This window comes from Listeria aquatica, from assembly GCF_014223975.1.
Taxonomy (GTDB): Bacteria; Bacillota; Bacilli; order Lactobacillales; family Listeriaceae; genus Listeria; species Listeria aquatica.
In genome coordinates this window covers 343,601-458,943 of sequence record NZ_JAARRM010000002.1, presented here as the reverse complement: position 1 = coordinate 458,943, position 115,343 = coordinate 343,601, and the positions used below count along the sequence as shown (strand labels likewise).

116 protein-coding genes, 1 tRNA gene, 1 pseudogene, 1 riboswitch and 2 other annotated features (2 of these 121 running past the window's edge) are annotated in these 115,343 nt (G+C 40.7%); of the genes and pseudogenes, 97 read left to right on the top strand and 21 right to left on the bottom strand.

The window, feature by feature from the left end:
* The 29 genes from hpt to rplL all read left to right on the top strand — a co-directional run.
* On the top strand, nt 1-453 hold the 3' portion of the coding sequence (gene hpt / locus HB912_RS08140) for a hypoxanthine phosphoribosyltransferase (RefSeq protein ID WP_185373637.1). Its footprint begins 1,488 nt before the window's first position; the window shows 453 of its 1,941 coding nt (coding positions 1,489-1,941); its start codon lies off the left edge, out of view; it ends in the stop codon at nt 451-453.
* Nucleotides 454-764: 311 nt separating this feature from the next.
* Nucleotides 765-2,879 (top strand): ATP-dependent zinc metalloprotease FtsH, encoded by a 2,115-nt coding sequence (ftsH, locus tag HB912_RS08135; RefSeq protein ID WP_185373635.1) that lies wholly within the window; start codon nt 765-767, stop codon nt 2,877-2,879.
* A 118-nt stretch (nt 2,880-2,997) separates the two neighbouring features.
* Nucleotides 2,998-3,765 (top strand): type III pantothenate kinase, encoded by a 768-nt coding sequence (locus HB912_RS08130; protein ID WP_185373633.1) that lies wholly within the window; start codon nt 2,998-3,000, stop codon nt 3,763-3,765.
* Between the two features lie 15 nt (nt 3,766-3,780).
* Nucleotides 3,781-4,665 (top strand): Hsp33 family molecular chaperone HslO, encoded by an 885-nt coding sequence (gene hslO / locus HB912_RS08125; RefSeq protein WP_185373631.1) that lies wholly within the window; start codon nt 3,781-3,783, stop codon nt 4,663-4,665.
* Between the two features lie 120 nt (nt 4,666-4,785).
* Nucleotides 4,786-5,709: a cysteine synthase A gene (gene cysK, locus HB912_RS08120; protein ID WP_185373629.1), complete on the top strand. Its 924-nt coding sequence runs from the start codon at nt 4,786-4,788 to the stop codon at nt 5,707-5,709.
* A 1,174-nt stretch (nt 5,710-6,883) separates the two neighbouring features.
* Nucleotides 6,884-7,708: a dihydropteroate synthase gene (folP, locus tag HB912_RS08115; protein ID WP_185373627.1), complete on the top strand. Its 825-nt coding sequence runs from the start codon at nt 6,884-6,886 to the stop codon at nt 7,706-7,708.
* A gap of 5 nt (nt 7,709-7,713) precedes the next feature.
* Complete coding sequence (folB, locus tag HB912_RS08110; RefSeq protein WP_185373625.1) at nt 7,714-8,079, top strand: dihydroneopterin aldolase; 366 nt, start codon at nt 7,714-7,716, stop codon at nt 8,077-8,079.
* Nucleotides 8,079-8,558 (top strand): 2-amino-4-hydroxy-6-hydroxymethyldihydropteridine diphosphokinase, encoded by a 480-nt coding sequence (gene folK, locus HB912_RS08105; protein ID WP_185373623.1) that lies wholly within the window; start codon nt 8,079-8,081, stop codon nt 8,556-8,558. Before folB ends, folK begins: the two co-directional genes overlap by 1 nt.
* 85 nt (nt 8,559-8,643) lie before the next feature.
* Nucleotides 8,644-9,639, top strand: a complete 996-nt coding sequence (dusB, locus tag HB912_RS08100; protein WP_185373621.1) for a tRNA dihydrouridine synthase DusB — start codon at nt 8,644-8,646, stop codon at nt 9,637-9,639.
* Nucleotides 9,640-9,765: 126 nt separating this feature from the next.
* Nucleotides 9,766-11,259, top strand: a complete 1,494-nt coding sequence (gene lysS, locus HB912_RS08095; RefSeq protein ID WP_185373620.1) for a lysine--tRNA ligase — start codon at nt 9,766-9,768, stop codon at nt 11,257-11,259.
* 95 nt (nt 11,260-11,354) lie between these two features.
* Nucleotides 11,355-11,565: a binding site (T-box leader), on the top strand.
* A gap of 80 nt (nt 11,566-11,645) precedes the next feature.
* Nucleotides 11,646-12,272 (top strand): serine O-acetyltransferase EpsC, encoded by a 627-nt coding sequence (gene epsC / locus HB912_RS08090; protein WP_036070106.1) that lies wholly within the window; start codon nt 11,646-11,648, stop codon nt 12,270-12,272.
* Nucleotides 12,269-13,684, top strand: a complete 1,416-nt coding sequence (cysS, locus tag HB912_RS08085; RefSeq protein ID WP_185373618.1) for a cysteine--tRNA ligase — start codon at nt 12,269-12,271, stop codon at nt 13,682-13,684. Before epsC ends, cysS begins: the two co-directional genes overlap by 4 nt.
* 3 nt (nt 13,685-13,687) lie before the next feature.
* Nucleotides 13,688-14,104 carry a Mini-ribonuclease 3 gene (locus tag HB912_RS08080; RefSeq protein ID WP_185373616.1) on the top strand — a complete coding sequence of 139 codons (417 nt, stop codon included), beginning with the start codon at nt 13,688-13,690 and terminating at the stop codon, nt 14,102-14,104.
* Nucleotides 14,091-14,840 (top strand): 23S rRNA (guanosine(2251)-2'-O)-methyltransferase RlmB, encoded by a 750-nt coding sequence (gene rlmB, locus HB912_RS08075; RefSeq protein WP_036070114.1) that lies wholly within the window; start codon nt 14,091-14,093, stop codon nt 14,838-14,840. The genes HB912_RS08080 and rlmB overlap by 14 nt, the downstream gene beginning before the upstream one ends.
* Before the next feature lie 3 nt (nt 14,841-14,843).
* On the top strand, nt 14,844-15,356 hold the full coding sequence (locus HB912_RS08070; protein ID WP_185373809.1) for an NYN domain-containing protein: 513 nt from the start codon (nt 14,844-14,846) through the stop codon (nt 15,354-15,356).
* 75 nt (nt 15,357-15,431) lie between these two features.
* Entirely contained in the window at nt 15,432-16,049 is a 618-nt protein-coding gene (locus HB912_RS08065; RefSeq protein ID WP_185373614.1) for an RNA polymerase factor sigma-70, read from the top strand.
* A 130-nt stretch (nt 16,050-16,179) separates the two neighbouring features.
* Complete coding sequence (gene rpmG, locus HB912_RS08060; protein WP_077913506.1) at nt 16,180-16,329, top strand: 50S ribosomal protein L33; 150 nt, start codon at nt 16,180-16,182, stop codon at nt 16,327-16,329.
* 22 nt (nt 16,330-16,351) lie between these two features.
* A complete protein-coding gene (secE, locus tag HB912_RS08055; RefSeq protein WP_036070117.1) occupies nt 16,352-16,531 on the top strand; it encodes a preprotein translocase subunit SecE in 180 nt (59 codons plus the stop codon).
* Nucleotides 16,532-16,677: 146 nt separating this feature from the next.
* Entirely contained in the window at nt 16,678-17,211 is a 534-nt protein-coding gene (gene nusG / locus HB912_RS08050) for a transcription termination/antitermination protein NusG (protein WP_036070118.1), read from the top strand.
* A gap of 172 nt (nt 17,212-17,383) precedes the next feature.
* On the top strand, nt 17,384-17,815 hold the full coding sequence (locus HB912_RS08045) for a DUF2712 domain-containing protein (RefSeq protein WP_185373612.1): 432 nt from the start codon (nt 17,384-17,386) through the stop codon (nt 17,813-17,815).
* Between the two features lie 73 nt (nt 17,816-17,888).
* A complete protein-coding gene (locus tag HB912_RS08040; protein ID WP_185373610.1) occupies nt 17,889-18,686 on the top strand; it encodes a hypothetical protein in 798 nt (265 codons plus the stop codon).
* A gap of 19 nt (nt 18,687-18,705) precedes the next feature.
* A complete protein-coding gene (locus tag HB912_RS08035) occupies nt 18,706-19,365 on the top strand; it encodes a hypothetical protein (protein WP_185373608.1) in 660 nt (219 codons plus the stop codon).
* Nucleotides 19,366-19,380: 15 nt separating this feature from the next.
* A complete protein-coding gene (locus HB912_RS08030; protein ID WP_185373606.1) occupies nt 19,381-20,145 on the top strand; it encodes a hypothetical protein in 765 nt (254 codons plus the stop codon).
* A gap of 4 nt (nt 20,146-20,149) precedes the next feature.
* Nucleotides 20,150-20,797 carry an ATP-binding cassette domain-containing protein gene (locus HB912_RS08025; protein ID WP_185373604.1) on the top strand — a complete coding sequence of 216 codons (648 nt, stop codon included), beginning with the start codon at nt 20,150-20,152 and terminating at the stop codon, nt 20,795-20,797.
* Nucleotides 20,794-21,339 (top strand): hypothetical protein, encoded by a 546-nt coding sequence (locus HB912_RS08020; RefSeq protein ID WP_185373602.1) that lies wholly within the window; start codon nt 20,794-20,796, stop codon nt 21,337-21,339. Before HB912_RS08025 ends, HB912_RS08020 begins: the two co-directional genes overlap by 4 nt.
* Before the next feature lie 122 nt (nt 21,340-21,461).
* Complete coding sequence (rplK, locus tag HB912_RS08015; RefSeq protein WP_036070142.1) at nt 21,462-21,887, top strand: 50S ribosomal protein L11; 426 nt, start codon at nt 21,462-21,464, stop codon at nt 21,885-21,887.
* Between the two features lie 35 nt (nt 21,888-21,922).
* The gene (rplA, locus tag HB912_RS08010) at nt 21,923-22,612 is read left to right on the top strand and encodes a 50S ribosomal protein L1 (RefSeq protein WP_036070143.1); all 690 of its coding nucleotides are present in this window, start codon (nt 21,923-21,925) and stop codon (nt 22,610-22,612) included.
* Between the two features lie 46 nt (nt 22,613-22,658).
* Nucleotides 22,659-22,801 (top strand) — a sequence feature (ribosomal protein L10 leader region).
* A gap of 25 nt (nt 22,802-22,826) precedes the next feature.
* Nucleotides 22,827-23,327 (top strand): 50S ribosomal protein L10, encoded by a 501-nt coding sequence (gene rplJ, locus HB912_RS08005; protein WP_036070145.1) that lies wholly within the window; start codon nt 22,827-22,829, stop codon nt 23,325-23,327.
* A 58-nt stretch (nt 23,328-23,385) separates the two neighbouring features.
* A complete protein-coding gene (rplL, locus tag HB912_RS08000; RefSeq protein ID WP_036070147.1) occupies nt 23,386-23,757 on the top strand; it encodes a 50S ribosomal protein L7/L12 in 372 nt (123 codons plus the stop codon).
* Nucleotides 23,758-23,793: 36 nt separating this feature from the next.
* On the opposite strand, the gene HB912_RS13365 is transcribed toward rplL, so the two are convergent.
* Nucleotides 23,794-24,954 carry a helix-turn-helix domain-containing protein gene (locus HB912_RS13365; protein WP_185373601.1) on the bottom strand — a complete coding sequence of 387 codons (1,161 nt, stop codon included), beginning with the start codon at nt 24,952-24,954 and terminating at the stop codon, nt 23,794-23,796.
* Between the two features lie 146 nt (nt 24,955-25,100).
* Here HB912_RS13365 and HB912_RS07990 point away from each other — a divergent pair, with 146 nt between their 5' ends.
* The 4 genes from HB912_RS07990 to rpoC all read left to right on the top strand — a co-directional run bounded on the left by HB912_RS07990 (nt 25,101) and on the right by rpoC (nt 34,553).
* Nucleotides 25,101-26,069, top strand: coding sequence for an NAD-dependent epimerase/dehydratase family protein (locus HB912_RS07990; protein WP_185373599.1), 969 nt, complete (start codon nt 25,101-25,103; stop codon nt 26,067-26,069).
* Between the two features lie 79 nt (nt 26,070-26,148).
* Complete coding sequence (locus HB912_RS07985; RefSeq protein ID WP_036070151.1) at nt 26,149-26,754, top strand: class I SAM-dependent methyltransferase; 606 nt, start codon at nt 26,149-26,151, stop codon at nt 26,752-26,754.
* Nucleotides 26,755-27,245: 491 nt separating this feature from the next.
* Nucleotides 27,246-30,797 (top strand): DNA-directed RNA polymerase subunit beta, encoded by a 3,552-nt coding sequence (rpoB, locus tag HB912_RS07980; RefSeq protein ID WP_149023260.1) that lies wholly within the window; start codon nt 27,246-27,248, stop codon nt 30,795-30,797.
* Between the two features lie 150 nt (nt 30,798-30,947).
* Nucleotides 30,948-34,553 carry a DNA-directed RNA polymerase subunit beta' gene (rpoC, locus tag HB912_RS07975; protein WP_036070157.1) on the top strand — a complete coding sequence of 1,202 codons (3,606 nt, stop codon included), beginning with the start codon at nt 30,948-30,950 and terminating at the stop codon, nt 34,551-34,553.
* Between the two features lie 52 nt (nt 34,554-34,605).
* On the opposite strand, the gene HB912_RS07970 is transcribed toward rpoC, so the two are convergent.
* Together HB912_RS07970 and HB912_RS07965 are read right to left on the bottom strand one after the other, a co-directional pair.
* The gene (locus tag HB912_RS07970; RefSeq protein WP_185373597.1) at nt 34,606-36,237 is read right to left on the bottom strand and encodes a GW dipeptide domain-containing protein; all 1,632 of its coding nucleotides are present in this window, start codon (nt 36,235-36,237) and stop codon (nt 34,606-34,608) included.
* A 101-nt stretch (nt 36,238-36,338) separates the two neighbouring features.
* A complete protein-coding gene (locus HB912_RS07965) occupies nt 36,339-37,805 on the bottom strand; it encodes a glycoside hydrolase family 1 protein (protein WP_185373595.1) in 1,467 nt (488 codons plus the stop codon).
* A 146-nt stretch (nt 37,806-37,951) separates the two neighbouring features.
* Here HB912_RS07965 and HB912_RS07960 point away from each other — a divergent pair, with 146 nt between their 5' ends.
* The 9 genes from HB912_RS07960 to HB912_RS07920 all read left to right on the top strand — a co-directional run bounded on the left by HB912_RS07960 (nt 37,952) and on the right by HB912_RS07920 (nt 46,100).
* Nucleotides 37,952-38,488: a TetR/AcrR family transcriptional regulator gene (locus HB912_RS07960; protein ID WP_185373593.1), complete on the top strand. Its 537-nt coding sequence runs from the start codon at nt 37,952-37,954 to the stop codon at nt 38,486-38,488.
* Between the two features lie 64 nt (nt 38,489-38,552).
* Nucleotides 38,553-38,966, top strand: coding sequence for a MarR family winged helix-turn-helix transcriptional regulator (locus HB912_RS07955; RefSeq protein WP_185373591.1), 414 nt, complete (start codon nt 38,553-38,555; stop codon nt 38,964-38,966).
* Between the two features lie 16 nt (nt 38,967-38,982).
* Nucleotides 38,983-39,942: a ring-cleaving dioxygenase gene (locus HB912_RS07950; protein ID WP_185373590.1), complete on the top strand. Its 960-nt coding sequence runs from the start codon at nt 38,983-38,985 to the stop codon at nt 39,940-39,942.
* A gap of 451 nt (nt 39,943-40,393) precedes the next feature.
* Nucleotides 40,394-41,038: a histidine phosphatase family protein gene (locus tag HB912_RS07945; RefSeq protein WP_185373588.1), complete on the top strand. Its 645-nt coding sequence runs from the start codon at nt 40,394-40,396 to the stop codon at nt 41,036-41,038.
* Between the two features lie 105 nt (nt 41,039-41,143).
* The gene (locus tag HB912_RS07940) at nt 41,144-41,743 is read left to right on the top strand and encodes a MarR family winged helix-turn-helix transcriptional regulator (RefSeq protein ID WP_185373586.1); all 600 of its coding nucleotides are present in this window, start codon (nt 41,144-41,146) and stop codon (nt 41,741-41,743) included.
* Between the two features lie 178 nt (nt 41,744-41,921).
* On the top strand, nt 41,922-43,313 hold the full coding sequence (locus HB912_RS07935; protein WP_185373584.1) for a M24 family metallopeptidase: 1,392 nt from the start codon (nt 41,922-41,924) through the stop codon (nt 43,311-43,313).
* 131 nt (nt 43,314-43,444) lie between these two features.
* The gene (locus HB912_RS07930) at nt 43,445-44,962 is read left to right on the top strand and encodes a flavocytochrome c (protein WP_185373582.1); all 1,518 of its coding nucleotides are present in this window, start codon (nt 43,445-43,447) and stop codon (nt 44,960-44,962) included.
* Between the two features lie 123 nt (nt 44,963-45,085).
* Entirely contained in the window at nt 45,086-45,715 is a 630-nt protein-coding gene (locus tag HB912_RS07925; protein WP_185373580.1) for a nitroreductase family protein, read from the top strand.
* Nucleotides 45,716-45,734: 19 nt separating this feature from the next.
* On the top strand, nt 45,735-46,100 hold the full coding sequence (locus tag HB912_RS07920; protein WP_185373579.1) for a DUF1304 domain-containing protein: 366 nt from the start codon (nt 45,735-45,737) through the stop codon (nt 46,098-46,100).
* 45 nt (nt 46,101-46,145) lie between these two features.
* Here HB912_RS07920 and HB912_RS07915 read toward each other — a convergent pair whose 3' ends face one another.
* Entirely contained in the window at nt 46,146-47,582 is a 1,437-nt protein-coding gene (locus HB912_RS07915; protein ID WP_185373577.1) for a glycoside hydrolase family 1 protein, read from the bottom strand.
* Nucleotides 47,583-47,752: 170 nt separating this feature from the next.
* On the opposite strand from HB912_RS07915, the gene HB912_RS07910 reads away from it, so the two are divergent.
* Entirely contained in the window at nt 47,753-48,181 is a 429-nt protein-coding gene (locus HB912_RS07910) for a DUF805 domain-containing protein (RefSeq protein ID WP_185373575.1), read from the top strand.
* A 34-nt stretch (nt 48,182-48,215) separates the two neighbouring features.
* On the opposite strand, the gene yidA is transcribed toward HB912_RS07910, so the two are convergent.
* Nucleotides 48,216-49,028, bottom strand: coding sequence for a sugar-phosphatase (gene yidA / locus HB912_RS07905; protein WP_185373573.1), 813 nt, complete (start codon nt 49,026-49,028; stop codon nt 48,216-48,218).
* 123 nt (nt 49,029-49,151) lie between these two features.
* Here yidA and HB912_RS07900 point away from each other — a divergent pair, with 123 nt between their 5' ends.
* Together HB912_RS07900 and HB912_RS07895 are read left to right on the top strand one after the other, a co-directional pair.
* Entirely contained in the window at nt 49,152-49,667 is a 516-nt protein-coding gene (locus HB912_RS07900; protein ID WP_185373571.1) for a GNAT family N-acetyltransferase, read from the top strand.
* Nucleotides 49,668-49,704: 37 nt separating this feature from the next.
* Nucleotides 49,705-50,121, top strand: a complete 417-nt coding sequence (locus HB912_RS07895) for a VOC family protein (RefSeq protein WP_185373569.1) — start codon at nt 49,705-49,707, stop codon at nt 50,119-50,121.
* A 68-nt stretch (nt 50,122-50,189) separates the two neighbouring features.
* Here HB912_RS07895 and HB912_RS07890 read toward each other — a convergent pair whose 3' ends face one another.
* Nucleotides 50,190-50,768 (bottom strand): PadR family transcriptional regulator, encoded by a 579-nt coding sequence (locus tag HB912_RS07890; RefSeq protein WP_185373567.1) that lies wholly within the window; start codon nt 50,766-50,768, stop codon nt 50,190-50,192.
* A 149-nt stretch (nt 50,769-50,917) separates the two neighbouring features.
* Here HB912_RS07890 and HB912_RS07885 point away from each other — a divergent pair, with 149 nt between their 5' ends.
* The 6 genes from HB912_RS07885 to HB912_RS07860 all read left to right on the top strand — a co-directional run bounded on the left by HB912_RS07885 (nt 50,918) and on the right by HB912_RS07860 (nt 56,070).
* Nucleotides 50,918-51,886 carry a Gfo/Idh/MocA family protein gene (locus tag HB912_RS07885; RefSeq protein WP_185373565.1) on the top strand — a complete coding sequence of 323 codons (969 nt, stop codon included), beginning with the start codon at nt 50,918-50,920 and terminating at the stop codon, nt 51,884-51,886.
* A gap of 225 nt (nt 51,887-52,111) precedes the next feature.
* Entirely contained in the window at nt 52,112-54,265 is a 2,154-nt protein-coding gene (gene nrdD, locus HB912_RS07880) for an anaerobic ribonucleoside-triphosphate reductase (RefSeq protein WP_185373808.1), read from the top strand.
* The gene (gene nrdG / locus HB912_RS07875; protein ID WP_185373563.1) at nt 54,258-54,809 is read left to right on the top strand and encodes an anaerobic ribonucleoside-triphosphate reductase activating protein; all 552 of its coding nucleotides are present in this window, start codon (nt 54,258-54,260) and stop codon (nt 54,807-54,809) included. The genes nrdD and nrdG overlap by 8 nt, the downstream gene beginning before the upstream one ends.
* Before the next feature lie 476 nt (nt 54,810-55,285).
* Nucleotides 55,286-55,492, top strand: coding sequence for a leucocin A/sakacin P family class II bacteriocin (locus tag HB912_RS07870; protein WP_185373561.1), 207 nt, complete (start codon nt 55,286-55,288; stop codon nt 55,490-55,492).
* A 2-nt stretch (nt 55,493-55,494) separates the two neighbouring features.
* Entirely contained in the window at nt 55,495-55,845 is a 351-nt protein-coding gene (locus HB912_RS07865) for a bacteriocin immunity protein (protein WP_185373559.1), read from the top strand.
* Between the two features lie 54 nt (nt 55,846-55,899).
* Nucleotides 55,900-56,070 carry a hypothetical protein gene (locus HB912_RS07860; RefSeq protein WP_185373557.1) on the top strand — a complete coding sequence of 57 codons (171 nt, stop codon included), beginning with the start codon at nt 55,900-55,902 and terminating at the stop codon, nt 56,068-56,070.
* A 62-nt stretch (nt 56,071-56,132) separates the two neighbouring features.
* On the opposite strand, the gene HB912_RS07855 is transcribed toward HB912_RS07860, so the two are convergent.
* The 4 genes from HB912_RS07855 to HB912_RS07840 are packed head-to-tail and all read right to left on the bottom strand — an operon-like array spanning nt 56,133 to nt 59,449.
* Nucleotides 56,133-56,912 carry a carbon-nitrogen family hydrolase gene (locus HB912_RS07855; protein WP_185373555.1) on the bottom strand — a complete coding sequence of 260 codons (780 nt, stop codon included), beginning with the start codon at nt 56,910-56,912 and terminating at the stop codon, nt 56,133-56,135.
* Nucleotides 56,913-56,937: 25 nt separating this feature from the next.
* Nucleotides 56,938-57,600 carry a methionine ABC transporter permease gene (locus HB912_RS07850; RefSeq protein WP_185373554.1) on the bottom strand — a complete coding sequence of 221 codons (663 nt, stop codon included), beginning with the start codon at nt 57,598-57,600 and terminating at the stop codon, nt 56,938-56,940.
* Nucleotides 57,600-58,613, bottom strand: coding sequence for a methionine ABC transporter ATP-binding protein (locus HB912_RS07845; protein WP_185373552.1), 1,014 nt, complete (start codon nt 58,611-58,613; stop codon nt 57,600-57,602). Before HB912_RS07845 ends, HB912_RS07850 begins: the two co-directional genes overlap by 1 nt.
* 11 nt (nt 58,614-58,624) lie before the next feature.
* Nucleotides 58,625-59,449, bottom strand: coding sequence for a MetQ/NlpA family ABC transporter substrate-binding protein (locus HB912_RS07840; RefSeq protein ID WP_185373550.1), 825 nt, complete (start codon nt 59,447-59,449; stop codon nt 58,625-58,627).
* A gap of 87 nt (nt 59,450-59,536) precedes the next feature.
* Nucleotides 59,537-59,651: riboswitch (SAM riboswitch) on the bottom strand.
* A 145-nt stretch (nt 59,652-59,796) separates the two neighbouring features.
* Here HB912_RS07840 and HB912_RS07835 point away from each other — a divergent pair.
* The 9 genes from HB912_RS07835 to rlmH all read left to right on the top strand — a co-directional run bounded on the left by HB912_RS07835 (nt 59,797) and on the right by rlmH (nt 70,088).
* Nucleotides 59,797-60,993, top strand: a complete 1,197-nt coding sequence (locus HB912_RS07835; protein ID WP_280529513.1) for a pyridoxal phosphate-dependent aminotransferase — start codon at nt 59,797-59,799, stop codon at nt 60,991-60,993.
* Between the two features lie 54 nt (nt 60,994-61,047).
* A tRNA-Asp gene (locus HB912_RS07830) sits at nt 61,048-61,120 on the top strand.
* 214 nt (nt 61,121-61,334) lie between these two features.
* Nucleotides 61,335-62,048 carry a response regulator YycF gene (yycF, locus tag HB912_RS07825; RefSeq protein ID WP_036070213.1) on the top strand — a complete coding sequence of 238 codons (714 nt, stop codon included), beginning with the start codon at nt 61,335-61,337 and terminating at the stop codon, nt 62,046-62,048.
* A gap of 238 nt (nt 62,049-62,286) precedes the next feature.
* Entirely contained in the window at nt 62,287-64,119 is a 1,833-nt protein-coding gene (walK, locus tag HB912_RS07820; RefSeq protein ID WP_185373548.1) for a cell wall metabolism sensor histidine kinase WalK, read from the top strand.
* Nucleotides 64,116-65,426: a YycH family regulatory protein gene (locus HB912_RS07815; protein ID WP_185373546.1), complete on the top strand. Its 1,311-nt coding sequence runs from the start codon at nt 64,116-64,118 to the stop codon at nt 65,424-65,426. The genes walK and HB912_RS07815 overlap by 4 nt, the downstream gene beginning before the upstream one ends.
* A gap of 2 nt (nt 65,427-65,428) precedes the next feature.
* Nucleotides 65,429-66,223, top strand: coding sequence for a two-component system regulatory protein YycI (locus HB912_RS07810; RefSeq protein WP_185373544.1), 795 nt, complete (start codon nt 65,429-65,431; stop codon nt 66,221-66,223).
* 146 nt (nt 66,224-66,369) lie between these two features.
* Nucleotides 66,370-67,200: an MBL fold metallo-hydrolase gene (locus tag HB912_RS07805; RefSeq protein WP_185373542.1), complete on the top strand. Its 831-nt coding sequence runs from the start codon at nt 66,370-66,372 to the stop codon at nt 67,198-67,200.
* Between the two features lie 144 nt (nt 67,201-67,344).
* The gene (locus HB912_RS07800; protein WP_185373540.1) at nt 67,345-68,904 is read left to right on the top strand and encodes a trypsin-like peptidase domain-containing protein; all 1,560 of its coding nucleotides are present in this window, start codon (nt 67,345-67,347) and stop codon (nt 68,902-68,904) included.
* A gap of 704 nt (nt 68,905-69,608) precedes the next feature.
* Nucleotides 69,609-70,088, top strand: coding sequence for a 23S rRNA (pseudouridine(1915)-N(3))-methyltransferase RlmH (rlmH, locus tag HB912_RS07795; RefSeq protein WP_185373538.1), 480 nt, complete (start codon nt 69,609-69,611; stop codon nt 70,086-70,088).
* Nucleotides 70,089-70,956: 868 nt separating this feature from the next.
* Here the strand turns inward: rlmH and HB912_RS07790 are convergent.
* Both HB912_RS07790 and HB912_RS07785 read right to left on the bottom strand, forming a co-directional pair.
* Nucleotides 70,957-72,570, bottom strand: coding sequence for an ABC transporter permease (locus HB912_RS07790; RefSeq protein WP_185373536.1), 1,614 nt, complete (start codon nt 72,568-72,570; stop codon nt 70,957-70,959).
* 24 nt (nt 72,571-72,594) lie between these two features.
* The gene (locus HB912_RS07785) at nt 72,595-73,476 is read right to left on the bottom strand and encodes an ABC transporter ATP-binding protein (protein ID WP_185373534.1); all 882 of its coding nucleotides are present in this window, start codon (nt 73,474-73,476) and stop codon (nt 72,595-72,597) included.
* 278 nt (nt 73,477-73,754) lie between these two features.
* Between HB912_RS07785 and HB912_RS07780 the strand changes: the two genes are divergently transcribed.
* The 22 genes from HB912_RS07780 to HB912_RS07675 all read left to right on the top strand — a co-directional run bounded on the left by HB912_RS07780 (nt 73,755) and on the right by HB912_RS07675 (nt 90,941).
* On the top strand, nt 73,755-74,354 hold the full coding sequence (locus tag HB912_RS07780; RefSeq protein WP_185373532.1) for a TetR/AcrR family transcriptional regulator: 600 nt from the start codon (nt 73,755-73,757) through the stop codon (nt 74,352-74,354).
* Between the two features lie 14 nt (nt 74,355-74,368).
* Nucleotides 74,369-74,659 carry a DUF1905 domain-containing protein gene (locus HB912_RS07775; RefSeq protein WP_185373530.1) on the top strand — a complete coding sequence of 97 codons (291 nt, stop codon included), beginning with the start codon at nt 74,369-74,371 and terminating at the stop codon, nt 74,657-74,659.
* Nucleotides 74,660-74,676: 17 nt separating this feature from the next.
* Nucleotides 74,677-75,525 carry an aldo/keto reductase gene (locus HB912_RS07770; protein WP_185373528.1) on the top strand — a complete coding sequence of 283 codons (849 nt, stop codon included), beginning with the start codon at nt 74,677-74,679 and terminating at the stop codon, nt 75,523-75,525.
* A gap of 403 nt (nt 75,526-75,928) precedes the next feature.
* A complete protein-coding gene (locus tag HB912_RS07765) occupies nt 75,929-77,398 on the top strand; it encodes a BglG family transcription antiterminator (protein WP_185373526.1) in 1,470 nt (489 codons plus the stop codon).
* Nucleotides 77,399-77,400: 2 nt separating this feature from the next.
* On the top strand, nt 77,401-77,862 hold the full coding sequence (locus HB912_RS07760) for a PTS sugar transporter subunit IIA (protein ID WP_036070243.1): 462 nt from the start codon (nt 77,401-77,403) through the stop codon (nt 77,860-77,862).
* Between the two features lie 29 nt (nt 77,863-77,891).
* Nucleotides 77,892-78,764 (top strand): ketose-bisphosphate aldolase, encoded by an 873-nt coding sequence (locus HB912_RS07755; RefSeq protein ID WP_036070245.1) that lies wholly within the window; start codon nt 77,892-77,894, stop codon nt 78,762-78,764.
* 17 nt (nt 78,765-78,781) lie between these two features.
* The gene (locus HB912_RS07750; RefSeq protein ID WP_036070246.1) at nt 78,782-79,084 is read left to right on the top strand and encodes a PTS fructose transporter subunit IIB; all 303 of its coding nucleotides are present in this window, start codon (nt 78,782-78,784) and stop codon (nt 79,082-79,084) included.
* 62 nt (nt 79,085-79,146) lie between these two features.
* Nucleotides 79,147-80,244 carry a PTS fructose transporter subunit IIC gene (locus HB912_RS07745; protein ID WP_185373524.1) on the top strand — a complete coding sequence of 366 codons (1,098 nt, stop codon included), beginning with the start codon at nt 79,147-79,149 and terminating at the stop codon, nt 80,242-80,244.
* A 19-nt stretch (nt 80,245-80,263) separates the two neighbouring features.
* A complete protein-coding gene (locus HB912_RS07740; protein ID WP_185373522.1) occupies nt 80,264-80,791 on the top strand; it encodes a D-lyxose/D-mannose family sugar isomerase in 528 nt (175 codons plus the stop codon).
* A gap of 56 nt (nt 80,792-80,847) precedes the next feature.
* Entirely contained in the window at nt 80,848-81,822 is a 975-nt protein-coding gene (locus HB912_RS07735; protein WP_185373520.1) for an aldose epimerase family protein, read from the top strand.
* Nucleotides 81,823-81,837: 15 nt separating this feature from the next.
* Nucleotides 81,838-83,313, top strand: coding sequence for a xylulokinase (xylB, locus tag HB912_RS07730; protein WP_185373518.1), 1,476 nt, complete (start codon nt 81,838-81,840; stop codon nt 83,311-83,313).
* A 182-nt stretch (nt 83,314-83,495) separates the two neighbouring features.
* A complete protein-coding gene (locus HB912_RS07725) occupies nt 83,496-83,765 on the top strand; it encodes a YiaA/YiaB family inner membrane protein (protein ID WP_185373516.1) in 270 nt (89 codons plus the stop codon).
* A 32-nt stretch (nt 83,766-83,797) separates the two neighbouring features.
* Nucleotides 83,798-83,983, top strand: coding sequence for a hypothetical protein (locus HB912_RS07720; RefSeq protein WP_185373514.1), 186 nt, complete (start codon nt 83,798-83,800; stop codon nt 83,981-83,983).
* Nucleotides 83,984-84,139: 156 nt separating this feature from the next.
* Nucleotides 84,140-84,505, top strand: a complete 366-nt coding sequence (locus tag HB912_RS07715) for a DUF1622 domain-containing protein (RefSeq protein WP_185373512.1) — start codon at nt 84,140-84,142, stop codon at nt 84,503-84,505.
* 11 nt (nt 84,506-84,516) lie between these two features.
* Nucleotides 84,517-84,951, top strand: a complete 435-nt coding sequence (locus tag HB912_RS07710) for a universal stress protein (RefSeq protein ID WP_185373510.1) — start codon at nt 84,517-84,519, stop codon at nt 84,949-84,951.
* 181 nt (nt 84,952-85,132) lie between these two features.
* On the top strand, nt 85,133-85,564 hold the full coding sequence (locus HB912_RS07705; protein WP_185373508.1) for a PTS sugar transporter subunit IIA: 432 nt from the start codon (nt 85,133-85,135) through the stop codon (nt 85,562-85,564).
* Entirely contained in the window at nt 85,548-86,018 is a 471-nt protein-coding gene (locus tag HB912_RS07700) for a PTS sugar transporter subunit IIB (protein WP_221635668.1), read from the top strand. Before HB912_RS07705 ends, HB912_RS07700 begins: the two co-directional genes overlap by 17 nt.
* Entirely contained in the window at nt 86,019-86,792 is a 774-nt protein-coding gene (locus HB912_RS07695; protein WP_185373506.1) for a PTS mannose/fructose/sorbose/N-acetylgalactosamine transporter subunit IIC, read from the top strand.
* A complete protein-coding gene (locus tag HB912_RS07690; protein ID WP_185373504.1) occupies nt 86,789-87,613 on the top strand; it encodes a PTS system mannose/fructose/sorbose family transporter subunit IID in 825 nt (274 codons plus the stop codon). Before HB912_RS07695 ends, HB912_RS07690 begins: the two co-directional genes overlap by 4 nt.
* A 1-nt stretch (nt 87,614) precedes the next feature.
* Nucleotides 87,615-88,661, top strand: a complete 1,047-nt coding sequence (locus HB912_RS07685; RefSeq protein WP_185373502.1) for a tyrosine-protein phosphatase — start codon at nt 87,615-87,617, stop codon at nt 88,659-88,661.
* 33 nt (nt 88,662-88,694) lie between these two features.
* On the top strand, nt 88,695-90,620 hold the full coding sequence (locus HB912_RS07680; RefSeq protein WP_185373500.1) for an HTH domain-containing protein: 1,926 nt from the start codon (nt 88,695-88,697) through the stop codon (nt 90,618-90,620).
* A gap of 18 nt (nt 90,621-90,638) precedes the next feature.
* The gene (locus tag HB912_RS07675; protein ID WP_185373498.1) at nt 90,639-90,941 is read left to right on the top strand and encodes a hypothetical protein; all 303 of its coding nucleotides are present in this window, start codon (nt 90,639-90,641) and stop codon (nt 90,939-90,941) included.
* Nucleotides 90,942-91,154: 213 nt separating this feature from the next.
* Here the strand turns inward: HB912_RS07675 and pdxT are convergent, their stop codons facing one another.
* Nucleotides 91,155-91,727 (bottom strand): pyridoxal 5'-phosphate synthase glutaminase subunit PdxT, encoded by a 573-nt coding sequence (gene pdxT, locus HB912_RS07670; RefSeq protein ID WP_185373496.1) that lies wholly within the window; start codon nt 91,725-91,727, stop codon nt 91,155-91,157.
* A gap of 2 nt (nt 91,728-91,729) precedes the next feature.
* Nucleotides 91,730-92,617 carry a pyridoxal 5'-phosphate synthase lyase subunit PdxS gene (gene pdxS, locus HB912_RS07665; RefSeq protein WP_185373494.1) on the bottom strand — a complete coding sequence of 296 codons (888 nt, stop codon included), beginning with the start codon at nt 92,615-92,617 and terminating at the stop codon, nt 91,730-91,732.
* Between the two features lie 126 nt (nt 92,618-92,743).
* Here pdxS and HB912_RS07660 point away from each other — a divergent pair, with 126 nt between their 5' ends.
* The 6 genes from HB912_RS07660 to HB912_RS07635 all read left to right on the top strand — a co-directional run bounded on the left by HB912_RS07660 (nt 92,744) and on the right by HB912_RS07635 (nt 97,677).
* Nucleotides 92,744-94,180: an aminotransferase class I/II-fold pyridoxal phosphate-dependent enzyme gene (locus HB912_RS07660; protein WP_185373805.1), complete on the top strand. Its 1,437-nt coding sequence runs from the start codon at nt 92,744-92,746 to the stop codon at nt 94,178-94,180.
* 147 nt (nt 94,181-94,327) lie between these two features.
* A complete protein-coding gene (locus tag HB912_RS07655; protein ID WP_185373492.1) occupies nt 94,328-95,077 on the top strand; it encodes an alpha/beta fold hydrolase in 750 nt (249 codons plus the stop codon).
* A 79-nt stretch (nt 95,078-95,156) separates the two neighbouring features.
* Nucleotides 95,157-95,708 (top strand): NADPH-dependent FMN reductase, encoded by a 552-nt coding sequence (locus tag HB912_RS07650; protein ID WP_185373490.1) that lies wholly within the window; start codon nt 95,157-95,159, stop codon nt 95,706-95,708.
* A gap of 124 nt (nt 95,709-95,832) precedes the next feature.
* Nucleotides 95,833-96,171, top strand: coding sequence for a nucleotide pyrophosphohydrolase (locus tag HB912_RS07645; RefSeq protein WP_036070277.1), 339 nt, complete (start codon nt 95,833-95,835; stop codon nt 96,169-96,171).
* Nucleotides 96,172-96,184: 13 nt separating this feature from the next.
* Nucleotides 96,185-97,276 carry a threonine aldolase family protein gene (locus HB912_RS07640; protein ID WP_185373488.1) on the top strand — a complete coding sequence of 364 codons (1,092 nt, stop codon included), beginning with the start codon at nt 96,185-96,187 and terminating at the stop codon, nt 97,274-97,276.
* A gap of 44 nt (nt 97,277-97,320) precedes the next feature.
* On the top strand, nt 97,321-97,677 hold the full coding sequence (locus HB912_RS07635) for a DUF2200 domain-containing protein (RefSeq protein WP_115753262.1): 357 nt from the start codon (nt 97,321-97,323) through the stop codon (nt 97,675-97,677).
* A gap of 144 nt (nt 97,678-97,821) precedes the next feature.
* Here HB912_RS07635 and HB912_RS07630 read toward each other — a convergent pair whose 3' ends face one another.
* Complete coding sequence (locus tag HB912_RS07630) at nt 97,822-99,342, bottom strand: AMP-binding protein (protein WP_185373486.1); 1,521 nt, start codon at nt 99,340-99,342, stop codon at nt 97,822-97,824.
* 128 nt (nt 99,343-99,470) lie between these two features.
* Between HB912_RS07630 and HB912_RS07625 the strand changes: the two genes are divergently transcribed.
* Nucleotides 99,471-99,896: an SRPBCC domain-containing protein gene (locus HB912_RS07625; protein ID WP_185373484.1), complete on the top strand. Its 426-nt coding sequence runs from the start codon at nt 99,471-99,473 to the stop codon at nt 99,894-99,896.
* 74 nt (nt 99,897-99,970) lie between these two features.
* Here HB912_RS07625 and HB912_RS07620 read toward each other — a convergent pair whose 3' ends face one another.
* The 5 genes and pseudogenes from HB912_RS07620 to pflB form a co-directional block, all read right to left on the bottom strand.
* Nucleotides 99,971-100,699, bottom strand: a complete 729-nt coding sequence (locus tag HB912_RS07620; RefSeq protein ID WP_221635666.1) for an ABC transporter permease — start codon at nt 100,697-100,699, stop codon at nt 99,971-99,973.
* A 35-nt stretch (nt 100,700-100,734) separates the two neighbouring features.
* A pseudogene (locus HB912_RS07615) lies at nt 100,735-101,498 on the bottom strand (ABC transporter ATP-binding protein).
* A gap of 1 nt (nt 101,499) precedes the next feature.
* Nucleotides 101,500-101,841: a DUF1048 domain-containing protein gene (locus tag HB912_RS07610; RefSeq protein WP_036070291.1), complete on the bottom strand. Its 342-nt coding sequence runs from the start codon at nt 101,839-101,841 to the stop codon at nt 101,500-101,502.
* A 192-nt stretch (nt 101,842-102,033) separates the two neighbouring features.
* Nucleotides 102,034-103,452: an MFS transporter gene (locus HB912_RS07605; protein WP_185373480.1), complete on the bottom strand. Its 1,419-nt coding sequence runs from the start codon at nt 103,450-103,452 to the stop codon at nt 102,034-102,036.
* Nucleotides 103,453-103,647: 195 nt separating this feature from the next.
* Nucleotides 103,648-105,930, bottom strand: coding sequence for a formate C-acetyltransferase (pflB, locus tag HB912_RS07600; RefSeq protein WP_185373478.1), 2,283 nt, complete (start codon nt 105,928-105,930; stop codon nt 103,648-103,650).
* Between the two features lie 356 nt (nt 105,931-106,286).
* On the opposite strand from pflB, the gene HB912_RS07595 reads away from it, so the two are divergent.
* The 7 genes from HB912_RS07595 to HB912_RS07565 all read left to right on the top strand — a co-directional run bounded on the left by HB912_RS07595 (nt 106,287) and on the right by HB912_RS07565 (nt 113,447).
* Nucleotides 106,287-107,033: a WxL domain-containing protein gene (locus tag HB912_RS07595; protein WP_185373476.1), complete on the top strand. Its 747-nt coding sequence runs from the start codon at nt 106,287-106,289 to the stop codon at nt 107,031-107,033.
* Between the two features lie 725 nt (nt 107,034-107,758).
* Entirely contained in the window at nt 107,759-108,085 is a 327-nt protein-coding gene (locus HB912_RS07590) for a hypothetical protein (protein WP_185373474.1), read from the top strand.
* 374 nt (nt 108,086-108,459) lie between these two features.
* Nucleotides 108,460-108,942 carry a GNAT family N-acetyltransferase gene (locus tag HB912_RS07585; protein ID WP_185373472.1) on the top strand — a complete coding sequence of 161 codons (483 nt, stop codon included), beginning with the start codon at nt 108,460-108,462 and terminating at the stop codon, nt 108,940-108,942.
* 146 nt (nt 108,943-109,088) lie between these two features.
* The gene (locus HB912_RS07580; protein WP_185373470.1) at nt 109,089-109,931 is read left to right on the top strand and encodes an STAS domain-containing protein; all 843 of its coding nucleotides are present in this window, start codon (nt 109,089-109,091) and stop codon (nt 109,929-109,931) included.
* 155 nt (nt 109,932-110,086) lie between these two features.
* The gene (locus tag HB912_RS07575) at nt 110,087-111,328 is read left to right on the top strand and encodes an MDR family MFS transporter (RefSeq protein WP_185373468.1); all 1,242 of its coding nucleotides are present in this window, start codon (nt 110,087-110,089) and stop codon (nt 111,326-111,328) included.
* Complete coding sequence (locus HB912_RS07570; RefSeq protein WP_185373466.1) at nt 111,315-112,898, top strand: amidohydrolase family protein; 1,584 nt, start codon at nt 111,315-111,317, stop codon at nt 112,896-112,898. Before HB912_RS07575 ends, HB912_RS07570 begins: the two co-directional genes overlap by 14 nt.
* A 216-nt stretch (nt 112,899-113,114) precedes the next feature.
* Complete coding sequence (locus HB912_RS07565) at nt 113,115-113,447, top strand: iron chaperone (protein WP_185373464.1); 333 nt, start codon at nt 113,115-113,117, stop codon at nt 113,445-113,447.
* 337 nt (nt 113,448-113,784) lie between these two features.
* Here the strand turns inward: HB912_RS07565 and rfbB are convergent, their stop codons facing one another.
* A complete protein-coding gene (rfbB, locus tag HB912_RS07560; RefSeq protein ID WP_221635665.1) occupies nt 113,785-114,759 on the bottom strand; it encodes a dTDP-glucose 4,6-dehydratase in 975 nt (324 codons plus the stop codon).
* A gap of 203 nt (nt 114,760-114,962) precedes the next feature.
* Between rfbB and HB912_RS07555 the strand changes: the two genes are divergently transcribed.
* On the top strand, nt 114,963-115,343 hold the 5' end (the start) of the coding sequence (locus HB912_RS07555; RefSeq protein WP_185373460.1) for a GntR family transcriptional regulator. The gene runs 702 nt beyond the window's last position; 381 of the gene's 1,083 nt are visible here — the first part of the coding sequence; it begins with the start codon at nt 114,963-114,965; the stop codon falls past the right edge of the window.

Genomic DNA, 115,343 nt, shown 5'->3' with positions numbered 1-115,343 from the left:
TATGAAGGACGAAATCCGCTTGTGATTGGCATTTTAAAAGGAGCTACTCCTTTTATGACTGACTTACTAAAACGAATTGACACGTATCTGGAAATGGATTTTATGGATGTTTCTAGTTATGGAAATGGCATGGTTTCTTCTGGAGAAGTGAAAATTATCAAGGATTTGAATACTTCGGTTGAAGGAAGAGATGTTTTGGTTGTGGAAGACATCGTGGATAGCGGCAGAACGCTTAGCTACCTAGTGGATATGCTTAAATATCGCCAAGCTAAGTCAGTTAAGCTTGTCACTTTGCTCGATAAACCAGAAGGTCGAAATGTGGATATCCAAGCTGATTATGTTGGTTTTGTTGTTCCGAATGAGTTTGTCGTTGGTTATGGTTTAGACTTCGCGGAAAAATACCGTAATCTTCCTTATATTGGCGTTTTAAAACCCGAAGTTTATGCAGAATGATTTCTATTTCACTTTCCTTTCTTTTTTCGGTAAAATAGAGAAAAGAAGGTTGATTTACATGTGAAAGAAATTGCCTAAAAAACCGTGCAAAATAGTAGGCAAGGCGATTTCGTTGTGCTATGATTAGTCATAGTTTTTCAGTTAACATACTTATTTGTAAGTTTAAAAAATATTAATTCATGAATCTTCGTAAGAGGTTACAAACTCGGATGTGTTTTTCGGAAAATCTAGGGAAAGGTACTATAAAGGCCGCTCCTTTGAAAAAATTGTGAAACGATTAGTCCAGGCTCTTGCGTGGGAGGAGGTAAGGAATGAACAGATTTTTTAGAAATGCGATATTTTATGTCATAATTTTTCTCGTGATTATCGGGATTGTTGCTTCCTTTAATACCAATAAAGAGGCTGCGAAAGATATCAGCTATAACGAATTTATGACGAAGTTACAAGATGGGGATGTCAAATCATTTACGATTCAACCCGATCGAAGCGTTTATACCATTGAAGGGGATTTCAAATCCTCGGATAATTCAAAAGAGAAATCTTCTGGATTAGGACAAAATAAAAGTGATTCAGCTTTTACAACGTATGCCATTAATAGTGATTCCTTGTTAAAAGAAATTCAAACGGCTGCGGATGACAATAAAACGAAAATGGAAGTCGTTCCCGCTAAACAAAATAGTGGCTGGGTAACCTTCTTCTCTTCTATCATTCCGTTCCTAATTATCATCATTCTCTTCTTCTTCTTGATGAGCCAATCGCAAGGCGGTGGCGGCGGTAAAGTGATGAGCTTTGGGAAAAGTAAAGCCAAACTTTACAATGATGATAAGAAGAAAGTGCGCTTCACAGATGTAGCAGGTGCCGATGAAGAAAAACAAGAACTTGTTGAAGTTGTGGAATTCTTAAAAGATCCACGTAAGTTTTCTGATCTTGGTGCGCGCATTCCAAAAGGAGTGCTCCTTGTTGGACCGCCAGGAACTGGTAAAACACTCCTAGCTCGTGCTGTTGCAGGAGAAGCTGGAGTACCATTCTTCTCAATTAGTGGTTCTGACTTTGTTGAAATGTTTGTCGGGGTCGGTGCAAGCCGTGTCCGTGACTTATTTGAAAATGCGAAGAAAAATGCGCCATGTATCATTTTCATTGATGAAATTGATGCAGTTGGTCGTCAGCGTGGAGCTGGAATGGGCGGAGGACACGATGAACGTGAACAAACGCTAAACCAACTTCTTGTTGAAATGGATGGTTTCAGTGGTAATGAAGGGATCATCATCATTGCAGCGACAAACCGTGCCGATGTGCTTGACCCAGCTCTTCTTCGTCCAGGACGTTTTGACCGTCAAATTATGGTCGACCGTCCAGATGTTAAAGGACGTGAAGCTGTCCTTCGTGTTCACGCAAGGAACAAACCTCTTGCGAAGAGTGTTGATTTGAAAGCTATTGCACAACGGACTCCTGGATTCTCAGGTGCCGATCTTGAAAACTTACTGAACGAAGCCGCACTTGTGGCTGCTCGGTCAGATAAGAAGCAAGTAGATATGAGTGATATTGATGAAGCGACTGACCGAGTAATTGCCGGGCCAGCGAAGAAAAACCGTGTCATCTCACCAAAAGAACGGCGTGTTGTGGCTTATCACGAAAGTGGGCATACAATCGTTGGGATGGTTCTAGATGAAGCGGAGACGGTTCACAAGGTTACTATTGTTCCACGTGGACAAGCTGGTGGTTATGCCGTCATGCTTCCTAAGGAAGATCGTTTCTTGATGAGTAAACCAGAACTTCTTGACCGGATTACAGGACTACTTGGTGGTCGCGTTGCTGAAGAAGTTACATTTGGTGAAGTAACAACAGGCGCAAGTAATGATTTTGAACGTGCGACTGAAATTGCCCGCCGGATGGTGACGGAATGGGGCATGAGTGATAAGATTGGCCCGCTTCAGTTTACTTCTGGAAATGGGCAAGTCTTTATGGGACGCGATTTTGGAAATGGACAAGATTTCTCAGATAAGATCGCTTATGAGATTGACACGGAAGTTCAAAGCATTATTCGTTACTGCTATGACCGTGCTAAAAATATTATTCTAGAACATCAAGCGCAGCATAAATTGATTGCAGAAACCTTGCTTGAAGTTGAAACGCTTGATGCTCGCCAAATTCGTTCCTTGTTTGATGACGGTGTTATGCCTCCAGATCTAGATAAGGAAGATAAGGATGAGTATCCTTCTGAAAGGGAAGAAAAAACTGAAACTGAAGATGCGAAATCGTTTGTGGAAGAGAAAGAAGATGCGAGCGCGGAAGATAAGGCTGACCGCGAAGAAGCAACTGAAAAATTCGAAGCAGAGGATAAGGAAATTCAGGAAGAAACGAATTCGGATGCTGATCAAACTCCAACTGAGGATGACAGCAAAGATAGCAAGAAAGATAACGAATGATTGTGAAGGACTAGGCCGAGAAATCGGCTTAGTCCTTTTTAAACCAAACAGATTAATCGACAGTTGGATTCGCTTAGTGATATGATACGAGAGATCTCTAGAGAAAGTAGGACGATTCATGATTTTAGTGATTGATGTTGGAAACACAAATTGTACGCTTGGCATTTACCAGGAAGATAAGCTGGTGCAGACATTTCGGATGGCGACGGATAAAGCGAGAACGGCAGATGAGCTTGGGATGCTAGTTTTGGGCTTCTTTCAGCAAGCTAGGATTAAACCGGCTGATGTGCATGCCATCACTATTTGTTCGGTGGTGCCACCTGTCATGCATGCAATCACGACGATGTGTCGCCGCTATTTTGAGATCGAGCCACTTGTTGTTGGGCCTGGGATTAAGACGGGACTCAATTTAAAAGTAGATAATCCGCGTGAAGTGGGAGCTGACCGGATTGTGAATGCTGTTGCGGCGATTCATGAATACGGGAAACCGGCCATTGTTGTGGATTTTGGAACAGCGACCACGTTTTGCTATATTGATGAAAAAGGCATGTACCGCGGCGGGGTAATTGCACCGGGGATTATGATCTCAACGGAGGCACTTTATACGAAAACGGCGAAGCTGCCACGTGTTGATATCACGGAACCGGAACATGTGATAGGAAAGTCAACGGTTAGTGCGATGGAAGCGGGAATTTTTTATGGTTTTATCGGGCAGTGTGAAGGTATCATTCGAGAAATGATGCGTGAAACGGATTCGAAACCAACGGTAGTTGCAACTGGAGGGCTTGCGCGGTTTATTACCGAGAAGTCTGAACTAGTTGATGTAGTAGATCCCTTCCTTACACTAAAAGGGTTGAACTTGCTTTATCAGCGAAATAAATCTTAAGGAGATAAGAAATATATGAGTGATTATTTAGTAAAAGCTTTGGCTTATAATGGATATGTTCGAATTTATGCGGCGGTGACGACAGAAACGATTCGTGAAGCGCAGGAGCGGCATGATACTTGGCCGGTCGCTTCAGCCGCACTGGGTCGGACGATGACTTCGACTCTATTTTTGGGTGCGATGCAAAAGGAAAATCAAAAGATTACGACGAAGGTTGAAGGAAATGGCCCAATTGGGACGATTATAGCGGATGGGGACACGGAAGGAACGATTCGTGGCTATGTGATGAATCCGCATGTTAACTTTGAAGAATTAAATAGCGCCCACAAGCTTGATGTTAGGCGTGGTGTTGGAACGGAAGGCACTCTTTCTGTGGTGAAAGATCTTGGGTTTGGTGAAAACTTTACAGGGCAAGTTCCAATCGTTTCTGGTGAGATTGGTGAAGATTTCACTTACTATCTCGCGAATTCGGAGCAAATAAATTCGTCAGTGGGTGTTGGTGTACTTGTTAATCCGGATACGAGCATTCGTGCAGCTGGTGGCTTTATGGTTCAACTACTTCCAGGTGCTGATGAGGCAATCATTGAGGAAATTGAACGTAATTTGGCAAGTTGTCCCACGGTTTCTCGCATGATTGACAGTGGTGAAACGCCGGAAGACATTATCGCACGTCTAGCAGGTGGGAAGGAAAACGCGCAGATTCTTGAAAAACTGCCTGTGAAGTTTGAGTGTAACTGTTCGAAAGAGCGCTTTAAGACGGCGATTCAATCGCTTGGTAAAGACGAAATTCGTGCGATGATTACAGAAGATCACGGTGCAGATACGGAATGCCACTTCTGCAGACGGCACTATGAGTTTTCGGAAAGTGATCTTGAAGAAATTTATCAAGAAGCAAAATAATGGATGTTGAAAGCTGTTCAGTTTATTTGAACAGCTTTTTTAGTGGGAAACTTTAAATTTGACAAAAAAGCTCGGAATTAGATAAAGTAAGAATAGAAATGAATGTGAGGAGCGAGGTAAATGAAAATTGTAAACTCAATAACGGATTTAATTGGAAAAACACCGATAGTTAAGCTGAACCGTCTACCTGATGTGGGAAGTGCGGATGTTTATGTGAAACTGGAATTTCAAAATCCGGGTGGAAGCGTGAAGGACCGGATTGCCAATGCGATGCTTGAGGAAGCAGAAAAAGAAGGTGTCATTAAACCGGGGGATACAATTATCGAGCCAACTAGTGGAAATACAGGGATTGGACTAGCGATGGTAGCGGCTGCTAAAGGGTACAAGGCAATTTTTGTAATGCCCGATACGATGAGTTTGGAACGCCGTAAACTGCTGCAAGCTTATGGAGCAGAACTTGTTTTAACGCCTGGGGCAGAAGGAATGAAAGGTGCGATTGCTAAAGCAGATGAACTAGCGAAAGAAAATGGCTATTTTATACCGCAACAATTCCATAATCCTGCTAATCCAAAGGTTCACGAAGAAACAACTGGACCTGAGATCGTAGAAGCGTTTGGCAAAGATGGTCTCGATGCTTTTATTGCGGGTGTTGGAACTGGTGGAACGGTCACTGGTGTCGGACACGTGCTTAAGAAAAATTATCCTGATGTTAAAATTTATGCACTTGAACCAGAAGAATCGCCTGTTTTGAGTGGCGGCGAACCGTCTCCACATAAAATTCAAGGAATTGGAGCGGGATTTGTTCCAGATACTTTAGATACGAAAGTCTATGATGGTATACTTAAAATTTCAAGTGAGGATGCGATTAAAACAGCACGTGAAGTAGCGAAGCAGGAAGGAATTCTTGCCGGTATTTCATCGGGAGCAACTATCAGAGCTGCACTAGATTTAGCAAAAGAGCTTGGAGAAGGGAAAAAAGTGCTGGCTGTTGTCGCAAGTAATGGGGAACGCTATTTAAGCACACCACTTTATGACTTTGACTAGCTAAATAAGAAAAAGTAAATAATTTTCTTAGTGAATTTTAATGATTTCCACAGCAAGAACACTTTTTTGTTAGGTAATATATGTTTATAAGCTAACAACAAGCAATTTTCATTCTTTCCCTTTTTTGAATGAAAATCCCAAAACTCCCTTTTGACCAATGTGGTTTACTCCCTTTTTCCACATTGGTTTTTTATGTACAAAAAGAATGGATGAGGAAAAGTTTCCTCTTTTCTTAGTAAATTTTCATGAAATACAAAGCGAATTTTATTTTTAAAACGATATGATCTATACATAAGCTAACAACAAACAACTTTTTCATTCTTTCCTTTTTTGAATGAAAACCCAAACTCCCTTTTTGACCGATGTGGTTTACTCCCTTTCTCCACATCGGTTTTTATATGCCTAAAAATAATGAGAGTATTTTTCTGGATTTCTTAGGAATTTATTATAGAATTCCAAGCTCTTTTTATTCGAAGTGAATTAAACTATATTTGTAAGTTAGCAACAAGTAAAACTTTTTCATTCTCCACCCCAGAGAATGATTACCCAAACTTCTCTTTTGGTCGATGTGGTTTTTACTCCCTTTTTTCCACATCGACTTTTTTATGTTTAAAATGAAAGAAAGTTTTTTTGATTCTTAGTGAACTTTCATAGAACTCCAAGCAGAATTTCTTTTTGATTCGTTAAGATGTATTTATAAGCTAACAACAAGCAAAACTTTTTCATTTTCTTTCTCCCAAAAGAATGAAATCCCAAAACTCCCTTTTTTGACCGATGTGGTTTTACTCCCTTTTTCCACATCGGTTTTTATGTACAAAAAATGAAGGAAAGCTTTTCTATTTCTTAGTGAATTATCATAAAATTCCCAGCTAGTTTTATTCTAGACTGGTTAGAATATATCTATAAGCTAACAACAAACAACTTTTTCATTTTCTTTCTCCCAAAAGAATGAAAATCCCAAAACTCCCTTTTTGACCGGTGCGGTTCACTCTCTTTTCCGCATCGGTTTTTTTGTGTCAAAAAATTCCACAGGAAGTGAGAAATGTGCCTTTCTAAGGGCTCCAATTTGCTATCAATATTTTGATGCGCTCCTCTAATTAAAACGCTTTCTTTTTTTTGTAAAACTAGCGTAAAGTGGCTGGATTTTTGCTATAATAACGATGAGGTGAACGGAATGAAAAAGTTATGGACGAAAGATCATCCAAGTATGGTAATGGGTATTTTAAATGTGACTCCTGATTCGTTTTCTGATGGAGGAAGATACATAGAGCTTGAAAAAGCAGTCGAACATGCCATCCAAATGGCAACTTATGGCGCTGAAATTATTGATATTGGTGCGATTTCAACGAGGCCAGGTCATGAGGCTGTTTCTAAAGAAGAGGAAAGAGAGCGTCTTTTGCCGGTCGTACGAGCTGTGCGAGCTGCACTTCCAGATATTTGGATTTCCGTTGATACTTGGCGAAGCGATGTGGCGGAGGAAGCTGTGCTTGCTGGAGCGGATTTCTTGAACGATCAGTGGGGGGCGAAATTTGATCCCCAGATAGCTGATGTGGCGGCTAAATATCAAATTCCCATTTGTTTGATGCACAATCGTAAAGATCAAGCGTATACAAATTTTATGGAAAATGTGAAGGAAGACTTACTAGAAAGTATACAGATTTGTAAAGCGGCAGGTGTGCCAGATGAGCACATTATCCTTGATCCTGGTTTTGGCTTTGTGAAAACTAAAAATCAAAATCTTGAGGTTTTGCGCCGTGTGGATGAACTTGTGGACTTAGGCTATGAAGTATTGCTTGGAACAAGTCGGAAAGGTACGATTGGTTGGGTACTGGATCTCCCAGCGGATCAGCGAGTGGAAGGTACGGGAGCCACGGTAGTTTATGGGATTACAAAAGGTTGCTCAATTGTACGTGTGCATGATGTGTTGCAGATTGCTCGGATGGTCAAAATGACGGATGCGATCACTGGGAAAGTGGTCTTGGATGAAGAGAAGGGATGAAGACATTGGATAAAATTTATATGAATGAACTAAGTTTTTATGGCTATCATGGTGTTTTGCCAGAGGAGAATAAGTTGGGACAGACATTCCAAATTTCGCTTGTCCTGCATCTATCAACGCGGAAGGCAGGGGAAACGGATAGCGTGGAAGATACAGTGAGCTATGCGGATGTGTATGAGACGGTGAGGGCGGTTGTTGAAGGGAAACGGTTTAAGTTGATTGAAGCGGTAGCGGAGACAATTGCGTCAGAAGTTTTGGCGGGGTATCCACTTCTTTTTCGGGTAACTGTCAAAGTGGTGAAGCCGAATCCGCCGATTCCTGGACATTATCACTCGGTTGCGGTAGAAATTGACCGGGAGCGTGGTCTTTAATGAAGACGGCTTATCTTTCGCTTGGGACGAACTTAGGAGATCGCTTGCAAAATTTGACGGATGCTGTGCAAATGCTGAATGCGTCAGATGGGATTTCTGTTGTGCGGGTTTCAAGTGTTTATCAGACGGATCCGGTTGGCTATGAAGATCAAGATATTTTTTTTAATATTGCGCTTGAAATTGAGACAAGTCTCTCGCCGGATGAACTGCTTCAGCGCTGTCTTGCGATTGAACTTGAGCTGGGGCGTGTTCGCTTATTTAAGTGGGGTCCGCGTTTGATTGATATTGATCTTTTACTTTATGAGAATGTTGAGATGGATACGGAGAAACTTAAAATTCCGCACCCTTATATGAAGGAGCGTGCTTTTGTGATGATCCCTTTGCAAGAAATTGCCGAACCGGTTGCGGCTGAATACTGGCAAGATGATTTGATCGCTGGGCAAACGGTTTTGAAGACAGATTTTCGAATTGAACAGTAAAAATGGCTTGCGAATCTTTGAATCTGTGTTAACATATCACTAGCGCAAGAATAAGGAACTTTTTTGAAAAGGAAGGGGTTTTTAAATGTTTCAAATTGGTGATGTGGAGATTAAGAATCGCGTGGTTGTTGCACCGATGGCCGGCATTTCGAACTCTGCGTTTAGGCTGACGGTAAAGGGATTTGGAGCAGGACTTGTTTGCTGTGAAATGATCAGTGACAAAGGGATTGCTTATCGCAACAAGAAAACGATTGATATGCTTTATATAGATGAGCGTGAAAAGCCGCTTAGTTTGCAAATTTTTGGCGGAGAAAAGGAAACGCTTGTTGAAGCGGCGAAATTCGTTGCTGAAAATACAACTGCAGATATTATAGATATTAATATGGGCTGTCCAGTGAATAAAATTATTAAGTGTGAAGCTGGAGCTAAGTGGTTACTTGATCCAAATAAAGTGCATGACATGGTGAAAGCGGTTGTGGAAGCGGTAGATAAACCGGTAACAGTGAAAATGCGAATTGGCTGGGACGATGAACATGTCTTCGCGGTTGAGAACGCTTTGGCTGCTGAAAGTGCAGGTGCTTCTGCGGTTGCCATGCATGGTAGAACGCGTGTGCAAATGTATGAAGGGAAAGCAAACTGGGATATTCTTCGTGATGTTAAACAAGCTGTTAAGATTCCGTTCATTGGAAATGGGGATGTGAAAACACCTGAAGATGCCAAGCGGATGCTTGAAGAAACGGGTGTTGACGGTGTTATGATTGGACGTGCGGCGCTTGGAAATCCGTGGATGATTTACCGGACGGTGAAATACTTAGAAACGGGTGAACTTCTTCCTGAACCGGAACCACGTGAAAAAATTGAAACGGCTTTACTTCATTTAGATCGTCTTGTTGCGCTAAAAGGTGAAAATATTGCGGTTCGAGAATTCAGGCAACATGCGGCTTATTATTTGAAAGGTGCTCGTGGAAGTACACGGGCGAAAGTAGCCGTCAACCAAGCGAGTGAAAAAGCAGAGATGGAAAAAATTCTGCGTGATTTTGTTGCTCAATATGAACAAAAAACGTTATCTAAACAATCTTGATACATGAAAAAGTTGTCTAATTTTTAATTTAGACAACTTTTTTTCGTTTTAGGCTAGAAAAAAGAGGGGGTTTAAGCGTATAATGGATACATCTGTAGATATTGAAAAGAATAGGAGTGTCATGACATGAGTCACGAAAATCACGAAGAATTAAACGACCAGCTGATTGTTCGCCGTGAAAAAGTGGATACACTGCGTGCTGAAGGCGTCGATCCTTTTGGCGGAAAATTTGACCGTACAGCAAGTCCAGAAGAATTAGAAGAAAAATACAAAGATAAATCAAAGGAAGAATTGGAAGAAGCAGATATTGAAGTATCCGTTGCGGGACGAATCATGACCAAACGTGTGAAAGGGAAGGTTGGTTTTACGCATATCCAAGATCGCTTCCACCAAATTCAAATTTATATTCGTAAAGATAATATTGGTGAAGAGGAATATGCGATTTTTAAACAAGCCGATTTAGGGGATATTATTGGAGTTAAGGGAACAGTATTCCGAACGAACACAGGAGAACTTTCGGTGAAAGCAACGAATTTTATGATGCTTACGAAAGCACTTCGTCCGCTTCCAGATAAATATCATGGTTTGAAAGATGTGGAGCAGCGCTATAGACAACGTTATTTGGATTTGATTACGAATGAAGAAAGTCAAAAGCGTTTTGTTATGCGCAGTCAGATTTTAAAATATACACGTGATTACTTGGATGATCATGGGTACTTAGAAGTCGAAACGCCAGTACTGCACACTGTAGCAGGTGGAGCCGCTGCTAAACCGTTTATTACGCATCATAATGCGCTGGATATGGATTTATATTTACGTATCGCACTTGAGCTTCACTTGAAACGTTTGATTGTGGGCGGCATGGATAAAGTATATGAAATTGGTCGAGTTTTCCGGAATGAAGGGATTTCGACGCGTCACAATCCTGAATTTACAATGCTTGAATCTTATGCGGCTTATGAAGATTTTGAAGATATCATGAATCTTGTGGAAGGTTTAGTTTCTTATGTTGCTGAAAAAGTAACTGGAGGAACAACGATTACTTATGGCGAGTATGAAGTGAATCTTGCGCCAAAATGGAGAAGAGTCCATATGGTCGATGCAGTGAAGGAATATACTGGGATTGACTTCTGGAATGTTACGACTGAGGAAGCGCGTGCGCTTGCGAAAGAACATCATGTGGAAATTACAGAGCATATGACTTACGGCCACATTTTAAATGAATTCTTTGAAACGTTTGTTGAAGAAAAATTGATTCAGCCGACTTTTGTTTATGGACATCCGATTGAGATTTCGCCGCTTGCGAAACAAAACAAAGAAGATGGCAGATTTACGGATCGGTTCGAACTTTTCATTGTGGGACGTGAACATGCGAATGCATTCTCGGAATTAAATGATCCAATTGATCAAAGAAAACGTTTTGAAGCTCAAATGGTTGAGCGAGAACAAGGGAACGATGAAGCGCATGAAATGGACGAAGACTTCCTGATTGCTCTTGAGCAAGGACTTCCGCCAACTGGTGGTCTTGGAATTGGAATGGACCGTTTGATCATGCTTCTTACAGACGCTCCTTCAATCCGTGATGTATTGCTTTTCCCAACGATGAAGCATCGCGATTAAACTGGGATGACTGGATTTAGAAGTGTTTAGTGTAGCCTAAAGATGGTGTGCTTGCGCTTCTAAATTATGCTGTTATAATAGAGATATTCAAATGAACGAAAACGTAGATGGGAAGAAGTACAAAGCGGGAAACTTAAAGAGAGAGTCCGGTGAGCTGGGAAGGACTTAGTGAAACGACTTTGGAAATGCATCCTGGAGTTCTTGCGGGAAATGAAGTATCGCAAGACGGCGCAGGTCGTTAAAACTAGTGATGAGGTGGGGCTTTTTAAGCTCAATCAGAGTGGAACCGCGCAAGGCGTCTCTGTTTTTATAGAGGCGTCTTTTTGTTTTGAATAAATGTTCGTTTGATGGGGAGTCTGCAAAAGAGGGATCTAGGAGGAAACGGCATGGTATGGAAAGTTAAGGAGGATTTGCGTGCGATCATGAAAAATGACCCAGCTACGCGAAATTATGTGGATGCATTTTTTACAAATGCGGGTGTCCACGCTATTTGGGCGTATCGATTGGCTCATTTTTTCTACAAGCGCAAACTCATACTTTTTTCAAAAATTATTTCGCAAGTTGCTCGATTTTTAACGAATATCGAAATTCATCCAGGTGCAGAACTTGGTCGGCGTTTATTTATTGATCATGGTGCTGGGGTTGTGATCGGGGAAACGGTCGAGCTTGGAACGGATGTAGTGCTATTTCATGGGGTAACGCTTGGTGGAACCGGAAAACATACGGGAAAACGCCATCCAACAGTGAAAAATGGCGCGTTGATCTCGGCTGGTGTGAAAGTGCTTGGTCCCGTGACGATTGGTGAGGAATCAAAAATTGGTGCGGGAGCTGTGGTTTTGAAAGATGTTCCACCTTATGCGACGGTAGTTGGGATTCCAGCCAAGGTTGTTAGGATTAATGGCAAATCTGTGGCACATGCTGAACCGGATTTAGAAGGTTTATATGAACGAATTGAAGTTTTAGAAAAGAAACTAGCTCAATATGAGGAGAAAAAGGAGTCGATGGATAAATGACTTTGCAGATTTATAATACGCTCACGCGAGAGAAGGAAACTTTTAAGCCTATTGAAGATGGAAAAGTGAGAATGTATGTTTGTGGTCCAACGGTTTATAACTACATTCATATTGGCAATGCTCGTCCGATCATTGTTTTTGATACGGTGCGTCGCTATTTGACTTACCGCGGTTATAATGTTAACTTTGTTTCGAATTTTACGGATGTGGATGATAAATTGATCAGGGCTGCGGAAGAATTGAAACTCACGGTACCTGAAGTTGCGGATAAGTTTATTGGTGCGTATTTTGATGATGTTGATCGTTTGAATGTCGCGAAGGCAACTGTGAATCCGCGTGTTACAGAAAATATGGATGAAATTATTGAATTTATTTCTGCGCTGATCGATAAAGGCTTTGCTTATGAATCAGGTGGAGATGTTTATTACAGGACGCGAAAATTTGCCGATTATGGTAAGCTTTCCCATCAGCCGATTGAAGATTTGCGCCACGGCGCGCGAGTTGAAACCAATGAGCTGAAAGAAGAGCAATTAGATTTTACGCTTTGGAAAAAAGCAAAGCCTGGTGAAATTTATTGGGAAAGTCCTTTTGGAAACGGGCGGCCTGGTTGGCACATTGAGTGCTCTACGCTTGCCAAGAAATATTTAGGGGATATGATTGATATTCATGCGGGTGGACAAGATTTGATTTTTCCTCATCATGAAGATGAAATTGCGCAATCGGAATCTTTAACAGGGCATACATTTGCTAATTACTGGATGCATAATGGGTTTTTAAATATTGATGGCGAGAAAATGTCGAAGTCACTTGGCAATTTTATCACCTTACATGATCTTCTCGAAGAAATTGATCCAAATGTGATTCGCTTTTTCATGCTTTCTGTGCAATATCGTCGGCCGATATCGCTTAGTGATGCGACGCTCAATGATGCTGCTAATGGTTTAGAGCGCCTGCAAACGGCGTATCAAAATTTGAAATATCGTCTTGAAACGGTTGAAGAGGACCACTTTGAATTGGAACATCAAGATGAATGGCTTGAACAGCTTACTGAATTGAAGCAACAATTTGAAGCGGAAATGGATGATGATTTTAATACGGCGAATGCGATTACGGCTTTCTATGAACTCGCAAAGCGTTCTAATATTTATTTAGCGCAGGACAAAGTTTCGGTAACGGTTCTCCGTGAGTTCTTGAGTATGTTACAGCTTTTTGCTAATGTCTTGGGTATTAAATTGGAGCAAGTAGCTGTTTCGGGGCTAGAAGATGCAGAGATCGATGAGCTGATTGAGGAACGGCTTCAAGCGCGAAATGAACGCAACTTTGCACGTGCAGACGAAATTCGTGATTTGCTGAAAGAAAAGAATATCATCTTAGAAGATACGGCGCATGGCACGCGCTGGAAACGGGGTTAAGCGATGCCTGGAGTTAAAGATTATAAACAGTTAAATGGCTTAACGCTCGCATATATGGGCGATGCGGTTTATGAAAAATTTATTCGTGAGCACTTGCTTGTGTCGGGGAAAACGAAACCTAATCAGCTCCATAAGACGGCGACTAAATACGTTTCTGCAAAAGGGCAAGCGAAAGTTTTAAATCGACTTTTGGAAAGTGGCTTTTTGACAGAAGAAGAGGAAGCGATCTACCGGCGTGGTCGAAATGCAAAGTCACATTCGGTTCCGAAAAATACGGATCTTGCGACTTATAATTTATCGACGGCTTTTGAAGCGGTTATTGGCTACCTGTATTTAGGTGAGGAAGAAAAGCGGCTGAACGAATGGCTGATTTTGGCAGTGCAAACGATTGAGGAGGAGAATCTGGATGGCAAAAAATGAAGATTGGATTGGTGGGCGAAATCCGGTTCTCGAGGCATTACGCTCAGGACGGGAAATTCAACAAATTTTAGTTGCAGAAGGCTCGAACAAAGGTGTTATGCAACAAGTGATTCGTCTTGCGAAGGACCGGAAGATCGATGTACGGTTTGTGCCAAAAGTCAAAATTGATAAGGTTGCAGAAGGTGCTCATCAAGGGGTTGCGGCACAAGTGGCTGCTTATCATTACTATGAGCTAGATGATTTATTTAAGCGTGCCGAAGAAAAAGGAGAGCAGCCATTTTTTATTATTTTGGATGAACTGGAAGATCCGCACAACTTAGGCTCAATTATGCGGACGGCGGATGCTGTTGGCGCGCATGGCATTATCATTCCTAAAAGACGTTCGGTTAGTTTGACGCAAACGGTTGCTAAAGCATCGACAGGAGCCATTGAATATATTCCGGTTGTGCGAGTGACGAATATTTCGCAAACAATGGAAGAGTTGCAAAAGCGTGGACTATGGATTTTTGGGACGGATGCGTCTTGTAGCAGTGATTATCGCACAATGGATGCGGAACTCGCGCTAGCGCTTGTGATCGGTAGTGAAGGAAAAGGGATGAGCCGATTAGTTCGTGAGAAATGTGATTTTCTTATTCATTTGCCGATGGTAGGACAAGTAACCTCACTCAATGCTTCAGTTGCTGCAAGTCTTTTGATGTATGAAGTTTATCGCAAGCGAAATCCGTTGGAGAGCTAAATGATGAAGCGGATATTGCTTGTTGATGGCTATAATGTCATAGGTGCCTGGCCGAATTTAAGCCGTTTAAAGGATCATGATCTTGAATCAGCTAGGAATACACTTGTTGAATGGATGGCTGAATATCAAAGTTATTCGGGTTACAAGGTTGTCGTTGTGTTTGATGCCCAGTATGTTCGGGGTATTAAAAGAAAGCTTCGTCAAAATAATGTGGATGTGATTTTCACGAAGGAAGATGAAACCGCGGATGAATATATTGAACGTAAAGCGGTAGAATGGAAAAATGCTAAGACACAGATCATGGTTGCGACGAGTGATTATGCGGAACAATGGGCTATTTTTGGTCAGGGGGCACTTCGGATTTCTTCGCGAGAACTTTTGTTTGAAATTCAAGAAATGGGTCGTGATATTGATAAGAAAATTAAAAGTATCCAAGAAGAAAAGCCTAAATCGAAACTAAACTTGGATTCTGAAGTGATTGAGCAGTTAGAAAATTGGCGAAGAGGCGAAAAATAGTCGTTGACGGCAGAAGTTCTGGTTCGTTATAATAAGGCAACTTAAAAATCTTCTTGAAAAGGAGTTTAGCCGATAGTGAAGCGTGAAAAAAAAGAAGAACGTAATGAACTCGATTTGCTTGAACTTGCTCGAGAAGGGGATGCGGATGCGCTTGAATATTTCTTTTCGAAATACCAGCCGGTTATTTACTGGAAGGCTACGCAATATTTTTTGCAAGGAGCCGAACGGGATGATTTGATTCAAGAAGCTATGATTGGTCTTTTTAAAGCGATTCGCGATTTTGATCCGGAAAAGGAAGCCTCGTTCAAGTCATTTGCGGAAATGTGTATTAATAGACAATTGCTTTCGGCTGTGAAGCGCTCGCTAAGAAAGAAGAATATGCCGCTCAATCAGTCAATTTCGCTGGATACGCCACTTACTTCGGATGAAGAATCGGTGGACTGGACGTTATTAGATGTGATTTCAGAAAAACAAGCTGAAACTCCGGAAGATTTTTTGATAAAAAATGAAGATTTGACTGGGGCAGTCAAAAAATTAGAACAAGTTACTAGCCCATTTGAAAAAAAAGTTTTGCAGCAGTATTTAGAAGGAAGAAGCTATCAAGAAATGGCTGAGAGCTTTGATGTGAAGGAAAAATCGATTGATAATGCCCTGCAGCGCATTAAAAGAAAAATGGGGCAGGAACTTTCTTGAGTAAAAACTGTAACAAAATATTCACAGAATTGGGTTTGACGTTTGGGGTCGACTAGTGATATATTTATAAAGGTGAATAGTCTTCTTTGAAACACCACGGAGTGAATAGTATCGGAGTTGAAAGAAGTCAATGAAAAAGAAAACTTCACTTGCATGTAGCGAGTGTGGCTCAAGAAATTACACAGTAAGTGCCAGTGGATCAAATAAGCAGGTTCGATTAGAAGTGAAGAAGTTTTGCCGGCACTGTAATAAACACACTTTACATCGAGAAACGAAATAGAGGTATTGGAGGTTTATCAAGCATGTCCGCAATTACGAGATTCTTTAAAAATGTAGCGTCTGAAATGAGCAAAGTAACATGGCCGACGCGTCAAGAAATGGTGAAATATACAGTAACTGTAGTAATCACAGTTATTCTTTTTGCTGTCTTCTTCATGGTCTTAGATTTTGGAATTGAACAATTGATTCAACTTCTTATGTAAAAGCTAGGATTTTTAAAAAAAGAGTGCTATAATACTACTTGAGCTAAAACCCGATTGATACGGGTTTTTTGTTTTGAGAAAAATGAGTCTGAAGATAAATGATTAATTTTGAAGGAGGAAGGCAGCACAGGCTGTCAAAAAATGTGATGGAAAAAAATTGGTATGTGGTTCACACTTATTCCGGTTATGAAAACAAGGTGAAAGCAAATCTTGAAAAACGTGTAGAATCAATGGGCATGTCGGATAAAATTTTCCGTGTAATCGTCCCTGAAGAAGAAGAAACAGAAGTTAAAAATGGCAAAACAAAAACAATCAAACGGAAAACTTTTCCTGGTTATGTGCTAGTTGAAATTGTGATGACGGATGATTCTTGGTACGTCGTACGGAACACGCCAGGCGTAACTGGCTTTGTTGGTTCAGCAGGATCAGGATCAAAACCAACACCGCTTCTTCCAGATGAAGCAGACCGAATCCTGAAAAGTATGGGAATGGTCGACAAAGCTGCAGAAGCTGATTTTGAAATTGGTGAAACAGTTATGGTTAAAGAAGGGCCATTTGCGGATTACTCTGGTAAAGTGGACGAAATGGACTTTGATAAAGGTAAAGCCAAAGTTATGGTTAACATGTTCGGGCGGGAAACGCCAGTTGAAGTTGACTTTGACCAAGTTGAAAAAATTTAACTTATAAAACAGTTCGCGCAAGCGGGCTGTTTTTTTATGTGACTTTTAAATGCAACGAATTTGTGAACAATTAGCGAGCGCACTTCCTTTTTTTTCATACACGTATTCTAAAAGCCATGTTGCTATGCTACACTGAAACGTGACTAAAATGACATCAAGGAGGAGTTTCAACATGTTAAAAAGAATAGTAGCAGTTAGTTTTGGAATGGTTTTGATAGCGGGAAGTATGGGTCTGATAAATGTCTACGCCGCTGGAAATACGAAGGATACAACATTTGACTTGCTTTTGAGACCATCTGCTAAATCTGCGGATTATAATCAAACGGGGTTTCGAAAGAAGAATAATACGTCAGCTGTATATATGAAAGTTAATTATGTGAAAAATAAGAAAAATAGGGTGCCTGCGTGGGTTCTTGGTGGTAACGGATGGACAAGTAAAAATTGTTCTGGCGGAAACTACTATAACGCGCATATCAGAGGAATAAAGCGAATGACAAACTATGTTCGAGAAGAAGGAAGAACGAGTGCAGCAATTAAGACAGGTGCTGACCCGAGACAAACGAATAATGTAGAAGGTGTTTGGAGCCCTGATTCGAGAAGATGATATACGCTCGATCGGTTGAAAATGAGCCGCGAATTTATATAGGCTTGCAGCAAAGGAGTGAACATACACAGATATGCATCATTATTTTATTCAAAGAATTTTGCACAAAAGGTCTTTTCAAATTGCATTGCTTATCGGAACGCTCTTGTCTTTGTTTTATTTGATTGCAGATGTTTTTCCAAACCGTTTATATGGTGGCTCACCATACACTAGATGGATTGAAAGTTTTACGGGTTCAGAGGTTCCGCAATTGCTATTTATGCTTATGCCGATTATTTCGGCGATGGCAGCGGCGGATATTTATGCAGTTGATAAGAAAAATGGCTTTTTCGCTCACATTTACACGAAAAATTTGCGAAAAAAATATTTTATAAATTTATATGGTTATAATTTTTTATTTGCAGGTTTAAGTTTTGTTTTTCCTCTACTACTCAATATTTATGGCTGCTTCATGTTGCTGCCGAATCACCCACCGGATTTGTTAGTGACAACAAGTGAAGCCGTTCCCCAGATGTTTTCAACCACTTTATTTCCAGCGCTTTATTATGCCCATCCATTTTTACATATCTTGCTTTATGTTGGGATTGCATTTTTGTCTGCTGGGATGTATGCCGCAATTGCGCTTTCCGTTAGCTTTTTTGTTAAATCTAGCTTTTTGATTTTCCTTTCAGCTTTTATCATTGATTATATTTGGACTTATTTGATTCCAATTGATTTGAATGATAGTATTTCCTATTTTCCAACGGTATTTTCGAGGCAAATTTCAACACCGATCTTGTCCTTTGAAATCATGTTGGTCGTTTGGGGATCGGGTGCTTTGCTGGCAAGTGTGCTCTATGTTATCGGGGTAAAAAAGTATGTGGTCAAATAAGTTTCTACGAGTTATCTGGATGGATTTAGTGGAGAAAAAATGGCTGTTTCTAGGAGTTTGGATTGTTGCGAGTGCAGCGATCGTTAAAACAGTAATGGAAACGAAAAACGAAAGTACCTTGCTTGTTGTTGGAAACTTTGGGGATGGAGCTTATGAAAAATTGATACTACCTTCATTCTTGATTTTGCTGTACATCTTTACAGGGAACTCACTAGAGTTAAATCGAATATTTGCTTGTGGTGGAAGGAAGCAAGTATTTGGAGAATTATTAAGGCGAGTAATTTTTACTACCCTTCTTTATGTTTTTTGTTATGCCTTTATCGTTTTCGCTGTGGTCGCAATAAAATATGGAGCGTCATCTTTGTTTTTTTCACTGCTTTTTAAAGTTACTTTTACCTTGCTTAGTTTTTTATTCTTTATGGGTATCAGTTTTGTAATTCTTGTACTTGTTACGAAGTATTTTATTTTTTCGATGATAGTTTTAGTGGCGATTCCATTTGTCGATCAAACAATTGATGTGTATTTTAATCGAACTTTTATTGTTTCTAAGGCTTTTTGGGATGGTGAATCCCCTTTGTTTTGGCAAGATGCGACTTTGAATGCGATTTATTTTGTTGGGTTAAGTATTTTAGTGCTTGTATTGCTCGAGGGGATCATCAAACAGAAAAGTTTTTACTAAGTGGGAGGAGTCTCTTTGAGTCAACTTTTTTTATTAATACAACGTGATGGACACTTGCTTTTCGCTCGAAGTTGGAAACGGCTTTTAGTTGCAGGAATTGTTCTGGCTGGGATTATTTTAAAAGAAATGCAAGGCTTTCACGATGAACAGCAAGCGAGTATTGGCGATTTGTTTGCTGTGATGGCTAGCGGAGTGACGGTAGAAGCTATTCGAGATCATGCACTTCTCTTCCCATATACGTGGTTTTTCATGCTTGTACTTCCTGTTGTGATCTCTTTTGATTTTGTGCGAGCAGATTTATTTGGCGGAGCCAGTCATATTCTTGCAAAGTCTTCTCGAAAAATTTACTGGCTAAGTAAATGTGTAGTTCTTGTCTTGATGAATTGTGGGATTTGTCTGGGATATCTAGGAATTATTGCAGGATTTGGCTATTTTATGGGGCTAGATGATTTTTCTCTAGAAGGAATTATTTTTGTGCTTGCTTTTTTGTGGCTCGGCATGACCATAAGCTGTTTGATTTTTTCGCTCTTGTTGTTGTTTGTAAGAGAAATTACGGGGATTATGTTTACGATGATATTAGTCTGTAGCGGACTTCGGAGCACGAATCTTATTTTCCCGACAGGGCATTTCATGTGGATTCGACATTCAGAGTTTACGCGTTTTGCTATCTCAGATTCAATCACGGTTATTTATGGAATTTGTTTGCTTGGGATAATCCTCATCATGGGGCTTATTGGCATTGACAGAATAGATATTTTAACAGCAAAGAGTGAGGAGTGAACGGATGGAAACTTGTATTGAACTTAGGGAAGTTAGTAAAAGCATAAAAGGAAAAATGGTGTTGGATCATGTTTCAGTGGATTTTGGAAAGAATCAAATTATTGGCATTCGCGGTGAGAATGGTTCGGGAAAAACAATGCTACTGCGTGCTATTGCGGGGCTCATCAAAGTGCAAGGTGAAATCAAAATTGATCAAGTGAAGCAACTTACAAACGGGGATTTTGCTAGAGAAATGGGTATTTTGATTGAGCATCCGGGTTTTTTGAATGAATTTACAGGTTATAAAAATTTAGAATTATTGGCGCTTTTGAATAGAAAGAAAAACGAGATTGATGAAGAAATCATAGAAACGTTAAAAGCTGTGGGGTTGGATCCTTATGATAAACGAAAATTTAGCAAATATTCATTGGGAATGAAACAGCGTCTTGGAATTGCACAAGCGATTATTTTTAGACCCGAAGTTATTTTGCTTGATGAGCCGACGAATGCAATTGATGAAGTGGGGATCAAGGAAATGAAGCGCCTTTTTTTAGAATTGCGTAGGCAAGGAGCGACTTTGATTATTGCAAGCCATGACTCGTTGTTCTTGCAAGGATTGGCAGATGTGACTTTTAGTATGAAAAATGGCTGTTTAAGCGCAGGTGAGGCATGATGAAAAGAAAGGTGATTTTTTGGTGCTTATTTATTCTTTTTGTGGGTATTTTTATTTCTGCGAGTGCTCTTCGGTACATGTACTTGAATGCATCTGGATATGAAATTAGTGAAAGGACTTGTCAGTTTAATCGTGAGGTGGCTATGGACAAATTGACGTACCGAGTTGGTGAGCCAAGAGTAGAGAAGGTCTATAGCAAGAGCTATGGAGATGAAGTTTTACGCTATTTCGTTCCGTTTCAAGCTGAAAATAAAAAAACGGATAGTCTAGTGAAACAGAAGGTTGCAATTGACAATTTAGTTATTGTGAGTGGCGGAAGAAAATGGGAGGTAGATCCGTTTGCTTCGAAAAAACTTAAAGTAAACCAGGGAATAAAGTGGGTTCTTCAACCTGGAGAAAAGACAAGTGGCGAGATGTTGATTGAAATTCCAATCGATAAAAAGGGCGAGGGCTACTATACAGCAGATGTCTTAAAGAAATATCAATTATATTTTGTGGAGCGTCATAAACGAGGAGCCGATAAATATAAATTTCAAAACTAACCTTGCTATCATGCTTGAATAATGGTATCATGTAAAAGTACGTTTTTGCGTACTTTTTGTCGTGGGAGGGGAAATCTCAATCCCCATCATAACCACAGCACGGACTTAAGGAGGTATGTCTCGTGGCTAAGAAAGTTATCAAAGAAGTGAAGCTTCAAATTCCAGCAGGTAAAGCAAATCCTGCACCTCCAGTCGGACCTGCACTAGGTCAAGCTGGTGTAAACATCATGGGCTTCTGTAAAGAGTTTAATGCTCGTACAGCCGATCAAGCTGGTCTTATCATTCCTGTTGTTATCAGTGTATTTGAAGACCGTTCGTTTACGTTCATCACTAAGACTCCGCCAGCTGCTGTTTTGCTTAAAAAAGCTGCTAAAGTGGAAAAAGGATCTGGTGAACCTAACCGTAACAAAGTTGCTAAAGTAACTCGTGCTCAAGTACAAGAAATTGCTGAACTTAAAATGCCTGACCTAAATGCTGCAAACGTTGAGTCTGCAATGCGTATGGTTGAAGGTACAGCTCGTTCTATGGGATTCACTGTAGAAGACTAAGTTTAAGTAATTCTGAACAATAAGGAGGAAAAGAAATGGCTAAGAAAGGTAAAAAGTATCAAGAAGCTTTGAAAAAAGTAGATACAGCAAAAGCATATTCTGTTGAAGAAGCAGTAGCGCTTGCTAAAGAAATTGATTTCGCCGGTTTCGATGCAACTGTTGAAGTAGCATTCCGTCTTGGCGTAGATCCTAAAAAAGCAGATCAACAAATCCGTGGTGCCGTAGTACTTCCAAATGGTACTGGTAAAACTCAACGTGTTTTAGTGTTCGCTAAAGGAGAAAAAGCAAAAGAAGCAGAAGCTGCTGGCGCTGACTTCGTTGGAGATGCTGAATATGTTGAAAAAATCAACCAAGGTTGGTTTGACTTCGACGTAATCGTAGCTACACCTGACATGATGGGTGAAGTTGGTAAACTAGGCCGTGTGCTTGGACCAAAAGGCTTAATGCCAAACCCTAAAACTGGTACAGTTACGATGGATGTAACAAAAGCAGTAAACGAAATTAAAGCTGGTAAAGTAGAATACCGTGTTGATAAAGCCGGAAATATTCATACTGCAATCGGAAAAGTTTCGTTTGATACGGATAAACTAATTGAAAACTTCCGCACTGTAAATGATGTGCTTCAAAAAGCTAAACCAGCGGCAGCTAAAGGAACTTACGTGAAACATTTGAGCGTAACGACAACTTTTGGTCCTGGAATTCAAGTAGATCCAGCGTCGCTTTAATACTAGCTTGACGCCCTCATGGTTTTTTGTTAAACTAATGGAGGCTTATAAGTGAATATCCTTACCGTAGACAGCAGGTACACAATTGTGTTTAAATTTGCCCGCCGAGGAGATTAACGATAAAGACAGTTTTTGCTGTCTTCTCGACCCTTGCTGATACGGTGGCAAGGGTCATTTTTATGTAGCTGATATCGTTTTGGACGGAGGTGTAAAAATGAGTGCAATCTTAGATGCTAAGAAAAACAATGTTGAAGAAATTACAACAAAACTTACAGACAGTGTATCTACAATTATTGTAGACTATCGTGGACTTAATGTAGCAGAAGTTACTGAATTACGTAAACAATTACGTGAAGCTGGTGTGGACTTCAAAGTTTACAAAAACACGATGGTACGCCGTGCTGTTGAAGCAAAAGGTTTTGACGGACTTGAAGAAGTTCTAACTGGACCAAATGCTATTGCGTTCAGTAATGACGATGCTGTTCTTCCTGCTAAAATTTTGAATGATTTCGCGAAAGATCACGAAGCACTTGAAATTAAAGCGGGTATTATTGAAGGTAAAGTATCATCTGTAAGCGAAGTCAAAGCTCTTGCAACACTTCCATCGCGCGAAGGTTTGCTATCCATGCTTTGCAACGTGTTACAAGCGCCAGTCCGCAACTTCGCACTTGCTGCGAAAGCTGTAGCTGACCAAAAAGAAGAACAAGAAGCTTAAGTTTATCGAAAGGGAATTTAGTCCCCTAATAAAAAACATTAAATGGAGGAATTTTAAAATGGCTTTAAACATTGAAGAAATCATTGCTTCTGTTAAAGAAGCATCTGTACTAGAACTTAACGATTTAGTAAAAGCAATCGAAGAAGAATTTGGCGTAACTGCAGCAGCTCCTGTAGCTGTAGCAGCTGCTGGCGGTGCTGCTGGTGGTGCTGAAGAACAAACTGAATTCACTGTAGAACTTACTTCTGCTGGGGATTCTAAAATCAAAGTTATCAAAGTGGTTCGTGAAATCACTGGTCTTGGCTTGAAAGAAGCTAAAGAATTAGTAGATAACGCTCCAAAACCACTTAAAGAAGGTGCTTCTAAAGAAGAAGCTGAAGAAATCAAAGCTAAACTTGAAGAAGTTGGCGCTAGCGTAGAAGCTAAATAATTTTGCTTTGAGCAAACAAAAAGCCTGTCAGGAATTTTATTCTGGCAGGCTTTTTTTGTATTCGCGAGGTGTCATGCCGACTTCGCTAAGAAAAGCTCTATTGAATGACCGAACTGAGGTGAAGCCGGCGAGATCGGATATTTGGCTAAAGGATAGTGAAGTTGTTTGGATGAAACTTTTGGCGTAGCTAATTTTAATAAATGTTGTGAGCTCGCGAGCGTTCATCTGGAAAGTTGTTTGAAGGGCTTGTTCAATGTTTTTTCGAGATGTAAAAAAGACTTTTTCAAGGCTGGAAAGGGAAAGATCTAGTTTGAAATTTTCTGTCATGTACATGTAAATTTGAAAAGCAAGAGTGGGTTCAGCTTTTTTGGAAGCTTCTCTATGGTACTCTTTAGGTGTTTCTTTGTAGAGGTGTTTGAATTGACGGTTGAAACTAGGGAAAGACCGAAAACCGACATTAGAAGCAATTGTTTTTATTGGTAGATCTGTTACTTGTATGAGAGCTCTTGCGTGATTAAAACGAATTTGGGTAAGGTTTTGCAGTAAGTTCTTTCCAGTTAGTGCTTTTAATTCTTGATTGAGCCGTTCGGGTGTGGCATTAAAATGTTGAGCTACTTTTGTGGTGCTGAGGGGCTCGGCAAAATGATAGTGCAAATGCCGAAGAGCTTTCCAGCCGGGTGTGGTAATGAATTTTGGTTTTTCTTTGTAGATGTATCTCAAGTAAAGCAAAATGATTTTTGTGACATTGGCGAGAACTAACGTTTCAAATAGGGGTGCGCGAATTTCAGCTTCTTGCAGTGCTTCGTTAAATAACTTTTCTAGTTGCTCGGCGTTTGGATAAGTGATAACGGGCGAAAAGTGATTTTGAAACATCATTTTATGTAGTTGTTCTTGATTTGGACCATCGAGAATTTGTAATAGAACTCGAAGTGGAAAAGAAATTTCAATGACTTCTAAATTTTTTGCTTCGGTTAAGCTTGTTGAATGATAGGGGAAAATCCAAGATAGTGAGCCACGTGAGATGGGATAGTTTATCCCGTTGATTTTAATGGTTCCATGGCCTGAAATTGTTGCAAATAAACGAATGCGACCGGTTTCGTGATCTTTGCGTGCCGCGTTTGTTGAATGTTTATACACGCTGAAGCTTGGTTCTTCCCAAAAGGTATTATGATAAGGGTTGTGATAAGTTTGTGCCACTGTTTGTCACCTCCTTTTTATTATAGCTTGGATCAAGATAATAAAAAAGCCTGTTTTGTCTCATTTTTGCTTACAAGTCATGTTAATATGAAAATGTGATATATTTCACTAACTTTTATTAGATAACTGAAAGTGAGGAACCGAACATGGAAAAAATATTTGTTTTAGGTGGCACAGGGTTTTTAGGTTACTATACAGTGAAGGAACTGCTGAAACGGGGATATCAAGTGGAAACCGTTGCGCTTCCACCGATGCCAGAAGAGGGCTTATTGCCGTCAGAAGTTAAATGTACACTTGGGGATATTGGTGTGATGTCAGATGATGAAGTAAAGAAAATGCTTGAGGGGGTATCGGGATTCATCTACGCAGCTGGTGCGGATGAACGAACTGTACCGAAAGCTCCAGCGGAAAAATTCTTTTATGAAGCTAATGTCCTTCCAACGCAGCGCTTAGCTCGCTTGGCTAAAGAAGCGGGAGTTCAAAACTTTGTTGTTTTTGGTTCTTATTTCGCGGAATTTGCGGAGCGCCTTCCAGAAACGCTTTTAAAGAATCAACCGTATCCTAATACGCGTTTATTACAAGAACAAGTTGCTTTTGCTGAAGGGGAGGGAAGTATGAATGTTTCAAGCTTACGCTTGCCGTATATTTTTGGGACGATGCCTGGAAGAGTGCCTCTTTGGAAAATGTTTACTGACCAAATTAAGGGCCAAGCTGTTTTCCCTGCGCTTAAAGGTGGAACGGCGATGGTAACTGTAGAACAAGTGGCAGAAGCGGCAGTAGGGGCATTGGAAGCTAAGAAACACCGAGCTACGTACGCGATTTGTGGGGAAAACATGAAATACCAAACGTTTTATAAATATATGGTCGATGCTTTAGGACAAGAAACGGAAGTGCCTGTTGTACCACTTGATGCTGTTCGTGAAGTCTATGAAAGAATGGATCAAGCATCCAAAGCGGAAGGAACTGAACATGGTATCCATTCGATTGTGACAGCAGAACTCCAAGAGCTAGATTTGTATCTAAATCCTGAAGAAACGAAGAAAGTGCTTGGTATCAAAGATCATGATGTTAAAGAATCGATTCATGAGACGCTTTTAAGATGTGTAGCTGAATAAAAAGAAAGCCTGCGGTAAAAATATACGTGTTCGCGGGCTTTTTGTATGGTAGAATACACAAGTGGAGGAGGAAGGCTGAATGACAAATAATCATTATTTTACAAATGATGACTCTTTATCTTCAAATCGGCAAATTTTTCATTATGAGTTGCGTGGCTTTGATTTGCGCTTTGTGAGTGATGATGGCGTTTTTTCTAAAAAAACAGTTGATTTCGGTTCACGCCTTTTGATAGAAACATTTGAGCAACCGGATTGTGCGGGGAAGTTTCTTGATGTTGGCTGTGGTTACGGACCAATTGGGCTATCGCTCGCAAAGAGTTTTCCGGATCGAGAAGTGGAAATGGTAGATGTGAATCAACGAGCGCTTTCGCTTGCTTCGGAAGGTGCTGAGTTAAACGGGATTCAGAATGTGAGGATCTATGAAAGCTCTGTCTATCAGCACGTGGATGAAAATGAATTTGCTGCGATTATTAGTAACCCACCAATTCGCGCTGGAAAAACGGTTGTGCATGCGATTTTGGAAGGTGCTCATGACAAGCTCACTTCTGCGGGGGAACTTTGGATTGTGATCCAAAAGAAACAAGGTGGACCATCTGCTGCGCGCAAAATGGAGCAGGTTTTTGGCAATGTGGAAGTGATGAAAAAAGATAAGGGTTATTATATTTATCGAAGTATAAAAGCGTAAAAGAAGTCTTGATTTTAAGGCTTCTTTTTTGTAGACTAATAGGTTGACTTTTTTTCTGAGGTATTGTATCATAGTAAGATGCCAAAAGAATCTAGACTGTTATTTCGCATGCTCATTTTTCTGGAACAAGTTGGAAGAATGAAGTGTTTGCAAGGGTTTTGGTAAAATAAGACATGGATGTGGTTTTCAGAGCTGACAAAGCAAAAGTTAAATTTGGCTGTTGTCGTGAAACTTTTTTAGGAAAGGATCAAAGCAAGTTGAATTCCGCTTTCTTTTTGTCTAAAAACAGGCTAGATCAATTGCTCAAGTCCCACTTTCTTTCTTGTAGAATAAAGGCGAGTAGCAGGAAACTTTTGATGAACGCCGGTTAAGCGAGTATTTTTTACACGTGTAGAAAGCTCTTGGCTTAAACGTCGGGTGCGGGGGGTTCCACTGTTTAGCGATTCTATGAAAGCAGAAAGTGTGCTTATAAATTTTAAAAAATTTGAGGGGTGAAGAGTTTGTCAGGACATGTAGTACAATACGGCAGACACCGTAAGCGTAGAAGTTTCGCTCGGATTAGTGAAGTGCTTGAATTACCGAATTTGATCGAAATTCAAACAGCTTCTTATCAGTGGTTCTTAGATGAGGGTCTTCGGGAAATGTTCCGCGATATTTCTCCAATTGAAGACTTTGCAGGAAATCTTTCGCTTGAATTTATTGATTATGACCTCGGAGAACCGAAATATTCGGTTGAAGAGTCTAAAAATCGCGATGCTAACTACGCAGCTCCGCTTCGTGTGAAATTGCGCCTGATTAATAAAGAAACTGGTGAAGTAAAAGACCAAGAAGTTTTCATGGGTGATTTCCCACTTATGACTGAAATGGGAACATTTATCATCAACGGTGCTGAACGTGTTATTGTTTCGCAATTAGTTCGTTCGCCGGGCGTTTATTTTAATGACAAAGTGGACAAAAATGGTAAAAAAGGTTTTGGATCGACCGTTATTCCAAACCGTGGTGCTTGGCTAGAATACGAAACGGATGCAAAAGATGTTGTGCATGTTCGTATTGACCGCACACGTAAATTGCCAGTTACGGTCCTTCTTCGCGCTCTAGGATTTGGTTCCGACCAAGAAATCATTGATCTGATCGGAGACAATGATTATTTGCGCAACACGCTTGAAAAAGATAACACAGATAGTGCAGAAAAAGCACTTCTTGAAATTTATGAACGACTTCGTCCAGGTGAACCGCCAACTGTAGATAATGCTAGAAGCTTACTGGTTTCACGCTTCTTTGATCCAAAAAGATATGATCTAGCAAGTGTTGGACGTTATAAAATCAACAAAAAACTTCACCTTAAAAATCGTTTGTTTGGTCAAGTTTTGGCTGAAACACTCGTTGACCCAGAAACAGGGGAAATCATTGCATCTAAAGGAGATATTTTAGATCGCCGCAACTTAGATGCGATTATTCCAAACCTTGAAAATGGCGTTGGGTTCCGTACGCTTCATCCACGTGATGGCGTCATGGAAGACGAAGTACTTGTTCAATCTATCAAAATTTACGCACCAGAAGATGAAGAAAAAGAAATCAACATTATTGGTAACGCGTATATTGATGAAAATGTAAAACACATTACACCTTCTGATATTATCTCATCCATCAGTTATTTCTTTAACTTGCTTCACGGTGTGGGTGGAACAGATGATATTGACCACTTGGGAAATCGTCGTCTTCGTTCTGTAGGTGAACTTCTTCAAAACCAATTCCGAATTGGTTTGTCACGGATGGAACGCGTAGTTCGTGAACGGATGTCTATCCAAGATATGAGTACGATTACTCCACAACAACTGATCAATATTCGTCCAGTTGTTGCATCGATTAAAGAATTCTTCGGAAGCTCCCAGCTTTCGCAATTCATGGACCAATCGAACCCGCTCAGTGAGCTTACGCATAAACGTCGTCTTTCTGCGCTTGGACCAGGTGGTTTGACGCGTGAACGTGCAGGCTATGAAGTGCGTGACGTTCACTACTCTCACTATGGTCGTATGTGTCCGATTGAAACGCCGGAAGGTCCAAATATCGGGCTGATTAACTCGCTTTCTTCTTATGCAAAAGTGAACCGTTTCGGCTTTATCGAAACTCCATATCGTCGTGTTGATCCAGAAACGCATCAAGTTACAGATACGATTGATTATCTAACCGCTGATGAAGAAGACAATTATGTGGTGGCGCAAGCCAACTCGAAACTAGATGATAACGGCGTCTTCACGGAAGAAGAAATCATGGCTCGTTTCCGTTCTGAAAACTTAGCTGTTGAAAAAGAACGTGTCGATTACATGGACGTATCGCCAAAACAAGTTGTTTCTGTTGCAACGGCTTGTATTCCGTTCCTTGAAAACGATGATAGTAACCGTGCGCTAATGGGTGCGAACATGCAACGTCAAGCTGTTCCACTTATGCACCCTGAAGCTCCATTTGTTGGAACAGGGATGGAACACGTTTCTGCAAAAGACTCTGGTGCTGCTGTTGTCGCGAAACATGATGGGATCGTTGAGCATGTTGAAGCGAAAGAAATTTGGGTTCGACGCGTTTCAATGGTAGACGGAAAAGAAGTTACGGGAGGAATCGACAAGTATACACTACGTAAATTTGTTCGTTCTAACCAAGGAACATGTTATAACCAACGTCCAAATGTTTCAGAAGGAGATCGTGTTGTTAAAGGTGAAATCCTTGGGAATGGTCCTTCAATGGATTCTGGGGAACTCGCACTTGGACGTAACGTTCTTGTTGCCTTCATGACTTGGGATGGTTATAACTACGAGGATGCGATCATCATGAGTGAGCGCCTTGTAAAAGATGATGTTTACACATCTATCCATATTGAAGAATTCGAATCTGAAGCTCGTGATACGAAACTCGGACCTGAGGAAATGACGCGTGACATCCCGAATGTGGGTGAAGATGCGCTTCGTGATCTTGATGACCGCGGTATTATTCGTGTCGGAGCAGAAGTGAAAGATAATGATTTACTTGTAGGGAAAGTAACGCCAAAAGGTGTAACGGAACTTACGGCTGAAGAACGCTTGCTCCATGCTATCTTTGGTGAAAAAGCACGTGAAGTTCGCGATACTTCTCTCCGTGTCCCTCACGGCGGTGGCGGAATTGTCTTAGATGTTAAAATCTTTACGCGTGAAGCGGGAGATGAACTTCCTCCAGGTGTTAACCAACTTGTTCGTGTTTATATCGTACAAAAACGTAAAATTCATGAAGGAGATAAAATGGCTGGTCGTCACGGTAATAAAGGGGTTATCTCCCGGATCTTACCTGAGGAAGATATGCCGTTCCTTCCTGATGGAACGCCTGTTGATATCATGCTCAACCCATTAGGGGTGCCATCTCGGATGAATATTGGGCAGGTGCTTGAACTACATCTTGGAATGGCTGCTCGGCAACTTGGAATCCATGTTGCGACGCCGGTATTTGATGGTGCGAACGAGGAAGATGTTTGGAGCACTGTTGAAGAGGCAGGAATGGCTCGTGATGCGAAGACTGTTCTCTACGATGGACGTACTGGGGAACCGTTTGATAACCGTGTGTCTGTTGGGGTTATGTATATGATCAAGCTTGCTCACATGGTTGATGATAAACTTCATGCTCGTTCAACTGGACCATACTCGCTAGTTACGCAACAACCACTCGGAGGTAAAGCACAATTTGGTGGACAACGTTTCGGGGAAATGGAAGTTTGGGCACTGGAAGCTTATGGTGCCGCTTATACGCTTCAAGAAATCCTCACAATCAAATCAGATGACGTTGTTGGACGTGTTAAAACGTACGAAGCAATCGTGAAAGGGGAAAGCGTACCTAAACCAGGTGTACCTGAATCCTTCCGCGTCTTGATTAAAGAATTGCAAAGTCTTGGAATGGACGTTAAAATCTTGTCTGCTGACGAAGAAGAAATTGAAATGCGAGATTCGGATGAAGACGATTTTAATGGACAAAACGATGCTTTCAATATTGTAAAACCAGAGGAAACTACCGAGCAGGTTGATTAACCCGCCCGATTTTAAAAACTCCAAAACAAATGAAAAACGAATGTTTTTGCCGATAAACTAGGTCTGTTTCTAGAAGTGGCGACTTATGAGTGTAAAATACTTATGAGGCTACTTCTAGAGAACGGCCAACAAAATTAGGAGGTAGGGCACTTGATAGATGTTAATAATTTTGAGTATATGAAAATAGGGCTAGCATCTCCAGATAAAATCCGTTCTTGGTCGCATGGCGAAGTGAAAAAGCCAGAAACGATCAATTATCGTACACTTAAGCCTGAACGTGACGGTCTTTTCTGTGAACGAATTTTTGGTCCAACAAAAGACTGGGAATGTTCTTGTGGGAAATATAAACGTGTGCGCTATAAAGGGGTTGTCTGTGACCGTTGTGGCGTAGAAGTTACAAAATCTAAAGTTCGTCGTGAACGTATGGGGCACATCGAGCTTGCTGCTCCTGTATCGCATATTTGGTATTTCAAAGGAATTCCAAGTCGTATGGGTCTTGTAATGGATATGAGCCCACGTGCTCTAGAAGAAGTTATTTATTTCGCTTCTTACGTGGTTACAGAACCAGGAGATACACCACTTGAGAAGAAACAACTTCTTTCTGAAAAAGAATACCGTGCTTACCGTGATAAATACGGTCAAACTTTCCAAGCTGGTATGGGTGCTGAAGCCATCAAAAAAATTCTTTCGGATATTAATCTTGAAAAAGAAACGAATGAATTAAAAGAAGAGCTCGAATCTGCGCAAGGACAACGTCGTACTCGTGCAATTCGTCGCTTAGAAGTGATGGAAGCATTTCGTAACTCTGGAAACGATCCAAGTTGGATGATTCTTGATGTTCTTCCGGTTATTCCGCCAGAACTTCGTCCAATGGTGCAACTTGAAGGTGGCCGTTTTGCGACAAGTGACTTGAACGATTTGTATCGTCGTGTTATCAACCGGAACAATCGTTTGAAACGTTTACTTGATCTTGGTGCTCCTACAATCATTGTGCAAAACGAAAAACGGATGCTACAAGAAGCTGTTGACGCACTTATTGATAATGGTCGTCGTGGCCGTCCTGTAACTGGACCAGGAAATCGTCCATTAAAATCACTTTCCCATATGCTAAAAGGGAAACAAGGTCGTTTCCGTCAAAACTTGCTCGGAAAACGGGTTGACTATTCAGGTCGTTCTGTTATCGTCGTTGGACCAAACCTTAAGATGTATCAATGTGGTCTTCCAAAAGAAATGGCGCTTGAGCTCTTTAAGCCATTTGTGATGAAAGAACTTGTAGAACGTGGTTTGGCACACAATATTAAGAGCGCAAAACGTAAAATTGAACGTATGGCACCAGAAATTTGGGATGTGCTTGAAGAAGTTATTCGTGAACACCCAGTTCTCTTAAACCGCGCCCCTACGCTTCATAGACTTGGTATCCAAGCTTTCGAACCAACGCTTGTTGAAGGTCGTGCAATTCGTCTTCACCCGCTTGTATGTACAGCTTATAATGCCGACTTTGATGGGGACCAAATGGCGGTTCACGTTCCGCTTTCTGCTGAAGCTCAAGCGGAAGCTCGTATTTTGATGCTAGCTGCTCAAAATATCTTGAACCCGAAAGATGGAAAACCAGTTGTTACACCTTCACAAGATATGGTACTAGGAAACTATTACTTGACGCTTGAACGTGAAAACGCAGTTGGCGAAGGAATGACTTTCAAAGACTTGAATGAAGCAAACTTAGCTTACCAAAATGGTTACGTGCATCTTCATTCACGAATTGCTGTTTATGCTGGTTCGATTCCAAATGAACGCTTTACAGATGAACAACGCAAGCAATTGCTGATTACGACTGTTGGTAAATTGATCTTTAACACTATTCTTCCAACATCGTTCCCTTATATCAATGAACCAACGAAATATAACTTGGAAATTGAAACACCTGAGAAGTATTTTGTGGATACAACAACGGATGTGAAAGCACATATTGCTAAGCAACCACTTGTTGAACCATTCAAGAAGAAAATTCTTGGAAACATCATCGCGGAAGTCTTCAAACGATTCCATATTACGGAAACGTCGAAGATGCTTGACCGTATGAAAGACCTCGGCTTTAAGATTTCCACAAAAGCTGGGATTACGGTTGGGATTGCGGATATCTTAACGCTTAGCGAAAAAGGAGAAATCCTTGAAGAAGCGCATGATATGGTTGAAAAAATTACGAAGCAATTCCGTCGTGGTTTAATTACAGATGAAGAAAGATATGAACGCGTTATCGGTGTTTGGAATGCAGCTAAAGATGAGATTCAAGAAAAACTGATCGACAGTTTGGAACGTCTCAACCCAATCTTCATGATGCAAGACTCTGGAGCTCGTGGTAACATCTCGAACTTTACGCAGCTTGCTGGAATGCGTGGTTTGATGGCTGATCCATCTGGACGTATCGTTGAACTTCCGATCACATCGAACTTCCGAGAAGGTCTAACGGTTCTTGAATACTTTATCTCGACCCATGGTGCTCGTAAAGGTCTTACCGATACAGCCCTTAAAACAGCCGATTCTGGTTACCTTACTCGTCGTCTCGTTGATGTTGCGCAAGATGTTATCATTCGTGAAGACGACTGTGGAACTGACCGTGGCTTGACGATCAAAGCGATTCGTGAAGGTACTGAAATCATTGAATCTCTTGAAGAGCGTCTTGAAGGTCGTTATGCACGTAAAACTGTTCGCCATCCTGAAACAGGAGAAGTTCTTGTTAAGGAAAATGAACTTATTACAGAACCTGTTGCACAAGCGATTGTGGATGCTGGGATTGAAGAAGTTTCAATTCGCTCTGCCTTCACATGTAACACGAAACATGGGGTATGTAAAAAATGTTACGGCAAAAACTTGGCAACTGGTACTGAAGTTGAAGTTGGAGAAGCAGTGGGAATTATTGCGGCTCAGTCTATCGGGGAACCAGGAACACAGCTTACAATGCGTACGTTCCATACCGGTGGGGTTGCCGGAGATGATATCACACAAGGTCTTCCACGTATCCAAGAAATCTTTGAAGCACGGAATCCGAAAGGTCAAGCAACCATCACTGAAGTAGCAGGTGAAGTTGTTTCGATTGAAGAAGGTCGTGACCGTGGTCAAGAAATCACGATTCAAGGAACTGATGATCGCCGCAGCTATACAGTTCCGTATACAGCTCGTCTGCGTGTTCAAGAAGGTTCGGTAGTTGATCGTGGTGAAGCTCTAACAGAAGGTTCGATCGATCCGAAAGCATTGATCCGTGTACGTGACGTATTGTCCGTTCAAGAATACTTGCTTGCAGAAGTACAAAAAGTTTACCGGATGCAAGGGGTAGAAATTGGGGACAAGCACGTTGAAGTTATGGTTCGTCAAATGCTTCGTAAGATTCGTGTCATGGATACAGGGGATACAGATATTCTTCCAGGAACACTTATGGATATCCAATCCTTCACAGAAGCAAACCGTGATGCCATTATGAACGGGAATCAACCTGCAACGGGTCGTCCTGTATTACTTGGAATCACAAAAGCTTCCCTTGAAACGGATTCGTTCTTGTCAGCTGCATCTTTCCAAGAAACAACTCGTGTTCTTACAGACGCAGCGATTAAAGGCAAACGTGATGAACTTCTTGGACTTAAAGAAAATGTTATTCTTGGTAAACTTGTCCCAGCCGGAACAGGTATTGGCCGTTACCGCAAGCTGAAATCAGAAGTTGTGGGAGCGACACAAGGAGATACAGAAGAAACAACAAATGCGTAAAAATAAATAGGCAAGAAAAAAGTTCTCCAAGTTTTGGCTTGGAGAACTTTTTTTAGTATTTAACGATTTCGTTGGCATTATTAACATTGATAATATAAGCATTGTTTCCGGTTTCTTTAAGCACACGAATCATTGCACTTTTTGGAATGGAAACACAGCCAGCAGTTGGTTTGCCATTATCTACGTGTAAAAAGAATGCAGAACCTGCTCCTTTTATAACTGGACTAGTATTATAATTAATGACGCGTGCATATTGATATTGAGTTTTATAGCTCGCTAAATGTTCATCGGCACTAGAAACTTTGAATTCACGCCAAGTGTTGTAATAAGCACTATTTACAGTTGAAATCCAATAGCTTTTGTTTGTGATCTTTCTAAAAGTAGAGAGAGAGCCAGGATTACTTGTTCCAAAACTGAATCCAAGTTTATAAGAACCTTTTGGCGTATAGCTCTTTGTTTCACTCGCTTTTCCAATTCCTTGTTTCCCAACATGACCATTTACAGTAAACTTAGTGTTCCAAACTCCATAGGCTTTTTCCCAATAAGTGATTGTGGCATTTGCTCCACTCCCGACAACAGTTAAAATTTGGCTTGTTTTTTTAGCTGTTGGAGAAGAGGCGATAGCTTGCTCTCCGATTCGCAAGGCACGTTTATCCACATAGCCAATATTCTTCCCACTATAGGAAAATCTCACGTAAGTGGCACGAGAAGTTCTCTTTTCTTCTGTAACTGTAACAGCACGACTAAAATAATTATTTGAAGTGCCTAATTTTTTATACCCCACTGTGCGATAAGGTGCTGTAAAGACACCATCATATTTACTTGAGATAACAGCATGATAATTGACGGATTTTGTAGAAAGTACCTTTTCAGGGGATACAAGCGCTCGTTTGTCCACATAGCCTATTACTTTTCCATTTTGTGAGAACTTCACGTAAGTGGCTCGTGGAGTGATTTTTTCTTCACTCACGTCTACATATTGTGTTAAATATTTAGAGGAAAAACCTAGCTGTTTGAAGCCGTAAGTATTATAAGGGGCAGTAAAGACCCCGTCAGTTGTTGTATTGATAATGGCTCCATATTTGACTGACTTTGTTGAGCGAATAGATTCATAAAGTTTTAAACCATTTTTATCTATATACCCAATCACTTTTCCGCCAATGGAAAATTTAACATAAGTTGCACGCTCTGTTTTAATTTCTTCAAGAACTCTTACATCACGATTTAAATAAGTTTTTGAAGAAGTTAAGCGCTTGTAATTAGCAGTTTTATAGGGACGAGTGAAAATACCATCAGTCGCCCGGGTTATTTTAGCATCATAGTTCACACTTTTAGTAGAAAGAATTTTTTCTGGTGAGCGAAGTGCACGTTTATCGATGAAGCCGACTACCTTTCCGCTGATCGAGAATTTAACATAGGTTGCACGCTCTGTTGTTTTTTCTTCCTGCACATCTATGTACTGCGTTAAGTATTTGGAAGACATTCCGAGAAATTTACAGGCTGGAGTATTATAAGGTGTTGTATAAACTCCATCGTTTGTCGTACTGATAATAGCCCCGTAGTTTACATTTTTACTAGAAAGGATTTTTTCATTGTTACTCATTGCATGTGCGAAAGTAGCGGGTCCGTCTATTAAGGTTAGCGTAAAAGTAAATAATAAAATGACCCCTAAAATTTTTTTCATTGTTGTTCCTCCTTTTCTTTATTGTACCAATTTATGAAAGGGAAGTACAAAAACAACTAGTAAGCAGGTCTAAGTGACTAACTTACTAGTTGTTTAATCAATCAGCTCAAGTCTTCACCGTTTGTAGCGATGACTTTTTTATACCAATCGAAGGAATCTTTTTTTGAACGTTTTAATGACCCTTTGCCATCATCGTCTTTATCTACATAGATAAAACCATATCGTTTAGACATTTCACTTGTTGAGGCGCTAATTAAATCAATAGGGCCCCAGCTCGTATAGCCAATTAAATCAACACCGTCTTTGATGGCTTCTTTCATTTGTTCAATGTGTTTTCGTAAATAATCAATTCGGTAGTCATCATGAATTTTCCCGTCTGCTGTGACCTTATCATAAGCACCTAGTCCATTTTCAACGATGAATAATGGCAACTCATAGCGACTATAAAAATCATTTAATGTGTAGCGTAACCCTTTTGGATCGATTTGCCATCCCCAATCAGAAGTTTCTAGATATTCATTTTTAACTCCGCCCATAAAGTTTCCGCCAGTTTGTTTACCGGTAGGGTTTGCCGAGGTGGAGAGCGACATATAGTAGCTAAATGAGATGAAATCTACTGTATGTTCCTTTAGAATTTCATCATCTCCGGATTCCTTCTGGATGGAAATATTATTTTCAGCAAAGTAACGATCCATATAACTTGGGTATTCCCCGCGAGCTTGAACGTCCGTGAAGAAGAGATTCATTTGATTTAAATGCTGCGCTTTCAAAATGTCATCTGGATTATTGGTAGCTGGATAAGTAGCCATCCGCGCAAGCATACAGCCGACTTTGGCATCCGGAATAATTTCGTGGGCAAGCTTAGTAGCGAGCGCACTTGCCACAAATTGATGATGGGCCGCCTGATAGCATAATTCTAACCGGTTTTTGGCATCTTCCACTAATACCCCACCGCCTGTGTAAGGGCTAATTGCGATGATGTTGATTTCATTAAAGGTAAGCCAGTATTTGACTTTGTCTTTATAACGTCTGAAGACTGTTTCAGCATAGTTCGTGAAGAACTCAATCACACGTCGATCGCTCCAGCCATTATATTTAAGAGTTAAATGTAATGGCGTTTCATAATGGGAGAGTGTTACAAGAGGCTCGATACCGTATTTTAAGCATTCATCAAAAACTTGGTCATAAAAGGCAAGTCCCGCTTCATTTGGGGTAGCATCATCTCCATTTGGAAAAATTCGCGACCAAGCGATTGAAAGCCGGAACGTTTTAAATCCCATTTCGGCAAATAAGGCAATGTCTTCTTTGTAGTGATGATAAAAGTCGATGCCTTCTCGTTTCGGAAAGCGCGCTTCCTCCACGTTTCCTGCCAGGATTTCATTTATTTGTTTTTTGGTCACATCAAGAGCGTGTTCTCCAGGTTTGCGTTCTGACTTGGGAATAAAACGCACCATATCAGCAGTCGAGAGTCCTTTTCCGTCTTCATTATAGGCGCCTTCAATTTGGTTGGCTGCTGTTGCGCCACCCCATAAAAAGTCTTTAGGAAAGCCTGTTTTCATCTTCGCCATCGTTGTCACTCCTTCTGAAATATTTATTTCTATTTTATCGTACGCTATGTAATGCATTACATGTCAAGCTGGAATTTTTCAGAAGAGAGGATTGCTAAAATGTGATTTTTTCGTTAAACTTTAAAAAAAGAGCAATGGAGGCAATGATGACTACAAAAGAGAAAATTATTGAATCCGCTATTTCTGTCATTCAAAGTGAGGGAACGGCAAACTATAGTTTAGCAAAAGTGGCTGAAAAAACGGGGATGACCAAAGCCGCTATTTTTTACTATTTTAAAAATAAGGCGGAACTAACGCGCTCTTTAATTAGCTATACAATTGATGCCTATGAGACAGTTTTGCAAGAAGAATATCAACTTGCAAAGGCTCACTCGTTTTTTCCATTCACAGAGGCTTATATTAGAGGAAACTTGCGTCAGCTGGATGATGAAAAGTTGGTTGGGCTTCATGCGGCACTAATTGGAACGGTTGTGTCGGGTGAGGCGATAGAGGATGACTGGAATGAAGCTTATTTGAGAGATTTTAAGCGACTTGTTCCAGAAATTGGGGGAGAACAAGCGGAATTTGTTCGCTATACGATTGATGGAATGTGGCATGCTCGTATTCTTGGAATTCCTGAATTTGCTAACGAAGGTAGAAAAAGTGTGGCTGAGATGCTTCTTTCCATTGTTAAGCAAAAGTGAGAAACATTTTGCTTGCATTTTATAAAGTTTAGAACTAAACTGTAAGCAAAGGAGGCCGATGAGAATGGTAAAATCGGAGGAAAGGTTAGGTATTTTATTATGGTTCAGATTGAGCCGTTTTTATAATCAAAATATCAAAAAAACCAATCAAAACTTAAAAGAAGCTGGAATTTCGACGGCAATGTTTGACTGCATTGCACAAATCGGCCCTGGAAATAAATTAACGCAGCAAGAACTTGGCGATAAACTAGTAGTGACAAAAGGAAACATCACCCAGTTGCTTGTCAAACTAGAAAAATTGGAACTTGTTAAGCGCGAAAAAGTGGGTCGAGAGAAGTTTATCGTTTTGACGGAAAAAGGGATCGCTTGCTATCAAGAATTTGTTCCAAAGCAAGAAGCATTTCAGCAGGAGCAATTCAGTCGATTGTCGCGACCGGAACAAAAAGAACTTTTAAGATTGCTAAAAAAATTGGATTAAGATGGAGGGATTTTAAATGGAATTAAAAGGACTGCATCACGTTTCGATTTTTACTGAAAATGCACGGAATAACTTTGACTTTTATACGAAGGTATTAGGACTTCGCTTGGTGAAAAAAACAGTGAATCAGGATGATCCTTACACTTATCATTTATATTATGCGGATGAAATTGGGAATCCGGGAACAACGGTGACTTTTTTTGAAGTACCAGATATGGTTAAGAACCGGTTAGGACGGAATCAAATTTCTGCGCTGGGTCTCCGCGTTCCAAACGATGAAGCCCTTCAATTTTGGAAAAACCGCTTGGATGAATTCCAAGTTTTCCATAGCCCGATTGAAACGCGTTTCAATCGGAACACATTGCGATTGAAAGATCCAGATGGACTATTAATTTTTCTCGTTTCGGATGAAAAGAATGAGGGCGTTCAAGGTGGGAATCCTTGGAATGAAAGTCCTGTTCCTACTGAATATGCAATTACGGGACTTGGTCCGGTCAGAATATCTGTTTTTAAAAAGGAAAGAACAGCTCAAATGCTTACAAAGATACTGGGCTTTAAAAAAGTGGGGGATTATCAAGATGCTCAGAACACTGTAACGGTCTTCCAAACGGGGGAAGGCGGAACTGGGGCGGAGGTCCATTTGGAAGAACGCTCGGATCTTCAGGAAAATAATCTTGGCGCTGGGGGGATTCATCATGTCGCTTTTCGGGTGGCAGATGATTCAGAGATGATGGAATGGGTCGAGAAGATTTCGGATGCTAATTATCCGAATTCAGGCTTTGTAGATCGTTACTATTTCCACTCGCTTTACTTCCGCGAATCAAATGGGATTTTGATCGAGCTTGCGACAGATGGACCTGGTTTTAGAACGAATTTCGAGTTGGAACATGGGACTTTTGTAGAGCTCCCACCAAAATTAGAAGCTCGCCGCGATGAAATATTGGAACACCTTTCGCCGCTTGATACAGACCTATAATGAAAGTGGGTTTTGAGGATTGACGAAAGAAGGTAGGAGTGATAAAATACGAACAAAGAATGGACATTTTGAAAAGAATGAAAACCCCCTCGCTGCTGCAACAGCGAGGGGGTTTCATTTAGCTGGACATTGTCGCCTAGCTTTCATTTGTGTTTTTCTTTGTCCAGCATATATTTGAACCAAGCGATTCCGCATCCGGCAATAAGTGGAGCAATAAGCTCTGAAAAGAAAGTGGACATTTTGATGATAGCCTCCTTTCTTTATAGTTCCGTCAAGAAAGGTAGACGACGGGAGTATTATAGCATCTGTTTTTTTGTCGTCAAATTGGGAAAAAGAGATTTTGGCGCTTTTGAAAAGGAGATAAATGGGTGCAAAGCTATACCTCCTCTTTTAAATAAAAGAAAAGCATGCTAAAATGAAGCGAAATGTTTTTTTCTAGGAGGATTTTTAGTTGGCATCTCAAAGTTTAAGGTTTTATTTTGTTAGACATGGTAAGACGGAGTGGAATTTATCTGGACAGATGCAAGGCTGGGGCGATTCTCCGCTTGTTACTGAGGGGAAGAATGGCGCGATTGCTGTAGGCGAGGCGTTGCGGAATGTCAAGTTTAGAAATGCTTATGTGAGTCCAAGTAAACGGACGCAAGAAACGGCAAAATATATTATCGGTTCACGAAAGATTCCTGTTCAGTTAATGGACGATTTTCGAGAAATGGGTTTTGGTTCTTGGGAAGGGGAATATATTAGTGATCTCGATGTGCGCTTCAAAGAGTCTCGCACGGAAATGCTTACTAGTCCGGCGACTTTTGATGCGCGAGAAAATGGCGGAGAAACGTTTTATGAATTAGAAGAACGCGTTTTGCGAGGCGTAGAACAGATCATAGAGCAGGAGAAGAAGGGCGGAAATGTCTTGGTTGTTTCACATGGCATGGCGCTAACGCTTCTTTTATACTTACTTTCTGGTGGTGAAATGAGTGACCATAGAACGAAAGGAACACGGATTTTAAACACAAGTATTAGTGTTGTTGAGTACCAAGAGGGTAAGTTTAACATTTTGGATTTAAACAACACGGATCATTTGGATTCAGTTCGGGTTTAAAAAGGTATCGAAAGGTACCTTTCTTTTTTTGTTGACATTTTAATCAGGTACCTTTATAATGTTTTTGTAAGGTACCTTTCTATTAAATTCATTGGAGGAATCATAATGGAAAATCAAGATTTGATGAAACAGTTTTTGAAGGTCGATAAAATGATGCATCGCTACCAAGGAATGCGGATGCAGCAATTTGGTCCGATGGGAAACCCTTACCGGGGACAAGGGCGTGTCCTTGCGCTTCTTAAAATGCAACCTGAAATCACACAAAAAAAATTGGGCTTTTTGCTCGATATGAGAACGCAGTCGCTTGGTGAATTGCTTTCGAAGCTTGAAAAACAAGAGCTCATCACACGTGAACCATCTGCAGAGGATCGTCGTGTGATGAATGTGAAACTCACTGAAAGCGGCAAAGAGCGTGCGGAAGAAATGAACCAAAATGATCAGCAGTCTGGAGAGCTATTTGACTGTCTTTCAGATGAGGAAAAGGAAAAGCTAGCGGAATTACTCAATAAAGTATCTGGTCATCTTGAAGAATTACATCAAGAACAAATGAAAAACTTTGCTGAATTTGATGGTCCAAGTCGAGAAATGCCGTTCGGATTTGGTGGTGGAATGGACCGTTCTAAAGCGGATTTACATGAATGGAAGAACATGCATCGCAGACATCGGCATTTTGGATTCGGTGGTTTTCACAGAGATTTTGAATAAGTTCATAAAATGCTAAGCTAAAAAAGCAGCGAAACAAGATCGTTTATTTTGTTTCGCTGCTTTTTGTCTGAAAATAGCTTATAATGATTGTATAGATAAGGTGTAAGTAGAATTTATTTGCGCTTTATCTATCTTTTTATATCAAGCAATTTATAATCGACCAAATAAGGAGAAAACCATGCAAAAAAAGGAAATTAGTTTAAAGCAAGTTCAAGAGCCAACCATTTTTCCAAATATCGCGCCAACGTTTTTAACGGATGATACGATGAATATGCGAAAAACCAAGTTGTTAGATCGAATGAAAGCAGAGAATTTTGATGTACTTGTTATTTATGCAGATAAAGAACATGGTAGCAATTTCGAATATTTAACGGGCTTTATTCCACGTTTTGAAGAAGGCTTATTAGTTGTGGAAAGCTCTGGAAAATGCACGGCTATTTTAGGGAATGAAAATTTAAAGTTGGCTCCTTTTTCGCGTATACCAGTTGAGCTAGTTCATAGCCCGCTTTTCTCGCTTCCGAATCAACCTATGGATAATGATGGGGCTCTTGAAACGATTTTTGAAAGGGAAGGGCTTCATCAAAAAGGTAAAATTGGGATAGTTGGTTGGAAGATGTTCACTAGTAAAGTGAATGATTCGAGGAAGTTGTTTGATGTCCCGTATTTTATTGTGCATGCAGTCATGAATGTGGCTTCTCATCAAGCGGAAGTATGTAATGCAACGTATCTTATGATTGGTGAAAATGGGGTACGTACGGTGAATAATGCAAACGAAATAGCGCATTATGAATATGGTGCGAACTTGGCTTCCAGTTGTATGTTAAATGCGATGAATCGCATTGAAATTGGAAAAAAAGAATCAGAACTTGGGGAAGCTTTATCAGCGGAAGGGCAAAATCATTCGGTTGTGACAATTGCTGCAACAGGGAAGCGTTTCGAAATGGCTAATATTTATCCAACGCATAAGCCGCTTAACTTGGCGGATCCATTATCCCTCACGGTAGGATATAAAGGGGGGTTATCTAGTCGAACTGGTTTTGTTGTTCAAAATGAGGAACAACTGCCGAGTGAGCAAAAGGATTATTTGGATAGAGTTGCAAAACCGTATTTTCGCGCGGTAGTAAGCTGGTTAGAGGAAATTAAAATTGGGATGAAGGGAAGAGAATTATATCAACTGGTTGAAAACGTCTTTCCTAAAAAGGATTATCACTGGCATTTAAATCCCGGACACCTAGTTTCGGATGAAGAATGGATGTCATCTCCCGTTTATAGCGACTCGAATCAAATCTTAAAAAGTGGCATGATTTTTCAAATTGATATCATTCCTTCTATTAAAGGCTACACGGGAGTAAGTGCAGAAGAATGCGTAGCGTTGGCAGATGAAAAGTTGCAAAAAGCAATCAAAATGGAATATCCAGCATTATGGGACCGAATTTCTGCGAGGAAGAGTTATTTAATAAATGAATTAAATATTGAACTCAGTCAAGATGTTATTCCGCTTTCGAATACTGTAGCTTATATGCGGCCATTTTTCTTGGCTAAAGATCAAGCGTTTCAAGTGAAAAACTAACACAAAGCAAACCGGCTATGTTAATTTAGCCGGTTTGTTTGATTAGAAAATAAATGATATAGAATTATATGTGAAAAAGGTAACAACCGTGTTATACTAAAAAAGGTAAAAACAAAAACGGAGGGAAAGTCATGAAAAAGAAATGGTTAGCTGCGCTTAGTTTAATTTTGACCGTCATTCTAGTTATTGCTGGTTGCGGGTCAAACGCTGACAAGGCCAAAGAGAAAAAGGAGAGTAAATCTGAGAAGACGGAAGCAAATTCAGGTGCGTCTGAGGCGAGTTATACAGAGCTTAGTAAATTAAAGAAAAAATATGATATCGTCATCGTTGGTGCTGGCGGTGCAGGAATGACGGCGGCTCTTGAAGCAAAGGAAAAAGGCATGAATCCAGTGATTTTTGAAAAAATGCCTGTTGCCGGGGGAAACACTTCTAAAGCGTCTTCTGGAATGAACGCATCTGAAACGAAATTTCAAAAAGAGCAAGGAATTAAGGATAGCAATGATCTTTTTTATGAAGAAACGCTTGCTGGTGGACATGGAACAAACGATAAGGCGATGCTCCGCTATTTTGTAGATCATTCTGCGAGTGCGATTGATTGGCTAGATAGTAAAGGAATTCGTTTAAATAACATCACGATTACAGGTGGCATGAATGAAAAACGGACGCATCGGCCAGAAGATGGATCGGCTGTTGGACAGTACTTAGTGGATGGATTGCTTAAAAATGTCAAGGAAGAACAAATTCCTATTTTTGTAAATGCCAACGTAGTCGATATTTTGGAAAAAGATGGACAAGCAGATGGTGTGAAAGTACGCTTTAATGATACAACAGAAAAAACGGTTCACAGTTCAGCGGTTGTTGTGACGACTGGCGGATTTGGTGCGAGCAAAGAAATGATCGAGAAAGCGCGACCTGATCTTAAAAATTATGTGACAACAAACCAAGAAGGAAGTACCGGCGATGGGATCAAGATGATTGAAAAACTGGGCGGCACAACGGTTGATATGGATCAAATTCAAGTGCACCCGACAGTACAACAAGATAAATCTTACTTGATTGGTGAAGCCGTTCGAGGAGAAGGGGCTATCCTTGTTGATAAGGATGGGAAACGTTTTGTAAATGAAATGGATACACGTGATAATGTAACGGCAGCAATTAATAAGCTCGGAGATAAGTCGGCGTATTTAATTTTTGATGCAGGTGTGAAAGATCGCGTGAAGGCAATCAAGCAATATGAAAAAATGGGCGTTGTGAAAAAAGCGGATTCGGTTGAAGCTTTGGCAAAAGAAATTGATATGTCAGGCGACACGCTCGAAGCTACTGTAGATACTTGGAACCAAGCAGTGAAAGACAAAAAGGATACAGCATTTAACCGGACAACGGGGATGGACCATGATTTGTCGAAAGCGCCATTTTATGCAATCAAAATTGGACCGGGAATTCACTACACAATGGGTGGCGTTAAAATCAATACGAATACAGAAGTCCTTAATAAGGACGGGAAACCAATTCCTGGTTTGTTTGCAGCCGGAGAAGTAACTGGTGGCTTGCACGGAGAAAATCGAATTGGTGGAAACTCGGTTGCGGAAATTATTATTTTTGGTCGTGAGGCGGGTGTGAAATCTGCTGAATTTGTAGAGAAAAATTAATTTTAGTAGGGAGACCTCTTTTTCTTGCGAGAAGAAGGGGTTTTTGCTTTAGGCATATTAGTTGAAATGATTGGTCATTTATTTGTATACTTAAAACAATTTTGAACGAAAGAAGTGTGTATGATGCGTGAAAATAATAATTTTGAAGAGATTTTAACGGGAAGGCGCTCTGTGCGTGTTTATGATGAAAACGTGAAAATTTCTAAGCAAGAAATGAAACAAATCCTTGAAGAAACGGTGCTCGCGCCGTCATCTGTCAATATGCAGCCTTGGCGTTTTGTGGTTGTGGAAAGTGATGAAGCAAAGAAAAAGCTTCGACCATTAATCCGTTTTAATACACGACAAAATGATACTTCCGCGGCGATGATTTTGATTTTTGGAGATTTAGAATGCTACGCTTATGGGGAAGAAATTTACAATCAGGCTTTTCAAGCGGGAAAAATGCCAGAGCAAATTAAAAATGAGCAGCTAGAAACGATTATTCCGCTTTATGAGAGTTTAAACAAGCAAGAAATGGGTCGAATTGTGACGATTGATGGGAGTCTTGCCGCAATGCAGTTGATGCTTGTTGCACGCTCTTATGGCTACGATACAAATCCAATTGGTGGGTTTGAGCAAGACCAGTTAGCTGAAGCTTTTGGACTGGACAAGGAACGCTATCTTCCTGTAATGATTTTGTCCATTGGTAAAACGAAGGAACCGGGATTTGAATCAGTTCGTTTACCAGTTGATAAAATTGCGGAGTGGAAATAACGGGAGAAGGGGAATAGCTATGTCGCTTATTTCGAGTATTCTTTGCGTTATCGTCGCATTAGAACACTTTTATATTTTTTACCTAGAAACGATAGTGCCGGCTTCAGCAAAAACAGCGAAGACTTTTCAAGTATCGCAAGACTTTACAAAAGATAAGATGGTTCAAACGCTTTTTAAAAATCAAGGTGTTTACAATGGGCTGTTTGGCATCGGCTTATTGTATGCCGTGTTTTTATCGGAAAATAGTTTTGAAATAGCCACGTTGTTTATTTGCTTTGTCATTGTTGCAGCGCTTTATGGCAGCCTAACAAGCTCCATTTCCATTTTGTTCAAACAGGGTGGTCCAGCCATTTTGGCACTTATCAGTTTGCTTCTTTTCCATTAAAAAAACCGCAAGTTGCTTGTTTAGCAGCTTGCGGTTTTTGGATTATTAAAGGGTATCTCCATTTGTTTCGATCACGTCTTTATACCAATAATAACTCTTCTTCGGAATTCGGGTCATCGGATCAGCATCAGAAACATCGCGATCGACATAAACAAAGCCATAGCGTTTTTGATAGCCGTTTAGCCAGCTGAGAAGATCTGTGAAGCTCCATGTGCAGTAGCCGATTACTTCGGTGCCATCACTGATAGCATCACGGATGGCGCTCACATGGCTTGCTAGATAATCAATCCGGTAATCGTCATTCACTTCGCCATTTTCAAGTTTATCAAATTCACCAAGTCCATTTTCGGTAATTAAAACAGGCAAATCATAGCGACTTGTGATCCGACGAAGGGCAATTTGAAGTCCCTTTGGATCGATCGTCCAATCCCAATTTGTCGTTGCAACAAACGGATTGACAACCTTTTTATAAAGCCCTTCAACGCCAGTTTCCTTGGCGGTTCCTTTCTTGCCGGTATTGTTGATTTCATTGCTCATTCCAACACCATCTAGCGGGTTATAAGCAACTGTTGCTGATTGATAATAGTTAACGCCCATAAAATCAGGTTTTGCCCGCTTCAAAAGTTCCATATCGCCAGGCCTGATTTCAGGTGCTAAACCGTTTTCTTCCAAGTAGTGCATGATAGCACGTGGATAGCGGCCGTATGCGTAGACGTCCATCCAGAAGTAACTGTTCAATTCTTCTGCGTCATCTGCTGCTTGGACATTTTTTGGGTCGGTATCAATTGGATAATGCGGCGTATAAGCAAAACTTGGCCCGATTTTGCCATCTGGAACGAGCTCATGAAAAGCTTCGATCACGCTTGCGTTTGCTAAATTGGCAATATGATTGACAGCGTACATACGCTTCATGTCAGAAACCTTCGGCGGGTGCAGCGCTTGGCCGTATCCCATCCCCACAAAAATGTTTTGTTCATTCAAGGACACCCAGTATTTCACACGGTCCCCGTATCGCTTAAATAAGGTTTTCGCATAATGCGTAAAGTCGGCAATCACTTCGCGGGATTCCCAACCCCCATATTCATCAAAAAGAGCTTGGGGAATATCCCAGTGATAAATCGTTACGAGTGGTTCGATATCATATTTCAGTAGTTCATCGATTAAGTTATCGTAAAACGCCAGTCCAGCTTCGTTTACTTCGCCTTTTCCTTGTGGGAAAATCCTTGACCAGGCAATCGAGAAACGATAAGCTTTGAGCCCCATGTCTGCCATAAGTTTGACGTCTTCTTTGTAGCGGTGGTAGTGGTCGACCGCTACATCTCCCGTCGTTCCTTTATAAGTTGCGCCAGGAATGCGCACATATTCGTCCCATACGGATGGCCCTTTACCATCCTCGTCCCATGCACCTTCAATTTGATAAGCCGCTGATGCGGAACCCCATAAAAATTTAGACGGGAAACGCTTGCGAGTCTTGTGTTCCATAATTATCCCTCCTGCATTCACATTTTTACTAAAAAATTGAACATCTCTCTTTTAAAGTATAGCCTTTTTTATTCTGAATGGAAAGTAATAATTCACAAATTCGTCACACATAGCTACTGACTTTTAGTGTATAATCAGGAGGAAATTTGAAAAAAGGGAGGATTTTACTTTTGGGTTTTGTAGAAGCTTATAAATCGTTTTGGCGAAATTATGCAAATTTTTCGGGGCGCGCATCAAGATCTGAATACTGGTATACCGTTTTATGGAACGGCATGATTTCGGCTATTTTTTACATACTAGCTCTGATTTTTGGCCTTTCCACTTTTCTTGCTTTTGCTGCATCGATGGGAGAAACGGAAGTATCAGGTGTAGCTGCCATAGGGCCACTTCTAACCATCGGCATCATTTTTTGGCTGTACGGGATTGCCATCTTGATTCCATCACTTAGCTTGTTGATTCGCCGCATTCGAGATACTGGCAAAAGTCCGTGGTTGATTTTTTTGACGTTTATTCCATTTGTAGGTTCTATCATTATTTTGGTATTGACACTGTTACCAAGTGAATATGCAGATTTTGATGCCGATCCATATGGGTATTAAAAAAGAACGTGCCGAGTTAGCACGTTCTTTTTGGTTATTTTTCAAAAATGAATTTATCGAAGGCAACAGCGACCCCGTCTTGATTATTGCTTGCCGTTACAAAATCTGCAAGCTCTTTTAACTTAGGAATCGCATTGCCCATCGCAACTGCTGTTCCGGCATATTCAAGCATCGTTGTGTCATTTTCATGGTCACCAATACACATCACTTCATCTTGTTTGATATGAAGAAGTTCAGCTAGTTGGTGTACTGCGTTTCCTTTACTAGCATCTCGGTTGAGCACTTCGAGATAAAAAGGAGCACTTCGCACTAAGTGATATTTATCATAAAAATCGGCAGGTAACTTTTTGATTCCCGCTTCAAGCGTCTCTTCTTCATCAATCATCATCGCTTTCGAAACCTTAAAGTCATCTGGAACACGTTCAATTTCTTCATAAATAAGTTGGCTGTTCGTTAAGTAGGCTTCAACCACCGTATATTTGCCAATATAGCGGTTTGGCGTGTAAAGTGCAGATTCATCGAAAAAGTGCATGTGGAGACCAGCTTTTTCAGCAGCATCTGCCACTTCCACCAAGTCACCCTTAGTTAGCGTAAGGTGCGAAACGACCTCCTTACTGAAAGTGTCTTGAACAAGCGCCCCGTTGAAACTAATGACATAATCGCCTTCTTCGCGAAGTTTTAGTTCGGATAGATATTGTTCTACGCCAACAAGCGGACGTCCCGTGCAAAGAACCACTTTCACGCCGCGCGCTTTCGCCTTTTGGATTGCCTCATTCACTTTTGGTGTAACCTCATGATGGTCATTTAAGAGTGTGCCGTCGATATCAATTGCTACTAATTTAATCATTTCATGCGTCCTCCATCTAAATTTCATACGTGTTCAGTATAGCACAGTTGGGATGAGGATTGAAACTTAGATGAAAATATGGCAAACTGGGTTGGAGAGAATCTTTAAGAAGAGAGTGAAACGATGAAGAAAAGCTACCACGTGAAATTTTTAATGAATAAAGAAACAGACATTGATCTTGCAGAAGCGGTATGCAAGAAATGCGAGGATTACTATGTACTCGAAGCAGGGCGGGCGGCGACGCGCGAAGATGCGGCGGCTGTCATTTTGGAACTCCCTGAAGGCAAGACGCGCTATGATAAATTTACGATGGCCATTTTAGACGAAGCGAATGCGCCGATTGGACTGATTGATGTCGTCGCTGACTATCCAAAATCCGGCGAATGGATCATTGGGCTCTTGCTACTTGTACCAGAAGCGCGAAATAGCGGAATGGGACATGTTCTCCACGAAGTCATCCGCGAATGGGCACAAGATAGTGGGGCAAACTCACTTCGTGTTGGCGTACTCAAATCGAATGAATCTGCGGCAGGATTTTGGCGTCATCTTGGTTATGAGCACCAAGGGGAAAAGACCATCCAAATCGGTGGACGCGAGAACGAGGTAGAAGTTCTCACACGTGAAACTAAAAAGGCTTAATCTGAAAGTTTCTTGTAAGTAGAAAGGAGACGATTTTATGAAAGCACGCGTGACAGTTTTGACGCTTGGGGTAGCGGACCTTGAGCGGGCGGTGACGTTTTATCGTGACGGTTTGAAATTCGCGACGGAAGGAATCATCGGGCAAGAATTTGAGCACGGGGCAGTGGCGTTTTTTGATTTGGAATCAGGAATGAAGCTCGCCCTTTGGAAACGTGAGGATATTGCTTATGATTCTGGCGTTCAGGCGCAGAATCCGAATCCAGCAGAACTGACGCTTGGCCACAATGTTTCGAGCAAGCTTGAAGTGGATCAGGTGATGCAAGAAGTGGAAAGTGCTGGTGGCACAATCGTTAAGTCTCCTCACGACACGTTTTGGGGAGGCTACTCAGGCTATTTTCAAGATCCGGATGGGCATTTGTGGGAAGTGGTTTGGAATCCAGAACTATCCGTTTAAAATTAAGACTAATCATAGAGCCAAAGAGATCTCTTTATTAAAAAAAGAATCTCTTTGGCTCTTTCGCTTTAATTTGAAAAAAAGTGCTCGATTTCATAAGAAACTTGAGGTTGTAATTCATCCTTTTGAATTTTATGCTGTAAATCCATTAACCATTCGACTTCAATTGTAAGATGCTTGATTGCATTTTGAATGATAAGTGACGTAATACTTTCACTAGGATTTTCATTAGATTGCTCGGCTTGTTCGATACTTCTTGTCAACTCTTTTTTAACCTTTTGACAGCGTGTATCTAATAGCTGCAACAACTTTTCTTTTTTGGCGTAATTGAAAAATAAAAGGGCTGGATAGATCACTTTATAGGAAAGAACATCTTTTTTAAAAACTTTTTCTAGTTCTTTTTCGATTTGCGCCCGTCCCGTTTCTGTAATTGCGTAGATCGTTTTGGTTGGGGTCTTCTCGTTTTCAACCACTTCAGAAACTTTTACAAATCCTCCTTTTTCAAGTGATTCAAATGCATAATATATTTTTGCGTCACTGATTTGAAATAAATAGTCCCATTTATAATGTTTTAAAAAGCGTTTAATATCATATGGGTGTACTTTATGATGGTCTAAAACGCCTAAAATGACAAGTTTTAATGACATACTGAATCCCCCATCTTCGAATTTTTACTTTTACTATATCATTGTTTTTAAGCGAATTCGAACAATAAGAAAAGTATATACTTTTTGACAACGATTTCAAGAAAACATATAATAAATAACATAGAAGGCAAGAGGAAAGGGTGTCACTTATGAGTAATTTGAAATGGGCTATCGTTGGACCGGGCGGAATCGCTCACCAATTTGCAGAAGCTATGGCAAAGGAAGGCCGCGAGGTGTATGCGGTTGGGGCTAGAAATAAAGAAAAAGGCGAAGCTTTCGCTAAGGAATATGGCATTGGGATTGTGTATGATGATTTTGATGCGCTTTTTGCAGATGACAAAATTGATGCGGTTTATATCTCGACTCCGCATTCGAATCACTATGAGTTTATGATGAAAGCTGTACAAAATGGTAAGCATATTTTGGTGGAGAAGGCGATTACGGTGAGTTCCCGTGAACTCGAGGATGTTCTCCGCGTTTCTCGCGAAAAAAAGGTTGTGGTTATGGAAGCTATGACCATTTTCCACATGCCGCTTTATGCGAAGCTGAAGGAAATCGCGGCGGAAAAAGAGCTTGGCGCATTGAAAATGATTCAAGTATCCTTTGGAAGTGCGAAGCCGAATGATCCAAGTAATCGCTTTTTCAGTATGGATCTTGCGGGTGGTGCACTGCTTGATATTGGGACTTACGCGCTTTCGTTTGCACGTTATTTCTTAAGTGAAAAGCCCACTGAGGTGCTTTCAACGATGAAAAGATACGAGACGGGTGTTGATGAGCAGTCTGGCATTTTACTTCGAAACGAAAAGGACGAGATGGCGGTTGTAAGCTTGACTTTCCGAGCAAAAATGCCAAAACGTGGGATCGTTGCTTATGAAAATGGTTATTTAACGGTAGAGGATTTTCCTCGTGCAGACCGGGCAACAGTAACGTTTACAAATGGCGAATCAGAGGAGATCACAGCAGGGGATACGGCTTCAGCTCTGCAATACGAAATTCGCGATATGGAAAAAAGTATTGAAAAAGGAGAGAATGCGCTTAGCGGGTTAACGGAAGATGTCGTTGAAATCATGACGAAAGTTCGTTCCGATTGGGGAATTGAATTTCCTTTTGAAAAATAAAATAGCTGTCACAGACCGGTTGCCAAAGTTTGTTTTGGTAATCGGTTTTTTTGATTTTGTTCTTGCTTTTTTTGAAGCAAGGGACGAAAGAAGCTTTTTTCAAAATAGTTTCTAGGAACGAAAGACCTAATTTTGTGAATGTGCACACTATCACTTTTCAACGAACGATATATTGTGCTATATTTAATGAGTAGATACCATATATAGAAAATGGGGGAGTCAATGATGTATAGCGAACAGTTAACAGATCAACAAGTTATTAAACGAGACGGTCGGAAAGTAACCTTTGATCTGATTAAAATCCGCAATGCTGTGGAAGCATCGATGAAAAGCATCCAAGTAGAAGATGATATCTTTTTGGAAAATGTTATCGTTTCGATTGTGAATGCTTTACCAAACGAAACAGAGCTTACGATTGATGAGATTCAAGAAACTGTGGAAAATGTTTTGATGAAATCAAGCTATCCTAGTGTTGCAAGAAGCTACATAGAATACCGCCATGACCGTGATGCGAAACGTGCCAATTTGACGGATATGACAAAAAGTGTGCAAAAATTGCTTGAAAAAGATGAAACGGTTGTAAATGAAAATGCGAATAAAGACGCAACGGTTTTCAATACACAACGTGATTTAACTGCTGGTGCCGTGGCAAAGAGTTATGCGCTTAAATATATGCTCCCAAAACACGTTGCGAATGCCCATTTAAAAGGAGATATTCATTTTCACGACCTTGACTATAGTCCGTATCATGCGATGACGAATTGTTGTTTGATTGATATTCGAGGCATGCTTCAAAATGGATTTACAATTGGGAACGCCAATGTGGAAAGTCCAAAATCGATTCAAACGGCAACAGCTCAAATCGCTCAAATCATTGCAAATGTGGCAAGCTCGCAATACGGCGGCTGTTCGGTCGACCGGATTGATGAAATTCTTTCTGATTATGCCAAGTTGAACTACGCGAAGCACGAAAAAGAAGCGCAAGACTGGGTTGTTCCAGAAAAGCAACAAGAATATGTAGAAAGCAGAACGAAAAAAGACATTTATGATGCGATGCAAAGTTTAGAGTATGAGATTAATACGCTTTATACAAGTAACGGGCAAACTCCTTTTGTGACACTTGGATTCGGACTTGGCGAGGACTGGTTTGCACGTGAAATCCAAAAAGCTATCCTGAATGTGCGGATTGGCGGAGTAGGAAAAGATAAGCATACGGCTATTTTTCCAAAACTAGTCTTCTCGTTAAAACGTGGAACGAATTTAGAAAAACAGGATCCGAACTACGATATTAAACAATTAGCGCTTGCTTGTTCAGCAAAGCGGATGTATCCAGATGTGCTGAGCTATGATACGCTCACTCGGTTGACAGGTGATTTTAAAGTGCCGATGGGCTGCCGCTCGTTTTTACCAGCTTGGAAAGATGAAGCAACTGGGGAAAATGTCAATGCGGGAAGAAATAATTTGGGCGTTGTGACGTTAAATGTACCACGGATTGCACTACAAAGCCGAGGAGACCAAGCTAAGTTTTGGGAAATCTTCCATGAAAGAATGAAGACGGTCAAAGATGCACTTTTATTCCGTTTAAATCGCGTTCGCGAAGCGCAGCCTGAAAATGCGCCGATTCTGTATAAATATGGAGCCTTCGGAAAGCGTCTTGAAGACGGTGAAAGTGTCGACCAACTCTTTGATCGTAACCGCTCTACGATTTCAATTGGATACATTGGACTTTATGAAGCGGCAACGGTTTTCTATGGTGGCGAATGGGAACAAAATGCCGAAGCTAAAACCTTCACTCTTGACATTGTTAAAGCTCTTAAAAAATACGCAGATAGCTGGAAAGAGGAGTATGGCTACTGGTTTAGTGTGTATTCGACCCCGAGCGAAAGTTTGACTGACCGATTTAATCGGCTGGATAAAGAGAAATTCGGCATCGTGAAGGATATTACGGACAAGGAATACTATCAAAATTCTTTCCATTATGACGTCCGCAAGAAAATTACACCGTTTGAAAAAATCGACTTTGAAAAAGATTATCCTGAATACTGCTCAGGTGGTTTCATCCATTACTGCGAGTATCCGAAACTCGTGCACAACACGAAGGCGCTTGAAGCTGTATGGGACTATGCATACGACCGAGTTGCCTATCTTGGCACAAATACGCCGATTGATAAATGCTATGAATGTGGGTTTGAAGGAGAATTTGCCCCAACGGAAGAAGGGTTCAAATGCCCACATTGCGGCAATACCGATCCAGAAAAAGCAGATGTCGTAAAACGAACTTGTGGCTATCTTGGAAACCCAATGAAACGCCCAATGGTGCACGGCCGCCATGTTGAAATTTCGAAACGCGTGAAGCACATGGAGCTTCGAGATGAATAACCCGGCTCCAAAAGAGTGGCAATCAAGCCGCTTAAGTTGTGGTTATATTGCCGACTATAAGCCCTTTAATTTTGTGGACGGGGAAGGCGTGCGTTGTAGTTTATATGTATCAGGCTGCCCGTTCCACTGCGAAGGTTGCTACAATAAAGCAGCACAGTCCTTCAAGTACGGCGAACCTTTCACAGAAGAGCTACTTGACCAAATTGTTGCAGACGTTGGACACGAAAGCGTACAGGGGCTGACGCTACTGGGCGGTGAGCCATTCTTAAATACAGAAACCTGTCTTACAGTTGTCAAGAAACTCCGGGAAGTCTACGGAAATTCGAAAGATATTTGGTCCTGGACGGGCTATACATTCGAGGAAATGCTACAAGAAACAGAAGACAAATTAGAACTGCTATCGCTCATTGATGTACTTGTCGACGGCCGGTTCGAGCAGTCGCTATTTGATCCAAACTTGGCATTTCGAGGCTCAAGCAACCAGCGGATTATTGATGTGAAGCAGACACTTAAAGCTGGAGAAGTTGTGCTGTATATAGAATAAACGGAAATTAAAAGGTGGGCGCCCCTGATCGGCGCCCACCTTTTTTGTGTCTAATAGATAGCGATGTTACTTAGTATCTTAAAAAAGCTCAAAAAATCAAAATTGTCATATTATTTACACAGACTTTATGTGATTTTACATGGTAGAATAAACAAAAAATAATCGAGAAGATAAAGAAGTTATTGTCGGTAGTATGAATGAGGATGATAGTCTTATCAGCACGTGGAATAGGGAAAAAGCTGATTACTGAAAGCAGAAAGTGTTTTGTGTCTTAAGGGTGGATACAAAATCTTGTTTGATGATGTTTTAAAGAGTGGTGAGATAAATCTTAAAAAACTTGTTATAAAACGAAAATAGTTAGTTATTATGCCATATGAATAATATTTGGAATATAGAATGTGATATTTGATTGTGCTGTGGACTGGATTTAACAATATATATCATAAATAAGAGTGAAATAAATTAGGAGGGTTTTTATGAAAAAGAGATTGGGTAAATTACTAATAGTATGCGCCTTTGCTAGTGTTTTGATACTAACTTTAACACCTGGAAAAGCGGAAGCTAAATACTATGGCAATGGTGTTTCTTGTAGTAAAAAGAAATGCTCTGTTAATTGGGGGCAAGCTTGGACAGAAGGAATCAAGCGTTGGGGGAATAATCTTTTTGGGAGTGTTAGTGGTTAAATATGAGTGATATAACAAAAAGTAAAGAACTTATTCATGATTTATATAATAAGTTGTCAAAACGGTCTGATCCTAGTAATGAGCTATTAGATATATTGGATGTTTTATATCAAGTGTATCTGAAAATTGATACTGTAAATAACCCCGAAGCTTACGTTCAGCGATTGGTTAATTATATTTATAGTGTAGGTCTCAAAGGGCGCCTTTATTTTCCAGAAGATGAAAATCGTTTGATTGCTGAACTTGGGATTGTCGGTCAGAAAGCGGGTTTGAACGGCTTGTATAAAGCAAATTACGGGGATAAATCTCAATTTTATAGTTATTTTGATGAGAATAAAATGCCTAGAAGTTAAAGAAATGATCGATTTGAAATAAAAAGACAGATATAGCTTGGAGAAGGGGCATTTATGTTTGTAATTTCAATTAAAGCTAGTTTGAACTATCCTTACTGGATTGGCTATTTCAATGCTTGCACTTGGGTGGAAATCATTTTTGCACTTCTTCCAATGAAGTTTAGAACGTACAAGTCAGATGGCTATCAAGCTTATCTCCTTTTCATGAAAAAGGAATCTCTTTGAAGCTAAAAAAGAGCCCCGCCGATTTACGAATCGGCGGGGCTCTTTCGGTATCCATATTTTTCTTAATAAAGCTCTGGACGTCTATCCTCAAAAATGGGAATGCGACCGCGAACTTTTTTTATTTCACTGAGGTCAATTGTCGTGTAGAAATTGCCTTCCGATTCATCTGCTTGAAGCAAAATTTCACCACGTGGACTCACAACGAGCGAATGTCCGCCAAATTCATTTTTGGGATCCTTCCCGACGCGGTTTACTGCTACTACAAATGCTTGGTTTTCAATGGCTCGCGCAATAGCTAGCTTTTCCCAGTCCTGAATGCGTTCGCTTGGCCATTCGGCTGCAATGAAGAGAACTTCGGCGCCGCGCGCGGTATGTGCGCGGAACCATTCTGGGAAGCGTAAGTCGTAACAAATGAAACCAGCCGCTTTTTTGTCGTCTAGTAAAAACAAATTCGTGTCGTTTCCTGCCTCAAGAAAAAGGTGTTCGTCCATCAACTGGAAAAGGTGTACCTTTTTGTAACTCGAAAGAAAGTCGCCATGCGCATCGAAAGCGTACATGACGTTTGCGAATTTGCCTTCGTCTTTTATAGAAACAGAACCACCAACAATGTTTAGTGAATGTTCAGCCGCAATTTCAGATAAAAATCGTTTCGTACGTTCGCCGTGACTGTCAGCAAGGCTGCCAAGTTCGGTTAAGGCGTATCCGGTATTCCACATTTCAGGTAAGACGGCAACTGTTGCTCCCTTTTCGGCTGCCTCAGCAAGTGCTCGCCGAACCCGTTTGAAGTTCGCCTCAGGCTCCCCGAACTCGATATCAATTTGGCAAAGTGCAATTTTCCACATGTAATGAATTCCCCCATTTTGTAAGCTAATCTTTTTTTAAGCGTCGTGCTAACACATTGCCAAACGATTGGAGGAGTTGCACCATAATAATCAAAATCACAATTGTCGCATACATCACAGTTGGTTCGAAACGTTGGAATCCGTATTGATATGCAATCGTTCCAAGTCCGCCAGCTCCAACAAGACCTGCCATTGCCGTCGCGCCAATTAAACCAATTGTGGCGATTGTTAAGCCGAGGACAATTCCTGATCTAGCTTCACGAATGATGACGTTCCAAATGATTTTTGTAGTTGAAATCCCCATCGCCTGGTAAGCTTCAATGACGCCGCGATCCACTTCAAGTAAAGCGGATTCCATTAGTCGCGCGATATAAGGCGCCGTGAAAAATACCAGTGGCAAAATAACACCCTTAACGCCAATTGTAGTGCCAACGACGAGTTTTGTAAATGGCAGAATCAAAAATAGTAGAATAATAAACGGCAGGGAACGCAAGATGTTAATGACCCAATTGAGTAGCGTATAAACGACTTTGTTTTCAGCTTGTCCACCTGAACGCGTCAAGATAAGCAGGATGCCAAGCGGAAGTCCAATTACAATTGCGATCACGAGCGTAATTGCAGTCATTTCAAGAGTTTCAAGAAAGCCAGTCCAAAGGGTCGCTCCCCATTCAGAAAAAAAGTTGCTCATTAGGAGGCCACCTCCCTGACAGTAATGCCTTTTTCAATTAAAAATTGAATGGCGCTATTATATGCTGCTTCTTCTCCTTTTAAATGAACAAGCAGTTTTCCAAGCGTGTCATTTTTTAAGTTTTCAATGCCGCCAGCAAGAATGCTTGGCAATACATCAAAATGACGAGATACGAGAGCAAGAGCGGGTTCATCTGTACTTTGCCCGACAAAATATAGAGAAACTAACTTACCCGTTTGTTTATAATGTTGAAGTAGCTCAGGCGGAATCTCGAAGCTTGCTTCTGAGCCGACAAATCGTTTTGTTGTTTCTTCTGCAGGATTTGTGAAAATGTCGAGCACGGAACCTGCTTCAACAATTTTTCCTTGCTCCATCACCGCAACTCGGTCACAAATTCGCTCGATTACTTCCAGTTCATGAGTGATTAGGAAAATGGTGATTCCTAGCGTTTGGTTAATCTCAAGTAACAGCTTTAAAATCGAATCTGTCGTTTCAGGATCGAGTGCGCTTGTCGCTTCATCGCTTAAAAGAATCTCAGGTTCGTGTGCGAGCGCTCGAGCGATTGCTACACGCTGTTTTTGTCCACCGGAAAGCTGGGCAGGATAATGGTCCTTTTTATCCGTTAACCCAACGATATTTAAGTATTTTTCGACACGTTCCTGAATCAATTGCTTTTCTAAACCTTCAAGTTTGAGTGGCAAGGCGACATTTTCATAAACAGTCGCCGTTTTTAAAAGATTGTAGCCTTGAAAAATCATCCCAATCTTGCGTCTTGCTTCCCGAAGTTGCTTGGCATTTAAACTTGCCAAGTCTTGTCCAGCAATTTTCACGGTTCCTGAGGTAGGTTTCTCAAGGAAGTTGATACAGCGGACAAGCGTACTTTTTCCCGCACCACTGTAACCAACAACGCCATAAATTTCTCCTTTTTCGATGTGGAGAGAAACCTCTTTGACCGCTTCAACCGTCGTTTCTCCGAGCTTGAAATTCTTCGATACGTTTGTTAGTTCAATCATAGAAACCCCTCCTAAAACGCTGGTACAACAGAACCGCTAAATTCTTTTTCAATAAATTGCTTCATATCTGCAGATTGGTAGATTTTTTTCAATTTTTCCACGATTTCATCTTCTTTATTGCTTGTTCTAACAACGAAAACGTTCGGATAAGGGTTGTTTTTCGTTGGTTCATGGTAAATCGAATCATCGTTGATTGTGAGGCCTGCACCCATCGCGAAGTTCGTGTTGATCGCTGCGGCTTTTACTTCTTTTAACTGGGCAGGAATCTGCGAAGCTTCAAGTTCAACGATTTCAAGATCAAGTGGATTTTCTGCTAAATCATTTTTCGTTGCTTTTTCTTCCACACCTTTTTTGAGCTTCAAGACACCAGCATCTTCAAATAACTTGAGCGCCCGATATTCGTTTGAAGGATCATTCGGAACAGCAATTTTATCGCCTTTTTTGAGTTCTTTTACCGATTTTAGTCCCTCGGAATAAATCCCCATCGGAAATGCAACCGTCTTAAAGGCAATGGAAAGCTTGTAGCCTTTGTCTTTTTTCTGCGTTTCTAAAAACGGAATGGTTTGATAATTATTGGCATCTAAGTCACCATCATTTAGTGCAGTGTTCGGTGTATTGTAATCATCAAACGTTTTAATTGTGATATGTAAATTGTCTTTTTTGGCTAACTTTTTAGCTTCTTCAGCGATTTGTTGATGTGGCCCGCCTGTCACGCCAATTGTAATTTCATCTGTTGCTAGCGCCTCGTCTTTTTTATCCCCTCCGCAAGCTGCGAGTGAGAATAAGGCAACTCCTGTTAAAATTCCTGCTAAACTTCTTTTTGTCCACTTTTTCATTGTCATTTCCTCCCAAATTGATAGTTTAGGCCATAAAAAGGACTTCTCTAAAAGATTAGAGAAGTGAATACAAAAGTGGATTCGCTTCTCTTATCTTTCAAACTGATACCACGTCAGTTTGCTGGAATTAGCACCTTCACTTTAAAAAAAGTTAGGTTGCCGGGCGTCGCAGGGCCAGTCCCTCAGCCGCTCTTGATAAGAGAATTCAGTTTTAATAAAACCTGTTGCAAAACAATATACCAAGATTAAAATACTTTGTCAATGGTTTTTAAAATTTTTTATAACCAGACTAGACAAAATTGCCGGAAAACTTTATGATGTTTATCAAACTGAAAGTGGGGATGAACATGAAACAAGCAAAACGACTTCAAAATTTACCAGAACAATTTTTTTCCAAACTTGTGCAAGATGTGAATCAAAAAATACGGGAAGGTGTAGATGTTATCAATTTGGGGCAAGGGAATCCTGACCAGCCCACGCCAGATCACATTGTTAAGGCTCTTGCGCGCGCTGCTGAAGACCCGCAAAATCACAAGTATTCGCTGTTTCGCGGTAAGCCTGAACTGAAGCAAGCGGCTGCGCATTTTTATCAAAAAGAATATGGGGTTTCGCTTGATCCAGAGACGGAAATTGCGATTTTATTTGGCTCAAAGGCAGGGCTTGTCGAATTGCCGCTTTGTTTTTTAAACAAGGGCGATTTGATGCTATTACCTGACCCGGGTTATCCGGATTATTTATCTGGGATTTCGCTTGCAGATGCACGTTTTGAGACGATGCCTCTACGTGAGGAAAATCAATTTTTACCGGATTATCGTGAAATAAATGCGGAAAGTCTGGAACAAGCCAAATTGATGTTTTTAAATTATCCGAACAATCCAACCGGAGCGGCAGCAACAAGTGCATTTTTTGATGAGACGATCCAAGTGGCGCGAGAAAACAAGATAGGCGTTGTGCACGATTTTGCATATGGAGCAATAGGCTTTGAAGCAGAAAAACCTGTAAGTTTTCTTGGAAGCGAAGGAGCGAAAGATGTCGGGATCGAGCTTTATACGCTTTCGAAAACGTATAATATGGCCGGATGGCGTGTGGGCTTTGCTGCGGGAAACCGGGAAATGATCGAGGCAATTAATCTACTCCAAGATCATCTTTACGTCAGCTTGTTTCCGGCGATTCAAGATGCTGCTTGCGCGGCACTTTTGGATTCCGGGGAAGCTGTACGAAAGCAAAATGACCTATATCGCTCGCGGCGAGATGCTTTTTTTAACGCGGCTCAAAAAATTGGTTGGCAAGGTTCGGCGCTGGCAGGTTCTTTTTTCGCATGGATGAAAGTTCCAGCAGGGTTCACAAGCAGTGGCTTTGCGAAGTTCTTGCTTGAAGAAGCTGGTGTTGCGGTGGCAGATGGAAGCGGCTTTGGCACATTTGGTGAAGGCTACGTGCAGATTGGCTTACTGGTTAGTGAGGCGCGTCTCGAAGAAGCGGTGAGGCGAATTGACGAGCTTGCGATTTTTCAAAAACCAGAAGAAAATTTCATAAAAAGTTATTGACTCGATTTCGGAAATGTGGTTTAATTAGTAGGTGCCTGTTTGAAGGTGCTGAAAGGTTCCGTGGTGTAGGGGTTAACATGCCTGCCTGTCACGCAGGAGATCGCGGGTTCAAATCCCGTCGGGACCGTAAAAAAGAGGACGTAAATCCAGTGGATTTACGTCCTCTTTTTGCATTGCGCCAGCCCATTTACGCTGTAATAATTCAGAAAATTTGTGGCTTGTGTTATAATGGGTACAGGTGATTCTAAAAACGTTTAGAGCCTCGGTGAAAAATGGTGAACCGGGGAACACCATTTGATAGACGCACTTTATGAAATCCATATTTGGGAGGACTGTGTAACATGTCAGAGAAAAAAGTATTAGTTGTGGATGATGAGAAACCAATTGCAGATATCGTTAAATTTAATTTAAATAAAGAAGGATTCGATGTTTACTGTGCTTATGACGGAGATGAAGCGCTTGAGCTTGTCGAAGAAGTGCAGCCGGATTTGATTTTATTAGATATTATGTTGCCAGGAAGAGATGGCATTGAAGTTTGTCGAGAAGTTCGGAAAAAATATGATATGCCAATCATCATGGTAACGGCGAAAGATTCTGAGATTGATAAGGTACTGGGACTAGAACTTGGTGCAGATGACTATGTAACAAAACCGTTCAGTAATCGGGAGCTCATTGCCCGTGTGAAAGCTAATTTACGTCGTCACAGCAAAATTAGTTCGCAAGCTGCGGAGGAAAACGAAAATAGCGAGCTTGAAATTGGCTCACTCGTGATTCATCCGGATGCGTATGTGGCTTCAAAACGTGGTGAAACAATTGAATTAACACATCGTGAGTTTGAACTACTACATTACTTGGCGAAGCATATGGGGCAAGTCATGACTCGTGAACATTTGTTGCAAACGGTATGGGGCTATGATTATTTTGGAGATGTGCGAACTGTTGATGTAACGGTTCGGCGCTTGCGTGAGAAAATTGAAGACAATCCAAGTCATCCAGCTTGGCTTGTGACGAGGCGTGGCGTTGGGTACTATTTGCGTAATCCAGAACAAGAATAGTGTAGTAACAAAAATGGAGATGTTGAGGGGGAGGACTGATTTAAGCAGTCTTCCTTTTTGTGCGTTTAGGAAACACCTGAAACAGGCTTTCTTGCCCGTCTTTTTGGTGGTTTCTCTCGCCTTTAAAAGTGTGCTATACTTAGTTAGAAAAATAATGATTAGCGGGTTTTACGCAATTTTGCTAGAAGGGAATTTTGTGTAAAATCATGATTTTATCCGAACAGGAGTAGAAGCTTTTATGCAAAAAATAAAAAAGTTTTTCCAGTCGGTTCAGTTTCGTCTGGTGATAATTTATCTCTTGCTTATCCTTGTAGCCATGCAGGTTATCGGTGCATACTTCGTTCGCGAACTTGAAGGGCAGCTTGAAAAAAACTTTCAGGATTCTATTAAAAGTAGTACCAAACTGCTGGATTATAATGTTCGTGAAGAGATTTTAAAAAATAGCGATAACAGTGCGCAGTTGCAAACGGATATTCGTGAGTTACTGGTGGATTTTGCGCGGAATAATAGCAGTTTAGACGAAGTTCGAATTGTCGACGATAAAGGAAAAATTCTTGGTACTTCAGACATGGATAATCAGGGGATTGTTGGGCAAAAGTCGACAACGCCGCTGATTAAACGCTCGCTTTCACTTAATACGTCAGAAGATAAAATTTATATGGATGATTCAGACGGGAACAAACGCGTTTGGGTCAATGTTTTGCCGATTAAAAACAAAGATGAAGTGATCGGTGTTATTTATCTTGTTGCGGATATTGAATCGGTTTATACGCAAGTAAACTCAATCACAAGTATTTTTATAACCGGAACTTTAATTGCGATGGTAATCACGGCGGTGCTTGGGATTCTCTTGTCACGAACGATCACAAAACCGCTGATTGATATGAAACGACAAGCTTATGCGATGGCAAGAGGGAATTATAGTCGTAAAGTAAAGGTTTATGGCTTAGACGAAATCGGTCAACTTGCTGAAAGTTTTAACTCACTTACACGGAAAGTCCAGGAAGCACAGGCGATGACTGAAGGAGAGCGAAGAAAGCTTTCTTCTGTCTTGTCTTACATGACAGATGGGGTGATTGCGACAGACCGCCGCGGGAAGGTGATTCTCATTAACTCGCCAGCTGAAAAAATGTTGCGTGTACCGCATGAAAGTGCTAATGGGGAGGCGATTATTGATGTTCTTGATATTGGGGATAGCTACCAATTCGAGGATTTGATGGGGCAAGAAGCAACGATCACTCTTGACCGGAGTACGGTTGAAGAACGCTACATTTTGCGAGTGAATTTTTCTGTTATCCAGCGCGAAACAGGCTTCGTGAATGGCGTGATTGCCGTTTTGCATGATATCACGGAGCAAGAAAAAGTGGATCAGGAACGAAGAGACTTTGTATCGAATGTCTCCCATGAATTAAGAACGCCGCTTACAAGCATGCACAGTTACCTTGAAGCATTGAGCGACGGCGCTTGGCAAGATCCTGAACTGGCACCGAAGTTTTTGGAAGTGACGCAAAATGAAACGGAACGGATGATCCGCCTTGTTAATGATTTATTGAAACTGTCAAGAATGGACGGTGAGCGCGAACAGCTAGATAAAAGTTTCGTAAACTTCACCGATTTCTTTAATCATATTATTGACCGTTTTGAAATGATGAAGAAGGACTCGATTAAATTTAAACGATTTATTTCAAAAGAGCCTGTAATTATTGAGCTTGATGAGGATAAAATTATGCAGGTGCTTGATAACATCATTTCCAATGCTAATAAATATTCACCGGATGGTGGACAAATTTCTTTCTTCTTGAAAAAATTTGCGAATCATATTGAAGTGGCCATCAGTGATGAAGGACTTGGAATTCCGAAAGAAGATTTGAATAAAGTATTTGACCGCTTCTTCCGTGTAGACAAAGCACGGTCGAGAGAAATGGGAGGAACAGGGCTAGGCCTTGCGATTGCTAAAGAAGTAATCCGGGCACATGGTGGCGATATTTGGGCGGAAAGTAACCGCGGCAAAGGAACTACTGTGAAGTTTACCCTGCCATATAGCGACCTTCCGGAGGATGATTGGGAATGAGAAAATTTTCTTATGTAAGAGGATTGTTGCTCACAATTTTAGTTATATTAAGCGTGGTTTTAAGCTATCTAATTTGGAAAGCGCAACCTAATTATGAGTCCATTGATGTGAAAGAAGTCAAAAATACGGCTATTGATAAGCAAAAAACGGCTTCACAAGTCTTTAAGCCGCTTCTTGCTCAAGTAAACCAAGGCGGTTTGCATTATCAAACTAATACAATGGAATTTGTGAACCAACTCGCTACACAAGGACGCAGTTTTACTTTTTCCGAAATTGTCTCCTCAGGTAAAAAAAGCAGTCAAGAATATGATCGCTTAATTCATCAAAATGGGACAGTGGAATTAGTTTATCCAAATAACATTCCGTTCGCGGTTTTCTCGCAGATTTATGAACTTACAGGAAAAGAGCTTGAGTCTGCTTCGTTTAACCGGATTGTTTTTGACACCAATACGACAGAGGCAGGGCTTTATACGGTTTACTTTACGAATGATCGGCTAGATACGGTTTATCAAAGCTCGCTTCCACAAAAAGATATTGCGATTGTGAGAAACTTGGTTGATAATGCCAATGAAGCAGATGGTCTTACGAAAGTGGACGAAGTAAGCACGAGCAATCATACGCTTTTCCTTTCTAAAAAAGCGACAACGCTAAAGAGCAAGAAATACATCATTGATACGATGGATATCAGCTCGTTTACAAAGGCCCTATTTCCTGATGCAAGCTCGGTTAAAAATGAGGATAATTCTTATACGGATGGTTCCAGTAAAATTGTGCTAGATACTGATAATAAAGTGCTTGAGTACATCAATCCTGCACAGGAAAATACGAATCCGGCTGTGCAAAGTGAAATGAAACGAGCAAGTATGATTCAGGATAGTTTTAACTTCATTAATGAGCACTCTGGTTGGACAGATGAGTATTATTTCACGGGTTATAATTTGGCGACAGGAAGTACTAAGTTTAGTATGTTCGTTGATAATCTCCAGGTCTTAAGTGACAATGGTATGTCAGAAATGATAGTGACTGAAGGGCAAGAAGCCGTTTATAAATATAGTCGACCATTTTTCAAGCTGGATTATACAATTCCGCGCGAAAGTGAAAATGTAACACTTCCTTCTTCTAATGCCGTTTTTGAGAAGCTTCAAAGAGAAGGTATTGATATGGATGGCTTGCAAATGATTACACTGGGTTACAAGATGAACTGGTCAGAAGATAAAGGTTTGAAACGCATTGTTGAGCTAAAACCGACATGGATTTATAAGTATCACGGGAAATGGATTGCCGTTGATATGAAGGAGAGGGATTAAAAATGGATTGGAGAAAAACAGAAATCATTTTTATTATCGCTTTCCTGCTACTTGATATTTTTCTTGGTGTGATGTTTTTGAACAAGCAGGCTACAAATGATCCAGATAAACTTGGAAATGATACGTTGCAAGACCATTTGAAAACGGATAATATCACTTATCCAGAGCTTTCTTCAAAGGAAGTGTACGGTGAAGTTTTTACGGCTGATAAAGTGACAATTAATGAAAAAGACGTTTCAAATTTAAAAAACCAAACGATTTCACTTACTAATAATTCCACAGAAATTGTTTCAACGCTCCAAAATCCTGTAAAAACTGGTGGAAAAAAGGAAACGGAAGAATTTAAGAAATTTTTGGAGGATGATGTCTATAAAGGCAGTTCCTATGAGTTTTGGAAATATGATGAGGAAAAGCAAGAATTAGTCTACAATCAAGTGGTTAAAGATGACATGGTGCTGTTTGATACGGCGGGGCAGCTCGTTTTTAAATTAAACAATGACAATGAAATCGTTTCTTACAGGCAAACGCTTCTTGGAAAGCAAGATGATTTGCAAGAAAAGAAAAAGGTGCTTTCTTCGGTGGATGCACTTGAAGCCGTTTATCAACATGGTGATCTCAAAACGGATAGTAAAATCAAACAAGTTGTGTTTGGCTACTATACGACAGTTCAGCTTTCAAGCGGGGACGTCTATTTCCCTATCTGGTGTTTTGAAGTTGAACATAAAGGTATGACGAGCTATTTTCTTGTGAATGCGAAAGATGAGCAAGTCATTAATTTAGATGAGACGAAACAGTAAGTTTTAAGAATTTAGAAGGGAAAACCGCTTTTCAAACTCGAAAAGCGGTTTTCTCTTTGAAATAAAGTGGGTTTGGGTTTTCTTTTTTCATGATTAAGGTTAAAATAGGAAGCGGATAGGAAATGTGCTCGGGAGGTAGAAAGAACATGATGAAAAGCCAAATTTTGACGGAAAAAGAGACCGAGCAAATTCGGTTTAGTATACTTGCGAGCGGCAGTACGGGGAATGCGACTCTAGTTGAAACAGGGGATCAGAAGATTTTGATTGACTGTGGCTTGAGTGGAAAAAAAATGGCTGAATTGTTTAGCCAAGTAGGTCGTTCGATTGAAGATTTAGATGCTATTTTGATTACACATGAACATTCAGATCATATTAAGGGACTGGGTGTTTTAGCGCGAAAATATAAATTGCCAATCTATGCGAATCAAAAAACATGGCAAGCGATGAATGGCATGATTGGAGAAGTAGCGCTTGATCAGAAGTTTGAATTTGGTATGGAAACGGTCAAGAGCTTTGGTAGTTTACAAGTGGAATCCTTCGGAGTTTCCCATGATGCTGCTGAGCCCATGTTTTACATATTCCATAATGGGAATAAGAAGTTTGTAATGATTACGGATACAGGCTATGTGAGCGACCGGATGAAGGGTCATATTGCGAATGCTGATGCGTATTTGTTTGAAAGTAATCACGATGTCGAGATGCTCCGGATGGGGCGCTATCCTTGGAATGTGAAACGTCGGATTCTTGGAGATGAAGGCCATGTTTCAAATGAAGATGCTGGAATCGCAATGAGTGAAGTGATTGGCGACCGGACGAAACGGATTTATTTGGGGCATTTAAGCAAAGATAACAACATGAAGGATCTTGCTCGAATGAGTGTTGGTCAAACATTGAGGCAAGAAGGTATTATTGTTGGAGAAACACTTGATTTATTTGATACTGACCCGGAACAGCCGACAAATCTTTTTACCATTTAAAAAAAGGCGACTTCTGGTCGCCTCTTTTTTTAAATCAAAGAATTTTCATGTTATTTTTTAAAATTAATTTCATGAATTTTTCATATTTGTCATGTAGGATAGAATTATCAAGAGTTGAAACTGTGCAGGAAGGAATGAAATGGTTTGGAAGAAGAGAAAAGAGAATTTGAAAATGCAAATCACCCGCAAGAACCTTTGGATGGAAGTGAAAGAGTAGGGAGCGCTAATGAAGTAAGCGGGACAAGTCAGTCTGAATTTGTTTCACCTGAAGCGGAGCGCTCCTCGGAGTTTGAACAAAGTCGTCAAGCAACACCTGAAACAGGGAGCGTCTCTTATCAAAATGCAGAGCGAAGTAGTGAAAACGAGGCTAGTTCAAATGGTGAAAGTGGAACTCCCCCTATTCCCCCAATCCCGCCAACACGTTCGGGCGGAGGAAGTGGTGACGGAAACGAGCCACCTAAGAAACCACGTGGTAAAGCACTTTTAGGTTATTTCTTAACAGGAATTTTAGGTGTGATTGTAGGTGCAATCATTGTTTTCTTCACTGTTTCGGGGTTAGGCAACGATAATTCGAGTTCGACATCGAGTTCTTTAGGAAATACGAGCTCAACGAAGAACAACACGGTGGAGAAAGTTTCTTACAAAAACTCAACGGATATTACAAAGGCTGTGAGCAAGGTTCAAAATGCGGTCGTTAGTGTTTTGAATTACCAAGCATCGTCCAACTCGCTTGAAAGTGGGATTGGTGGCTTTGGAAGTGGTGGAAGTAGTGGTGGAGATTCAAATGGTTCAGGGTCTTCATCTGAGGAAGAAGCTTCTTCTGGCTCTGGTGTGATTTACAAAAAGGCGAATGGTAAAGCCTATGTTGTAACAAACAACCATGTGGTTGATGGCGCAAATAAATTAGAAGTAACTTTTTCAAATGGGAAAAAATCGACAGCTAAATTAATCGGAACAGATGAATGGAATGATTTGGCTGTTCTTGAAATTTCGGATAAAAATGTAACGAGTGTTGCTAAATTTGGTGACTCTGATGCATTAACTGTTGGGGAAAATGTCATTGCGATTGGTAGCCCGCTTGGAACAGAGTTTTCTGGTTCTGTTACGCAAGGGATCGTTTCGGGATTAAACCGGACTGTGCCTGTTGATATTAATGGTGATGGACAGGAAGACTGGGAAGCAGAAGTTATTCAAACTGATGCGGCGATTAACCCAGGAAACAGCGGGGGAGCGCTCATCAATCTTGAAGGACAAGTCATTGGCATTAACTCAATGAAGATTTCGACGGAAAATGTAGAAGGGATCGGTTTTGCCCTTCCAAGTAATTCTGTGGAACCAATTATTTCGCAACTCGAAGAAAAAGGTGAAGTGACAAGACCAGCACTTGGTGTAACACTTCGCGATGTGGATACAATTCCTGATCAACAACAAAAGAGTGTGCTCAAGTTGCCAAGTAATATTAACTACGGGGCAATGGTTCAACAAGTCACTTCGAATTCAGCAGCCTCAAAAGCTGGACTTAAACAATATGATGTGATCGTAGATATTAATGGCCAAAAAATTACGAATACGGTTGAACTTCGAAAAGTGTTATATAATTCGAATCTCCAAATTGGTGATAAAGTAACGATCAAGTATTATCGGGATGGAAAGGCGAAGACGACTTCGTTAACGCTTGAAGAAGCAAAAACAACCCAACAATAAAACCTGAAAACAGCTCCTCAAAACGAGGAGCTGTTTTTTCGTGCAAAATAAAATTTTTCTGTGGATAAAATGTGGATAGTAAAAATTAATGGACGTGTATCTTGCTAGGAACAGATATTCGGGCACAAAATGTAGATTGAGATTGTGGATATGTGGATGAATTCTGTGGATAAGGTGTGCGTAAACTGTGAAGAAGTGAAAATACTGAAAAATATGGCGGATAAAGGAGTGAGTTTGGACCTTTGAGGAGAATATGTGGATTTCAATAGGTCCTTCATCCTGATTGTGAATGGTCTAGTTGAAAACTAGCTTTTATCCACAATTTCATTGGGATTGGACTTTGAGAAAAAACTAAAAGTAAGTTTGAAATGGCTGTGCAAAGCGGTTTTTGTAGATGTGGAAGAACAGCTTCAACCTGTGGATAAGTTGTGGATAAAGAATTTGGATGAAAATAGATATGGGGGAGAACAAATTTTCTTACACTAAATATGGCTGACCCTGTGGATATGTGTATAATTTTTGTGGATAACCACTGTGGGTAAGTGGCAAATGGATGTGGAAAACAAAAGTGTACTCATTTATTTGGCAATTTGGGTATTTCTACCCTGAAAAGCCATTTTTGATATGAATTTGTGGATTATGATATCCATTTTTATGCCAAATTAGTGTATGATAAGGGAAATAGGAATTTTGGGAGTGGAAAGATGCGAATTCAGATCATTTGTGTAGGAAAATTAAAGGAAAAGTATTTAGCCCAAGGGACCGCAGAATACCTAAAGCGACTTGGCTCGTACGCGAAGGTTATCGTAGAAGAAGTTCCTGATGAAAAAGCTCCTGAGGTTTTGAGCGAAGCGGAAATGGTTCAGGTGAAAGAGCGCGAGGGTGAGCGGATTCTCGGGAAAATTTCAGCAGACACGCACGTGGTTGCGCTTGCGATTGATGGAAAAGAAAAGTCGAGTGAACAATTTGCGGCAGGAATCGACGAATTGATGACTTATGGAAAAAGCAAAATCGCTTTCGTGATTGGAGGCTCTCTTGGCCTAAGTGATGCCGTTTTAACTCGTGCGGACGAAAAAATCTCATTTGGCCGAATGACGCTACCTCATAAGTTGATGCGACTTGTGTTACTCGAGCAAGTGTACCGCGCGTTTCGGATTATGCGCGGGGAACCTTATCATAAGTAACATGAATTGATTTTCCACCTTGATATCCGGTAGTGAACGAAGGGAATAAAAATAAAAGCAAAGACCTAGGAATTTGCCAGATTTAATTGGCCATTCTTAGGTCTATCCTTTTGTAGATTTTTCACATATAATTAAAATTATTTTATAATAGCGTGATTCATCTGAAAAATTATAGCAAAATATTGATAATACCGATTAGAGTTTGTTTAATACCAGCAACTGCTAGACCAACCCAAGCGATAAAGCCTTGTAGAAGTCCCAATTTTTCACCTCCTCAAAAAGTGTATAAAAGTTGTTTTATTACGCGTTTAGATCAGCAAATTGTTTCAGATACGCTAAAACGGTTTGTAGCATTTGTAACCAAAGCATCAACGCTCACCTCCTTACAAATACCAGTTTACAGTGTAACTGGAAGGGATACTGTAGAATAAAAATGAACAATGTTGGTTATTTTAATTCAAAATCCCCAAAAAAATTATTGACTTTTAGCTTGTTTTATAATAGAAGCCCAAATCCCTTGAAATATAGTGTTTTAGGCAGATTTTAATAATAAAATCGGACTAAAATACAATTTTTGTACTGGTAAAAGAAACCTTTATAAAATCCATCAAATGGGATAAAAAATTTTGCTCAGGATATTTTTTGTGTAGTTTTTTTCAATTCAATCAACAATGAAAGCCGGTAAGTCCAAAGTTAGGTTATTTTCCTTGAACCATTTATTATTGTATTAAGTATTTGTGACCTAACTAGGATAGCAAAGGGAAGCCTTCGTTTCTTTGCTAATTTTCTACCACTAAAAAACATGTAGTTGAGATTCTCAACTACATGTTTTTTATGCATATGAATGACTTGAAATACTAAAATGGGTTTAATTCTCCTCCACAAGATCCCGGCGTTTATACCCGATGTATCCTAGTACTAGAAGCACGATGCCGATTGCTGTAACTGTTAGGAAAGTCGGTAAATCGAAGGATTCGCCTGGAAGTTGTGGGAACCAAAATTGGACAGCGGTTTTTGAGAACCAGTCTGGAAGGTCCAGAATTCCGCCAAAGTAATTCAACATAAACGAGTAGCCTAGATAGATGTAAACAAATTTCCCGAGTTTAGGGAGCCAGCCTAGGAATAAGCCGGCGAGGCCAATGAAAAATAAAATGGCAGGGAAAAAGTTGAAGCCGGCGCCAAGGAAATCCCCGAAGTCCATTTTGGAACTGCTACCCATCGAAGAAAGTGCCGCCCCACCTAAGCTTCCTGCGCTAAGAAATAGTGCCAGTACGCCTGCTATGGTTGCTAGAATCACGCTCGTCCAGTAAAGTTTTCCGCGAGTCACTTTTGTTGAAAAGAGTTGGCTGAAGCGTCCGCGTGTTTCTTCTGTGAAAAGACGGTTCATAATTGCGATCGGTAAAATCGCGGATAGGGAAACGAGAACGATCATGATCGTCCCTGTGAACGATTCCTCAAGCGAGATGTGTGAACTGCTAAACATCTGTTTCATTAATGCGTTACCTTCTAAAAAGGATTGCATGTCGCCATAAATCGAGCCGTATGCTGCTCCCATAACGATAAAAGCGATCAGCCAGCCAATCGTAATGCCTTTGTTTAGTTTGGTGAGTAAGCCACGAACAGATAGTAGGCCGCGCCGCGCTTCTCCGCGTCCTTCGTGCTGTGGAATGTAGCCGTCTCCCATGTCGCGCCCGCTTTCTAAAATGAACGAAAGAAGAGTGACTACGATCACGAAAAGTAAGAGGTAAAGGATCGGTAACCAGTTATTTTCTGTGAAAGGGTAGGTGAGATACGTCCAACCCATGGGATTAAATGCGGATAAATCCACATTAGCCGTGTCAGTCGCTGCCCGCAAGATGTAAAGTAAACCTAAGAATCCAAGAGATGCCCCCGTCGTGCCTGATGATGCGGGCATAATTTGTGCGAAAAAGAGCGCAATCGCGGCGCCAAGAAGTCCCGCACCGGCTACAGAGAATCCGAATAAGAAGGAGCCTTCTGCTGTAATTGTATCTGCGCCAAAGCTTGTCATAATGATGCCGATGACTGTGCCAAGGAGTAAGTTGATTAAAAAGGTTTCTTTCATAACAGCGAGTGAATTCGCTTGGCGTCCAACGCTAAATGAGCGGACGAGTTCTGTTAAGCCAAGGTCTTCTTCTTTACGTGTGTGGCCTACGACGTGCAAAATGGAGATGACTGCTGCAAATAAACCGCAGAAAAGTAGCATTTCATTGGCATACATTGCACCTAAAGTATAATCCCCAGCTCTTGCGATAGGGGTTGGCCCGACCATCGAAATCATCGCCGGATTTTGCATCGTTTCGTACATGCCGATCAGTCCCGTCCCTTTGCTGATTTCTTCAAAGGCGGGAACGTAAGCGCCAGAAAAGAGTCCGAGTCCTCCGACCCAAAAAATGATTTTCTTCCAATCTCGTTTTAAATATTGGATGAACAGGAGCATCCAACGTGAAAATTTCTCATTCATTCTAATTTCCCTCCTCCGTGTCGCCTAAGCTTCGTAATGCCGCATGAATAAGTCTTCAAGCGTTGGCGGAACGGATTCGAATTTCATTACGCCGAGTTTAGCTGCGGTTGCTAGGATTTCATTCATTGCGGTATGGTCTGCTGAAAATGTCGCCTCATCGTCTTTTTGAACGAAATCATGAACGCCATCCAAGTTTTTAAATGTCGCTACGTCTTCTTTAGTTTGAACGGTGATCGTAGAGCGTGTTAAGTGACGAAGTTCAGTGAGCGTTCCAGTTTCTACGACTTTTCCTTGGCGAATAATGGCAATTTTATCTGCAAGGCGTTCCACTTCACTTAAAATGTGTGAAGATAAAATGATTGCTTTTCCTGCTTGCTTGATTTTTTCAACTTCATCTTGGAAAATGGCTTCCATTAGTGGGTCGAGCCCAGATGTCGGTTCGTCAAAAATGTAAAGGTCAGAGTCAACGGAAAGCGCCGCAATTAAACCAACTTTTTGCCGGTTTCCTTTTGAATAGTTTTTGGCTTTTTTCTTCGGATCGAGTTCGAATTTTTGAATAAGAGCATCACGCTTGGCTTTATTGCCGTTTCCATGCAGTTTCATGAATAAGTCGATGATTTCTCCGCCGGTTAAGCTGCCCCAAAGAGCGACGTCTCCTGGAACATAGGAGATGCGTTTGTGGATTTCAAGACTGTCTTTCCAAACGTCTTTGCCGAAAATCTCAGCTTGGCCTCCGTCACTATGAATAATACCAAGCAAGGTGCGGATCGTAGTGGACTTTCCGGCGCCATTTGGACCGATAAAACCGAGGACTTCTCCTTGGTTTACGGTGAATGAAACATCAGATAATGCGTGGAATTTGCCGAATTTCTTTTGCAAATGTTCGACTTTTACAATTTCTGCCATGATTTTTTGATACTCCTTTTTTTAAGTTTGATGATAAAATAGAATGAGATGACTTTCTTAGGTTTAAAATTACCCGTATTTTCTATTTTATAAACTGAAATTCTGATTTCAGGACAATAATATTCCATTTCGCAGCACTTGTCAATCAAAATTTTTATAAATTTTACGACTGTTTTCTGCTTGATAGTTTATTAAATGGACTATATAATAGGAAGAGAAAATAATATAAACTGAAAAGTTGATAATAGTTTATTATATAAATGAGAGGTTGAAGAGTGATGAACGGATTTGAAAAACGCAGCGAAGAAAAAAGAAAGCAAATTTTAACCGCTACTTTTGATTTAATGAATTCTCCTCAGGGCGTTGAAAGTGTGACTATTGATGAAATTGTCAAGCAATCAGGCGTTAGCAAGGCAACGATTTTTAAGTATTTTGGTAGCAAGGATAATTTGATTCATCAGGTATTTATTGAGTTTATGACAAATATGGCGGATTCAGCTAAAGCAATTATGGCAGAAAATCGACCGTTTGAAGAAACGCTGATTGCCATGAGCCAAAATAAGATTCGTTATCTAGAAAAAATTGAACATCAGTTTTACATGGATTTAATGGGTTATTATACGCAGAAGGAAGACCGTGATTTATCGCTCTTGATGGAAACTTACACAAAAGAAAGTTTTAGCATTATGCTTGATTTATTTCACCGCGGTCGTAAAGAAGGAAAAGTGGATTTAAGGTATTCGGATGAATTTTTAATGCTATTTTTTGAGGCGCTTGTCGAAGGGATTTCGAATCCGAAAATCTATGATAAAATTTTGCCATATACAGAAGAATGGACAGAAATTATTGTTAAAGGAATTGCCCCAAGCAAGAAATAGGAGGTTTTGCGTGGATGAATGAAAAAGTATATGAGTATGACTCGGAAATTTTTGAAGCGGAAGTTGGAAAAGGTGGCGCATATACGGTGTTTCCTTATGATGTGCGCGAGGAATTCGGAAAAGGTCGCATAAAAGTTAAGGCAAGCTTTGACGGGGAGCCTTATGAAGGTAGTATTGTTAATATGGGTGTTAAAAATGAAGATGGTTCGGTTTGTTATATTTTGGGTATCCGAAAAGATATCCGCGCGAAAATCGGGAAAACGATTGGTGATACGGTTCATATAATGGTGCAGGAACGAATTTAAGAAGGGAAGTCTTTTTGATGGAATATAAAACTTTGAATAATGGGTTAAAAGTGCCGGTGCTCGGGTTTGGCGTGTTTCAAATCACGGATCAAGATGAAGCGGAACAAGCGGTTTTACATGCGCTTCAAACGGGTTACCGGTTGATTGATACGGCTGCTGTATATTTGAATGAAGAAGCGGTTGGCCGAGCGATTCAAAAAAGTGGCATTCCAAGAAGTGAAATTACTTTGACAACGAAGCTATGGATTACGGATGCAAGTTATGATGGGGCGATGCGAGCTTTTGAGCGTTCGACGAAAAAGCTCGGGACGGATTATTTGGATATCTTTTTAATTCATCAACCGTATAATGATTATTACGGGGCATGGCGGGCTTTAACGGAACTATACAAGGCGGAGAAGATAAAAGCAATTGGGGTTTCTAACTTTTCTACAGGGCGACTTACGGATTTGATTTTAAATCATGAAGTGAAACCGGTACTTGACCAAATTGAACTCCATCCGTATCGCCAACAAGCATTGCAACGCGATACGGCGGCTCATTTTGATGTTGCGATTGAAGCTTGGAGTCCGTTTAATCAAGGGAAAGATGGCATTTTTGAAGATGCTGTTTTGACGGAGATTGCAAAGAAACACGGGAAGACGGTTCCGCAAGTGATTTTGAGATGGCAAACGCAGATTGGGAATATGGCGATTCCAAAGTCAACGCATTTAGAGCGGATCAAAGAAAACTTTGCGATTTTTGATTTTAAACTTACAGAGGAAGAATTGCAGCAAATTGCGAGCTTAGATCGTGCGCCAAATAGCGCAGGACCACGTGAAAATTATCAACTTGTGGAACGGCTAAATGGAATTACTTTGGAATAAAGAGATAAGAGCTACCAGTAGAAGGCTATTGGTAGCTTTTTTATTTTAGTTAAGTATAAGTTTACAAAGAAAAGAAACGCGTGGATAAGCATTGTACGGAAGCAAAGGGAAAATGGATAAAGTTAATGGAAGAGATTTTAAAGAAGGGCGAGATCAGCTTAGGAAAGGTCAGGGCGCTAGCGAGGAGCTAGCGCTTTTTGGCGTTTAAATTCTTGCGAAAGTTGGTTATAGGGTTATTAATGGAGGCGTTTTTTATTATAATTAAAAATGTAAAATAATATAAGTTATGGCGTGCGTGCTTGGGGAACAAACCACTTCTTGAGTGATTGTCCGTCTCTGTGGACATAGATTGACGTGTAAACGCATACAAAACTCTTATAATAATAACTGTGAGGTGGTTGAAATGATTTTTAGTACAAACGAGAGCAACTTATTAAATGTATTAAATTATGAAACATTTACTTCAGCCGGTGAGTTAGCAAGTCAACTTTTCGTTTCAAACAAAACCATTTATCGATTAGTGAAAAAAATCAATGACATTGTGCAAGTTGATTATCAAAAACCGCTTATCTTATCGGAAGCGGGCAAAGGTTACATTTTGAATCCAGAATTCATCAATATCAATATTCAACAGTCGATCGACTATAAAGAGGAAAATCAGTTAAATGATTTACTGCTATCGTTAATGTATAAACACCCCAACAAAAAAAGTCGCGAAGCTTTTAAGTTTGAATATGTAAGTGAAAGTACGGCAGAGCGGCTTATGAAAAAATTAGAAGAGCGATTGCTTTGCTATCGCATTAATCTTTACATGAATCAGGATTATGTTTGGATTGAGGGGAAGGAACAAGATATTCGAAAGGCGATTCATGAAATTATTTTGGAAACACACAATTTGAATGCGCTTGGGGAAATTGGGATCGAACTTGATGAATTTGATAAGTATTTTCTTGATAAGCAGTTGGCGCTTCTTGAGGAAACCATTGGCGAAACAATCAATTATCCTTACGACATCACGCTTTATACGCATATTTATATGTTGCTCAAACGTTATCGTGAGGGGGATGTTGCTTATCTCAAAAGGCAAGAGCCGCTGGAATTCGATGAGTTGCAGCTGCTTGATACCAATAGAAGGCTAGCTAATGTGGCTAGGCAAATCAAAGGGAATATTGAAAGTTATTTGAATCTCGAATTAAGTGAAATGGAAGAATTCTTTATTTTCCAAAATCTATATTCGATTAATATCCAAGAAAGAGAAAGCAGTAATGTAGACAAAAGTTTAGCAGAATTAATCTCCAATCAGTTGATAACTAGTTTTTTCAATATCTCGGATAAGTCACTCTTACCAAGTTGTCGCTCACTGTATGAGGATATTTACCAGCACACGCTCCCGATGCTTAGCCGCCTAAGAAGCGGCATCACGGTAGAAAATAATTTGCTGGAAGAGGAGAAAGTGGAATATCGAGATACTTTTTATAAGCTCAAGGCTATTATTTCGGAAATCAACAAGGAGCTGACTTTTGAAACAAAGATTAATGAGGAAGAGATTGGGTATCTCACGCTTTACTTTGAAAAATATAAGTTAAGCAAGAACAAAGCCAAAAATGTGCTGTTAGTTTGTTCAACAGGGATTGGAACATCGGAACTGCTAAAGATTCGCTTAGAAAAGAATGTCCAAAATATCAATATTGTGGCTACGATGAGTCAAAGGCAGATGAAAAATAATAAGGCGTTTCTGGATGAAAACATTGATTTGATTCTTTCGACTTTACGAGTCCCACTAAATTCAGTAAATCTTCCAGTTTTAACAATAAGTCCATTATTGACAAGCCAAGATATACAGAAAATTAATTACATGATAAAGGAGACTTAATTATGGAAAAGGTTGTATTAGAAGAAGTCATTCATAAAGAGTTGATTTTAATTAACTCAAAGGCGGGAAATAAGGACGAGATTTTGAGGGAGCTTATTCATTTGCTTCATGAAAATCACTATATTGCAGATGAAGCGGCTTTTTTAGAGGATGTATATCTGCGGGAAACGGAAGGGGAAACGGGAATTGGTCAAGGAATCGCTATTCCACACGGGAAGTCTGCTTCAGTTGAGACGACAACGATTGCGGTGGCTACGCTAGAAAAACCGATCAAGTGGGAAACGCTCGACGGTGAGGATGTTGAAGTGATCATTTTGTTCGCAGTCAAAGATTCGGATATCAACACGACACATGTGTTACTCCTTCAACAAGTGGCAACTCTGCTAGCGGATGAAGACTTTTTAGATGATTTAAAGGGAGTTACGTCAGTGGATGAAATGTATCAACTGATTACTAATAAATAAAATACAAAAGGAAAGTAGGAGAGGAAATTATGTTAGTATCTGGAAAAGAAATTATGGCGGTAGCAAAAGAAAGAAAATTCGCGGTTCCGGCGTTTAATGCGGGATCTGGTCAACTTTTAAATGCGGTGATGGAGGCATGTGAAGAAGCTAAGTCGCCAGTTATGATCGCGATTCACCCTGATGAATTAAGCTTTTTAACTGATAGCTTTGTAGATCAAGTGAAGTTCTTAGCGAATCATACTAAAATCCCGGTTTGTATCCATTTAGATCACGGGGCAAGCTATGAACAAGTGATTCATGCGATTCAACTTGGATTTACATCGGTTATGATCGACGCTTCCCACTTGCCTTATGAAGAAAATGTTGAGATTTCGAAAAAAGTAGTGGCTGCAGCGCATCCGGTGGGGGTTTCTGTTGAAGCAGAACTTGGAACGATTGGCGATACGGGGAATACGGTTGAAGGCGGCGTAAGTGAAGTCATTTATACCGATCCGAAAGTGGCTCAAGACTTTATTGATAAAACAGGCGTTGATAGTTTGGCGGTTGCGATTGGAACGGCGCATGGTATTTATCCGAAAGACGTTGATCCTAAACTACGTCTCGATATTTTGGAAGAAATTGAAAAAGCAACGGATATCCCGCTTGTTTTACACGGAGGTTCAAGCAACCCAGACGAAGAAATTGCCAAAGCTGTAACGATGGGGGTAAACAAAATTAATATTTCAAGTGACATCAAGATTGTTTTTGCGAATAAGTTGCGCGAAATTTTAAATGGGGGTAACTCAGAAATTCGCGAACCGAACGTTCTTTTCCCGAAATGTATGGAAGAAACGAAAAAAGTCGCACTTGAAAAGATTAAATTGTTTAATTCGATCGATCAAGCCAAACATTATTTTAACTAGAAGGGGAGGTTGGACTGATGAAAATTGTTGGTATTGCAGCCTGCACGGCAGGTATTGCGCATACTTATATTGCGAAGGAAAAACTTTCTAAAGCGGCGGAAGATAGAGGACACGAAATTCATATCGAAACGCAAGGGCTTGCTGGGACGCAAGATGCGCTCACACAGCAAGACATTGATGCCGCGGATATTGTGATCATCGCAGCGGACATCAAAGTGAATGGTCGGGAACGATTTAAGGATAAAAAAGTTGTAGAAGTGCCAACGAGTTTAGTGGTTAAATCGCCGACTAAATTGGTTGAAAAAGTAGAACAGGTTTAAAACAAAAAATAAGCAAGGTGCGTTACGGAAACCAATGTGCCTTGCTTTTAGGAGGTAAAATAATGAAAGCGCTTAAAAATATCGGTTTTAAAAAGCATCTGATGACAGCCATTTCGTTCTTTCTGCCGATCATAGTGGCTTCTGGTTTCTTGCTTGCAATTGGGAACATGACAGGTGGAGCAAATATTGAAAGCTTCAAGGATGGCTTTTCCTTCTCTGATGCCTTAACAACGATGGGAGGATACGGGCTCGGCTTACTGCCAATGATCGTTTCGACGGCGATTGCGTATTCGATTGCGGATAAGCCAGGTATTGCGCCTGGACTAATCGTTGGGATGGTAGCAAATGGAATTGGTACAGGCTTCCTTGGTGGCTTAGTGGGCGGTTATATTTCAGGTATTATTGTGGTTTTATTAGTCACTTATATTAAAGTTCCAAGCTGGATGGAAGGTTTGATGCCGACGCTTGTGATTCCATTTATCAGTACGCTTCTGGCTGGAATCGTGATGTATTATGTCGTCGGAACGCCAATTACGTGGTTTACCGAAATGCTGACTAATTACTTAGGCAACTTGAATACATCTTCACTTTTTGTATACGGAGCGATCATCGGCGTGCTCGCTTCGATTGACTACGGCGGGGCGATTAATAAAGTGGTGTTTGCCTTTGTTTTCGCGCTCTTTTCTGAAGGGATTTATGAACCGATAACGGTGTTGATCCTCGCTTCAATGGTAACGCCATTCGGACTTACAATTGCTTATTTCTTAGGTAAAGTGGTTCGTAAAAATATCTTCAACAAACAAGAAGTGGAAACTTTGAAAACGGCCTTTCCGATGGGAATCTGTCAAATTACAGAAGGGTGTTTCCCGATTGTTTTAAATGACTTGTTGCGTTGTGTGATAGCTACTGGGATCGGCGGAGCCGTTGGAGGAGGTTTAAGCATGCTTTGGGGAGCAGATAGCCACATTCCGGCATCTGGAATGTTCGCTGTTCCAACGATGACAAATCCATGGGCATTCCTTGCTGCACTCACGATTGGTTCGCTTGTAACAGCCGTTTCCATTCTGGTTCTTAAAAAGCGAGTCGATCCGAATGCAGAAATTATTGTTGAAGAAAAAGAGGAAGAAGAAATTTCTTGGGACGATCTTAAAATTAATTAATAGCTAGGAGTGGAAGTACATGGATTATCAAGCGCGAATAAAGCAAGCTTTTCTAGATTCTGGGATTGCGTTCACGGATGAAGAGCTAACAAGCATTGACTACGCAGACTTTGGATTAAACCGGTTGGAAACAGAAGGATTGAATTTAATTGTTTATGTCAATAACGATACTTACTGTGCGAAGGAAATGGCGCTTTTACCGGGGCAGACTTGTCCAGAACATCGGCATCCAAGACGAGGTGTGAACCAGGAAATTGAAGGAAAACGTGAAACTTTCCGCTGCCGCAAAGGAAAAGTCTATCTGTATGTGGAAGGCGAGGAAAATACGAAAAGCATCAAAAGCCAAATTCCGGAAGGACAAGAAGCCTATTATACGGTTAGACACGAAATTGAGCTGAATCCTGGTGAGCAATTTACGATTGAGCCAAACACACTTCACTGGTTTCAAGCTGGCGAAGAAGGGGCGATTATTTCTGAATTTTCAACGCCAAGTGATGATCCAAGCGATATTTTTACCAATCCAAATATTAAACGTGTGACGGAATAAAGAGTTGGCAGACTTGGACTTATCTCGAGTTCAAGTCTGTTTTTCTGGAGTGAAGCATGAAAACTTACCAAATTGAAAATGATGAAGTTCGGATAGAGTTTATAGCACGAGGCGGCTGTTTAACGAAAATGATCAATAAAAAAACGGATACCAATTATTTAATCCATTATGCGGATTTGGATGAATACCAAACGAATCCTTACTTTCTGGGAGCGACGATTGGTCGAAATGCCGGACGGACTTCTCCACCTTTTTACACAAATGCGGCGGGGGAAAAAGTGGAGCTTGATTGTAATGAGGGGAAGCTTCACTTACATGGCGGACAAAATGGCCTGCACTTTCAAGAATGGAAAGTAGAAAGGCTTCACGGTTCTGCCTATGAACTTAACTTTGTGGATACCGCATCACCGTATGAAAATATGCAATTTCGGCTCGTTTATAGGCTAGAGAAAAATCGGTTTCGTATCGAGATGTACGGCAAAGCGAATATACCAACCATCTGCAATTTAACCAATCATGCTTTTTTTAATTTGAATGCGGATAAAACAACTATTGAGACGCACCAACTGAAAACGGCAGAGGCGAGTTTGCAGCTTATTGATTCTGAGTTTGTTCCAACGAAAGGTTATGTCGATTTCGGAGATGGGGAGCCTGATTATGCGCCGTTTAACTTTAATTCTCGTGCGGAAGTGGGGAAAGCCTTTCAACTTGGAACAGAGCTATCCGAGATTTGCGCAGGAGGAATTGATTTGGCGTATTGCTTTAAAGAGCCAGACGATATTGAAATGCCTAAAATTGAACTAACAGATGATACGGAAACGAATCAACTTGTAATTCGTTCGAACCAAGAAGCTTGTGTGATTTATACAGCCAATAAAATCACAGCACCGACTCCTATAAACATCGGGCGTCACATGACCAAGTATCAAGGGATCACTTTTGAAATGCAGCGTAAACCCAATTATGTTCACGAAGCGATGGAGTATTTAACAGACGATTATTATACATTCACAGAGTATGAAATTCTTTAAAAAGGAGTGAGTGATTTGGCGTGTTATATCGGGGTAGATCTAGGAACCAGTTCAATCAAAATGATTGCAGCAAGAGGAGATGGGACAATTTTAGCTACGACAACGAGCCCATTTAGTATTCTTTCAGAAGAGCCTCTTTACAGCGAGGAAAACACGCAGGACTGGCTACAAGCATTTGATGATGCTTTTAGTCAGTTGTTACTTGAAGTGCCACAACTTGCGAGTGATCTAGAAGCCATTTCGTTTTCTGGTCAGATGCATAGTTTAGTGTTGCTAGATGATGAAGGGAAACCACTTCGAAATGCGATTTTATGGAATGATACGCGAACGGTTGCGGAAGTGGAATTTTTAAATGAGACTTATTTGGAGCATTTGCTAGAAGTTGAAAAAAATAGAGCGCTAGAAGGCTTCACCTTGCCTAAACTATTATGGGTCAAGCGTAATGAGAGAGAATTGTTTGAGCGAACATGGAAATTCATGATGCCAAAGGATTATCTTGTTTATTATTTAATTGGGGAGGTTTTTACTGACCGTTCAGATGCCTCTGGAACCATTTTGTACGATGTGAAGCGGCATATTTGGGATCTTTCTTTACTTGAAGAGCTGGGAATTGATGTAAAGAAATGTCCGAGGATTGCTGAATCTCTGGATACGGTGGGGCAATTAAAGCCCGCACTTAAAAAGAAATTTAATCTTGAAAGTGATGTTCGAATTATCATGGGTGGGGCAGATAACGCTTGCGGAGCGTTAGGCAATATTAGTCATCCAGAATCACAAGGATTGATTTCAGTGGGCACATCAGGCGTCGTGCTTGCCTATTCAAAGCGGGCAGAGAGAGTCACTGGAAAGTATCATTATTTTAATTCCGCTATTTCTGGATGGGACTACAAAATGGGTGTAACCTTATCTGCGGGTTATTCCCTCGAATGGTTTAGAAAGGTTTTTGCACCTGAGGAAGATTTTGAAGAATTAACAAGCGAGCTTGCGCAAGTTCCGATTGGGGCGAATGGTGTTGTGTTCAATCCGTATTTATTCGGTGAACGTAGTCCGTATTTCAATCCCTATTTGAGTGCTTCTATAACGGGCGTAAGAGCGAATCATACGCGTCAGGATATTGTTCGGGCGATTCTTGAGGGGGTGGCATTTTCACTTAAAAATGTCTATCAAGAGATGGAACTTAGCGAGTCGATTCAGACGTTTCGGATTACGGGTGGTGTTGTTAAAAATCCGTTGTGGCTTCAAATGTTTGCGGATATTTTTGAAACGAAAATGGAGGTGCTCACGCTTGATGAAGGGCCAGCGTTTGGAGCTCTTATGTGCGCAATTCAAGGTGTAGAGGGCAGGGACGCGTCAGAGATTTTGGCGAAATTTAATCCTCTAAGAAAGGTTCTTATGCCTGTTGAAGAAAATATTGTGTGTTACAGGGAAGCTTATCAACGTTTTTTAGAACAAAGTGAGCTGCAAAATCAATGGAGTAAGAAAAGGAAATGAAAAGTCAGTTGGGTGCGTATGTGAGTATGAATGCACTCAACTGTTTTTTTGCATGCTTTTTTATTTTTTTATATAAAAAAGTATAGAATAGTAAATGAAAATGTCGAAAAATTGTCACATTAAATCATCAATAGATATAGTAAACTAATGACGTAAATAAATAACAAAAAAGGAGAAAACAGATGAAAAGAAAAGCTTATCGAAATTCACCAGCATTCGTATTGTTGGCGTGGGGAGCCTTTTTAGCGTTTCTAGCATTGATGATTATTGGGCTTATTACATTAAAAGAACCACTAATGGTTAAAGGATATTATTTTATGGCATCCATTGGCCTGGTTTCTTCAGCGTTCACTGTCGCCAAAGTAGTACGTGATAATCAAGAAGATGAAGAACGATACAACCAGATGTTTCGCGCTGTTGACGTGGAACGCGATCAAACTAGCCAAGAATAATAGAGTTTATTTAAAAGGGAGAGTGTTACAGCATGTTGATCCTACTATTTGTTTTAGCAATTCTTTATACGATTTGCACGGCTATCCTACATACACTTATTAAGAAAAAGAATTTTGGAATGAGTTATAGTGCTTTTTCCATCATTCAAGGAGCTTGTATGGGTGCAAGTGTAGTTATTCTACTGATTTTACTCCTAAAAGGAAGAACGCTTGTCTAATTGAATTAAATGAAAAGCAATCTGTGAGTTTGGATGACTTGCAGATTGTTTTTATTTTGAGCAAAGTAAGTTTTTTTATAAATAAAAAGTGAATAAAAGGGTATAAGTTGAAAATAAAGTAAAATTTTTTTATTATAATGAAAAAGGAGACAACCAATGTTTGGACAAAGTGAAAACTTAACGAGGTTTCTTTTGCCGGTAATAGAGTGGCTTGTTTTAATTCTCAACTTGATCTCGATTCTTATTTTAGTGATTGGGGTCGCGCATGTTGTCTGGTTTTTGCTAAGTAAACTTGTTCAACCAGGGAAAAAACAAGATATTGTAAGGATGAATAATTCAGTTAAGAACAAGTTGGGGAGTTATGTGCTACTCAGTTTGGAAGTTCTTATTGCTGCTGATATTATTGAAACCATTGTTAAGCCAACGTTCAAGGATATTATGATGCTTGGTCTAATCGTTGTTATTCGAACGGTTATTTCCTATTTTTTGACAAAAGAAATTAAAGAATCTGAGGACAACTAAGGAGAGATTGTATGACAGAAAAACGCAAAATTTTAGTAGCAGTAGATGGTTCTGAGAAATCCTATCACGCTTTTTCGGAGGCGCTCGAATACGGGGAGAAAGCAGAAATCACTCTGCTTGCTGTGGTAGATCAATCATTACCGAATGATCAAGAATTTTATTTATCACCAGAATACCAAATTTTACCAGAAACGGATGAATTTGAGACGATAGCTGAAACCTACTTAAACCAACTTGTGGCAAGTACAGATGTGAAAAAACCTGTTAAAAAAGTAACAGCAGAAGGCGACGCAAGTAAACAAATCGTCGAGTACGCAGAGAAGCACGCGATCGACTTGATTATTTTGGGTAGAACAGGTAAAAATGCTGTAGAGCGAATGTTGCTTGGATCGACATCAGCTTACGTTACGAAACATGCTCCTTGTAGCGTGTTGATTGTAAATTAAATAATAGCTTTTGAAAAAGAACGGTTGCGGGTGCAGCGGTTCTTTTTTGTTTGTCTCTTTTAATGAGACTTCCCTTTATATGGTGAAAAACATTGTATTGAAAACGTTTACTCTTGGAAATAAAATAAATATGTACTGATAAAAAGTATTGATAGTGAAATATAGGAAGGGAGAAAGTGAAATGAAAAGTCCGATTGCTCTTTTAATTATGAGTCATGGCAACTTTGCGAAAGCTGCAATAGAAAGCGCTGAGCTAATTGTGGGTAAGCAAAGCAATTACGTGACGATGAGTATTGTTGTGACAGACGAACTCGATTCGCTGAAACAGGAAATGCACGAGAAAGTGAAACAGCTTGACCGAAAACAGGGTTTGCTGATTTTAACAGATATTGTCGGGGGAACACCGACAAATCTCGCAAGTGAATTTTTATTGCAAGAAGGGGCGTTACTTGTTTCTGGAATAAATTTGCCGGTTTTGCTTGAAATTTTAATGAATCGGACAAACTCGCTAGATAAACTTGAATCACTAATTGAAGAGGCTTACGAACAAGGTCTCTCGATTCGAACAAAAAGGGATTTGGAAAGGGAAGTGGACGATGATGATTTGCTTTAGTAGAATCGATGACCGACTTATTCATGGACAGGTGGTAACCACTTGGTCCAATTTATACAAAATTGAACAGATTATCGTATTAAATGACAAAATTGCAGGAGATGCGACGCAAAAAAACATTTTGGCAATGGCTGCTCCGCAAGGAATCAAAGTGAAAGCTTTTCCTGTTAAGAAATTTGGTGAAATCATTCAAACGACAGCTATTACAAGACGGACGATGTTACTTTTTTCGACGAGCGAAGATGTTTTGGAAGCTGTTCAAAATGGGATTCCGATTGAAATGCTAAATGTTGGTGGAATGCGTTATCAGGAAGGCAGAGAGCGGCTGACTAAGGCGGTAGCTGTCACGCAAGCTGAAAAAGAGGCATTCAGAGCGCTTTTAGAACGTGGACTTGAGATAACAGTGCAAATGGTTCCCAATGATGAAAAAGTCGATTTAAAGGAGGTGCTCTAGATGCTAACTGCTCTTTTAGTTTCGATTTGGGCTGGTATTTGTGCACTAGATGATATCGGTACACAAATGATTCGTCGTCCGCTACTCATTGCGACAGTTGTTGGTTTAATCATGGGGGACTTGAAAACCGGGCTTTTAATTGGGGGAACGCTTGAAGTCATGTGGATGGGAATCGGGAATGTGGGGGCTTACTCTGCTCCTGATATTATTTCTGGGACAGCAATTGGGACGGCCCTTGGGATTTCATCAGGTGGAACGGCTACAGCTGTTGCGCTCGCTGTTCCGGCGTCGCTTCTCGCGCAACAACTGCTAATTTTATATCGTTCGGGGATTGTTTATTTGAATCCGATTGCAGATCGCATTGCGGATACGGGCGACTTTGGACGTGTTTTTCGGATTAACTATATTCCCATGTGTATCGCATTTTTGATTCGGGCAGTGCCTACTTTTCTAGCGATTTATTTTGGCGCTGGGGTAATTGATAAGGTGGTTGAGGCACTTCCAGATTCGATTATGAATGGACTAAGCATTGCAGGGGCGATTATACCATCTGTCGGGATTGGACTTTTGATGCTGATGATGCTTAAGAAAGGTGCTCTTTGGACGTTTTTAATTGCTGGGTTTACGCTTGCTGTTTACTTGGATTTGTCGGTGCTTCCGATTACGTTGATTGCGCTACCGCTTGCCGTGATTTATGATTTGGCACAGCAAAATAAAACCGTGCCAGTACAAGAAGGGGCAACAGCAGCAGATGAGGAGGATTATGATTTATGACGGCAGAAATTGGAACTCACAAAATTACGAAGCAAGATTTAAATAAAGTTTTTTGGCGGATGCAACTTTTGAATGTCACAAATAATTTTCAATCGATGCAGGCGATTGGCTTTTTATCCAGTTTTGTTCCTGTACTCGAGCGACTTTATGAGGATCAGCCAAAAGAATTGCGTGTTGAAGCCATGAAACGTCATTTGGAATTCTTTAATAGTCATGTCAATGCGGATGCATTGATTTTAGGCGTTGCTGCGGCGGTTGAGGAAACAACGCCAGAGCAAGAGAAGGAAACAGTAACGGCGATTAAAACGGGGCTGATGGGTCCGCTTGCTGGGATCGGAGACAGCATTTTGAAGTTTACTTGGTTGCCGATTTGTGGAAGTATCGGAGCGTCGCTTGCATTAAATGGCAGTGTAATTGGACCAATTTTAATGTTCCTACTTTACAATGTCGTCAATGTGGCGACGAAATATTATGGGATTCATCTTGGATACGCGAAAGGCATGGAGATGATTAATGGCGGCGGAAGCGATCTTTTGCAACGGCTGTCGACGATGGCCAATGTGGTCGGGCTGATGGTGATTGGAGCGTTAATTGCTTCTGTTGTGAAGGTTAATGTTGTCGCGGAAATTTCAGCTGGAAAAAATGTGATTAAATTTCAAGAGATGTTTGATAAGGTGATGCCTGGACTCTTTAGCTTGCTCGTTACGATTGCAGTTTATTTTATTTTGAAAAAAACGAAAGGAAAGCACGCCCCGCTTCTTATTTTGGGGATCATGGTGATTTCAATTCTTCTCACGATGTTTGGTGTTTTGGGTAAATAAAATGACAGAGAAATATTCGGTCGAGCAGGTGGAAAACGGCAGATTTATCTTTAAAGCCTCATCTCCCGATTCTAGTCCAGTAAAGCTTTATCATTTAAAGAGTTTAGATGATTTAGAGCCGCAGTTTTTGCTTGAGGCGGATGCTCCTGAGTTTTCGGTAGCACTTAGTGGTGCAAATGTGCGTTCTTATTTTTTAGTGGAATCCGCTCAAGGCGGCATGCAAATGGTTGCGGAACGAACGCTTCCTGTTGAAGGAATGAACAATTTTCGGGATATGGGGGGATATTCGGCAGCAGATGGTAAAATGGTAAAATGGGGCAAGTTGTATCGCTCAGATCACTTATATAACGCTACGGACCGGGGAGTTGAATATTTGAGGCAACTGGGTATCCACACAGTGATTGATTATCGTAGCGATGATGAAATTGAAAAATATCCAAACCGTGACCTTGCGGATAATGTTCAAACTTATAAGTTAGACCCGGCGGCACATACGGCGGAACTTTCAGCTCAATTTTCTTCTTCTAAACAAGAGGAAGACCAGAATTTAATTCGCGAGATTATTGCGCAAAAGCAAAATGGAACTTTAGTGAATCGCTATGATATTGTGATGAAACAGTATGAAAATTTTGTTTTTCAGGAAAAATCACAGATAGCTTTTGCCGAGATGCTTCGAATTGCTGTGAATCCAAAAGCAGCTGCGATCGTTCAACACTGTCGCGGTGGAAAAGACCGAACTGGATTTGGTGCAATGCTACTGCTTGGTGTGCTTGGCGTTCAGAAAGCAGATTTAGTTGCGGATTATATGTTGACAGCGGCAAATCGTGAGGAACGGAATCGCGTGAAGATGACAAGGTACCGTGAGTTAACCGATGATGAAGAGGTTTTGCATTATTTATACTCGCTTATTGATACGCGTCCGGAATTTATTGAGGCTTCGATTGAAAAAATTGAAACAAGCTTTGGCTCGATTCAAAATTACGCGAAGGAAGCACTTGGGTTGTCTGATGCGGAAGTGGATAGCTTGAAGCAAAACTATTTAGTATAATGAAAATAAATAGCAGTGAAGAGAGGGAGAAAAATGGCGGCGAATTTAGCTAAACAGTTAGAATTTCTGAATAGTAAACCTAGATTTAAAGTACTTTTTCTCCTTTTGTTGCGTGCAGAAGATTATGTGAAAAGTGAAGAACTAGCTAGTAAGCTTGGCGTTACATCAAGAACGATAAAAAATGATATTCAGGCGTTAAAAGATGAACTAGATGATTTGGAAATTCCGTTACTTTCTAAGCGTTCTAAGGGGTACAAATTGGCAATTTTGGACCCGGAACTGGAAAGTGAATTAAAAGGGTTTTTTCAAATTTATCAATCTGAGACGATTGATAGTGAGTTTGATTTACGTGTGCAGTATATCGTTCGTCGGCTATTATCGACGGAGGAGTTTGTTAAGCTAGAAATTATTCAGCATGAGCTTGCTAGCACCAATTCGTTAACAAAGGAAATTTACAGGGTGAAAAAAATCGTTTCGGATTACGGGCTTTACTTCCGTACGCGGCCACATTATGGAGTAAAAATTGATGGCGATAAGTTTCGGAAAGTAATGCTAACCATTCGTTCGTACAAATATTTTGATAAAGCGGCGAACCCCGATTTTGGCATTTCGGCCTATAATGAGCTGTTTTTTTGTGATCCAGAAGAGAAACAGCGCTTGCGTAAGGTTTTCTATAAGACGATGATTCACTCACGGGTCGTTTTTTCAGATATCAATGCGGAGCGCTTTTTCGTGTATTTATTATATTTTAGAAATCAAATGTTGAAAGAAAAGCTTGTTTTACTTGATTTACCGCAGATTGAGTTTAGTTTTCGGGAAACGGAAGAATTTGTTCTTGTTTCCGAACTTTTGCAGAAACTGAAGAATCAGTTTGAGGGTTTTGATTTTTCAGATGAAGTGATTGAGTTTTTGACTGACATTGCGGTGATTAGTTCTGATTTGTATCGTTTTCGTGATTGTACGAAAGAAAATTATGATACGTTATTTGAACGAGGTGAAGAAACGCGAAATTTTTTATTCCGACGCTTGTCTGAAAAAATACAAATGGATGTGTTTGATGACTATACGTGCATGAAGGATTTGCTTAAAATCATGATTCCGATTAGCTTGAAAATTAAATGGCAGGTTTCAGATAGTGTGGATCTGGGATACGAAAAAATTCGGATGAATGATGAGGAACCACTTCTTCAGTTTTTTATGGAGCAAATTTACCAAGAATTTGCGACAAAATATGGCTATCACTTTTCTACACGGGAGCAACATATGATTTTTAGTACGTTTCTTGGGATGCTTAACCGGATTGTACTTACGCATCGCAAATTAAAGTTGGCGATTATTGCTATTGATGGTAGACTTAGTACTCAACAACTAAAATTTAATTTGAAACGCTACTTTTCTGAGTACATTGAACAAATTGAAACACGCGTTTTATACGAATTAGATTTTTCAAACGATCATCATTATGATTATTATCTTTGCTCGAACTACGGTAAAAATATGAATATCCAATATGAGCCAATTTACTTTGCAGAAGAAAACATGACGGAATTTGAATATGTAGATTCGTTAAAGCATATTTTCTTGGAAGCTTACGACTATGATGAAGTACTTCCGCCAATTTCTTTTGAAACAATACCGCTCACTTATAAATTTCAAGTTTTTCCAGTTGAAGCCTTTTTTCAGGAAGGAATGAGTTATGAGAGACTGGAGCTAAATGGGAAGATACCAATTCATATATGCTTAAATCTTTGTTCTAGACAAGAAGAATTTCAGATTTTTTCGTACGAAGCACAGAATGCTGAGGCTGACTTTTATCTGAAGATCAACCTGAATATTGCGGAGAATAAACAGAAGATGCGTATGTTGCTTAATATTCTCAACTGTCTGGCTGAGACCCCTGAAAAACTAGCTGCGTTTTGCGAGAAGAGGATTTCTTCTTACGGACAGCTGTTTTTATAAAAAAATGAGGTGAAGACGATGGAAAAAGAACTAGCTTTTGGTTGGAAAGTTCAATCGAATCAAGAAGTACGTGTGTTTAGAGATGGCGAGGGAGGGATCGCGCTATTCTTGGAAGAAAATCCATTTAATTTTGGTGGCGAGCCGCCTTCGTGCTTATTCAAGTTGACCGAGGAGGAATGCGAATTGCAAAGTTTTTCGAATTTCGTAACGTCTGTCAAAATTACGCTAGAAAAGCAGGTTCAAATTAAATGGCAGAAAGACTTTGTTGAAAACTTATCAGCCGAAGAGGGCGTTTTTGCGTTCCAACAAGAACAGGAATAAGAGAGGGGCGACAATGCGGATTCAGATGAGTTCTCTGAAAATTGGCGGCTATTTAAATTCTTACTTTTGACCTTCTCGGTGTGGGCTTGTTTTTTCCCATTTTAATGAAGATAACCATTTAAAAGTAAAAGAACAGAAATCGTTTAATGGCGTCATTTGAAAAAATGATATGCTTGACGATTCTGTTCTTTTTATTTTATAGTTAGCCTCTTTTTAAATACATTCGCGGATAAAATATTCCAAAAGGCGCAAGTCGTCCGTTAATTCTGGATGGAAAGCAGCCACAAGAACGTTTTCTTGTCGCGCCGCAACGATTTTTTCATCGATTCTTGCAAGAACCTCAGGCTTTTTTCCAAGCTGTTCGAGATACGGTGCGCGGATAAAAACTGCTTGGAAGGGTCCACCTGAAATGCCTTCAATCGCAAGCGGTGCTTCAAAGCTTTCTTTCTGCCGCCCGAAGCCATTCCGAATCACCTTGGCGTCGATCAAACCGAGGCTTTCTTCCCCGCTATCTGTTTCTCGCGCCGCAAGCACCATCCCTGCACAAGTTCCAAGAATCCCTTTTCCTGCTTGATGGAAAGTGCGAAGCGGTTCAAAGAACCCGAAACGCTTCATGAGCCGACGCATTGTGGTGCTCTCGCCGCCAGGCAAGATCAAGCCATCAAGCGCTTCAAGTTGTTCGAGACGCTTCACGGAGACGGGTGCAGCACCTAGCTTTTGGATGGCTGCTAGGTGTTCGCTTACAGCACCTTGTAAGGCTAATACGCCTATTTTTTTCGCATTCAATGTTAAATCCCCCGATCTTGCATGCGCTCTTCCGGCGGTAAGTGAGTGATTTCGATGCCTTTCATGGCAGTTCCAAGTTCTTTTGATAGTTCGCCGATCAATTTGTAGTCTTCATAATACGTAGTTGCCTGCACGATTGCGTTTGCAAATTTGGCCGGGTTGTCAGATTTGAAAATTCCGGAACCGACAAAGACGCCATCTGCGCCAAGTTCCATCATTAAAGCGGCATCGGCTGGAGTCGCTACACCGCCTGCTGCAAAATTGACAACGGGTAATTTGCCGCGCGTTTTCACTTCTTTGATTAGTTCGTAGGGAGCCCCTAAGTTTCTTGCCGCAACCATCAGTTCATCATCACTCATGCCTGAAATTTGGCTGATTTGACTGTTTACTTTCCGCATGTGCCGCACGGCTTCAACGATATTTCCGGTTCCTGGCTCGCCTTTTGTCCGGAGCATCGCCGCACCTTCTCCAATTCGGCGCAAGGCTTCGCCAAGATCACGGCAACCGCAAACAAAGGGTACGGTGAAATCGCTTTTTAGCAAATGATATTCATTATCGGCAGGGGTTAAGACTTCGCTTTCGTCGATATAATCTACGCCCATTGCTTCAAGCACGCGCGCTTCTGTGATGTGCCCGATCCGAGCTTTGGCCATGACGGGAATGGAAACGGCGTTCATGACTTCTTCAACGATTCTTGGATCGGCCATTCGAGCCACACCGCCAGCTGCACGAATGTCAGATGGTACACGTTCTAGCGCCATCACGGCTACAGCTCCAGCTTCTTCCGCGATTTTGGCTTGCTCGGCATTTATGACGTCCATGATGACACCGCCTTTTTGCATTTGCGCCATGCCACGTTTTACTTTTTCAGTTCCTGTTGCTTTTTCCATTTAGATACCCTCCATTTCAAAATTGCGCTCTTACCTTTCCTATGATAAGCTAAGGGCAATTAAGCGCAAACGGCCAATTGGATGTAAATTGACCCATCCAATTTTGAGTGGGAGGGAAGCTGTATGATTTGGCGACTTGAGAAGCAAATGGATTTACCTCTTTATCAGCAGATTATCCGCTTGGTTGAGAAGCATATTGAAAAAGGGGAGCTTCTCCCGGGTGAGAAGCTTCCGCCTGAGCGGAAGCTTGCGGAGTATTTGAATGTGAATCGTTCGACTGTTGTGCGGGCGCTAGATGAGCTTGCGGCAAGTGGGAAAGTGATTCGGACGCAAGGAAGCGGGACACGGATTAATGAAGCAAAATGGGGGCTGTTTGATTCAGCCAAAACGAACTGGCGCCATTATGTGGATAGCGGGGCGTTTAATACGGCAAATCCTTATTTGGATGCGATTCAGGCGCTGAAAATGGCGCATCCAGAGAAGGTGATCGATCTTGCGACAGGGGAGCTTCCGATCGAGTTGACACCGCAGATTGAGACCCCAAGCCTCTCGTGGCAGTCTTTTCTTGCGGAAGAATTAAATAATCAAAGTCTGGGCTACTTGCCGCTTCGTGAGGCGATTGGACGGCGAATGTTTCGTACGACTGGTTTGAGGCGGGAAACAAACCAACTCCTTGTCACTTCCGGCGCTCAACAGGCGATTTTTCTGATCACGCAATGCTTACTTAGGCCAGGGGATGCGGTCGCAATTGAAGCGCCTTCCTACTTTTATTCGCTGCCTTTGTTTCAGTCTGCAGGGCTTCGGATTTTTGCCTTGCCAATGGATGAGGCGGGGGCAAAGCCTGATGAACTCGAACAGCTTTACCGCAAGCACCGGATTAAAATGGTCTTCACGAACCCGACTTTCCAAAATCCGACGGGGAATTTGATGACGGAATCAAGGCGGCGAGCGCTCGTTTCGCTTTGCGCGAAACTCCAAATCCCCATCGTTGAAGATGATCCATTTGGTGAACTTCACTTCAAAACCAATCAAAGCATTACGCCACTGAAAAAATTGGATGAAGAAAATGTGCTTTACATTGGTTCATTTTCTAAGATTCTCGGCTCAACGACACGAATTGGTTGGCTGGATGGACCAGCGGCTGTTGTAAATCGGCTGGCGGAAGCACGGCAAGAGATGGACTTCGGTTTGAGTATCTTTCCGCAAGTTCTTGCACGTTTTGTACTCGAATCGAGTTCTTTTGAACGACACTTGGCTTTTTTACGCGCGGAACTGAAAAAACGACGTGATTTGCTAGTCGAGGCACTTGAAGCATATCTTCCTGGTGAATTGCAGTATAAGCTTCCGCTCGGTGGCTTTCATTTGTGGATAGAGCTTCCTCAACTTAATCAAACAACCGCTCGCGATTTCAATCGTTTTCTAGATCAAAAATTGCTCGTGATGCCAGGTTTTGTATTCGGACAAAAAGGAAGCGTCATGCGGCTTACCTTTGCGCGTGTGACGGAAACAAGTGCAGAAGAAGCAGCGAAGCGGTTTGCAGAGATTCTTGAAGCGAAAAGCTAGAAATGGCGAGTGGGTATTATTCGATTTGTGTCCCGAAAACACATGTCGAGTGAGCACTTTTCAATGTAATTTACCCTTTGTATGTTATTGTAAATAAGTAGCTAACTTTTTGAAAGTGAATAAAACAAGAGAAGAAGGGACGACAAGATGGCGAACAAAGTCGTAAAAAAGCAAATCCATACCATTCCAGTGTTAGAGGTTGTGCGAGACGAACTGGCGGGGGAAAGGCTACCGCTTGTTATTTTCTATCACGGCTGGCAAATTAATAAAGAGCTTGTCTTAACGCAGGGAAGAAAGCTTGCGGCAAAAGGATTTCGGGTTTGCCTGCCAGATGCACCGAATCACGGCGAACGTAAGCAAACGCTATCGCCGATCCCATCAGTTACCTTTTGGAATAGTATCCAAGGAAATCTATTTGAATTTGAAACGCTTTGTGAGCATTACGAAAAAGAAAGTCTTACAAACGGCCGGGTCTATGTTGGCGGGCTTTCGATGGGTGGCATCACGACGTGCGCTTTGCTGACGCATTATCCTGAGATCAAGGCCGCAGTTTGCTTAATGGGCGAACCGGCAATCGTTGACTACCGCAATCGCGGCATTGAACGCGCACGCGCTTTTAACGTTGATTTCCCACAAAGCTACGTTGATTTAATGAGTTGGCAAGAAAAATTTGATTTAAGCTTGCGTCCAGAGCTTTTAGCAGGACGCCCGATTTATTTCTGGCACGGGACGGAGGATCCTAAAATCCCAATCGACTCAGTGAAGCGTTTCGTTGCAGTGAATCAGGGTAAAGAATACGGCAAGAATATCGTGTTTGAAATCGGGGAAGGTAAGAAACATCTTGTGCATACTGATACAATGGATGCGGCAGCAAACTTTTTGGCGGCGAAAAAGTAAGGCAAGAACCCGCAGGTCAGGCTTCGAACCATTTTTGCGGCATGGAAAAAGGTATAAAACAACAGGAGGCTAGAAGAAAATGAAGAAAATTGGATTTTTTGTAGGAAGTTTAAGAAAAGATTCGTATAGCAAAAAAGTGGCGGAGTCCTTTGCGAGATTGCTCCCAGATGGCTATCAAGCTGTCTTTGTAGAATTAGGCGAGCTTCCGCTTTATAACCAAGATTATGATGATTTTGGACCGGTTCCAGAAAGCTATCAAAAGTTTCGCGGAGAAGTGAAGCAACTAGATGGTGTAGTTTTTGTAACGCCAGAATATAATCGCTCAGTTCCAGCAGTCTTGAAAAATGCGCTAGATGTTGGTTCAAGACCATTTGGTAAGAGCGTTTGGGATAAGTTACCGGGGCTTGTCGTAACCGTTTCTCCGGGAGCTATTGGCGGATTTGGAGCCAACCATCATCTGCGCCAATCACTTGTGTTTTTAAACGTCCCTACTTTACAACAGCCAGAAGCTTATGTGGGTCACATTACGGATTCCATTGCTGAAGATGGCACGATTGTTCCAGGAACAGAACAATTTTTCCAAACGATCTTGGATAGCTATCTCGCATTCCTTGAAAAATTGACTAAATAATGAATGTGTAAAAACTGCGAGCTAAAGGCTCGCAGTTTTTTTATCTAGGCGAAAAATCTGCTATAATAACACCATGAAGAGTGTTAACCAGATAAAACGAAAAGGCAGAAAGAAGTGAACCAAGTTGAATGAACTTGAAAATTTAACAGCAAAAATCAATCAATTTAGGGAAGAGCGCAACTGGCGACAATTTCATAAAGCTAAGGATCTGGCGATTTCTGTCAGTATCGAAGCGGCGGAACTGCTTGAAGATTTTCAGTGGAAAACAAGCGATGAGGCCATCCAGAAAAACAGTGAAAATATCAAAGAAGAAATTGCCGATGTGTTGATTTATAGCATTATGTTGGCAGATGATCTTGGGCTTGATATTGAGCAAATTATCGAAGAAAAACTTGAGAAAAATGCGATCAAATATCCAGTTGGGAAAAGCCGTAATACGAAAGCGAAATATACGGAACTTTGAGAGGAGAATCCAAATGACGAATGCGGAGGATATGAAGGAAAGCTATCAAGCAACCACGTTTAAGCTTGCAGGAAGCGGTGCGCGGAATGTTGGCGTGCTAAAAGAAGCGCTTCAAAATGTGGACGGGCAACTCGCAAGTGATATGTATGGTAGCGGTGAAGTGATTGAGAAGTTTGAACAGAAAATGGCACGAATTTTGGGGAAAGAAGCGGCGGTCTTTTTTCCAAGTGGTACAATGGCGCAGCAAATTGCCTTACGTATTTGGTCAGATCAACGCAACAGTCTGCCAGCCGCATATCATCCGCTTGCGCACCTTGAGATTCATGAACAAGATGGCTTAAAGAAAATACACGGAATGGAGCCAGTTCTTCTGGGCGAGGCTAATCGGTTGATGCGCTTTTCGGATGTTGAAAAACTAGGGAATTCGGTTTCTTCTATTTTGATTGAGCTACCGCAGCGAGAATTAGGCGGGGAATTGCCAGATTTTGCTGAATTAGAAGCAATTTCGGATTACTCTAAGCAAAATGGCATTTTTCTGCATCTGGATGGTGCTCGACTGTTTGAAGTCTTGCCTTACTATGGAAAAACTTCCGATCAAGTATGTGCGCTTTTCGATAGCGTTTATGTTTCCTTCTATAAAGGAATTGGTGGCGTCGCAGGAGCTGTGCTCGCCGGGACAGCGGCATTCACCGAGGAAGCTAAAATTTGGAAGCGGCGTTATGGCGGAGACTTGATCAGTTTATATCCTTATATTCTTGCGGCTGATTATTATTTGGAAAAACGCTTGCCTAAAATGGCTGGATATTTCGAAGCAAGTAAAGCGCTTGCCAAGCAATTTAATGCGCTCCAAGATGTGAAAACTCGGCCGGAAGTTCCTGTTTCGAATATGTTTCATGTGCATGTTAGCCGGGAAACGGAAGAGATGCAAGCGATTTTTACCGCGGTGCAGGAAAAAACGGATGTTGGAATTGTCGCAAATTTGCGGGACGGGACTTCTGCGGGTTCTTGCCAGTTTGAGTTGTCACTTGGGGATGCGATTCAAGACATTTCACGCGAGAAATTAGAGGAAGTGTTTCTAGAACTCGCGCAGGCTTTGCGAAAATGAGATTTTCTTTGGTATAATGCAGAAAAAATAGGGGGTGCTGAATGATGGCTGAACAGCGTGTGTTTTCCATGAGCTTTGCGAGCATTTACAAGCTTTATATTCAAAAAGCTGAACGAAAAGGTCGCGAAAAAGCAGAGGTGGATGAAATTATTCGCTGGTTGACGGGATATCATCAGGAAGAGCTAGAAAAACAAGTCGCGAGTGAAATTGATTTTCGAACGTTTTTCGCAGAAGCGCCACAACTAAACCCAAATGCAGAACTCATTACGGGGGTCGTTTGTGGGGTGCGCGTTGAAGAAATCGAAGATCCACTGATGCAGAAAATTCGCTATTTGGATAAGCTGATTGATGAGCTGGCGAAAGGGAAGCAAATGGATAAAATATTACGAAAAGCATTGTAAAAAAGAAGCTCGTTGTCAGGTACAACGAGCTTCCTTGAATGGCTATAGGTTTTAACGCTTTAAAATGATTTTTCCCCTTCTTCCCAAATAAGAAAAAGGTCATTCATTGACGAAAAATCAATGAATGACCTTTTTTGCGCTCGATCAAGCGTTTAATTCTTTCTCCATTTTTAGGCGCTGAACTTTCATAGTTGCAGTGCGTGGGATGTCATCATAAGCCATTAAGATTGGCTCGTTCAGTTGCGGCAAGTCGCTTAAAGCCCCGTACCAAGCTTCCCAGTCCATTTCTCGCCCACTTGCAACAGAGATGATCGGCTGCGGCGTGCCATTTTTCCCGCGGATAATGACCACTTCATTCAAGAAACTTAGGGTGTCGAGGAGTTTGTCCTCAATGGCTAAGGTGCTTTCGATGTTTTCGACTAGATCGACTTGGCGGTCAAGCAAAAGCAAAGCGCCGGCTTCATTTTTCATACCGTAATCGCCACTATCCCAGAACGGGCCGTATACATTTTCGTTGAAGCGAGCATCTTCTTTGTAGTAGGTAAGGGCACGCCCTTTAGAGAGCATCTGAATGTTTCCTGGCGTACCGTTTGGAACAATTTCGCCATCTTCTGAAACGATCCGAACGTCCGTCAAATTTTTCATGCCATATCCCATATTTCTTGCGTCGATTTTTTGTATGCTTTGTTTGGTGTGGAATCTTAGTATCATCGGACCGCACTCGCTTTGTCCGTAAACTTGCATAAATACGGGGCGATGTTCTTTTGAGCAGTTTAGAAAAACAGCCATCGTTTCTTTGTTGATTGCATCAAATGTCGAGTGGAAATAGCGAATGCTTGCAAAGGTCTCTGGTTTTTCACGCGCTAGGTTCACCCATTGCACGAAATTATTTGGATGTGTTTCGACAATGTAAGGCTGATAAGTAGTCATAATGTGTTCGATATTGGCCTCGTCGGGCTGTGTGATTGGAAACAGTGGGAATCCTTGAGACATCAAGGACGAGATGCCGATGTTAAAACGCGAATGAACGGGCGAAATGTGAAAAGCAGCCAGTTTCTTTTCGCGAATCAAGCTGAGTACATTGCGTTGCCACTGCGTCCGGAAGCCCATTGAATTCGCACTGTGCGCAATTAGCTTTGGAATGCCTGTCGTGCCTGAGGTATGTGTCATATAGGAAATTTCATCAAGGGCTAATTTTTCTTGGGAAACAGGCGTCGTTTCGCTTGCTGCGCCAAGTTCTTCTGCACGAATTAATTTTTCTTTAGGGATGTTTTCCATTTGATGAGCTTTTTCGGCCGTTTCTTCATCGAATAAAATGTAAGGGAAGTCGAGTCGTTCAGCTAGAACATTCATGGTCTCAACTGGAAGATGGTAAGAGATCATTGCAGGAACGGCTCCGAGATAAGAAGCAGCTACAGCGAGCAAGTAAGTATCAAATTTTGGCGATTTATAAATGATGATTTTATCTTGTTTTTGGATGCCTCGTTCTTTGAGTAAGCTTGCTTTCTGGATGATCGCTTGGGCGCATTTCATGTAAGTGGTTTCAAGTTTGAGTTCGGGAAAAGCACCAAGCGGTTCATCGAAATAAATGGGAACATCTGGGAAACGCTCGGCGGATGCTTGGAAATTGGAATACAGATTTAACGGTTCATATGGATTTCGCATAAAAAAACTCCTTTTTTATTCGTTCGTTATTATTATAACATGTTCAATATTTCACTTGTATAAAAATTTGGTTTTTGAAGCTAAAATTGATAAGGTGAAGGTATCTAAAGGAAAAAGGAGCGATTTTAATGCGCACAAAAGTAAGCTTATTAATTCGTAAACCGGTAAGTGAGGTCTTTCAAGCTTTCATCATTCCGGAAATCACCACTAGGTTTTGGTTCTCGAAAAGCTCGGGTAAGCTCGTTCAAGGCGAAAAGGTGACTTGGGAATGGGAGATGTACGGGGTGACGGATGAAGTGGTCGTTGAGGAAATTGTCCCGAACGAGCGGATTCGCATTCAAGCGCAAAATTTGCGGGAAACCATTTTTCGCTTCGAGCCATTTTCTGATGCGGAAACAATCGTCGAAATTGAGAATGGAGAGTTTGAAACAGTAGAGGAAATCATTGATACAACAGAAGGTTATACGCTTGTTTTGAGCGGACTTAAAGCCGTTCTTGAGCACGATCTCGACCTGCACTTGATTGAAGATAAACACCCCCATAACCGCGTTTAGTCGACAACATGAAAAATTCAGGCTACTCTTTTTAAAACAGAGCGGCCTGAATTTTTTTATACGGACGAAGTGAGTTATTTCATTTTATTTTTATACGCTTTGATAGAAAGCAAGTAAAACAAAACGGCGATGCCCATTAGCCAAATGAAGGATGCCAAAATGGCGCCTGAATCGGGATTTCCTGCAAATAAGGAACGGATGGCATTAGCGATTTGCGTCATCGGTTGATGATCTGCGAAAACCTGCAACACTTTTCCCATGCCAGATGTTGGAACAAAAGCTGAGCTTACGAACATTAAGCCAAGCAAAATGTAGCTAAAAACGCTCGCGCCTTCATAGGATTTGGATACAAGTCCGGCCAGAACAGCAATCCATGTGAAAGCAAAGACAGCTAAGATGACCAGTAGCAATGCGAGGAGCCATTCGGCCAAATTTGCATCGGGACGGAAGCCCATCAAAAGAGAAATCAGCATGACGGCCGCAACGGAAAATAAATTCAAGAGAAGAGTCGCGATGACATGCCCGCTTAGGATTGAAGACTTGGCAATGGGCATGGAGTGAAAGCGTTCAAAGATGCCTTTTGTAATGTCTGTATTGACGCGAACAGCGGTATAAGAAATACCCATCCCGATCGTCATTAGGAGGACGCCGGGAACGATGAAGTTCACATAATCGGCTTTTGGCATCGTCATGGCGCTCCCAAAGATGTAAACAAAGGCAAGCATCATCATGATGGGCATGAGGATGGTAGTGATGATCGTATCAATACTTCGCAGTGAGTGTTTGATGACCCGACCACTCATGGTCCAGGTGTCGCTAAAAAAGTAATGGCGCATAGTTATTCTCCTTTCTTTCCGGTCACAGCAAGAAAAATTTCTTCAAGTGACGGTTGTTTTTCGACGTATTCGATTTTTTTCGCCGGTAAAATGTTTTTTAATTCATCTAAAGTGCCTTGAACAATGATTTTGCCTTCATGAAGAATGGCAATTTGATCGGCTAGTGCTTCAGCTTCTTCCAGATATTGGGTAGTAAGAAAGATGGTGATGCCAGAAGCTGCCATTTTTCTGATCGTATCCCACAGTGCAAGACGCGCTTCTGGATCGAGTCCAACTGATGGTTCGGTTCATCCAAAAAGACGAGTTCTGGGGAGCCTAGCATGGTCATAGCAAGGTCTAATCGGCGCTTCATACCACCAGAATAAGTGGATAAAGGCTTCCCACCAGCTTCCTCTAAGTCAAATTGTTTTAAGCTAGTTTCGGTGATAGCTTTCCGGTCGGGTAAATGCCGGAGTTTTGCAACGAGTTCCAAATTTTCTCGTCCAGTTAAAATCTCGTCAACTGCAATATTTTGCCCCGTTAAACTGATTTTTTCGCGTACTTGTTCGGGCGATTTAGCCACATCGATTCCACAAACCTCTGCTTTTCCTTCGTCTGCTTGAATAAGTGTGGTTAATATTTTAATAGCTGTTGTTTTTCCGGCACCATTTGAACCAAGTAAGGCGAAGACGCTACCACGTTGAACTTGGAAATTGACGCCATTTAAAACAGTGTGATCTTTGTAGGCTTTTTTTAGCCCTTCAACAGAAACAGCAAGTGAAGTCATTTTATTTTCCTCCTAACTTTTTCATAATACTTTCATTTAGTGTCTTGCGTAAATCATCGGTATAAGTTCGGCAGTTAGCTAAAAGGTCATCGCAAAATGCGGCTACATTCGTTCCTGTAATTTCTAAAACAGCTTTTCCTTCTGCTGAGCCAGCTTCAAATAAATCAATCAAATCGTATTGAACTTTTAACATGTCATATCCGCTACCCTTGGCAAAATTCCACATGTAATGTTGGATTTTGTCGTAAACGAATTGGTAATCTTCTGGGAGCTCCTTCACACGAGCCATCATTTCCCGGTATTCTTTTTTATCGCCCACCATTTTCTTGAGTAAATTCCACATTGATATTCCTCCTCAATAATTTTAATTTTTTATATGTAGTATTACTTAGTAGTAGGGGAAAGAAAAAAGTTTAAATGAAAATAATTAAACTTTCCTTTCGCTATTTAGCATTACTTATTACTAGTACATCGTAACACCGAATAGTAAAGTTGTCAATAGAAAAAGGAAAATAATTTTCACATTATTTTCCTTTTAGGATGCATTTTGTTTTGGTAATCTAAAAACAAGCAGTAAGCAAACAAAGAGTAGAAGCAAGTTCACGTAGATGCTCATTTGCAAGCTAAACGAATATTTTTCTGCGATATTACTTAGCGAGGTCCCACTTAACGTGCGGAAATAAATCGAGCCGACGATCGCGATGCCGAATGAAGAGCCAACGCGCTGAGCTGTGTTGAAGATGCCGCTTGCGCCACCACGATCATTTCCTGAAACGGTAGCCAGTGTAAAGCTGTTTAGTGGCGAGATGATGACACCACTACCAAGCCCGGCAAGAAAAAGGGGTAAAACGGTGAGCCAAGGCGAAAAGGCACCACTCTTCAAATGAAAAATCAAAGATGTGGCAGCCAGTCCGACCATCACGAGAATGAAGCCAATCATTAGTAGTTTCCTGCCCAGCTTTTGCATAAAGCGATTGCTATTTGCGGCTGCAAGCATGCTTCCAAGTGCGAAGGGACTAACGGCAAGGCCAGAAACTATAGCGGAGCGCCCAAAACCAGATTGCCACGTTAGTGAGAACACGAAAAAGATGCTCGTGAAAGCCGCGAAATAAACGAGTGAAAGAACCATGCCCGAAACGAAGACTTTATTTTTCAAGAGCGCCGGTGAAATGAGTGGCTGTTTGCCTTGTTTTGCGGCATGAACGCTGTAAAGGTATAAACCGATTAAAATCGGGAGTGAAATCAGCATGAAAAGAATATCTTGCCACTTAAATCCTTGTGAACCATTTGAAATGACAGGATATAGCAAGAAAAGAAGTCCTGCTGTAAGTAAAAGGACGCTCAGGAAATCAAATGAAACTTTTTTACTTGTTTGATCTCGTTTGGGTAGGAAAAGAGCAGCGAGAATCAAAGTCGCTAAGACGAAAGGAACATTGATGAAGAAAACAAAACGCCAGCCATTTTCTGAACCAAATAGTTGGATCAACAAGCCACCAGTGAAAGGCCCAATTGCAGTGGCAACTCCAATCACAGAGCCAAGAATTCCGAAAGCCTGACCAAGCTTATTTCCTTTAAAAATGTCCATGATCATCGCATTAATTTGTGGAAAAAATAATCCAGCAGAAAGTCCTTGAATGATGCGCGACACAATCAAACTAGTTTCTGTTTGAGCGAAGCCAGCTGTAATGCTCATCAATAAAAAAAGGGAAATACCGATCATATACAGATTTTTGCGGCCGAACTTATCACCCAGTCGACCAGCGAGGATTAAAATCAAGCCAAAGGCAAGCGCGTAGCCAGAAACGACCCATTCGATCGAAGCGCTTGAGGCATTTAGAGCTTTTGTAATGTCAGGCAAAGCGACATTAACGACAGTCGTATCAAGGAGTGAAATAAAAGCGCCGAGCATTATTGAAACGAGTGCGAGCTTCTCGGTGCGATGGTCATTTGTCATGGAAATCACCTCTAATGCCTAAATAGTAAGCTTAAAAAAAGAATAGGTCAAACAAGAACTGCGGATTTCGCTTGTTCATTTATCTGGCTTTCTCGAACTCTATTTGCTTTTTGGTAACAGATATTGATTACGTTAAAAAAGAGGCTTCCAGAATCATTTTATGATTTTGGAAGCCTCTTCAGCGATTATGAAAAATTAACCTACTAATTTTTCATGGAACATTCTTTGGCAAAGTTCCATTTTTTGTTCTTCATTTAAATCTTTTGTATTCAAGCAGTAGCCACTGATACGAAGGATAACAGGGATACCAGCTTTGATTTTTTCAACAACTTCTTCATGATTTAGCACGTTTAAGTTGATATGTTGTCCACCTTTTTCAAAGTAGCCATCTAAGATTCCAACAAGATTTGCGTGTTGTTCTTCAAATGTTTTACCAAACATTTTTGGTGCTCCTTGGATAGTTAATGAGATACCATCGTTTGCATAGTGGAACGGGATCTTCGTAAGACTTGCAAGATTATCAAGGAAGCCACCTTTAGCTTTGTTCGATGGGTTAGCACCTGGGCTAAAGAATTCAGGTTCTTCAATCATTTTGCCGTTTTCATCAAAGACTGGGCCACGGTGAACTGGAGAGTTCCCACATTGTTTCGAGTAAGCCACATTAGAAGTGATTGTAAGAATCGAAACCGTTGCTTCACTGTCTTTGTAAAGTTTGTGTGAATCTAATTTTTCTTTGAACATTTTAAGAACCATAACAGCAATTTCATCCGCACGGTCATCGTTTTCACCGTAACGTGGGAAGTCGCCTTCTACTTCATAGTCATAAACAAAGCCATCTTCATCACGAATCGTTTTAACTTTCGCGTATTTAATCGCACTTAAGCTATCTACAACATTCGCAAATCCGCAAATTCCAAATCCCATGTTTGCTGTAACTTTTGTTGGTAAGAAAGCCATTTGCATACTTTCATAGTTGTATTTATCAGTCATAAAGTGAATGATGTTCATCGCATCCACATAAGTGTCTGTGAGCCAGTCCATAGAAATATCAAATTTCGAAAGCACTTCATCGTATTCGAGATATTCAGAAGTAATCGGTTCAACTACATCAAAGACGCGTTCTTCTTTGTGAAGGTCATCTCTTCCACCGTTAATTGCTCCAAGTAAGCATTTAAGCACGTTAACACGAGCACCGAAATATTGAAGGTTGTGTGTTTCGCCTTTATCTTTGTCTGCTTCAGGGTTTAGTGGGCTTACACAACAAGAGATACACTGCATATCGCCGTAGCCTTCTTCTTGCATTAATTTGTCATTTTCGTATTGAATGGATGAATGTTTAACACTCATCTTCATACAGTAATTTTTGAATGTTTCAGGAAGACGCGCATCCCAAAGTACAGTCAAGTTTGGCTCTGCAGAGTTGCCAAGATTATCTAGGCAATGCAAGAAACGGAAATCCGTTTTAGTTACACGGTGACGACCATCAGCACCCATACCAGCCATCGAAGTTGTAACGAAAGTTGGGTTAGAAGCATAAAGTTCGTTGTATCCGTTTGTACGTGCAAAACGAACCATACGAAGTTTAAGTGTAAGTTGTTCAATTAATTCTTGTGCATCAAGTTCAGTAATGATACCGCGTTCTAGATCACGTTGAATATAGATATCCAAGAAAATCGGAATACGACCGAACGAGCTTGCAGCACCGTTCGCTTGTTTGATAGAAGCGAGGTACCCCATGTAAGTCCACTGAACAGCTTCATGTGCATTTTCAGCAGGGCGACCAAGTTCAAGTCCGTATTCATTACCAAGTGTGATCAAGTCTTTTAATGCTTTAATTTGCATGTAGACTTCTTCACGCAAACGAATGTTTTCATCAGAAGTTACTGGAATTTGTTTCAAATCGTTTTGTTTTTCAGCAATTAAACGATCAACACCATAAAGAGCTGGTTTTTGATAAAGACCGATGATTCTACCGCGAGAATAAGCATCTGGCAAACCGCTTACAATATGAGAGTGACGAGCGCGTTTAATGTCATTTGTATATGCGCGGAAGATACCGTCGTTTGCAGTTGGACGATTGTTTACAAAAAAGTCATGCGTTGCTTGATCCACTTCATAACCATTTTCAATTAAACATTGTTCAGCTGTACGAAGGCCACCATTTGGCATGAAAGCAAGTTTGAAAGGTTTATCTGTTTGTAAACCAACAACGACTTCCAAATCCTTATCTACATAGCCAGAAGTGTGAGAAGCGACGTTTGATACGATTTTGTTATCCATATCAAGTACGCCGCCTTTGGCATCCATTTCAGCAACTAAATCATTGATCTTGTCGTTTAAAGCAGTAGTGCGAGGTGTACTATCTTCTAAAAAGGTTTCATCCCCATCATAAGGCGTGTAGTTGTCTTGAACAAATTGGCCGACATTGACAGTTTCTTGCCAAGCTGTACCATTAAATCCTTCCCATGCTTTAGTCATAGTGTTTTTCCTCCTAAGTTTCCTAATTTGTTTGTTAAATTTTTAACGTGATAAAATGAACAATAATAGTTTTCACTAAAATCATAACCTATTGTGAAAGCGAAAACAATATGGAAAAACGAAAAAAAATAAAATCTTTTATATAACGAAGAAACAGTTTTCCGGGTGTAGTAATACAGTTCTTTGATTGTTGGGAAGTAGAAATGAAAAAAAGTCAAAATTGAGCTCAAAATAATAGGTTCGTCAAAAAATTGTGAAAAAAAACTATAATTTACGTAACTAAGTAACATTGAGCGGACACATATTTCTCTTAAACTGAAAGGTGTAATGGATGTTTATTAAAAGGAGGAAGAAAGATGAAAACAGCCAGATTAACAGTTGTCGGGGTTCTAAGTGCTGCAGCGCTATTTAGTTTCGTAGGGACAGCAAATGCGGCAGGAACTCCACAAACGGCCGCAACGTATTCTTCAAAAGGAGATGTATCATTCACGCTCGATAATAGTAGCGTACCACCACTTGATCCAAGGAATCCGGTCAAGGATAAACCTATTCAGGATAATCCTGACGATCCAGTGAATCCGGGAACAACAGGTCCCCTAACGATTGACCGTGTTTCGAATATCCATTTTGGTGAACAAAAAATTTCAGCTGAAGATGAGACCTATTATGCAAAACCAACTGAGATTATTTTGAATGACGGAACGAGTGCTAGTGCTCCAAACTATATCCAATTGACGGATAAACGAGGAACAGCTGTAGGATGGAAATTGCAAGTGACACAAGAAGAGCAGTTCAAGACACAGGATCAAAAAGCGCTTGAGGGTGCACAAGTTACTTTCACGAATGGTGTTACAAAGAAAGAAACAAGCAATAAAGCTAGCTCGCCTGCAGCACAAACACCTGTTGTTTTTGATAAGTTTGGGCAAGCAAAAACGATTATGACTGCAACTAAAGGTTCAGGGATGGGTACATGGTTTGAAAATTTTGGAGATAGTTCGAACATGGATAAAAGTATCTCGCTTTTCGTTCCAGGTGTCTCAGCTAAAGATCAAGCAGGATACTCGGCAACCTTTACATGGACACTTCTCGATTCACCAGCTTGATGATTTTTAGAAATTAACCGTTAAATCAAGTGAGCTTTATGAGGGCGCTTGATTTATCGGTTAGTTTTATTTGGAGGCAATTTTCACTTTCTTAGAAAGGAAAGCACAATTTAAAAGGAAGCATGTTTTTTATTTCACAAGCAAAGCTTTTTTTGCTAAAATTAACTTTAGAAAGAGAAAAACAAAAAATTGTCAAAAAATGGACACATTTTGAGAGCAAAATTCGCAGTATTGTCAATTTTTTATGAAACATTTTATGATAAAATAAAGTTAATGTTACATGACACCTGTTAATTGTGGTTTGTATTTGCTTCACCAGGCATCTGTACGACTTGCACATTAACAGAAGTCACTATTATCTCATTAAGGCCAGTTGCTCCCATCAAAGCTTCTGGTCTTTTTTTATGACAAAAAAATAGCGGTGACTTGTCATGTGCGAAATAATGAAAAATGGTAAAAGCTAGAATTTGGGAATGAGAGCCTTTTCTATATGATGACGATGAATAAGAGATTTAAGATGGGTATCTAGCAAACACATGTAAAAATAAATATGGGAAATTCGTTTTTTGAGGAAAGTTGTAAAATTTTTGTCACATATTAGTCGGTATTTTACCTTTTAGGATAAAGAGTAAGTTAAAAAACTCGATATAATGAGAACATAGGTTGAAAAAGTTATTGTCAATAAGTTTATGTACTTATTATGAAGCTCTAAAGGAGGAAATAGGATGTATGTATCAAAGAAAAACGTTTTATCTTTTTCTGGAAATAAGGAAATTAATGAAACAGGATTATTTTTAGTTGTAGATGGACACATTATGCAGGAATCAAATGGAACGCTCATTAAAGTTTTAAAACAAGGTAGCGTATTTCATATCGACCCTGTAAAAGAATCTTTCTTTCAGTATTTTTCTCACGGCAAGTGTTTCTTGCTTGAAATAGAAGATGAAAAATATCTAGCAGAAATTTCGGAGAAAAATATCCATCGCTTAGCTGGAGCGCTTGAACGGTATCGTCTTCCGGCAAGACAACGTGTTGAAGCATTAATTTATTAAATTGCTTTAGATGTTGGAGTTGAAAGTGAAGATGAAATTTATATTCCAGTATCTTGTAATCAATCAGAACTGGCGCGCTATAGTAATCTGAGCCGTGAATATTTTGTTAAAATTAAGAATGATTTATTGATGGAGAACATGATTTCCGTTCGAAGTCGCAATTGGGTCTTACTTGAAAAAAGCAACTGGGAAATGCGTCCAAATTGCACGCCGCTTGAAATGTCCGCTGAGGTAGAAGTTTAATTTTGAAAATCAGCTTTTAATCTGTTTAAAAGCTGATTTTTTGGTGGTCTTTTTTTCTTGAATTGTTATTGACAGCTTAAAAACAAAATGAGATTATAGAAAGACTTCGCGTAAAGAAAGTGGGGAATAATGTGCAAATCAAAAGTTATGAAGAAAAGTATTGTGATCAGTTGACAAAGCTGATTTTAGGGGTTCAACAAGATGAATTCGACGTAGCCATTACGCTAGATGATCAGCCAGATTTAACGGACATTCCAGGTCATTATTTTGATGGGAAAGGGCACTTCTGGGTGGCTGTCCAAGATGATGTAGTGATTGGAACAATCGCTGTTTTGTTTTTGGAGAATGGTCATGCTGCGATTCGTAAACTTTTTACGGATGCGAATTTTCGGGGGAAAGAATATCAAACGGGGCAAAAATTATTGGATGCTCTTGAGGCGTTTTGTGCGGAAAATGGGAAAAATGCCATTTATCTAGGCACGACCGATAAATTTAAAGCTGCGCACAGATTTTATGAAAAAAATGGTTACGAAGAAATTAATAAGACAGATTTACCAGCAGACTTCCATATTCTTGCGGTAGATTCGAAGTTTTATCGGAAAAATGTGAAGTAATTAGTGGAGATTGTAAAAAAGGGAAACCTTTATTTACAATCTCTTTTTAAAAGGAATTATTATTGTTTGTGAATTTTTTTACAATTTTATCGATTTAAGCTATACTGGTTTTTGCAAGGGGGAAAAAGAAGGAAAGGGAGAGTCCATTGTACGAACGAAAAGAATTATATGATTTTTTTATGGAACGGACAAGCGAGCTTACAGAAGACTGGTATAACAAGATGGATCACAATCATTTGCACGGGGTTTACGCATCAAATGATAAGGAAGTTATTGGCAGGCTTAAACAGCAAAATTATCAGTTTCATTTATTGTTTTGTCGTTTGTTTCTTGAAAAAGACGAAGATTTTGGAGCGCTTTTTGAAAATTGGTTGGAAGAACTTGCAAGCGATATCGAACATCTTTTGACGCCGATATATGAAATCATTGAACAATTTTTTCGTGTGGAAGACCAGTATTTGGAGTTGATCGAAAAGTTTTATGCAGAAAATGTGGCAGGTGCTGGAAGTGAAGAAGTCAACTACTGGAGCCGAGAAATTACGAAACGGCTTGGGGAAATTGTCATTCGTTTTGTTCGAGAAAATGCTTTGCAGACTGAATTAAAGCTAAATGCAAACAGAGAAACGATTTTGAAATTAAGCTGTCCAGTTATCCCGCTGATGAAGCATTCCGCTTTGCTTCCGGTGATTGGAGATATTGATGAAACACGCACAAAAGTGATTTTGGAACACTCACTTGATGAATGTGCAAAGAAAAAAATCGATCATTTATTTATTGACTTGTCCGGGGTTGCTACCGTTGACAAAATAGCTGTAGAAGAATTGGAGAAACTAATAGATGCGCTTAAACTGGTCGGGGTGGTTTGTACGCTTTCTGGTGTTAGACCCAAAGTAGCTCGAGCTATTATGGAGTACGGGTTTGAGCTTGAAATCATTCAGGTGGAAAGTGTGCTTAGTACGGCGATTGAAGCTAAATTTGCTGCTATATAATGAGTGGAAAAACAGGAAATAAGTGGTTAGGATCTCGAAAAGGTGATTTTTTGAGAAACGCCAAGCTTTTTCCTGTTTTTCTGCTCTTTTTTGTTTGGAAACTTTGTGATATGCTTGTTCAGGTGAACTTAACGAGTCGGAAGGAAGGAAAGAACATGACAAAATTTTTACCACGCGACTTGTGGATTGTGATTGTGGGCATGGTACTTTTATATACCGGTTTATCATTTATTTGGCCGTTTAATATGGTTTACATGACAGGCGAACTTGGAATGTCCGGAACAGATGCTTCGCTTGTCCTTTTGGTAAACTCTTTTGTAGGGATTATTTCAAGTATTATTGGTGGCTTGATTTTTGACCGCTTTTCAGGCTATATCTCGCTTTGGATTGGGACCGTCATTTTAGTTCTTGCGACACTCAGCTTGAGCCTGTTTCACGGTTATCCAACTTTCATTTGGAATTTGTGGTTGGTTGGATTTGCGATGGGAATGGTTTTCTCGGGATTATATGCAGCGGCAGGTCTTACGCATCCAACTGGAGGAAGAACGGGGTTTAATGCGATTTATGTTGCGCAAAATATTGGCGTTGCGGTGGGTCCTTTTTTAGCGGGCTTACTTAGTGGATTTGGAATGGGGAAAGTTTACCTAGGGGCCTTTCTTTTTGCGGTTTTTTATGCGCTTTTCTTTTTCGTATTCTTTCGTAAAATTGATTGGAAATCGGACCATATCGGAAGCGAAACGAAGCACCGTAAACGTGGGATGAAACGAGCACGCCCTACTTTAATTGGTCTTTTTTCGATGATTCTTTTGCTCGCAACTTATTTATTTTGTCAGTTACCACACGTGCAGTGGCAATCCAACCTATCGACTTATATGACAAGCGATGTTGGAATTTCAACAGCGGAATATGGCAAGTTATGGAGCTTAAATGGTGCGTTAATAGTTTTAGGTCAATTTGTGTTGATTCCAATTGTAGCACGCTTTAAGCGACACTTGCACACGCAGATTTTTATCGGCATTTTGCTGTTTGCACTCTCGTTTATTGTTGCCATGAATGCAACTGTTTATAGCGGCTTTGTACTTGGGATGATTTTTCTAACACTTGGGGAGATGTTTGCTTGGCCGGCGATTCCAACGATTGCTTATGCGCTTGCGCCGAAGGGAAGTGCAGGACTATACCAGGGACTTGTAAACGGGATGGCGACAGCTGCACGAATGCTCGCTCCATTTTTAGGAGCAGTTGTTGTAGAAAAATTCGGTGGGATTACAGCCCTTTTTGTGGGCATCTTTATTTTGCTTGGACTGGCTGTTTTGTCAACGATTCTACAAAGGAATTTGCAGCTTCGAGATGAACGAAGTCGAGCTTTGAAAGGGGAAGAGCTAAGTGAAAATTTATGAGAATGCCCGGTTTTATACGATGCAGCAAGAAGGTGATTTTGTTCAAAATGTCCTCGTTCAAAATGGTGTCATCCAAGGGCTTGATGTGAATCCGGATGAGTATCTGGATGCAAAGCGAATAGATTTAGAAGGGAAGACTGTTTTTCCGGGATTTGTGGATTCGCATATTCACTTGCTATGGTACGGGCAGGCGCTTGCCCGGTTGAATTTAAGTGAAACAACATCCAAGCGGGAAGCGTTAGAACTCATTCGGCGTCGGGTTGCTGAACTGGGAGACGCTGCTTGGCTTTTTGTTGAAGGCTATGATGAAAATAAGTGGAGCGATGAGGCGACACTCATCACACGATGGGATCTAGATGAGGTGAGCCAAAACCAGCCGATTCTTGTGCGACGAATTGATTATCATAGTGTGAGTGTGAATTCGGCGCTGATCGATGTTGCTCAACTTGTGCCGCAGGAAGTGCAGGGTGGCGAGATGGTGCTTGATGAATCGGGCGTGTTTACGGGGATTTTGAGAGATAATGCGACTTATCTTGCGACGGACCGCTTTCCGGTTCCGACAAATGAGGAGATTAGTGCATGGTTGAAGCTTGCGGTGCGGGATTTATGGCAAAAGGGCGTGACTGGCGCGCACTCGGAAGATTTACATTATTTTAATGGATTTATGGGGACGCTACAAGCTTTTCGGGATACGTTGTCGGAAGATTTTCCGTTTCGTGCCCAACTTTTGATTCACAATGCCGAGTTTGATGTGTTTGAGCGATCAAACGAGCGGTTTATGGATGGCGATTCTTTCGTTGAGCTCGACAGTATGAAGATTTTTTATGATGGCACGGTTGGATCGAGGACAGCTTATATGTCGGCAGGCTATAAGAATAGTCCAGATGAGCACGGCTTGAAGATTCAAACGGACGAAGAGTTTGAAAGACTTGTAAAGCGTGCACGCAAAGCGGATCTACCAGTTGCTATCCATATTTTGGGTGATGCGGCTTTTTGTGATGTCATTCGGATGCTCAAAAAGTACCCTCCAAAGGCAGGTCAGCACGACCGAATGATTCATACGCCGTGGTTAACAGATGAGTTAATTGAAGAGGCGAAAGGGATGCCACTTTTATTTGATATTCAGCCACAATTTCTTTCAAGTGATTTACCCTGGGCGCTTGATGTGCTAGGCGAAAACTATCCCAAGCGCGCTTTTGCTTGGAAAACACTGCTTGAAAGTGGTTTTAGTTTAGCTGGGGGAAGTGATGCACCAATTGAAATTCCGAACCCGCTTTATGGTATTTACGCCGCGGTGATGCGAACTGCTAACAGCGATTTGACAGGAACACGTTATTTTGAAGCAGAAGCACTAAGTGTATACGAAGCCATTTCACTCTATACAACAGGAAGCGCGAGTGCTAGCTATAAACCGGATTCAAGAGGCAAAATAGCGCCCGGTTTTGCGGCGGATTTTACGGTGCTTGAAACAGATCCATTTAAAACCAAAAAGGAAAATTTGCGTTTGATTAAAGTTGCGAAGACGATTGTAGACGACCAGATAGTCTATTCAAATTCATCGATTCTTTAAAAGAAATGACCTACCAAACTGATTTAGGTTTATGGTAGGTTTTTTCGTCTGGATTTAAGAACATGCCCTAATTTTTCTTGATCATGTTATAATGTATCCAATCCTTTTTGAAATTGCTTAGGAGAGATTGTTTTTTAAGGAGATGATGGGATATGGAAAAGGAGCGTCTTAAAAAGATTTATACACGAAGAAAGTTAAAAGCGAGGAGGAACTTTTATGATTGAATATATTAAACAAGCTGATGAGAGCCACCAAGCACATTTACAAGCGATGTATGAACTGATTAAGCAGGTTTTCCCTGAGGCAGAAGAAAAAATGGCTTACGGAATGCCGACATTTCATGAAAAAGTAAATGCCGTTTATTTCGGTGATAATAAAAAGCATCTTGGTTTTTATCCAACGCCTTCTGTTATTGAAGCTTTTGCTGAAAGATTAGATGGATATAAGTTTTCAAAAGGTGCGGTTCAGTTTCCTTACAATAAGGAACTTCCCAAAGAACTTATTTATGATATGTTGCAATACCGGAAGTCAGAGCTTGCACAAAAATAAGCCCAATGATGAACTTTAATGAATTCGAAAAATGCAAGATTTTGAGAATAGGAAAGTGTGCTAAAAACATCAAAAGGGACTGGGCGGTCAGTTCAAATTAACAAATTTGTTAAAAGGCTAGCGAGGAGCTTCATATAAAAGAAAAAGAGCTGTAAGGAGATACAGCTCTCAAGCATCATGTAAGAGGGTGACTAACTTAGTTGGATAACCTACCAAGCCTGATGGCTCATGGTAGGTTATTTTTATGTTCATTGCTGGCCATAAATAAGCAAAAAAGTGTTCCAAAAAAATGCTAGAAAAATTGAAATGGGCTTAAAAAAGTAGTTCAACAAGTGGACTAATATGTGCTATTCATATAAAAATCAATGGTTTTTTCTAATCCTTTTTCTAATGAGAAATGCGGACGCCAATTTGTTTGTCTTAAAAGTTTAGCAGGGTTTAGCGCATACCGTAAATCATGTCCTAGACGGTCTTCTACATGTTCAATCAAATCAATTGCATTTTCTCCTGTTTTTTTAGAGAGTAGCGTGAGGACTTTGTGAGCAATTTCAAGGTTCGTATATGTGTTTTGAGCACTGACATTGAAGGTCTCGCCTTCGAAAGCAGGTGTAGTGATGATTTTCCAGATGGCGGTACAGTGATCTTCTACGTAAATCCAGTCGCGAACGTTCGAACCGCTTCCGTAAATCGGGATGCGCTTTTTAGCTAGAGCACTTTCGATAATAGTCGGAATAAATTTTTCTTGGTTTTGGAAAGGGCCAAAGTTATTGCTGCAGATTGAAATCGAAACGGGCAACTGATAGGTGTTTTGAAAGGCGAGAACAAGGTGATGGGCGGCTGCCTTGCTGGCTGAATAGATATTTCGTGGTTGAATCGGTGAATTTTCATCAAAACTCCCCGTTGTGATAGAACCAAAGATTTCATCTGTACTAATAAAGTGAAAACGTTTGCCATCTAAATCATCTTTCCATAAATCTCGTGCGGCAGTGAGAAGGTTGTATGTTCCTTCAATATTGCTATGCAAAAAGGGGCGTCCATCATAGGTGCTACGGTCAACGTGTGTTTCAGCGGCGAAGTGAATGATTGTGTCAGGAGCAAAATCTTGGATGGCTTTTGTGGTTAAAGTGGCGTCATAGAGGTCGATTTCAGCAAATTGATAGTTAGGATAGTGATGGAGTTCTTCGTTTATGTGTGTACTGGCGTAGGTTAGCTTATCTAGATTGAAAAACTCGTAGTCTGGATTTGACTGGACATGTTGACGCAGAAACTGGCTTCCGATGAAACCTGAACCGCCTGTAATTAAAATTTTCATGTTGTTCACCCTTTCAGTTAAGAATTTCGTTTAAGATTACTTTTAAGCTATTGTAACTGAATTTGGTAAAGTTGTATAATGAAGTAGAAGTTTTGAATGAAGCGGTGAAGTCTTTTCCTTTGTTCTTGCGGTGGGGTTAGCATATAGCGCCTTTTTTTGTTAATCTAGGGATAAAGGATTTTCAGACGGAAAGGAATCTATTTATGAATCAATCAAAGTATCAAACGATTGCTGAAGAGATACGTACTAAAATTTTAGCGGGGGTCTATCCGCCTGATTCGGCGATTCCGCCAGAACTTCAGTTGCAGAAGGACTATGGCGTGAGTCGTCACACGGTTAGGCAAGCGATTTCTGTGCTTGTTTCGGATGGGTTCTTGCGCAAGGAAAAGGGTTCTGGAACGTATGTCGATGAGCGCTATAAATCACTGAATACTTCTAATAACAAGACAGGTCATAAGACGATAGGTGTTATTACGACGTATTTATCTGACTATATTTTCCCGACGATTATCACGGGAACCGAACGCACACTTCGGAATGAAAATTATTCTTTGCTGCTCGCAAGTACCAACAATGATTATACG

What these genes read in the sequence shown, in the direction of transcription:
- HB912_RS07595 (WP_185373476.1), top strand. Translation starts at nt 106,287, where the DNA reads ATGAAAACAGCCAGATTAACAGTTGTCGGGGTTCTAAGTGCTGCAGCG.
- HB912_RS08040 (WP_185373610.1), top strand. Translation starts at nt 17,889, where the DNA reads ATGCATCATTATTTTATTCAAAGAATTTTGCACAAAAGGTCTTTTCAA.
- HB912_RS07700 (WP_221635668.1), top strand. Translation starts at nt 85,548, where the DNA reads ATGATGATTTGCTTTAGTAGAATCGATGACCGACTTATTCATGGACAG.
- HB912_RS07965 (WP_185373595.1), bottom strand. Translation starts at nt 37,805, where the DNA reads ATGGCGAAGATGAAAACAGGCTTTCCTAAAGACTTTTTATGGGGTGGC.
- HB912_RS07745 (WP_185373524.1), top strand. Translation starts at nt 79,147, where the DNA reads ATGAAAGCGCTTAAAAATATCGGTTTTAAAAAGCATCTGATGACAGCC.
- HB912_RS07890 (WP_185373567.1), bottom strand. Translation starts at nt 50,768, where the DNA reads ATGTCATTAAAACTTGTCATTTTAGGCGTTTTAGACCATCATAAAGTA.
- ftsH (WP_185373635.1), top strand. Translation starts at nt 765, where the DNA reads ATGAACAGATTTTTTAGAAATGCGATATTTTATGTCATAATTTTTCTC.
- nusG (WP_036070118.1), top strand. Translation starts at nt 16,678, where the DNA reads ATGGAAAAAAATTGGTATGTGGTTCACACTTATTCCGGTTATGAAAAC.
- HB912_RS07720 (WP_185373514.1), top strand. Translation starts at nt 83,798, where the DNA reads ATGTTGATCCTACTATTTGTTTTAGCAATTCTTTATACGATTTGCACG.
- HB912_RS07630 (WP_185373486.1), bottom strand. Translation starts at nt 99,342, where the DNA reads ATGCGAAATCCATATGAACCGTTAAATCTGTATTCCAATTTCCAAGCA.
- HB912_RS07985 (WP_036070151.1), top strand. Translation starts at nt 26,149, where the DNA reads ATGACAAATAATCATTATTTTACAAATGATGACTCTTTATCTTCAAAT.
- HB912_RS07740 (WP_185373522.1), top strand. Translation starts at nt 80,264, where the DNA reads ATGGATTATCAAGCGCGAATAAAGCAAGCTTTTCTAGATTCTGGGATT.
- HB912_RS07885 (WP_185373565.1), top strand. Translation starts at nt 50,918, where the DNA reads ATGAGTAATTTGAAATGGGCTATCGTTGGACCGGGCGGAATCGCTCAC.
- HB912_RS07950 (WP_185373590.1), top strand. Translation starts at nt 38,983, where the DNA reads ATGGAATTAAAAGGACTGCATCACGTTTCGATTTTTACTGAAAATGCA.
- rplJ (WP_036070145.1), top strand. Translation starts at nt 22,827, where the DNA reads ATGAGTGCAATCTTAGATGCTAAGAAAAACAATGTTGAAGAAATTACA.
- yidA (WP_185373573.1), bottom strand. Translation starts at nt 49,028, where the DNA reads ATGATTAAATTAGTAGCAATTGATATCGACGGCACACTCTTAAATGAC.
- HB912_RS07835 (WP_280529513.1), top strand. Translation starts at nt 59,797, where the DNA reads ATGAAACAAGCAAAACGACTTCAAAATTTACCAGAACAATTTTTTTCC.
- cysS (WP_185373618.1), top strand. Translation starts at nt 12,269, where the DNA reads ATGACTTTGCAGATTTATAATACGCTCACGCGAGAGAAGGAAACTTTT.
- HB912_RS07785 (WP_185373534.1), bottom strand. Translation starts at nt 73,476, where the DNA reads ATGGCAGAAATTGTAAAAGTCGAACATTTGCAAAAGAAATTCGGCAAA.
- HB912_RS07755 (WP_036070245.1), top strand. Translation starts at nt 77,892, where the DNA reads ATGTTAGTATCTGGAAAAGAAATTATGGCGGTAGCAAAAGAAAGAAAA.
- HB912_RS08080 (WP_185373616.1), top strand. Translation starts at nt 13,688, where the DNA reads ATGCCTGGAGTTAAAGATTATAAACAGTTAAATGGCTTAACGCTCGCA.
- HB912_RS07870 (WP_185373561.1), top strand. Translation starts at nt 55,286, where the DNA reads ATGAAAAAGAGATTGGGTAAATTACTAATAGTATGCGCCTTTGCTAGT.
- HB912_RS07575 (WP_185373468.1), top strand. Translation starts at nt 110,087, where the DNA reads ATGACAAAATTTTTACCACGCGACTTGTGGATTGTGATTGTGGGCATG.
- HB912_RS08045 (WP_185373612.1), top strand. Translation starts at nt 17,384, where the DNA reads ATGTTAAAAAGAATAGTAGCAGTTAGTTTTGGAATGGTTTTGATAGCG.
- HB912_RS07955 (WP_185373591.1), top strand. Translation starts at nt 38,553, where the DNA reads ATGGTAAAATCGGAGGAAAGGTTAGGTATTTTATTATGGTTCAGATTG.
- HB912_RS07710 (WP_185373510.1), top strand. Translation starts at nt 84,517, where the DNA reads ATGACAGAAAAACGCAAAATTTTAGTAGCAGTAGATGGTTCTGAGAAA.
- HB912_RS07810 (WP_185373544.1), top strand. Translation starts at nt 65,429, where the DNA reads ATGGATTGGAGAAAAACAGAAATCATTTTTATTATCGCTTTCCTGCTA.
- HB912_RS07695 (WP_185373506.1), top strand. Translation starts at nt 86,019, where the DNA reads ATGCTAACTGCTCTTTTAGTTTCGATTTGGGCTGGTATTTGTGCACTA.
- HB912_RS07900 (WP_185373571.1), top strand. Translation starts at nt 49,152, where the DNA reads ATGAAGAAAAGCTACCACGTGAAATTTTTAATGAATAAAGAAACAGAC.
- folP (WP_185373627.1), top strand. Translation starts at nt 6,884, where the DNA reads ATGAAAAAGTTATGGACGAAAGATCATCCAAGTATGGTAATGGGTATT.
- epsC (WP_036070106.1), top strand. Translation starts at nt 11,646, where the DNA reads ATGGTATGGAAAGTTAAGGAGGATTTGCGTGCGATCATGAAAAATGAC.
- HB912_RS07940 (WP_185373586.1), top strand. Translation starts at nt 41,144, where the DNA reads ATGGAAAATCAAGATTTGATGAAACAGTTTTTGAAGGTCGATAAAATG.
- HB912_RS07895 (WP_185373569.1), top strand. Translation starts at nt 49,705, where the DNA reads ATGAAAGCACGCGTGACAGTTTTGACGCTTGGGGTAGCGGACCTTGAG.
- yycF (WP_036070213.1), top strand. Translation starts at nt 61,335, where the DNA reads ATGTCAGAGAAAAAAGTATTAGTTGTGGATGATGAGAAACCAATTGCA.
- walK (WP_185373548.1), top strand. Translation starts at nt 62,287, where the DNA reads ATGCAAAAAATAAAAAAGTTTTTCCAGTCGGTTCAGTTTCGTCTGGTG.
- HB912_RS07715 (WP_185373512.1), top strand. Translation starts at nt 84,140, where the DNA reads ATGTTTGGACAAAGTGAAAACTTAACGAGGTTTCTTTTGCCGGTAATA.
- HB912_RS07780 (WP_185373532.1), top strand. Translation starts at nt 73,755, where the DNA reads ATGAACGGATTTGAAAAACGCAGCGAAGAAAAAAGAAAGCAAATTTTA.
- HB912_RS07635 (WP_115753262.1), top strand. Translation starts at nt 97,321, where the DNA reads ATGGCTGAACAGCGTGTGTTTTCCATGAGCTTTGCGAGCATTTACAAG.
- rpmG (WP_077913506.1), top strand. Translation starts at nt 16,180, where the DNA reads ATGAAAAAGAAAACTTCACTTGCATGTAGCGAGTGTGGCTCAAGAAAT.
- HB912_RS08035 (WP_185373608.1), top strand. Translation starts at nt 18,706, where the DNA reads ATGGATTTAGTGGAGAAAAAATGGCTGTTTCTAGGAGTTTGGATTGTT.
- HB912_RS08020 (WP_185373602.1), top strand. Translation starts at nt 20,794, where the DNA reads ATGATGAAAAGAAAGGTGATTTTTTGGTGCTTATTTATTCTTTTTGTG.
- HB912_RS07775 (WP_185373530.1), top strand. Translation starts at nt 74,369, where the DNA reads ATGAATGAAAAAGTATATGAGTATGACTCGGAAATTTTTGAAGCGGAA.
- HB912_RS07725 (WP_185373516.1), top strand. Translation starts at nt 83,496, where the DNA reads ATGAAAAGAAAAGCTTATCGAAATTCACCAGCATTCGTATTGTTGGCG.
- HB912_RS07805 (WP_185373542.1), top strand. Translation starts at nt 66,370, where the DNA reads ATGATGAAAAGCCAAATTTTGACGGAAAAAGAGACCGAGCAAATTCGG.
- HB912_RS08025 (WP_185373604.1), top strand. Translation starts at nt 20,150, where the DNA reads ATGGAAACTTGTATTGAACTTAGGGAAGTTAGTAAAAGCATAAAAGGA.
- HB912_RS07625 (WP_185373484.1), top strand. Translation starts at nt 99,471, where the DNA reads ATGCGCACAAAAGTAAGCTTATTAATTCGTAAACCGGTAAGTGAGGTC.
- HB912_RS07990 (WP_185373599.1), top strand. Translation starts at nt 25,101, where the DNA reads ATGGAAAAAATATTTGTTTTAGGTGGCACAGGGTTTTTAGGTTACTAT.
- HB912_RS07960 (WP_185373593.1), top strand. Translation starts at nt 37,952, where the DNA reads ATGACTACAAAAGAGAAAATTATTGAATCCGCTATTTCTGTCATTCAA.
- HB912_RS07735 (WP_185373520.1), top strand. Translation starts at nt 80,848, where the DNA reads ATGAAAACTTACCAAATTGAAAATGATGAAGTTCGGATAGAGTTTATA.
- rplA (WP_036070143.1), top strand. Translation starts at nt 21,923, where the DNA reads ATGGCTAAGAAAGGTAAAAAGTATCAAGAAGCTTTGAAAAAAGTAGAT.
- HB912_RS07760 (WP_036070243.1), top strand. Translation starts at nt 77,401, where the DNA reads ATGGAAAAGGTTGTATTAGAAGAAGTCATTCATAAAGAGTTGATTTTA.
- HB912_RS07685 (WP_185373502.1), top strand. Translation starts at nt 87,615, where the DNA reads ATGACAGAGAAATATTCGGTCGAGCAGGTGGAAAACGGCAGATTTATC.
- HB912_RS07565 (WP_185373464.1), top strand. Translation starts at nt 113,115, where the DNA reads ATGATTGAATATATTAAACAAGCTGATGAGAGCCACCAAGCACATTTA.
- HB912_RS07640 (WP_185373488.1), top strand. Translation starts at nt 96,185, where the DNA reads ATGACGAATGCGGAGGATATGAAGGAAAGCTATCAAGCAACCACGTTT.
- HB912_RS07650 (WP_185373490.1), top strand. Translation starts at nt 95,157, where the DNA reads ATGAAGAAAATTGGATTTTTTGTAGGAAGTTTAAGAAAAGATTCGTAT.
- HB912_RS07845 (WP_185373552.1), bottom strand. Translation starts at nt 58,613, where the DNA reads ATGATTGAACTAACAAACGTATCGAAGAATTTCAAGCTCGGAGAAACG.
- HB912_RS07770 (WP_185373528.1), top strand. Translation starts at nt 74,677, where the DNA reads ATGGAATATAAAACTTTGAATAATGGGTTAAAAGTGCCGGTGCTCGGG.
- HB912_RS07705 (WP_185373508.1), top strand. Translation starts at nt 85,133, where the DNA reads ATGAAAAGTCCGATTGCTCTTTTAATTATGAGTCATGGCAACTTTGCG.
- HB912_RS07690 (WP_185373504.1), top strand. Translation starts at nt 86,789, where the DNA reads ATGACGGCAGAAATTGGAACTCACAAAATTACGAAGCAAGATTTAAAT.
- HB912_RS07930 (WP_185373582.1), top strand. Translation starts at nt 43,445, where the DNA reads ATGAAAAAGAAATGGTTAGCTGCGCTTAGTTTAATTTTGACCGTCATT.
- HB912_RS07620 (WP_221635666.1), bottom strand. Translation starts at nt 100,699, where the DNA reads ATGAGTGGTCGGGTCATCAAACACTCACTGCGAAGTATTGATACGATC.
- HB912_RS07860 (WP_185373557.1), top strand. Translation starts at nt 55,900, where the DNA reads ATGTTTGTAATTTCAATTAAAGCTAGTTTGAACTATCCTTACTGGATT.
- HB912_RS08070 (WP_185373809.1), top strand. Translation starts at nt 14,844, where the DNA reads ATGAAGCGGATATTGCTTGTTGATGGCTATAATGTCATAGGTGCCTGG.
- HB912_RS07655 (WP_185373492.1), top strand. Translation starts at nt 94,328, where the DNA reads ATGGCGAACAAAGTCGTAAAAAAGCAAATCCATACCATTCCAGTGTTA.
- nrdD (WP_185373808.1), top strand. Translation starts at nt 52,112, where the DNA reads ATGTATAGCGAACAGTTAACAGATCAACAAGTTATTAAACGAGACGGT.
- HB912_RS07935 (WP_185373584.1), top strand. Translation starts at nt 41,922, where the DNA reads ATGCAAAAAAAGGAAATTAGTTTAAAGCAAGTTCAAGAGCCAACCATT.
- HB912_RS07765 (WP_185373526.1), top strand. Translation starts at nt 75,929, where the DNA reads ATGATTTTTAGTACAAACGAGAGCAACTTATTAAATGTATTAAATTAT.
- hslO (WP_185373631.1), top strand. Translation starts at nt 3,781, where the DNA reads ATGAGTGATTATTTAGTAAAAGCTTTGGCTTATAATGGATATGTTCGA.
- HB912_RS07915 (WP_185373577.1), bottom strand. Translation starts at nt 47,582, where the DNA reads ATGGAACACAAGACTCGCAAGCGTTTCCCGTCTAAATTTTTATGGGGT.
- pflB (WP_185373478.1), bottom strand. Translation starts at nt 105,930, where the DNA reads ATGACTAAAGCATGGGAAGGATTTAATGGTACAGCTTGGCAAGAAACT.
- HB912_RS07970 (WP_185373597.1), bottom strand. Translation starts at nt 36,237, where the DNA reads ATGAAAAAAATTTTAGGGGTCATTTTATTATTTACTTTTACGCTAACC.
- cysK (WP_185373629.1), top strand. Translation starts at nt 4,786, where the DNA reads ATGAAAATTGTAAACTCAATAACGGATTTAATTGGAAAAACACCGATA.
- HB912_RS07680 (WP_185373500.1), top strand. Translation starts at nt 88,695, where the DNA reads ATGGCGGCGAATTTAGCTAAACAGTTAGAATTTCTGAATAGTAAACCT.
- HB912_RS07610 (WP_036070291.1), bottom strand. Translation starts at nt 101,841, where the DNA reads ATGTGGAATTTACTCAAGAAAATGGTGGGCGATAAAAAAGAATACCGG.
- secE (WP_036070117.1), top strand. Translation starts at nt 16,352, where the DNA reads ATGTCCGCAATTACGAGATTCTTTAAAAATGTAGCGTCTGAAATGAGC.
- folK (WP_185373623.1), top strand. Translation starts at nt 8,079, where the DNA reads ATGAAGACGGCTTATCTTTCGCTTGGGACGAACTTAGGAGATCGCTTG.
- dusB (WP_185373621.1), top strand. Translation starts at nt 8,644, where the DNA reads ATGTTTCAAATTGGTGATGTGGAGATTAAGAATCGCGTGGTTGTTGCA.
- HB912_RS07675 (WP_185373498.1), top strand. Translation starts at nt 90,639, where the DNA reads ATGGAAAAAGAACTAGCTTTTGGTTGGAAAGTTCAATCGAATCAAGAA.
- rplL (WP_036070147.1), top strand. Translation starts at nt 23,386, where the DNA reads ATGGCTTTAAACATTGAAGAAATCATTGCTTCTGTTAAAGAAGCATCT.
- HB912_RS07815 (WP_185373546.1), top strand. Translation starts at nt 64,116, where the DNA reads ATGAGAAAATTTTCTTATGTAAGAGGATTGTTGCTCACAATTTTAGTT.
- HB912_RS07920 (WP_185373579.1), top strand. Translation starts at nt 45,735, where the DNA reads ATGTCGCTTATTTCGAGTATTCTTTGCGTTATCGTCGCATTAGAACAC.
- HB912_RS07850 (WP_185373554.1), bottom strand. Translation starts at nt 57,600, where the DNA reads ATGAGCAACTTTTTTTCTGAATGGGGAGCGACCCTTTGGACTGGCTTT.
- HB912_RS08130 (WP_185373633.1), top strand. Translation starts at nt 2,998, where the DNA reads ATGATTTTAGTGATTGATGTTGGAAACACAAATTGTACGCTTGGCATT.
- rlmH (WP_185373538.1), top strand. Translation starts at nt 69,609, where the DNA reads ATGCGAATTCAGATCATTTGTGTAGGAAAATTAAAGGAAAAGTATTTA.
- HB912_RS07790 (WP_185373536.1), bottom strand. Translation starts at nt 72,570, where the DNA reads ATGAATGAGAAATTTTCACGTTGGATGCTCCTGTTCATCCAATATTTA.
- rlmB (WP_036070114.1), top strand. Translation starts at nt 14,091, where the DNA reads ATGGCAAAAAATGAAGATTGGATTGGTGGGCGAAATCCGGTTCTCGAG.
- HB912_RS07840 (WP_185373550.1), bottom strand. Translation starts at nt 59,449, where the DNA reads ATGAAAAAGTGGACAAAAAGAAGTTTAGCAGGAATTTTAACAGGAGTT.
- lysS (WP_185373620.1), top strand. Translation starts at nt 9,766, where the DNA reads ATGAGTCACGAAAATCACGAAGAATTAAACGACCAGCTGATTGTTCGC.
- pdxS (WP_185373494.1), bottom strand. Translation starts at nt 92,617, where the DNA reads ATGGAAAAAGCAACAGGAACTGAAAAAGTAAAACGTGGCATGGCGCAA.
- rfbB (WP_221635665.1), bottom strand. Translation starts at nt 114,759, where the DNA reads ATGAAAATTTTAATTACAGGCGGTTCAGGTTTCATCGGAAGCCAGTTT.
- HB912_RS07865 (WP_185373559.1), top strand. Translation starts at nt 55,495, where the DNA reads ATGAGTGATATAACAAAAAGTAAAGAACTTATTCATGATTTATATAAT.
- HB912_RS07590 (WP_185373474.1), top strand. Translation starts at nt 107,759, where the DNA reads ATGTATGTATCAAAGAAAAACGTTTTATCTTTTTCTGGAAATAAGGAA.
- HB912_RS07605 (WP_185373480.1), bottom strand. Translation starts at nt 103,452, where the DNA reads ATGACAAATGACCATCGCACCGAGAAGCTCGCACTCGTTTCAATAATG.
- HB912_RS07750 (WP_036070246.1), top strand. Translation starts at nt 78,782, where the DNA reads ATGAAAATTGTTGGTATTGCAGCCTGCACGGCAGGTATTGCGCATACT.
- HB912_RS07855 (WP_185373555.1), bottom strand. Translation starts at nt 56,912, where the DNA reads ATGTGGAAAATTGCACTTTGCCAAATTGATATCGAGTTCGGGGAGCCT.
- nrdG (WP_185373563.1), top strand. Translation starts at nt 54,258, where the DNA reads ATGAATAACCCGGCTCCAAAAGAGTGGCAATCAAGCCGCTTAAGTTGT.
- HB912_RS07925 (WP_185373580.1), top strand. Translation starts at nt 45,086, where the DNA reads ATGCGTGAAAATAATAATTTTGAAGAGATTTTAACGGGAAGGCGCTCT.